The following is an 86,765-nucleotide window of genomic DNA, read 5'->3' on the forward strand; positions in this document are numbered from 1 at the left end:
ACTTGAAGTCGCGCAGCTTGTCGAGATCGATTTGCGGCTTGCCGAACGTGATGCCATGCGAGCCGAGCGCTTCGGTTTCGTCGATCACGAGCGCCGTGTGCAGCAGCGCCTTCGACGGAATACAGCCGACATTCAGACAGACGCCGCCGAGCGTTGAATAACGTTCGACGAGCACGGTCTTCATGCCGAGGTCGGCCGAGCGGAACGCGGCCGAGTAACCGCCGGGTCCCGAACCGAGCACGAGCATGTCGCACTCGATATCCGCGCTGCCGGAGAAGCTACCGGCTTGCGGCGCGGGCGCGGGCGCGGGCGCGGCAGCCTTCGGCGCAGCGGCAGGCGCCGGTGCAGGCGCTGCTGCCGGAGCGGGCGCTTTCTGCGGCGCCTTAGCCGCGCCCGCATCTGCCGACGTTTCGACGAGCGCGATGATCGTGCCTTGCGAGACTTTGTCGCCGGCTTTGACGCGTACTTCCTTGACTGTACCGGCGGTATCGCTCGGCACTTCGATGGAGGCCTTATCGGACTCGAGCGTCATCAGCGCCTGTTCGTTCTCGATGACATCGCCCGGTTTGATATTGACTTCGATGACATCGACGTCCTTGAAGTCACCGATATCCGGCACTTTTACTTCGACGAGACTCATAGTGTCCCCTTCTCGTATTGATCGTAATGAAGCGAAGAACCAGCAACATGCAGCCCAAAAGCTGGCGGCGCGGCGAACAGAAACATCCTTTGCTGTCCGCCCAAGGACGCGCCTTTCTTTTGCTTACTTTTCTTTGGAAGACAAAGAAAAGTAAGTGCCGCCCCGCACAGGGGCGACGCTAATAGACCACTAAGAAAGCAGGTTCTACAGAGAGACGCGGATAACCAACAAAAACCAACCCAGCGCCCCGCGCACCATCAGATCAAAGAATCACACGCCGAAAATCGGCAAGAATCGCACCCAGATACGCATTGAACCGCGCCGCCGCAGCACCATCGATCACGCGATGGTCATACGACAACGACAGCGGCAGAATCAGACGCGGCACAAACTGCTTGCCATCCCAAACCGGCTTCATCGCGCCACGCGACAAACCGAGAATGGCGACTTCAGGCGCATTGATAATCGGCGTGAAGTTAGTCCCGCCAATCCCACCCAGCGAAGAAATCGAGAAGCAGCCACCTTGCATCTGATCCGGCTTCAGCTTGCCATCACGCGCGGCCTTCGAAAGCTCGGTCATTTCCTTCGCGATATCGATCAAACCCTTCTTGTCCGCATCGCGAATCACCGGAACGACCAGACCGTTCGGCGTATCGGCGGCAAAGCCGATATGGAAGTACTGCTTGAACACCAGGTTGTCGCCGTCGAGGCTGGCATTGAACGTCGGGAACTGCTTCAGGGCGGCAACCACTGCCTTGATCACGAACGCCAGCATCGTGACTTTCACGCCGGCCTTTTCGTTTTCCTTGTTCAACTGCACGCGCAGCGCTTCGAGATCGGTGATGTCCGCTTCATCGTTGTTCGTGACGTGCGGAATCATCACCCAGTTGCGATGCAGATTCGCGCCCGAGATCTTCTTGATGCGCGACAGCGGCTTTGCATCGACCGGGCCGAACTTGGTGAAGTCGACCTTCGGCCACGGCAGCAGATTCAGTTCGCCACCGCCCGCGGCAGCCGGCGCAGCGCCAGCAGGTGCGGCACGCTGACCGGTCATCACGCCCTTAATGAAGGCGGTCACGTCGGCTTGCGTAATGCGGCCCTTCGGACCGGTGCCCTGCACTTGCACCACGTCGACGCCGAGTTCGCGCGCGAACTTGCGCACGGACGGTGAAGCGTGGCTCGCCTTGCGCGCACCGCCCTCGCCCGCCTGGATCACCGGCGCTTGCGCCAGTGCGGACGGTTGAGCGGGTGCCGGCGACGGAGCAGCCGGCGCGTCCGACGGCTTTTCGGCCGTCTGCTTCGGCGCGGGCGCCGGAGCCGGCGCGGCAGCGCCACCTTCGGCTTCCACCACGACGATGACCGAGCCTTCCGACACGGTATCGCCGATCTTGACCTTCACTTCCTTGACGACGCCGGCGGCCGAGCTCGGCACGTCCATGGTCGCCTTGTCGGATTCCAGCGTCACCAGTGACTGCTCTTTCTCGACACGATCGCCGACCTTCACCGCGACTTCGATCACGGGGATGTCTTTGTAGTCGCCGATATCCGGCACTTTGACTTCCTGCAGACCGCCGCCGCTGGCAGCGGGTGCCGGCGCAGGCGCGGATGCCTGAGCAGCAGCGGGGGCCGCTGCGGGAGCCGGTGCCGGCGCAGCAGCGCCCGCTCCATCCAGCACGACGATCAGCGAACCTTCCGACACGTTGTCGCCAACCTTGACCTTCACTTCCTTGACGATGCCGGCAGCCGAGCTCGGCACGTCCATGGTCGCCTTGTCGGATTCCAGCGTAACGAGCGATTGCTCTTTCTCGACGGTATCACCCGCCTTCACCAGCACCTCGATCACAGGAATGTCCTTGTAATCGCCGATGTCCGGCACCTTGATTTCGATCGCTTGACTCATTGTTAGTGTCTCCTGGGCCGCGCACGCCACCCGCCCCTGGCGATCAAGGGCAGGCGCGCACGCCACGGCACACGGGGAATGATGCCTTAGACGGTCATCGGGTTGGGTTTGGCGGGATCAAGGTTGTACTTCTTGAGCGCCTCGGCGACCACCTTGCGTTCGATCGTGCCTTCGTCTGCCAGTGCATTCAACGCGGCAACCGTGACCCAGTAGCGATCGACTTCGAAGAAGTGGCGCAGCTTCTCACGCGTGTCCGAACGGCCGTAGCCATCCGTGCCCAGCACGACGAATTTCTGCGGCACGAACGCGCGGATCTGCTCGGTCAGCGCGCGCACATAGTCGGTCGAAGCGATGACCGGACCCTGTGCGTCCTTCAGCAGCTTCTCGACGTGCGAGACCTTCTTCTCTTCCGTCGGGTGCAGCAGGTTCCAGCGCTGCACTTCGTGGCCTTCGCGCGCGAGTTCGGTGAAACTCGGCACGCTCCACAGGTCGGCCGCGACGCCCCAGTCGTTCTTCAGAAGATCCGCAGCGGCGATCACTTCGTTGAAGATCGTGCCCGCGCCCATCAGTTGAACGCGCGGCGCCTTCTGATTCGCGTCAGCCTTTCTGAACGAATACATACCCTTGATGATGTCGGCCGCTACAGCGTCGCCCTGCGGAATCGCCGGGTGCTCGTAGTTCTCGTTCATCACCGTGATGTAGTAGTACACGTCTTCCTGGTCGGCAACCATGCGACGCAGACCGTCCTGCATGATGACGGCGAGTTCGTAACCGAACGTCGGGTCGTAGCTGATGCAGTTCGGCACCGATGCCGCCCACAGGAGCGAGTGCCCGTCTTCGTGCTGCAGACCTTCGCCGTTCAGCGTGGTGCGGCCAGCGGTACCGCCCAGCAGGAAGCCGCGCGAACGCATATCGCCCGCCGCCCATGCCAGATCGCCGATACGCTGGAAGCCGAACATCGAATAGAAGATGTAGAACGGGATCATGATCTCGCCGTGCGTCGAGTACGACGTCGCGGCTGCGATCCAGTCACACATGCCACCGGCTTCGTTGATGCCTTCCTGCAGGATCTGACCGGATTCCGATTCGCGATAGAACATCAGCTGATCGGAGTCTTCCGGAATGTACTTCTGGCCGTCCTGATTCCAGATACCGATCTGACGGAACAGGCCTTCCATACCGAAGGTACGCGACTCGTCCGGCACGATCGGCACGATGCGCTTGCCGAGTGCCTTGTCTTTCAGCAGGATGTTCAGGATCCGCACGAACGCCATGGTCGTGGAGATTTCACGGCCTTCGCCCGTGCCCTTCAGCAGCGGCTCGAATGCGTCCAGCGCCGGCACCGGCAGCGACTCGGCCTTCTGGCGACGCGCCGGCAGATAGCCGCCGAGCTCCTGGCGGCGAGCGCGCATGTACTCGAGTTCCTTCGAACCTTCTTCGAACTTGAGGTACGGCACGTTGACGATATCTTCGTCGGAAATCGGCAGGCGGAACTGGTCGCGGAATTTCTTCAGCTGATCCACGTGCAGCTTCTTCTGCTGGTGGGTGATGTTCATCGCCTGACCGGCTTCACCCATGCCGTAGCCCTTGATCGTCTTCGCGAGAATGACGGTCGGCTGGCCCTTGGTGTTGCTCGCCTCGCTGAACGCGGCATAGATCTTGTGCGGATCGTGGCCGCCGCGGTTCAGGTTCCACACGTCTTCGTCGGACCAGTCGGCGACCAGCGCCTTCAGTTCCGGCGTATTGAAGAAGTGTTCGCGAACAAACGCGCCCGATTCCGACTTGTACGTCTGATATTCGCCGTCGACGACTTCCATCATCCGGCGCATCAGCGCGCCCGACTTGTCGCGTTGGAACAGCGCATCCCAGCGGCTGCCCCAGACGACCTTGATGACGTTCCAGCCGGCGCCGCGGAATTCGCTTTCGAGTTCCTGGATGATCTTGCCGTTACCGCGCACCGGGCCATCGAGGCGCTGCAGGTTACAGTTGATCACGAACACCAGGTTGTCGAGACGTTCGCGGCCGGCCATGCCGATTGCGCCGAGCGATTCCGGTTCATCCGTTTCGCCGTCGCCGAGGAACGCCCAGACCTTGCGGCCTTCGGTCTTCGCAATGCCGCGCGCCTGCATGTACTTCATGAAACGCGCCTGGTAGATCGCCATGATCGGGCCGAGGCCCATCGAGACGGTCGGGAATTGCCAGAAATCCGGCATCAGCCACGGATGCGGATACGACGAGATGCCCTCGCCGCCCACTTCCTGACGGAAGTTGTCGAGCTGGTTTTCGCTCAGACGGCCGAGCAGGAACGCGCGCGAGTACACACCCGGCGACGAATGGCCCTGCACGAACACGAGATCGCCGCCATGTTCAGCCGACGGCGCGTGCCAGAAATGGTTATAGCCGACGTCGTACAGCGTGGCGGCCGACGCGAACGAAGCGATGTGGCCGCCGACGTTCGTGTCCTTGCCCGCGCGCAGCACCATGGCAATGGCGTTCCAGCGCGTGTACGAGCGGATGCGGTGTTCAAGGTCCTGGTCGCCGGGAATCGGCGCCTGACGCGACACAGGAATCGTATTGATGTACGGGGTGTTTGCGGAGAACGGCAGATGTTCGCCGTGTACGCGGGCGAATTCGATCTGTTTCTCGATGAGGTAGTGCGCGCGATCGGGGCCCACAGCAGAAATCACGCCATCCAGCGCTTCCAGCCATTCGCCGGTTTCCTGGGGATCGTCGTCTTTTTCAGCGGCGACATATTTCATGACTTCGTCGGGTACAGCGGACATGCTCGTCTCCTGGATATAGAGGAACGCTCTTTGAACAGACGACGCGGACGAAGCACGGCCGCGGCAGCTTCGGCCGATTGTAAAAGGGGTCCCGACGTCCGCGCAACAAAATTTTCGAATTACGAGATCAGATCTCATAATGCGGAAAATTGTTGCGGCGCAACCTGATTTGACTGCCGATCGACGGATACGTCGGCTAGTTTGCGCCGAATAACGGTTCTTTCAGCGCTTTTTTGCGCCATTTGCTAGTGACTTGCTGCGCTACAATGCCACGCATGTTGACCGAACGGCTTTTCGCTCGCTCGGCGCGCACCGCTGGTTCGCCGGCGGATTCGACGCCGTCCTCCCGCTGGCACCACGGACCGTGGTGGTCGAACTCCTATTTGCTCACGCCGCTGCTGTCGATCCTGGTTTTTCTGGTCGTCATGAGCCTGATTCTGTGGAGCCTCAACCGGCGCGAACAGCAGCAGCAGGAAGACACGCTCTACCGCAATGTCGCGTGGGCGCAGCAGCAGATCCGCCTGTCCATGACCGGCGCGCAGGAACAGATTCAGGCCCTCGCCCGCGATCTCGTCGCCGGCCACGCCGATCCGCATTCATTCCAGGTGTCCACTACGGACATCATGCAGGGGCATCCCGAGATCCTCTACATGAACTGGTATACGAGCCAGCAGCAACCGCGCTGGCCCAATACCGCCCTCCCCGTGTTCGGCCAGCGCCTTGCCAAACCGAACGACGCGCAGATGGACGAGGCCGTCAAAGCCGCCTTCGCCGAGGCGCGCAACACGCGCCGCCAGGTGTATTCGCCGCTGATCTACGACGACCTCGGCAATGGCTACATCACGCTGCAGACGCCGGTCTACCGCGACCGCGACTTCCTCGGCACGATTGCCGCCGTGTTCTCGGTGGAAGGCATCCTCAAGCACGACATCCCGCCCGAGTTGTCGGCCAAATACAAAATCTCGATCATCGACGTGAACAACCGCGAGTTGACCACCACGTCGACCCGCCCGCGCCTGCCGCGCGACATGTTCTACGATCTGCCGCTCGACCCGCCGGGCCAGGGCGTCTCGGTACGCGTCTACGCGTTCCCGCAGATGACCAACTTCACCAACAACACGCTGGTATGGCTGGTGGCCGGCCTGTCGTGCTTCGTGCTGTGGAGTCTGTGGAGTTTGTGGAAGCACACGCGGCAACGTTTCGAGGCCCAGCAGGCGCTCTACGCCGAAGCCTTCTTTCGCCGCGCAATGGAAAACTCGGTGCTGATCGGTATGCGCGTGCTCGACATGCACGGCCGTATCACGCACGTGAATCCCGCTTTCTGCCGGATGACCGGCTGGGACGAAAGCGATCTGGTCGGCAAGAACGCGCCGTTCGCCTACTGGCCGCGCGACGCCTACCCCGAGATGCAACGCCAGCTCGATATGACGCTGCGCGGCAAGGCGCCGTCTTCAGGTTTCGAATTGCGGGTGCGCCGCAAGGACGGTTCGTCGTTCCACGCGCGGCTCTACGTGTCGCCGCTGATCGACAGTTCGGGCCGCCAGACCGGCTGGATGTCGTCGATGACCGACATCACCGAGCCCAAGCGCGCGCGCGAGGAACTCGCCGCCGCGCATGAACGCTTCACGACCGTGCTCGAAAGCCTGGACGCCGCCGTCTCCGTGCTGGCCGCCGACGAAGCCGAATTGCTGTTCGCCAACCGCTACTACCGTCATCTGTTCGGCATTCGCCCGGACGGCCATCTCGAACTGGCGGGCGGTGGGTTCGACAGCGCGCAGGCGTCGTCCGATTCGATCGACATGGTGGACACCTACGCGGGCCTGCCTGCCGCGGCCCTGACCGAAAGTACCGCCGATGCGCAGGAAGTCTATGTGCAAAGCATCCAGAAATGGTTCGAAGTGCGCCGTCAGTACATTCAGTGGGTGGACGGCCACCTCGCGCAGATGCAGATCGCGACCGACATCACCACCCGCAAGCAGGCTCAGGAACTCTCGCGTCAGCAGGACGAGAAGCTGCAGTTCACCAGCCGCCTGATGACGATGGGCGAAATGGCCTCGTCGCTCGCGCACGAACTGAACCAGCCGCTCGCCGCGATCAATAACTATTGCTCGGGAACCGTCGCACTGGTTAAATCCGGTCGAACGACGCCCGACAATCTCCTGCCCGTGCTCGAAAAAACCGCTCAGCAGGCGGTGCGCGCCGGCATGATCATCAAGCGCATTCGCGAGTTCGTGAAACGCAGCGAGCCGAAACGCCAGGCCACGCGCGTGGCCGATATCGTCGCCGACGCGGTGGGTCTCGCGGAACTCGAAGCGCGCAAGCGCAAGATTCGCATCGTGACCGATCTGCGCTCGCGCTTGCCGGTGATCTACGTCGACCCGGTGCTGATCGAGCAGGTACTGGTGAACCTGCTGAAGAACGGCGTGGAAGCCATGCACGATGCACGCCCGAATGCGGTCGACCCCGTGATTCGCGTGGTCGTGCGGCTCGACAGCGGATTTGTCTGCATCAGCGTTGTGGATCAGGGCCCGGGGGTCGACGAGGCAACCGCCGAGCGTCTGTTTGAACCGTTTTACAGCACCAAGTCCGACGGTATGGGCATGGGGCTGAACATTTGCCGTTCGATTATCGAATCGCACCGCGGTCGTCTGTGGGTGGTGAACAACGTCGAGTCTGACGGCCACATCACGGGCGCCACGTTCCATTGCAGTCTGCCTATTGGAGAGCCTGACGGCCCGAGCAACGGCGGGTCAGAGGCGCCGACACCACAAACCGTTACGGGAGAGCTATGAACAGCCCAGTCACCACACAGGAAACAGTCTTTGTCGTCGACGACGACGAGGCCGTGCGAGATTCGCTGCGCTGGCTGCTGGAGGCGAACGGCTACCGCGTGCAATGCTTCTCCAGCGCCGAGCAGTTCATCGACGCGTGGCAGCCGCATACGCATCCGGGCCAGATCGCGTGTCTGATTCTCGACGTGCGGATGTCCGGCATGAGCGGGCTCGAGTTGCAGGAACGCCTGATCGCCGACAACTCCGTGCTGCCGATCATCTTCGTGACGGGTCACGGCGACGTGCCGATGGCCGTGTCGACGATGAAAAAAGGCGCGATGGACTTCATCGAAAAACCGTTCGACGAAGCGGAACTGCGCAAGCTGGTCGAGCGCATGCTCGACAAGGCACGCAGCGAAAGCACCAGCGTGCAGCAACAGCGCGCCGCCGCCGAACGTCTCGGCAAGCTGACCGCGCGTGAACACCAGGTGCTCGAGCGCATCATCGCCGGCCGTCTGAACAAGCAGATCGCCGACGACCTCGGCATCAGCATCAAGACGGTTGAAGCGCATCGCGCGAACATCATGGAAAAGCTCAACGTCAACACGGTCGCCGATCTGCTGCGTCTCGCGCTGTCGAACAAGCCGCAACCGGCGCAATAAATATAACAAGCGCGATAACGACTGCGGCCCACTCCGCGGATCGCGATTGAGTTTCAACGGCCGGACTGGCGACACGTCCGGCCCGTCCACTTCCTCGCACGCCCCCGCTTTCTTCCCCGGCTCTCTCTTCGCTTTTTGATCGAGCGCAATGACGATAAGCCGCATAGCTCGGCGCGTCAGTATCTATTCAGCATTACTGCGTATTAGTCAGCGTCCGCTTACGTCAAACGTCATCAACTTCTTTCCTCCGACACGATTGACAAGCACGGCTGTGTCCCCTAATTTACACAGAACTCCTTAGCAGGAATCGCTGATGCCCGATGAGCACAGGACAGATGCACTGCAGTTGTCATACCCGGCGTCAGGCAATGCAAAACAGGTGAAGTGGCCTGACTGCTTCGCCGGTGCCTGTGTCATATCGATCGGTTCGGCCACATCTGGGCCATCCGCCCCTCTCTTCATCACGCTCCACATCTCATTGCGCCCGGGCAACGCAGCATGCGCTGCGCATCAGTCTCGCGCGTCTAACCCAGCCGGGAGGATTTCATCGTGAAACGATCCGGAACACACTGTTCGCGTGTGTTGCTTATCTGCGCCGCATTCGCGGGTGCGCCGTTCGTCATGGGTCTCGCCGCGCCGACTGCCGCTTACGCACAAAGCGCCGCAAAGATATCGAACCAGCAGCTCGATTCGCTGACCGCGCCCATCGCGCTCTATCCCGACGCGCTGCTTGCGCAGGTTCTGATGGCAGCCACCTTCCCGCAAGACGTGCAGGCCGCGGCCGCATGGTCGAAAGCGAACGCGAAGCTACAAGGCGATGACGCCGTAAAAGCAGTCGCGTCCGAGCCATGGGATCCGAGCGTGCAATCGCTGGTGGCGTTCCCGCAGGTCCTCGCGACGATGGCGTCGAAACCGGACTGGGTCTCGCAACTGGGCGATGCCTTTCTTGCCCAGTCCAACGACGTGATGGATTCCGTGCAACGTTTGCGCAAACAGGCGCAGGCCGCCGGCAATCTGAAGACCAGTTCGCAGCAGAAGGTCGTGGTCGAGCAAAGCACGATTCAGATCGTGCCGGCCAATCCGCAAGTGGTGTACGTGCCGACGTATAACCCGACTGTCGTCTACGGTACGTGGCCCTATCCCGCCTATCCGCCCGTGTATGTTCCACCGCCGCCCGGTTACGCAATCGCAACCGGTTTCGCTACCGGCCTCGCGTTCGGCGCCGGCGTAGCCGTAGCCAACTCGTTGTGGGGCGGCTTCAACTGGAACACGCATGACGTCAACATCAACGTGAACCGGTACAACAACATCAATGTGAACAACCGGCTCAACGTGAACAGCAGCACGACGAACTGGAACCGCAACACCAACGTCAACCGCAACGTCAACAACGCGAACCTGAACCGCAACGTCAACAACAACCTCGGCGGTGCACAACGCGATGCCTACCGCGGCCGTGACGACGCCGCCCGTGCCCAGGCGCAGCAAACCCTGCAGAACCGCACAGGCCAGAACCTGAGCGGCAATGCGAGCCAGCGCGTGCAGGGGATTCATCAGGGAGGCACCGCCAACGCCGATCTGCATAACCGCGCACAGAACGTCAATCGCGATAACGCGCTGCGCGGCGCCGGTGACGGCAATGCCGCCCGGCAGGACGTACAGCGTGGCCAGGCGAGCCGCAATGCTGCCGGTAGCCGTTCCGGCGGCTTCGGCGCCAACGGTGGCGGCCAGCAACGCAGCGGCGGCGGTCTCGGCGCAAACGGCGGTGGGGTCCAGCGCGGCGGCGGAGGTGGCAGCTTCGGTGGCGGCGGCAGACTGGGCGGTGGCGGCGGTGAACGCCACCTCGGCCGCAACCGTTGAACGATCACGAGGAGTCTCTAATGATTCGCTTATTTCCACGCGGCGCTTTGCGCGCCCACGTTCGGACACTCGCCGCCGCCCTCGGCACGACCGGCAGCCTGCTGATGGCGCCGGTACTGCTGCTCGGCACAACTGCCGCACACGCCCAGGCGGTCTATCCCACGGCCGACGCAGCCGCCAGTGCGTTCGTCGACGCCCTCGCCCGCAACGACGAGGATGCGCTCAAACACGTGCTCGGCAACGATTTCCATCGCTTCATTCCTGCCGAAGGAATCGGCGAAGACGACATCTACCAGTTCCTCGGAGCATGGTCGAAGGGGCATCAGATCGTCGAGGACCCGGTGAAGAACAAGGGACGCGCAACCGCGCATCTGGCGGTCGGCGACAGTGGCTGGACGTTGCCGATTCCGCTGGTGCAGGCCGCGCACGGCTGGCGTTTCGATCCGCCCGCCGCGCAGGACGAAATGCTGACACGCCGCATCGGCCGTAACGAACGCGCCGCGATCCTGACCTCGCTCGCCTACCTCGACGCGCAATACGACTATCACAACCTGACCCAGCACTACGCCCAACGCTTCGTCAGTACGCCAGGTCAGCATGACGGCCTGTATTGGGTCACCGCGCCCGGAGAAACGGAAAGCCCGCTCGGACCGCTCGCCGCCACCATGCCCAACGGCACGCTGCCGACCGAGGCCTATCACGGCTATCACTACCGGATCCTGACGGCACAAGGTCCGCATGCGAAAGGTGGCGCGCAGAGCTACGTGGAGAACGGCGTGCTGAGCAAAGGGTTTGGTCTGATCGCCTCGCCGGCCGAGTATGGCAAGACTGGCGTGATGAGCTTTATCGTCAATCAGGAAGGTCAGGTTTATCAGAAGAACCTGGGCCCGCAAACCGCACGTGCCGCCGCCGCCGTCAAATCGTTCGATCCGGACGATAGTTGGCAACCCGTGCAGCCATGAGAATCGTGGTGTTCGACGGCCGCGGCGGCGCATCAGGCCGTTCGCGGCCGGTCTGTTTCCGGATCCGCGCCGCCGCCCGGCGCCGGCATCCATGCTGAGGTTCGCGCCGGCGCCGGCACCTGCCGAACCGCCTTCGCCCCCGTTGCCAGCACGCCTCTGCGCAGCCCGAAGCTTCGCGAAGGCACCCTGTTCCCGCGCGGCAGCAATCCCTGCATGGGCCGCCGTGCAGGGTCGGTATAATGTCGGACTTCGCAGCGCCGCTTATCCCTGATTCGCGCCGCGCGCTTTTCACGTGCCGCCCCGTTTCCGATGAAAAGCGCCATCGCATGTGCCGCGCATGTCGCGCGCGCCGGTGCTCTGTCCCGCTTTCCAAACTGCCCATCTCGACCGACCATGACTGCCAAACTGATCGACGGCCTAGCCCTTTCCCAGACCCTGCGCGCCGAAGTCGCCGCGCGCGCCGCCGCCCTCACCGCTCGCGGCCATCAGCCGGGCCTCGCCGTGGTGCTGGTCGGCGACAATCCGGCCAGCGAAGTCTATGTGCGCAACAAGGTCAAGGCGTGCCATGACAACGGCCTCGGTTCGTCGCTCGACCGCTATCCGGCCGATCTGCCGGAAGCCGAGCTGCTGGCGCGCATCGACGAACTGAATCGCGACCCGCTGATCCACGGCATTCTGGTGCAACTGCCGTTGCCGCCGCATATCGACAGCCATAAGGTGATCGAGGCAATCGCCCCGGAAAAGGACGTGGACGGTTTTCACGTCGCCAATGCCGGCGCGCTGATGACCGGCCGGCCATTGTTCCGCCCTTGCACACCGTACGGCGTGATGAAGATGCTGGCGGCGTACGAAATTCCGCTGCAAGGCGCGAACGCGGTGGTGATCGGCCGCTCGAACATCGTCGGCAAGCCGATGGCGCTGCTGCTGCTCGAAGCCGGTGCGACCGTCACGATCTGCCACAGCAAGACGCGCGATCTGGCCGCCCACACCCGTAACGCCGACGTGGTGGTCGCCGCCACCGGTCTGCGCAACATTCTCACCGCGGATATGGTGAAGCCGGGCGCAGCCGTGATCGACGTGGGCATGAATCGCGACGAAGCCGGCAAGCTGTGCGGCGACGTCGATTTCGCCGGCGTCAAGGAAGTGGCCGGCTACATCACACCGGTGCCGGGCGGCGTCGGTCCAATGACCATTACGATGCTGCTTGTCAATACGATCGAAGCCGCCGAGCGCGAAGCGGCGGCCAAGGCTTAAACACGCCCGCGCGTGCCGCCGGGGCGTCGAGGCGTCCTCCCCGGCACGCAAAAGGCCTTTCATGCCGTGCGGCCCGATCTGCCAATGCCGCACGGCAGCAATTCCTCTTGCCCACTTTCCCACCGCGCGCAGCGACGCATCGGCGTCGATTCGACCGCGTGCGGCATTCGCGCTCCCGCGCACAGTCGCGCGACATCTGATAATTTGTCTGCCGACGGATTGGAATCGGCGCGCCCTGCCCCAATAATGTCTCTATAGAGCGTCATCGGGGCGTTGCAGCGCGCGCCCGTCGATGCACCGATTACCCGTTCACCCGCGTCAGACAGGAAGCCTTATGTCCACTACCCCCTCGAAGCACGACAATCCGCTCCTCGATTTCTCCGACCTGCCGCGCTTTGGCGAAATTCGCCCCGAACACGTCACGCCCGCCCTCGACGTGCTGCTCGCCGATGCGGCCGCCGCGGTCGAGCGCGCCGCCCAGCCGAGTACGCCCGCCTCGTGGGCCGACGTGGTCGAACCGGTGGAGCGCGCCACTGAACCGTTATCGCGCGCCTGGAGCGTGGTCGGCCATCTGAACGCCGTGGCGGATACGCCGGAACTGCGCGCCGTCTACGGTGAAAATCTGCCGCGCGTGACCGAATTCTGGTCGAGCGTCGGTCAGAATCTCGCGTTGTATGAGAAATACAAGGCACTGAACGCCAGCAGCGATTTCGCATCGCTAACCGGCGAGCGCAAGAAGATCCTCGGCAATGCACTGCGCGATTTCCGCCTTTCGGGCGCGGAATTACCGGAAGACCAGAAGCCGCATTTCGCCGAATTGCAGGAACGCCAGGCAGGGTTGTCGAAAGCGTTTTCGGATCACGTGCTCGATGCGACGAACGCGTACGCTTACATCGTCGAGGCCGGCGATGAGGCGCAACTGGCCGGCCTGCCCGAAGACGTGATCGAAGCCGCCAAAGAAGCGGCCGAACGCGAAGGCAAGACCGGCTACAAATTCACGCTGCATTTCCCGTCGTATTTCCCGGTCATGCAGTACTCGGAAAACCGTGCGATGCGCGAAGCGATCTACCGCGCGTATGTGACGCGCGCCTCCGAGCTCGGCCCGCAATACGGCGGCGGCAAGCCCGAATGGGACAACACCCAGGTGCTCGCCGATCAGTTGAAACTGCGCGCCGAAGAGGCACACATGCTCGGCTACAACAACTTCGCCGAAGTCTCGCTCGCGCCGAAGATGGCCGAATCGCCGGCACAGGTGATGGCATTCCTCGAAGATCTCGCCACGCGCGCGCGTCCGCATGCCGAACAGGACTGGAAGGAACTGCGCGAATTCGCTGCGAGCGAACTCGGCATGAGCGACCTGCAGCCATGGGACATGACCTTCGCCGCGGAACGTCTGCGCCAGAAGCGCTATTCGTTCTCCGAGAACGAGGTCAAACAGTACTTTCCGGAAGACGCCGTATTCAAGGGCCTGTTCAAGGTCACCGAAACGCTGTTCAGCGTGCGCATCCGTCGCGACGAAGCAGCCGTCTGGCATCCTGACGTGCGCTTTTTCCGCGTCGAGAATCAGGACGGCGGGCTCGTTGCCCAGTTCTATCTCGATCTGTATGCACGTGAAGGCAAACGCGGCGGCGCATGGATGGACGACGCACGCGGCCGTCACAAGCACACACACGGCGGGGTGCAAACGCCCGTGGCCTATCTGACCTGTAACTTCTCGGCACCGGTCGGCGGCAAGCCCGCCTGCTTCACGCATGATGAAGTAATCACGCTGTTCCACGAGTTCGGCCACGGACTGCATCACATGCTCACGAAGGTGGATGAACTGGGCGTGTCGGGTATCAACGGCGTCGAGTGGGACGCGGTTGAATTGCCGTCGCAATTCATGGAGAACTTCTGCTGGGAATGGGACGTGCTGAGCGACATGACCTCGCACGTCGACACCGCCAAACCGTTGCCGCGCGATCTGTTCGACAAGATGCTCGCCGCGAAGAATTTCCAGAGCGGTCTCGGCACCTTGCGTCAGATCGTGTTCTCGATGTTCGACATGCAGCTTCATACCGGTTTCGATGCGTCCGGTACGAAGAACGCGACCGAACTCGCGAGCGAGATCAACGAGCGTTTCCACGTGGTGCCGCAAGCTTCGTTCTCGCGTTGGCCGAATACGTTCAGCCACATTTTCGCGGGCGGTTATGCGGCGGGCTACTACAGCTACAAGTGGGCTGAAGTACTCTCCGCCGATGCGTACGCCGCGTTCGAAGAAGCCGCGCAGGCAGCCAGCGGCAGCGTGCTCGATCAGACAACCGGCATGCGCTATCGCAAGGAGATTCTGGAAGTGGGCGGCAGCCGTCCCGCGATGGAATCGTTCAAGGCGTTCCGCGGCCGCGAGCCGAATATCGATGCCTTGCTGCGGCACAACGGCATGACGCCTGGCGCGGCGCATTGAGCTTGCGTTAATAGCTCGATAGTCGGCGTCGTAAATGGCGTCGACTTCACGACAAAAGCCGGTGACCTGCACGAGCAGGCACCGGCTTTTTCTTTTCTCGCGCCGGCATGCCCCGCGCTCTGAGCGCTAGGCCCGATGCAGCTTGAAATCCACTTGCGCCGGGCGCCCCTCCAGCGATAACGCGGCGCGCGCCGCAGGCGCACGGCTCACAACCTTGCCGCGGCTCACCACCGCGAGCCGCGCGGCGCGCAGGCGGATCGCTTCGACCGGATCGCGTGCGTCGAGCAGCACGAGATTGGCCGCGCTTCCCGGCGCGATGCCATAGCCTTCCAGACCGAGGATGCGCGCGGCATTCACCGTGACAGCGTCGAAACACGCCTGCATGCCGTCGACACCCGTCATCTGCGCAACATGCAAACCCATGTGAGCAACTTCGAGCATGTCGCCCGAGCCCAGGCTGTACCACGGGTCCATCACGCAATCGTGACCGAACGCCACGTTGATGCCCGCCGCCATCATCTCCGGCACACGGGTCATGCCACGCCGTTTCGGATACGTGTCGCTGCGGCCTTGCAGGGTGATGTTGATCAACGGATTGGCGATCGCCGCGACGCCCGAGTCGCGCATCAGCGGCAGGAGCTTGCTGACGTAGTAGTTGTCCATTGAATGCATCGAGGTCAGGTGCGAACCGGCGACACGCCCATGCAAACCGAGCCGGTGCGTTTCCGCGGCGAGCGTTTCGATGTGGCGCGACATCGGATCGTCCGATTCGTCGCAATGCATGTCGACGCGCAGGCCCTGCTCCGCCGCGAACTCGCACAACATCCGCACGGACTGCGCGCCGTCGGCCATCGTGCGCTCGAAATGGGGAATTCCGCCGACCACGTCGACGCCCATTGCGATCGCACGTTTGAGGTTTTCGAATGCGCCGGCGCTCCGCAACACGCCGTCCTGCGGAAATGCGACCAGTTGCAGGTCGAGATACGGCGCGACGCGACGCTTCACTTCGACTAGCGCCTCGACCGCGAGCAGGCGTGGATCGCATACATCCACGTGGCTGCGAATCGCCAGCAGACCACGCGCGACCGCCCAATCGCAGTACTGCAGCGCGCGCTCGATCAGCGCCTCCTGCGTCAGGTGCGGCTTCAGTTCGCCCCACAGCGCGATACCTTCCAGCAAGGTACCCGACGCGTTCACGCGCGGCAGACCGTACGAGAGCGTCGCGTCCATGTGGAAATGCGGATCGACGAATGGCGGCGTAACGAGCGAACCGGCGGCGTCGATTTCTTCACGTGCACTCGCGGCCAGATTCGGTTCGACGGCGACGATGCGACCCGCTTCGATACCGATGTCGACCGGCTGCTTCTGCTGCGGCGCGGCGCTCGGTGGCAGCATTGCGTGGCGGATGATCAGATCCATGGTTCGCTCCCTGTTGCTGGTTGACCGCTATTCGAGTGACTACGATTCTATCGGCGTCAGAAAGTGCGTGCCGGCGTTTTAACGCGACGCCGTACCGGTGAGCAGAAGGGAATCCGTACCGGCTGCCGGCACGGGTGGCCGCCTATACTCGATTTTTCGAACGCTCGATGCCTCACATCCACCCATCCACGGAGCAAGACCATGAAAACCATCGGCGTGATCGGCGGCATGAGCTGGGAATCGTCCACCGAGTACTACAAGCTTCTGAACCGTCATGCGAAGACGCGTCTTGGCGGCCATCACAACGCTCGCAGCCTGATGCTGACGCTCGACTTCGCGCCGATCGAGGCCAGCCAGCGCGCCGGCGACTGGAGCGCGCTCGGCGCCCAACTGGCCGATGCCGCGCGTCAACTCGAACGAGGCGGCGCCGATCTGGTGATACTCGCAACCAACACGATGCATCGCGTGTATGAATCGATCGAGCAGGCGATCGAGGTACCGTTCCTGCACATCGCCGATCCGACCGGCGACGCGCTGCGCGCCGCGGGAATCGAGCGGGTTGGGCTGCTCGGTACGCGCTATACGATGGAGCAGACGTTCTACACCGGCCGCCTGAACGAGCGTTACGGCCTCGATACACTGGTGCCCGATGAAGCGGGACGCGCGGATGTGCATCGCATCATCTACGACGAGCTGTGCCACGGGAACGTGAACGACGCTTCGCGTACGGTGTATCAGCGCGTGATCGAAGGGCTCGCTGCGCGCGGTGCGCAGGCGGTGATTCTCGGCTGCACGGAAATCACCCTGCTGATCAAGCCGGAAGATTCCGCGTTACCCGTGTTCGACACGACTGCGTTGCATGCGCAAGCTGCGGTGGAATGGGCGATCGGGGCAGAGTGAGCGCATGCGCGTGCGCATGCACGAGAGGCGCTGAGGGACGTTGGAAGTTAAAAAACCCGCGTAACTTGCGTTAGCGGGCTTTCAACAATACTTGGTTGCGGGGGTAGGATTTGAACCTACGACCTTCGGGTTATGAGCCCGACGAGCTGCCAGACTGCTCCACCCCGCGTCAGAGAAAAAGAGTATATCGGGTCGCGTGCGAGACGTCAAACAATCCGGTGAAATAAGACTGAAATAATTGCCGACGAAGCTCAGCGCGTCCTGCTTCTCATGCAGCATAGGGATGCTGCACGTAAGCGGAACACTCACAGATCCTGGACCGTCGCGCCTTCCACCTTGCCGTCGATGATGTCCGCGCCATACTGACTCGCGCTACGTTTCGCCACGCCGAAATCGGAGAACGTGGACGCGAGGACGAGACGGAATACGCGGCTCGCCTTCGAGCCGCTGATCGCGCCCGGCCGGCAGACGCGTACCGCAACGTCGTAACCTTCGGCATGACGCTTGTGACCGTCGAACTTGTCGAACTCCCGCGAAAACACCAACGGATGCACTTCGAAGTCCTTATAAAGGGCTGGATAAGTTTGAGCCATGATGGATCCTCGGTGCGCGTAGATGTGAGCCCACTATACGCCGGGGCGTGACGTGGGCGCGCTTTTATTTTTTGCGGCCGCCGAGGCAATTTTCACGGTCGCCCGTCTCGCGCGATAAGATGCGGAACTATTGGAATCGACCCGCTCCCGCCAACCCGAATCCGGGCCGCCGGATGGAGACGGGGTAGCCGTTAAAGCGGAAAAACGCAAAAATGCCGGGGCAGCATGCCACAAGCCTCGCTCAGCAAGAATGTGAGAACCTCATGAAAATCGCCACGTGGAACGTCAACTCCCTGAAAGTGCGTCTGCAACACGTCGTCGACTGGCTCGAAACCAGCCAGACGGATGTGTTGTGCCTGCAGGAACTGAAACTGACCGACGACAAATTCCCTCGCGCCGAGCTCGAAGAAAAAGGCTATCGCAGCTGGTTCGCGGGCCAGAAGACCTATAACGGCGTCGGCATCCTGGTGCGCGACGGCCTGAGCGTCGACGAAACCGGCATCGTGCGTAATATCCCCGGGTTCGACGATCCGCAGCAACGCGTGATCGCCGCGACTGTCGAAGGCGTGCGCGTCATCTCCGCGTATTTCCCGAACGGCCAGGCGCCGGGAACCGACAAATTCGCCTACAAGCTGAACTGGCTCGCCGCACTGCACGACTGGGTCGCGAGTGAAATGGCGCTGCATCCGAAACTCGCGCTGCTCGGCGACTACAACATCGCGCCGGAAGATCGCGACGTGCACGATCCGAAAGCGTGGGAAGGTCAGAATCTGGTGTCGCCCGAAGAGCGCGCCGAGTTCGCGCGGCTGATCGACCTCGGTCTTGTCGATGCCTTCCGCCAGTTCGAGCAGCCGGAAAAGATCTACTCGTGGTGGGATTACCGGATGATGGCGTTCCGCCGCAATGCGGGGCTGCGTATCGACCACATTCTGCTGTCGAAAGAACTCGCCCCGCTATGCTCGTCGTGCGATGTCGACAAGGTGCCGCGCAAATGGGATCAGCCGTCGGATCACGCACCGGTCGTCGCGCAGCTTGGTTGAACATCGGCTGAGGATCGGCTGAACCCACGACCGGCGAGACCTACGCCGGTCCGTTCAGACAGCGCCACAGGAACTCGAACACCATCGCGTCATGTTCGGCCTGCTCCAGTTCATCGGAGCCGCCGTGGCCCCCTTCCGTGTTCTCGCGATACCAGACCCTTTGCGCACCCAGCGCCTGCATGCGCGCGGCCATCTTGCGCGCGTGTCCCGGATGCACACGGTCGTCCGCCGTCGACGTAGTGAACAGCACCGGCGGATACGCTACGTCCGCACTCACACGGTGATAGGGCGAGTAAGCCGCCAGCACGCGCGCCTCGCCGGGCTCGTCCGGATCGCCGTATTCATCGATCCACGACGCGCCTGCGTGCAGCAGGTGATAGCGGCTCATGTCGAGCAGCGGCACCTCGCAGACTACCGCGCCGAACAACTCGGGCCGCTGCACCATGCACGCCGCGACCAGCAGGCCACCGTTGCTGCCGCCCTGAATGCCGAGTTGCGCCGCGCTGGTCACGCCTGTGCTGATGAGCGTCTCGGCCACCGCGATGAAATCGTCGAACGCGCGCTGCCGATGCTCGCCTTGCGCCGCCGTATGCCAGCGCGTGCCGAACTCGCCGCCGCCGCGGATATGCGCGACCACATAGACACCGCCGCGCGCGAGCCAGCCAATGCCCTGCCCGGTCAGATAGCCCGGCAGCAGCGGAATCGCAAAACCGCCGTAACCGTTGAGCAGGCATGGGCGCGGCGGCTGTGCGGCGTCTTGTGCAACCCGCGGCCCGATCACGGTATACGGCACTCGTGTACCGTCCGCCGAGACCGCATGCCCACGCGTCACCGCGAACGGTGCCGCGTCGAACTGAGTCGGCCAGCGGTCCAGCAAGGTCCAATCGGTCAGGTCGTCCTGCGCGAGATCGGCGAGCCAGTACGCAGGCGGCTGCAAATAATCGTCGGTGTCGACGAATACTTCATCGTTCAGCGTCGGCTCGACGGGCGAGATATCGGCTTGCACGTCGTCACGCGACGGAAAGAGGCGTTGCTGCCAACGCCAGGTCTGATCCGCCGCTTGCGACGGAATCCACAGCGAGGTCTTGCTCTGTACATCTTCCAGGTACGACACGATCAGGTAATTGCGCGTGTGCGTCCACTCGCAGGCGGAGGTTTGCGCGGTCGGCGTGAAAAGGGGCACCACGTCGCGCTCGCCACGCAGGAACGCGGCTTCGCGAATCGCCAGCAGCGCGCCGCCCGGATAGCGCACACCGTTGCAGTCCCAATCGAGGCGCGGCTCGAGCAGCAGCCAGCCTTCCCAGCCGCCTGCAGCGACGTGCGACGGCAAGTCGTACTGTCGCCAGACATCGGCACCGTTCGCCGCGCCCTCAGCCCTCTCGAGGTAATACGTGTGCGAGTCGAAGAAATCGACGCTGCGCACCACCGTGTGGCGCTGCTCGAGCGGATCGTAGTGCGCCTCCACGCCGATGTCGCCGAACGCCCCCTTGAAGACCACCGGCGCATCCGCCAGCGCACTGCCCCGCGCCCACCGCCGCACTTCGCGCGGATAGCCGGAGCGCGTCAGCGTCTTGCGGCCATTGTCCCAGCCGACATACAGCGTATCCCGATCGATCCACGACGCCGTGTGCTTGCCGGCCTTCGCAATCACAAAACCGTCGTCGACAAAACGTTGCGCGTCGATATCGAACTCGCGTACCACCAACGCATCCGAGCCGCCCGGCGACAGTGTGATCAGCGCCCGATCGCCATCCGGATAAAGAATGTCGAGTTCGGCACAGACCCACGGCGTGCCTTCGGCCGAACCGAGTGCGTCGAAGTCGAGCAGGTTCTGCCAGACCGGCGCGCCACTACGCCAGGCCGCCCACGTCGTGCGTCGCCAGATGCCCTTGGGATTGCGTTCGTCCTGCCACAGATCGTAGGCCCAGTCCTTCCAGCGATCGGGAATGACCGGACGCTCATGCGGCAGATAAGCATCGGCAAGCCGCTGTTTGAGCGACTCGAATTCCGCGCTGCTGCACCATGCGGCACGCGTGCGCGCATTCTGTGCCTCGACCCACGCGAGCGCGCCGGGGTCGTCGAGCGCCTCGAGCGACAGAAAGGGATCGGGGGAAAGCGGCCAGGGGAAATGACCGGGAGGAACGCGAGAATCAGGCATCGTCAGCTGTCGAATGAAAACAGCGTCGATTATGCCTTGCGTGCGCCTGAACGCCTTTGATGCGACGAGCGGGAGCGGCTGGCGCCGCCCCGCTCACTCGCAAGCCTCAGGGCTCGAGATTGAGTTCCTGAATCTTGCGCGTAATCGTATTGCGACCGATGCCGAGGCGCTCCGCCGCCTCCACCTTGCGTCCGCGCGTGAAGTCCAGCGCCTCGCGAATCACCGCCGCTTCGAAACGGCGCGCAAGTTCGTCCATGACGTCGGCCGCATTCTCGCGCAGCATCCGCGCGACTTCCGTGCGCAAGCCGCCTTCCCAAGCGGCGACGGCGCTCGCGACAGGCATGCCGGCAGCGCCGGCCGGATGGGCGAGCGCGTTGCCGCCGTTGATCGGCGCGCCGCCGGCAACGCCCGCTTCACCCGTGCCGGCCACGCCACTGCCGCTGCCCGCGAACTCGCTTGCACCGGACTGCGCGGGCCCCAGATCGGGCGGCAGGTCCTTGATCTCGACGGTCTGCGCCGGCGCCATTACCGTGAGCCAGTTGGCGAGATTCTCCAGTTGACGCACGTTGCCCGGAAACGGCAGCGAGGCCAGATAAGCGAGCGCATCTTCAGACACGCGCTTGGGCTCCACGCCCAGATCGCGCGCGCTCTTTTGCAGGAAATGCCGCGTGAGCAACGGAATGTCTTCGCTGCGTTCGCGCAATGCGGGCAGACGCAAGCGGATCACATTGAGGCGGTGATACAAATCCTCGCGAAACAGGCCCTGCCGCACGCGCGATTCGAGATTCTGGTGCGTCGCCGCGATCACGCGCACGTTGGCGCGCAACGGATTGTGGCCACCGACGCGGTAGAACTGCCCGTCCGAGAGCACGCGCAACAGGCGCGTCTGCAAATCGAACGGCATGTCGCCGATTTCATCGAGAAACAGCGTACCGTTTTCGGCCTGCTCGAAGCGCCCCTGGCGCATCGCCTGTGCGCCGGTAAACGCACCGCGCTCGTGACCGAACAGTTCGGACTCCAGCAGATCCTTCGGGATCGCCGCGGTATTCAACGCGATGAACGGACCGTTCGCGCGTGGGCTATGTCGGTGCAACGCGCGCGCGACAAGTTCCTTCCCGGTGCCTGATTCGCCGGTAATGAGCACGGTAGCCGCGGAATGCGACAGCCGGCCGATCGCACGAAACATGTCCTGCATCGCCGGCGCCTGGCCGAGCATTTCTGGTGCATCGGCGACCCGGTCGTCCCAGGTCTGCTCGCCGCGCATACTTTCGTCCACCGCGCGGCGGATCAGCTCGACCGCCTTGTCGACGTCGAACGGTTTGGCGAGGTATTCAAACGCACCGCCCTGGAATGCGGCGACCGCGCTGTCCAGGTCCGAGAACGCGGTCATGATGATGACGGGCAAACCCGGCACCTTGTCACGCACGGTCTGCAGCAGTTCAAGGCCGGAGCCGCCAGGCATCCTGATGTCGGACACCAGCACCTGGGGGCTTTCGTGATCGAGCGCCGCGGAAGCCTCACGCACGTTCGCGAAGCTGCGGGTCGCGAAGTTTTCGCGGGCGAGCGCTTTTTCGAGCACCCAGCGAATCGATTGATCGTCGTCTACTATCCAGATCGGCTTCATATAGGTCGTTCAGAAGTCTTGAAGGAGCCCCCAAACCTGTCGTTTTGCGCCAGGCCCCGAGGGGGTGAGAAAACTTGGGGCGGCCCGGCGTTTTCTCACTGGGTCTGTGGTGTTAGCAGTCGAGCGGCAGCAGAATCTGAAACTCGGTATGGCCCGGCCGGCTCTCCACTTCGATCAGTCCGTCGTGTTGTTGTACAAAGGTCTGCGCGAGCGTCAAGCCGAGACCGCTGCCATCCTCGCGCCCCGAAACGAGCGGGTAGAAAATGCGGTCACGGATTTCCTCGGGAATGCCTGGGCCGTTGTCAGTGATATGCAAGTCCAGTGCCAGCTTACATAAGCGTTTCGACACCGTGATCTTGCGTGCAATGCGCGTGCGCAATTCGATGCGCGCGTCGCCTTGCGAGATGCGTTCACGCAATGCTTCCGCCGCGTTGCGCACGATATTCAGCAGCGCCTGGATCAGTTGCTCCTTGTCGCCGCGCAGGTCCGGCACGCTCACGTCGTAATCGCGTTCGATCGTGAGACCGCGCGGAAACTCCGCGAGAATCACCTGGCGCACGCGCTCACATACCTCGTGAATATTCACGTCGCCGACGATATGCGGATGACGGTGCGGCTCCAGCAGGCGATCGACCAGCGTTTGCAGCCGGTCCGATTCCTTGATGATGACCTGCGTGTACTCGCGCAACTCGTCGCGCTCACGCTCGCCGAGTTCGAACTCGAGCAGTTGCGCCGCGCCGCGAATCCCGCCGAGCGGATTCTTGATCTCGTGCGCGAGATTCCGGATCAGTTGTTTGTTGACCGCCGTGAGGTCATTGATGCGCTCCTCGCGATCAGAACGTAAATGCCGCTCGTTTTCGAACAGCTCGAGCAGCACGTAATCTTGCGCGCTTTCCAGAAAACCGACGATCGCATGCACATGCAGCGGCTCGTGGCCCGGGCGCTCGAGTATGGCGTCCAGATGGGTCGCGTGAAAACGGTTGGCAGCGATCGCGGAGATGGTCTCGACCAGTTCGCTGGCATTCGAGAAGATGTCCTGCCACGCCATCTGCGTTAGTTGCCTGCGCGACAGCTCGAGCATTGACTCCGCCGATGGGTTCGCAAACACCACCCGCAGCGTGCGCTTTTCGAGCACCAGCACAACCGTGGGCAATGCCTCGAAGCCCGGCAGCAAGCCGGAACTCACTAGCTGAGCATCCTCAGAGAGCGTCTGCTCATGCCCTTTCCTTGCCTTCATCAGATTCTTCAGAACCATCTTGCAGTCTGGCCGATAGGAGATGGTGATAAATCAGGTGTACCGCTTATTGCCTGCTTCCATTGCTTCTACGCCGCGCACGTCGAAAGTAGACGGATTCGGGTCCAACAAAAAAGGGACGGCGCCGCCGTCCCTTCGTGACCGATCGCGAGCGTCGGGCAAAACGCTTCGCCGTTTGAAAGGCGAAGCGCCATTGCCGCTTACAGCGAGTAGTACATTTCGAATTCGATCGGGTGCACCGACTGACGATAGCGTTGCAGCTCGCCCGTCTTCAGTTCGATGTACGCGTCGAGCATCGAATCCGTGAACACGCCACCGCGCGTCAGGAACTCACGATCTGCGTCGAGTGCGTCGAGCGCCTGATCGAGGCCGGCACACACGGTCGGGATCTTTGCATCCTCTTCCGGCGGCAGGTCGTACAGGTTCTTGTCGGCCGCTTCGCCCGGGTGAATCTTGTTCTGCACGCCGTCCAGACCCGCCATCATCAGCGCGGAGAAGCACAGGTACGGATTCGCCATCGGATCCGGGAAGCGCGTTTCGATACGGCGGCCCTTCGGGTTCGACACGTGCGGAATGCGGATCGAAGCCGAGCGGTTGCGTGCCGAGTAAGCCAGCTTGACCGGTGCTTCGAAGTGCGGCACGAGACGCTTGTACGAGTTCGTCGACGGGTTCGTGATCGCGTTCAGCGCGCGAGCATGCTTGATGATGCCGCCGATGTAGAACAGCGCGAATTCCGACAGACCTGCATAGCCGTTGCCCGCGAACAGGTTCTGGCCGTCTTTCCAGATCGACTGGTGAACGTGCATGCCCGAACCGTTATCGCCAACCACCGGCTTCGGCATGAACGTAGCGGTCTTGCCGTACGTGTGCGCGACGTTGTGGATGATGTACTTCATTTGCTGCAGCCAGTCAGCGCGCTGCACCAGCGTCGAGAACTTCGTGCCGATTTCGTTCTGGCCTTGACCCGCGACTTCGTGGTGGTGCACTTCGACCGGGATGCCGATCTGTTCGAGCAGCAGGCACATTTCCGAACGGATGTCCTGGAACGTGTCAACCGGAGCGACCGGGAAGTAGCCGCCCTTCGTGCCCGGACGGTGGCCAGTGTTGCCGCCTTCGAATTCCTTGGCCGACGACCAGGGTGCTTCTTCCGAACCGATCTTGATGAAGCAGCCCGACTGATCCGTATTCCACTGGACCGAGTCGAAAATGAAGAATTCCGGCTCCGGACCGAAGAAGGCCGTGTCGCCGAGGCCGGTGCTCTTCAGATACGCCTCAGCGCGCTTTGCCAGCGAACGCGGGTCGCGCTCGTAGCCCTTGCCGTCAGCCGGTTCGACGACGTCGCAGGTCAACACGAGGGTCGACTCTTCATAGAACGGGTCGATGAAGGCGGTGTTCGCGTCCGGGACCAGCAACATGTCCGAGGCTTCGATACCCTTCCAGCCGGCAATCGACGAACCGTCAAACGCATGGCCGCTTTCGAACTTGTCTTCATCGAATGCCGACACCGGCACCGAAACGTGTTGCTCTTTGCCGCGCGTGTCGGTGAAACGGAAGTCGACAAACTTGACGTCTTCGTCTTTGACGAGTTGAACGACGTCGGCCACGGATTTACTCATAACCTATCTCCTGATTAACGAATTCGGCGGATTCAGCCGCCGCCCAATCTAGCTGACCCATCCCGGCGCGTCCACCCCTGGATCGTTGAGGATGAACATAAAAGCCTGCTGGCATAAATCGATCGGCACCAATAAAGCAGCTTCTGTGCCATGTATGCGCCAACCCGGCGCAAAACCGCACGGCGCGCGCGTTTGCAGGGAATGAACGCACCGAACAACATGCAATCGTGAAATCTTTACGCCATGCAACGCACCGAACCAGTGCATCAGACAAATAAGCGACGAGCGGCATCTCCATTTTGGTGCATTTCCTGAAGTATGCACCACAACGGGGTGTTTGCTCATTTGCCTCGGCCGGGCCGGATGCGGGATCCGAACCGCATGCGCGCCACACGCCGCGCGCTAGAATGATCATTTGGTACGAAGGAGGTTTGCGCTCATGAGCACGCTCGAACAGTTGTACGCCCAGGCGGAAAAACGCCGCGCCGAGAACCAGTTGCCCTATGCGGGCGCGGTGTCGCCGGCCGAGGCGTTCGAACTGCTGCAACTCGATCCGCGCACGCGTCTCGTCGACGTGCGCACCCGTGCCGAACTCGATTGGGTCGGCCGGCCGGTTATCGGCGACGGGCAATACGCGCATGTTGAATGGACACGCTATCCGGGCGCCGTGCCGAACCAGGAATTCCTTCAGCAACTCAGCCAGGTGGCGTCGCCCGACACGCCCGTGCTGTTTTTGTGCCGCAGCGCCGCGCGCTCCAAGCTCGCCGCCATTGCCGCCACCCAGGCGGGCTATGCCAAGGCGTACGACCTGCTGGAAGGCTTCGAAGGCGACAAGGACGGCCAGGGGCATCGGAAGACGGTATCGGGCTGGTGTTTTCGCGGCTTGCCCTGGATCGGCGCCTGATCGTACGGGCGACCGGCGGGACAATTAGACGCATCGTCGGCGCTGCATATGACAGGCCGATGATGCATGGAGTCTTATCAGCTTAGCCCGATGAGGAATGGGCGCGAGCGCGCCCGGACTACGTTCGCTGTATACGGCGGCGAATCGGCTGCCGATTAGCCCTGCGCCTTACCCGCAGCCGCCTCGGGCTCGACAATATCGCCGCCCAGCAGGTGCACGCCCTCGCGCAACTTGACGAACGCGGCCGCCACTGCTTCGGGCTCGCCCTTCACGCCCAGATCGATGTGATGCCGCGCATACACGCCGCCGCGCTCCGCATCCCCGACGCTCGGCAGGCTGAACACCCGCACGCCCGGAAAGTCTCGCTCGATCTTTTCCATCAACGGCGTGAGGCGCGACTCCGGCAGTTCGAACACCAGCAGCGACTTTTCCGCGTGCGGCATGGTGTGATGCAGATGTGCATACTGGGTATCCAGCACCCACTCGATCATCGGCCACGCCATCACCGGGAAACCCGGCACGAAGTAATGCTCCTTGATCGAGAAGCCCGGAATCTTGTTGTAGCCGTTCGGAATGATCGACGCGCCCTGAGGAAACGTGCCCATATTCAGACGATGCCGGTTCTCCGGCGTGTCCAGATCCAGCGGTGTAGCCGAGTTCGCCGGATGCATGTCGCGGATGCGCTCCTGAATCAGCTTCGCGGCTTCCGGATGCAGGGTGAGCGGCACGCCTAACGCCGCTGCCGCGCATTGACGCGTGTGGTCGTCCGGGGTGGCGCCGATGCCGCCCGTCGAGAACACGATATCGCCCGATGCAAACGTGCGCCGCAGCGTCGCGGTGATGCGCGCCGGATCGTCGCCGATGTACTCCGCCCAGCCGAGCGACAGCCCGCGCGCGCCCAGCAATTCGATGACCTTCGGCAAATGCTTGTCGATACGCCTGCCCGACAGGATTTCATCGCCGATGATGATGACGCCAAATGCCATTGCCGCCTCTTTCATTTAATCAGTAAGGAACCGGCGCGTGCCGTGCGCCGTGCTCTTCCGCGCGCATGCGTTGAAGCGCGCGCAGACAGTAATGACTGAACCACAATGCCGAAAACACGAGGATGAACGCGTAGATCCAGATCGTCACCGCAGTGATCACCGGGAACAGCACGATCAACCACACCGACGAAGCCCATAGCAGCGTCGGCAGCGAACCCAGCAGTCCACTGGCGATGCCGATCAGCAGCAGCGGCAGCCGAAAGCGCCGTACCAGTGCACGCCGTTCGTCGCGCGTCGCATGCAGCGCGAGCGCGTCGTAGCTCATCACGCGATACGTCAGCCAGCCCCACAGCAGCGGCGGAATCAGCGCGAAAAACGGTGGCACCAGCCAGAGCGGCAGCGTGACGATCAACAGCACCAGACACACCAGCGTGGTCCACACCGCCTGACCGAGGCTACCGTACCACGTTCCGCCGCGACGCATTTCAAGGCTCGCGAATTGCCGCGCCGACAGAAAGCGGACCACCGCGGGCATCGACAGCGTAGCAATCAGCAGCAACACGCTGACGACGATCAACGGAATCGCCACCGCGATCACAATGAAAGGCGCAACGGCCGCGTGCAACGCCGAAAAGCCGAGCCAGTCGAACAGCCGATACAGCGTGGCCGTGAACGACCAGGTGTCGAGCCACGAACGGGTCGCGCCGATCAGCGACTGCCAGGAAAACCACAGAATCACGCCCCACCCGACCGTTGCCGCGAGAAACGGCATGAAGGTCAGCCAGAGCATGCGCGGGTGGAGCGCGTTGGTGAGCGCGCGTCCGAACGAGCGCAACAAATCATTCATGCGAGCCAGTGCCGGTGAACGAAACCATGGAACAAAGAAAATAGCGAAACGAACCGGGATACGGACCAGGACGCGGACCGAAGTACGGACCGGAAACAGGTCCGGCAACTGGCCCAGCAAGAAGCCCGAAAGCGAACCACGGAACGCACGCGCGAACGTGCACAGGATAAACCACGCGGCGCGCTGCCGGGGAAACCGGCCGCGAGAAGAAGCGAGAAGAAGCGGGAGGAAGCTGGAGGAAGCCGGAGAACCCGCCGCCGAGCGGGCGAAAGAATGTTCAGACTGCGGCCGCGTCGTTGCCTTTGGCACGCCGTTTCGCTGAAAGCCGCCCGGCGATGCGCACAAAAGCAAGCCAGTGTTGCGCCCAGAAGCCGTTGCCATAACGGCGCCCTTCGAGTTGATCGCGAATGCCGGTCGGCTCCATTTCACGGCTCCACGACACGCTGCGGAACATCATGTCCCACCACGGGAACAGCACGCCAAAGTTGCAGCCATACCTGAGCCCTTCATGACCATAGCCGATCGCGTGATGCCGGCGATGGAAGGTCGGACTGACCAGCAGACGCTCGCCAAGCCAGCCGAAGTACAGACGGACGTTCGCGTGCTGCACGCTCTGCGCGAGGTTGGTGATCGCCACCAGCACGACAAATTGCGACGGCGGCACGCCGATCACCAGCGCGATCGTCGCGAAAAACGACGCCTGCAACAGGTCGTCGAGCAAATGGTTACGGTCGTCGGACCACAGCGACATCTGCTGCTGGCTGTGATGCACCGCGTGCAGTTCCCACCACACACCGATCCGATGTTGCCAGCGGTGATACCAGTAACCGGCGAAATCGAGCACCAGCAGGTACATCACGAAGGTGACGAGCGGCTGCGTGGTGACGCCTGGCCACAGATTGTCGAAATTGACGTTTGCGATGTCGTGCAGCCGCAGCCAGGCCTGTACGTTGTCGAAGAGCGGTTGCAGCGCAAAGAAGAAGAACAGGTTGAGAATGCCGAGCTTGGCGATCCACGTGTAGATCACGTCGACCCGCACCGCCTTGCGGTTTTCCCACTGCTCGACCGGGCGCAGCGCCTCGAGCGGGCGCAGCACCGCGTACATCGCCAGTACTTCGAGTACGCCGACGATCACCCAATACAGGCTGTCGAAAGTGTCCTCGTCGTAATCCATCAGATCGAAACGGAACAGCAGCGGCTGCACCACGTCGACGTACAGCAGCGTCTGCAAGGCCGAGACGAAACTGTCGAGAGGCGAAAAAATCGATTGGAACATGGTGCTGGCCTGGTTACTTCGTTCGTGGCGGCTTTCCGCGTTACGCGCCGTTCGGCGCCGTAACCGGCGCGCGATTGAAGAAATAGATACCGTGCGGCGAACGGCCGACGGCAATCGTCTGGATCAGCTTACGCGTAGTCAGGTCGATGATGCCGATGTGCTTCGCGAAACGGAACGTCACCCATAGGTAGCGTTTGTCGGCGGAAAGCTCCATGTCGTCCGGGCCCGGCATCAGACCGGTGATGTCGCCGACGTTGGTGAGCGTGTCTTCGTCGATGATGCTGATCGTGCTCGCGACGCGGTTCGACACCGCTACGTGCCTGCCGTCGGCGAGCGAGCGGAAGTTATGCGCGCCCTTGCCGGTCTGAATCGTCTTGACGACCTTCTGGTTGCGCCAGTCGACCACCGCGACGTAATCGGCGCCGGTCATGCCGACCAGCAGGTACTTCTCGCCCGGCGTCATCCACAGGCCGGCCGGCACCTTGCCGACCTTCATTTTCCACTTGACGGTTTGCGTGGCCAGATCGATCGCGGCCAGTTCGCCCGATACCTGCAGCGTGACGAATACCGTTTTACTGTCATTCGTGAACGCCATGTGGCTCGGCATGACCGCGAGCGGCAGCCGCGACGCCAGCGTCATCTGGTTTGTCGCGTTGTCGTAGTGGTAAATGTCGAGGCGATCGAGACGCAGCCCGGTGGTCACGAGCCACTTGCGGTCGGGCGAAAAACCGATCTGATACGGATCCTCGATGTTCTCGACCCAGCGCTGCACCTTGCCCGATTTCGGATCGACGAACATCAGATTGTTCGACACCGAATTCGCGACGATCAGCGACGAATTGTCCGGCGTGGCCATCAGGTGATGCGGTTCCTTGCCCGTCGGCACGGTGCCGACGACCTGACGGGTTGTCTCGTCGATCAGGCTCAGCGTGGCTTCGCCGGAATTGAGCACGATCACGTTGTTGGCGTGGGCCGCCGGAGAAAAAAAGCCTGCGGCGGCAACCACCGCCGCACCCGCGGCGAACGTGGCAGTCAAGCCGGGAAGAAAAAATTTACGCATGAAAACTCACTTCGGAGAACAGCCGACATTGTAGAACGATTGCCGTGACCAGCGGTTGATGTGGATGCGGGTGGATGCGGCTAACGGATGAGAAAGAAACACCAGACTTGAACACGGGTTCGTCCATCGACTAACGACCCATGCCTTGACGCACTTCCGGCATTTTCAGATTTAACAGACGCGGATTATTTTTTCTTAATTAACCACCGCCCGCATCAAGACAAAAAAAGACCATTCCTTAATTAACTCAATTGACGATAAATTCATCAGAATTAAATCCACAATAATTACGGACTTTTGATTCAATTAGGAATTGGCTTATTCCGCCGTTTCCCGCCCGCACCGGACAATTCCGCCGTTCATCGCCTAACACTCAATCTCCACGAACATCAAGGCATGAGGCCGGCGACTCGACGCGCAGCCACTTTTTAAAGCACGAAAATGAATAACAGAAATATGTTATTCGCAGTGCTTTATTGCGCGTAATAAACAAGGGCGATGATGCCTTTCGAATCGCCCTCATTTCACGCGATGTTCACGTTCGTCATTCCGAGGAGCGATTTAAGAATATGAATAAGGCTTACCAATCAGGCAGGTGGTGTGAAACGTCAGGAACGAGAGTCGCCGTCGCCGCGGCCGTGCTATGGGCAAGTGTGCCCACCGCCCACGCCGCGGGCACCGCCGCCACACTATATTTCGACGCCAGCGGCTCCGGCCCCTCGCAATTCGAAGCCTATGCGGCGCCGAACATGTCGGCGCTCGCAGCCGGCATGAAGGCCTACGCCAGCGGCCCGAACTCGGTCGCGTTGGGGGTGCTGGCAAGCGCCACGGGCCTGAGCGCGGTCGCGCTCGGCCACGAGGCGCTTGCGCAGCTGTCTGGCGCCTTCGCCGGCGGCATGCGCGCGTCAGCCATTGCGGTCAACAGCACGGCCCTCGGCGCGCTGGCTTCGGCAACTGACACCGGTGCGACCTCGCTGGGCGCGCAAGCCAACGCCTCGGCCCAGGCAGCTACCGCAATCGGCTTCGGCGCCGTAGCCAATGTGCGCGGCGCGACGGCGTTCGGCAGCAGCGCCAGCGCCGCCGGCAGGTCCGCGCTCGCGCTCGGGGACAGCGCCCGGGCCAGCGCGGCCACCAGCGCCGCGCTCGGCGCAAACGCATGGGCCCTGCACGACAACAGTGTCGCGCTCGGCGCCGGCTCCGTCACCCTGTTCGGCGCGCAAACCGGTTACCACGCGTTCGGCCTCGCGGCTACGCAAGATTCGAACGGCGAAGTGAACATCGGCAATCGCACCCTGAGCGGCCTCGCAGCCGGCTCGGCCGATCAGGACGCCGTCAACGTCGGACAGCTGAAGGCGCTCGCCGATGCCGGCAAGCCGCACTACTTCAAGGCCGACGGCGCGGACAACGGCACCGACGACGCATCCGCTCTCGCCGGCACGAATGCGCTTGCAGCCGGCAGACTCGCGTCCGCCACGGCGACGGAAGCGGTCGCGATAGGCGCGGGCGCGACCGCGAGCATGGGCGGCGCAATTGCGCTCGGCAGCAACGCCGGTGCCACGGGCGTCGCCGCCATCGCAATCGGTAACGCCGCCCGCGCCACCGGAACAGACAGCCTCGCGCTGGGCGACAACGCGTGGGCCATCCACGGCAACAGTGTGGCGCTCGGCGCCAGTTCGGTGACCCGATTCGGCGCGCAGACGGGCTATACCGCATATGGCCTGGCGGTTCCACAGAATTCGATGGGGGAAGTCAACGTCGGCAACCGCACGATCAGCAGTCTCGCCCCGGGCCGCGACGATCGCGACGCGGTCAATGTCGCGCAGCTCAAAGCGGTCGCAGCCCAGGCGGATGCGGCTGCCGTCAAGGTCGACGGCGCCCTCATGTACGACACCAACGCCGACGGCACGGTGAACCGGAACAGCGTCACGCTGGGTGGCGATGCCGCAAGCGGCGCCACCGTGCTCCATAACGTCGCGAACGGCGTGGACGCTACCGACGCCGTCAATCTCGGCCAATTGAATGCGGCCATCAGCGGCGCGGTCAGCAACATTGCCGTCAATACGGCCGATCCGTTCTTCGGCGCGCAAGGCGATAGCAATACGGAAGGCGCGGTGGCCAGCGGCACGCACAGCGTCGCCGCGGGCGCGAATGCGCAAGCCACGGGTGCCAATGCGGTAGCGGCGGGTGCGAGCGCGCAAGCGACGGGCACCAACGCGGTAGCGGCGGGCGCGAGCGCGCAAGCGACGGGCACCAACGCGGTGGCAATGGGCGCGAACTCCGTTGCGAGCGGCAATAACGCCACCGCGCTCGGCGCCTCGGCGAACGCCGGCGCCGACAACTCGGTCGCGTTGGGTCAAGGCTCGGTCGCGGAGCGGGCGAATACGGTATCGGTCGGCGCGGCGGGACAGGAGCGGCAGATCACCAACGTCGCGGCCGGCGTGCAAGGCACGGATGCGGTCAACGTCAATCAGCTGCAACAAAGTGTGAGCGGCGCCGTCGGTCAGGCCAACCGCTATACCGACGACCAGATCCGCTCGGCCCGCCGCGATGCGTATGGCGGCACGGCCTCGGCGCTGGCCGTCGCGGGCCTGCCGCAAGCGGTGCTGCCGGGGCGCGGCATGATTGCAATGGCCGGTGGCACCTATGGGGGCCAATCGGCAGTGGCAATCGGTGTGTCGCAACTGTCTGAAACGGGCAAGTGGGTCTACAAGGTGCAAGGCACGTCCGACTCGCGCGGCCAATTCGGCGCGTCGCTCGGCGCCGGCATGCATTGGTAAGGCGCACACGCAGGAAGCAGGACCGGCTCGATCCGAACCGGTCACGGTGATGACTTTAGCGTTGTCGTCATGTAGCGAGCTGGCTCGGGTCCCGAAGGGCCCGCGCCTTTACGCGCGATGTCATTCTCACAAGGAGTGGTATTGCGCGCTTTTTTGCGCGCAATACCGCGCGCGCCCCGCCGCCAGCGATGGCGCACATGCATGCCGCCAAGCGCCCTCAGCGCTGCATCGATTCCCACACCTTATAGAGACGCTTCACCGATACCGGCATTGGCGTGCGCAACTCCTGCGCGAATAGCGAAATCCGCAATTCCTCGAGCAACCAGCGGAATTCCGACAAGCGCGTATCCAGCACCCCACCGCGTTGCGCAAGCGCACGCTGGTAGTTCTGCAAGAGCGGCTGGAATTCGGCGAACTGCCTTGCATCGCGCGCGGAGTCCGCCTTCAGCTTGTCGATGCGCAGCGCAATGCCCTTCAGATAGCGCGGGAAATGCGCCAGTTGCGGATACGGCGTATCGACGACAAAGCGCTTGCCGATCAGCCCGTCGAGCTGATTCTGCATGTCCGAATGCGCGGCGGTGAAGGACCTGGCCTGCACCAGCTTCTTTGTCACGGTCGCATATTCGCTCAGGATCTGCCCCACCAGCCGCGCAATCTCCTGCGCCAGCAAAGTCAACCGGCTGCGGCCCTCGTCGCGGCGCGTGTGGAAGCTGACGTCGTCGTCGGGCAGCGGGTCCTGCAGACACGCGCGATCGAGCGCGGTGTCGATCAGTTGATCGCGCAGTTCTTCCTGGGTGCCGCGCGGCATGAACTGCATCGCCATTTCGCGCAGCCCCGGGAGGTTCTTTTCCAGGTATTTGATCGGCTCTTTCAACTGCAGCGCGAACAATCGACGCAGCCCGGCGCGATGGATACGCGCGGCTTCATCGGGTGAATCGAACACTTCGACATCGCAGTGCGTGCCACGATCGACGAGTGCCGGATAGCCGAACAACGTCTGGCCGCCGCGGCGAATTTCCAGCAACTCGGGGAGTTTGCCGAAATTCCACGTCGTCAGCTTTTCGTACAGCGCGGTGCCTTGCGTGCCGTCTTGCGACGCGGTTTGCGGACCAGGTACGGCAGCGCTCTTACCGCGCGATCCCGCGCGATCCGCACCACCCGAACCGCCGGCTTGCACAGCAGCGGCCACCCCACCACCGCCGCCCGCATCCGCCAACGCTATCCCGGCCGCCCCCGACGCGATCTTCTGGAAATGCTGCTGCGCCTGGCCGCCGAGTTCGGCGCGCAGTTGCGACAGGTTGCGGCCCATCGCGAGCTGGCGGCCATGCTCGTCGATCACCTTGAAGTTCATGAACAGATGCGGTGTCAACGTCTCGAGCTTGAAGTCCGATTGCTTCATCGCGACCTGAGTCTGCTCGCGAATGTCCGCAATCAGCGACTCGAGCAAACCGCCCGCGCCGAAGCGCGGACCGCTGTGCCGCTCGACGAAACCCGCCGCGAACTCGGGCAGAGGCACGCAATGACGCCGCAGCTTCTGCGGCAGCGATTTCAGCAGCAGTTGCGTCTTCTCTTTCAGCATGCCGGGCACAAGCCATTCGCAGCGTCGCGCGTCGACCTGATTCAACGCATAGAGCGGCACCGCGAGCGTCACGCCGTCGCGCGGCGAACCGGGTTCGAAGTGATAGCTGAGCGTCATCTCGACGCCCGCCATCGTCATCCGCTTCGGGAACAGATCGGTCGTCACCCCGGCGGCTTCGTGCCGCATCAGATCGTCGCGCGACAGATACAACAGCCGCAGCTTGTCTTCCTGCTGGCCGCTCTTTTTCAGCTCGTCGCGATACCAGCGCTCGAACGATGCCCCGGTGTATATGCCTTGCGGAATCGCCTGATCGTAGAAGCCGAAGATCAGCTCGTCGTCGACCAGCACGTCCTGACGGCGCGACTTGTGTTCCAGTTGCTCGATATCGGCGAGCAGCTTGCGGTTATGCGCGAAAAACGCCAGCTTCGTATCGAATTCGCCTTCCACCAGTGCGCCGCGAATGAACAGCTCGCGCGCCCGCGACGGGTCCTGCTTGCCGAAGCTCACGCGCCGCCGGTGATAGATCGGCAGGCCGTACAGCATCGCGCGCTCAAACGCCGACACCTGCGCCGCGCGCTTCTCCCAATGTGGCTCCGAGAGCGATTTTTTCAGCAGATGCGAGCCGATCTTCTCGATCCACTCCGGCTCGATCTTCGCGATACAGCGTGCGTACAGCCGGCTCGTTTCGACCAGTTCCGCGGCCATCACCCACTTGCCCGCCTTCTTCACCAGCGCGGACCCAGGCCACAGATAGAACTTGATGCCGCGCGCACCGAGGTAATACGGTTCGTCGTCGGCTTTCAGGCCGATGTTGCCGAGCAGGCCGGTCAACAGCGCCAGATGAATCTGCTCGAAGGTCGCTTCGGCTTCGTTCAGACGCCAGCCGTGTTCGCGCACCACCGTCAGCAGCTGCGAATGCACATCGCGCCATTCGCGCAGCCGCAGTTGCGACAGGAAGTTCTTGCGGCACTCGTCGTGCAACTGCTTGTTCGACTTCTTGTGCGCGATCGCCTCTTCGAACCAGTTCCAGATTTTCAGCCACTGGAGGAATTCGGAGCGCTCATCGGCGAAACGGCGATGTGCCTGATCAGCCTGCTCCTGCGCTTCGATCGGCCGGTCGCGCGGGTCCTGCACCGACAACGCGCTGGCAATGATGAGCACTTCCTTGAGCGCCTGCTGGTCGCGCGCGGCGAGAATCATCCGGCCGATACGCGGATCGAGCGGCAGGCGCGCGAGCTCTCGCCCAAGCGGCGTGAGCTGGTTGTCGTCGTCAACCGCGCCGAGTTCGTTGAGCAGCTGGTAACCATCGGCGATCGCGCGGCCCGGCGGCGGCTCGATGAACGGAAACGTTTCGATCGCCGTCAGGTGCAGCGACTTCATCCGCAAAATCACCGACGCCAGCGACGAGCGCAAGATTTCCGGATCGGTGAAGCGCACTCGGCCCTGAAAGTCACTTTCCTCATACAGACGAATGCAGACGCCGTCGGCCACCCGGCCGCAACGCCCTGCCCGCTGATTCGCGGCCGCTTGCGAAATCGACTCGACCTGCAATTGTTCGACCTTGTTGCGGTACGAGTAGCGCTTCACGCGCGCCAGACCCGTGTCGACCACGTAGCGAATCCCGGGCACCGTCAGCGAGGTTTCGGCGACGTTGGTGGCCAGCACGATACGGCGCGCGTTCGACGTGCGGAACACGCGTTCCTGTTCCGCGGCCGAGAGGCGCGCGAACAGCGGCAGAATTTCCGTGTGCGGCGGATGATGCTTGCGCAGCGCTTCAGCGGCATCGCGAATTTCGCGCTCGCCCGGCAGGAACACCAGCACGTCGCCGGGACCTTCGCGGCACAGTTCGTCGACGGCGTCGACGATCGCTTCCATCAGATCGCGGTCTGTCTCGCGCTGGGTTTTCGGCCGCTCGCGCGCCTCGCGCGACGCTGTCGAGGACGAGGTCCCTTGTGCCGCCTTCACCGCCGGACTGTCTTCCACGACTGGACGGTAACGCACTTCGACCGGATAGAGCCGGCCGCTGACTTCGATGACCGGCGCGGGTTTCTCGTCGCTGCCGAAATGGCGCGCGAAACGGTCGGCGTCGATCGTCGCCGAGGTCACGATCAGCTTCAGATCGGGACGCTTGACGAGAATTTCCTTCAGATAGCCGAGCAGAAAATCGATGTTCAGGCTGCGCTCGTGCGCCTCGTCGATGATCAGCGTGTCGTACGCCTTGAGCAGCGGATCGGTCTGCGTTTCGGCGAGCAGAATGCCGTCGGTCATCAGTTTGACCGACGCGCCGGGCGACAGGTTATCGGTGAAACGCACCTTGTAGCCGACCACTTCGCCGAACGGCGTGCCGAGTTCTTCCGCGATCCGCCGGCCCGTTGCCGATGCCGCGATCCGGCGCGGCTGCGTATGGCCGATCAGACCGGTGCCGCCCGCGCCGAGACCGCGCCCAAGTTCGAGGCAGATTTTCGGCAACTGGGTCGTCTTGCCCGAACCGGTCTCGCCGCAGACGATCACGACCTGATTCTGTGCGATCGCGCGTGCAATCTCTTCGCGGCGGCCGGAAACCGGCAGCGCTTCGGGGAACGTGATCGGTGGAATCGGATTCGGCTCGACGACGCGCTGCGGGCGTGGCGGGCGTGGCGGGCGCGCTTCACGGCGTGCATTGCGCCCGGCATCGTCCGTTTGCGGCGCTTTTTGCGCGGCCACGGCGGCCTCGCGACGGCCGCCCTGAGAGGGATTTTTGCTGGGCGCGGGCGCTTGCGCGTCGTCCGCGCCACGACGCGGCTCGCGCGCCGTTTTCGGTGCGTTGCGGTCTGCGTCCTGCGCGTGGCGGCGCTGCGTGTTGCCGGCGTTCTTCGGATCGGCGGCCGGCGCTGAATTCTCGTTCGCCGTAGCGGGACTTTTGGGTACATTCGACATGGGGGCGCATTATAATCCCCGGCATGAATTCCCAAACCGACCTCGTCCCCGCGCCCGCGAGCGTTCCGGCCCCCGCCGGAGCAACGGAAGATCTCGCCCAGCATGCGCAATTTGTCGACTGGATGCGCTCAGTCGCCCCTTACATCCATGCGTTCCGTAACAAGACGTTTGTCGTCGGTTTCGGCGGCGAAGTGGTGCATCAGGGGCTCCTGAACGCGCTGGTGTCCGATATCGCGCTGCTGCAGGCGATGGGCATCCAGATCGTGCTGGTGCACGGCTCGCGGCCGCAGGTCGAAGAGCAGATGAGCCTGCACGGCGTGGAGTCCGAGTTCTCGCACGGCATGCGCATTACCGATGCGCGCGCGCTCGAATCGGCGAAAGAAGCGGCCGGCGAAGTGCGTCTGGATATCGAGGCGGCGATCAGTCAGGGCCTGCCGAACACGCCGATGGCCCACGCGCACATCAGCGTGGTGTCCGGCAACTTCGTGACGGCGCGACCGGTCGGCATTCTCGACGGCGTCGATTTCCAGCACACCGGCGTGGTGCGCAAGATCGACGCGGATTCGATCCGTCATTCGCTCGCGAGCCGCAAACTGGTGCTGCTCTCGCCGCTCGGCTTCTCGCCCACCGGCGAGGCCTTCAATCTGTCGATGGAAGACGTCGCCTCGGCCGCCGCGATCGCGCTGCGCGCCGACAAGATCGTGTTCCTGACCGAAACGCCAGGCCTGATGGAGGCCGGCGAAGACGGCCCCGAACTGGTGCGCGAGCTGTCGCTCGACGACGCCTACAAGCTGCATGAAAGCGGCGAAGTCACCGGCGACGCGGGCTTCTACCTGAAACATTCGATCCGCGCCTGCCGAGGCGGCGTGGCGCGGGCGCATATCATCCCCTACGCGCTCGACGGCAGCCTGCTGCTCGAACTGTTCCTGCACGACGGCGTGGGCACGATGATTTCGTACGAGAACCTCGAAAGCCTGCGCGAAGCCACACCGGACGACGTCGGCGGCATTCTCTCGCTGATCGAACCGCTCGAATCCGACGGCACGCTGGTGCGCCGCGGCCGCCACCAGATCGAACGCGACATCGACCATTTCTCGGTGATCGAGCACGATGGCGTGCTGTTCGGCTGCGCGGCGCTGTACCCGTACCCGCAGGAGCGCATCGGCGAAATGGCCTGTCTCACGGTCGCGCCTGAAGCGCAAGGCACCGGCGACGGCGAACGTCTGCTCAAACGCATCGAACAACGCGCACGGGCGCGTGGCTTGACGCGGATTTTCGTGCTCACCACACGTACCGAACACTGGTTCCTCAAGCGCGGCTTCGTCAAGGTCACGGTCGACGACCTGCCGGAAGACCGTCGCCGGCTCTATAACTGGCAGCGCAAGTCGCTCGTACTGATGAAACAGCTCTGAACGTCCCTATATAAAGCGGCTGGGCGCCGTAACTATTTTTTATGAGACCGGAGAGCAAGCGCTGAAGCACTCACTCCGGTCGACAAAGGAGAAACACAGCATGACTCGTATGGTTCAATGCGCGAAACTCGGCAAGGAAGCCGAAGGCCTCGATTTCCCGCCGCTGCCGGGAGAACTCGGCAAGCGGATCTACGAAAGCATCTCGAAGGAAGCGTGGCAAGCCTGGTTGAAGCAGCAAACCATGCTGATCAACGAAAACCGCCTGAACATGGCCGATCCGCGCGCACGCCAATATCTGATGAAGCAGACGGAAAAATTCTTCTTCGGCGAAGGCGCGGATACGGCGCAGGGTTATGTGCCGCCGCCGGCTGAATAATTGCCTGCCCCCGGCATCGGCCTCGCTCGCCGAACTGAAGCGGGTCAGACAAAAAATCCGCGCCAGGTGCGCGGATTTTTTTCGTCTGTTTTCCGTTCACCGGTCCTTCTTAGGGGCGCCTCCGGCTTCACCAGTCAGTACATTTTCAGGCCGCTTTAAGCCGCTTTTCCATACCTTCGCGATCCGCTGAATCCCCCACCCGGCAAGGGATTGAGCGCCTTTCCGGGGACGGCCCGCGCGCACCGGGTTTGCACGATCCTCCGTCATCGTGCTATCATGTGCCTCGTTCCAACAGCATTTCACCTTCATTCGCGTTCTTTTCAGAGTGATTTACGCGTGCCATTTTGCGGTGCGCCGCCCCCTGAATCGGACAGTTTTTATACAAGAAGGCTTGTCGGTCGTTTCCCCGCTTGAACTCTGCATAAGCGGCAAATAAAGCACCGGCCTTTTTCGTTTCAAGCCTTCCAGCGGCGCGTGGGCCAGCTTTCAGCCACCCCAGCGTCCTCATGCATCTGCCCCCCTTCCACGGCCACGCAGATGCAACAGTCAGCACAATCTAGACGAGTGTTTTTTCGCGATTCGTTCGCGAGGCACGGGCGTTTTATTTTCTTTTCCACGCCCCCTTCTATCGCCTGCCGGCGAGGAAGACGCCATCGCGCTACTCGCGAAACTGCACTTCCCCCAGCACCCGTGGCGGAACGTTCATGTGCGTTTGCATGAGTTTCGTCGCAGTCATTGGAGTTTTCACCTTGACCGCTTCCAGCAACGGCTTCTGGCGAAACCACAAAGAAGAACAACGCCTCTCCCTCGACGACATCACCGTCGTCGACAAATCCCTCCTCAAGCGGGCCGTCGGCGCCATGGCGCTCGGTAACGCGATGGAATGGTTCGATTTCGGCGTGTACAGCTACATCGCTGTCACGCTCGGCAAAGTATTCTTCCCGTCGTCGAATCCATCCGCCCAGTTGCTCGCTACCTTCGGCACGTTTGCCGCGGCGTTCCTGGTGCGGCCGCTCGGCGGCATGGTGTTCGGGCCGCTGGGCGACCGCATCGGCCGTCAGCGCGTGCTGGCGATGACCATGATCATGATGGCGGCCGGCACCCTCGCGATCGGCCTGATTCCGAGCTATGCGAGCATCGGTATTTTCGCGCCGGTGTTGCTGCTGGTCGCGCGTCTCGTGCAGGGCTTCTCGACGGGTGGTGAGTACGGCGGCGCCGCGACTTTCATCGCCGAGTTCTCGACGGACAAGCGCCGCGGCTTCATGGGCAGCTTCCTCGAATTCGGCACGCTGATCGGCTACGTGCTCGGCGCGGGTACCGTCACACTCCTGACGGCGACGCTGTCGAGCGAGGCCCTGCTTTCCTGGGGCTGGCGTGTGCCGTTCCTGATCGCGGGTCCGCTGGGTCTGATCGGCCTGTACATTCGGATGAAGCTCGAAGAAACGCCCGCGTTCAAGAAGCAGGCCGAGCAGCGCGAAGCCGAAGACAAGGCGCTCCCGAAGCAGTCTTTCCGCGAATTGCTGATGCAGCAATGGAAGCCGCTTCTGCTGTGCGTCGGCCTCGTGCTGATCTTCAACGTCACCGATTACATGGCGCTCTCGTATCTGCCGAGCTATCTGTCGGCCACGCTGCACTTCAACGAAACGCACGGCCTGTTCCTCGTGCTGCTCGTGATGGTGCTAATGATGCCGATGACGCTCGCAGCCGGCCGCCTGTCCGACACGATCGGCCGCAAGCCGGTGATGCTGTTCGGTTGCGTGGGTCTGTTCGCGCTGTCGATTCCCGCGCTGCTGCTGATTCGCATGGGCACGATGCTGCCGGTGTTCAGCGGCCTGATGATTCTCGGCGTGCTGCTGTCGTGCTTTACCGGCGTGATGCCGTCGGCGCTGCCGGCGCTGTTCCCGACGAAAATCCGCTATGGCGCGCTCGCCATCGGCTTCAACATTTCGGTGTCGCTGTTCGGCGGAACAACGCCGCTCGTGACGGCCTGGCTGGTCGACAGCACCGGCAATCTGATGATGCCCGCCTACTACCTGATGGGTGCTTCGGTGATCGGTATCGTCTCGGTGCTGGCGCTGCGTGAAACGGCTCGCAAGCCGCTGCTAGGCTCGGGTCCGTGCGTGGCCACGCGTGCGGAAGCGCATGCGGTGCTGCGCGGCGAGCGTGAGGCGCAGGAGATGGACGAACGCTACGCAGCCACGGCTACGGCACGCGCCTGATCCTGGGTTGTGCGGTTGCCGATTGCCGGTTGCCGAACCAGTCACGCATGTCCCCAAACGGGTCGGCAGATTTGCCGGCCCGTTTTGTTATGTCACCAGCAAATCGAATGTCGCGCTTGCGTGCGCGCCTTCGATAACGAGCATGCCGGCGGAAATCGGCAACTTGAAACGCCTCGGCCCGGCACTCCCCGGGTTGATGAACAGCACGCCGTCGCGCTCGCTGATCGCGGGCTTATGCGAGTGTCCCGTCACGACCACGCCGATGCCTTCACCGCGCGGATCGTCGCCTACGTCGGCGATATCGTGCACGACGAGGATCGTCACCTGTTGCACAGTCAGCTTGACGTGTGTCGGCAACGAGGCGACCGGCCCGGCGATGTCGTTATTGCCGCGCACGGCGGTAAGCGGCGCGATCCTCGCGAGTGCATCGAGCACCGCCTGATTGCAGATATCGCCCGCGTGGATGATCGCATCGCACCCGGCGAGATATTGCAGAGCTTCGGGACGCACGAGGTTGTGCGTGTCGGAGATCAGGCCGATTCGGGTGGCGGTGGCGCTGTGGGTACGCGAAGTCATGATGCGAGTTCGAGCGCCGGCCACATGATCAAGCTTCCATCATGTGTTCGATACGCCGGTCAGGCACCAGCCACCACGCCGCAGCCAGTGCGTAGAGCGCGGCCGAGAGCCACGGCTGCACGAATGCCAGCACCATGCCCGCCAGATAAATGACGACCGAAACCTTGCCCTTGAAGTCGCTGCCGACCGCCTTGGCGATCGTCGACTCCGTGCCGTGCTCGCGGATCAGCGCACGCGTCAGAATGAAATACGCAATCGCCGACATGAACAACACTCCGCCGTACATTGCGGCCGGCCACGCGGCGAGATGGCTTTCGCCGATCCAGTGCGTGACGGCCGGCAGCAGCGACAACCAGAACAGCAGATGGAGATTGGCCCAGAGCACCGCGCCATTGACCTTCTGCACGGCATGGAACATGTGGTGGTGATTGTTCCAGTAGATGCCGACATAAATGAAGCTCAGCACGTACGCGCAAAACACGGGAATCACGGGGCGCAGCGCGGCGAGGTCGTGGCCCTCTGGCACCTTCAACTCGAGCACCATGATCGTGATGATGATGGCGATCACGCCATCGCTGAAGGCTTCGACGCGTCCCTTGCCCATCGGTCGGTTTCCTGATTGTGTAGTCGAGATTGGAAGCCCGGTCAGGCTTCGTACGCCGCCGATTATCGGCGATGACAACCGGACTTGTCGAATACCGGCCACAGCGGCACGCGTCAGCGGATCAGCGCGCCGCGCTCGCTTAACAATTGACGAAGAATGCTGCGATGGCACCGATTTTCGTCCTCGCAGTAGCAGCCGACAGAAAAGTGCGTCGTTTGTGACAGTGCGGCAAGCAGGTCCAACACCTTACTGGCGTCGCCATCGTTCATCTGCGCGCGGAATTTTTTCGCAAATGCGCGCCACTCGGCGTCGCTCGCGGCCGTTTTCGCGTCTTTGATCAATTCCGCAGCGGGCGACAGATTAGGCAGCCACACGTCGTAATAGTCACGAGTCGCGAATTCCGTCCTGGGCACGCCGCGCGGCGGTCGCCGAACGGTGCCGATCCGCAGGCCTTCGTCGGCGGCTCTCGGCGACCCGAGCTGGACGATGCTAATGCTCATGTTTTTTTCCTGATTCGTGGTGGAATCACAAGCGCCACGCCACGCTGCCTCGACCTCGGCCGGCGCAGGACCGATCCAGGACCAAACCCAAGCCAAAACCCAAGATCAATAAGCGCCGCTCGCCAGTGGTTCAGGTCACGCGAGCCTAGCGCTTCGTGCCTTTCATCGCCTCGACTTCCATGGCGGCTTGCCGCTCTTCGCTCGCCTCGATCGGATCCATCGACTCGTCGATCGAGGCCGCCGCACGTTCCGCGACATCTTTCGTTTCGTCGAAAACGGGATCGAATTCGTCGTCATCATCGCCCGGCGGCTCCAGCATATCGTGCAGCATAGCCGCCAGTTCCGGCGTATCCCACTGCGCGCCCTGCTGCTTCTGCTTTTTTATGTAATGTCTCACCTCCGCGTCCTGCTCCGGGGTCAGCGGAAGTCCGCGAAACGTGCTTTGGGGGTCGGCATCATGCATGATCTCGCTCCAGGATACGTGCCAGTTCGAGTGTAATCCCGTTATGGTGACGTAATCTTCGTTATCGGTCACTGCCCATCAACCTGTCCGGCGACGCCTGACGCCGCCGGGCTGCGTCTGAACACCCGTCAGCGGGGAACTTCCGGGGTGTAGACCGCCAGCCATACACTCGGCTCGGTGTCGCTGGTCCACGCCACCCGGTGTCGGCAATGCGCTTCGATCAGCACGTAGTCACCTGGTTTCATCGGATGCGGCTCGCGTTCGCCTTCGAATTCGAGGGTAGCCGCGCCGCTCAGCAGCGCGACCCACTCGGCGCGCGGACTGTCATACCAGAAGTCCGGCGGACTTGCGTGCCCTCTGGAGACGATCCGCTCGATGCTCACGCCGGCGTCTTCCACGAGCGCGTCGACTTGCTCGTCAGAGCTTGCCGGCGCGCCGAACTCGAAGAGATTGCCGCTGCCTGGACCGCTGCTTATGCGTTTCATCGCGTGTGCTCCGGCTTGGTCTGCCACCTGCCACCTGCCGCCTGGGTCCGCGGTTGCGGCCGGGCGCACAGCTCATTTCAGCGGCTTGAGCCCGTCGAGCAAAGTCGGCACCAATTCGCTGATGGTAGGGTGAATGTGCATCGCGTATTGCAAGGTCGGATATGGTGCGCCGGCGGTCATGATGTCAATAAACGTGTGCAGCGCTTCGTCGCCTTCGATGCCATGGATCGCGGCGCCAAGAATCTGCTTGCTCTCGGCGTCGGCCAGCACCTTCATGAAACCGTCGGTCTCGCCGCGCTCACGCGCGCGGCCTACCCGCGTCATCGGCATGGTGGCGATCAGCGCATCGCGGCCGGCCTTGCGCACATCGGCCTCGGAGAGCCCGACACGCGCAAGCGGCGGATCGACAAATACCGCATACGCCATGATGCGTGTGTCGACGCTGCGTGAGCCTCCGTCGAGCAGATTGGCCGCAACGATATGGAAATCGTCGTAAGACGTGTGGGTAAACGCGCCGCGTCCGTTGACGTCGCCGATTGCCCAGATGCCCGGCACGTTGGTGCGCAACTGGCCGTCGACGGGAATCGTGCCGTGCTTGTCCCGCGCGATACCGGCGGCGTCGAGGCCGAGATCGTCGGTATTCGGTTCACGCCCGGTGGCGAACAGCACGTGCGACGCTTCGAGCGCGGGAATGTTCTGCTCGAAGCCGATGCATATCTCGTTCTCATGATGCGGATGCGGCTCGACCCGCGAAGGTTGAGCGCCGAACATAAACTCGACGCCTTCGCGCGCCAGCACCTTCTGCACGGAATCGGCGAAGTCGGCATCCTCGCGCGTAAGTATGCGTTCACCGCGCACTAGCACCGTCACCCGGCTGCCGAAACGGCGAAAAATCTGCGCGAATTCAAGCGCGATATAGCTGCCGCCGACAATCGCCAGATGGTCCGGCAATTCCGTCAGTTCGAGCAGATTGGAGTTGGTGTAGTAGCGAATTCGCTCGATCCCGTCGAGCGGCGGCACAACTGCGCGCGTGCCGGTATTGATGAAGATTTCGTCGGCGCTGAGTTCGTGGAGCACGGCGCCATCCGGGCCGCTGACGGTAAGCGTATGTGCGCCGGTGAAGCGTGCGTGGCCGTTGAAGACGGTGACATTGTCGGCGCCGCGCAGCCATTTCTCGACGCCGTCGCGCGACTCGCCGATGATCCTGTCCTTGCGTGCCTTGACCGCCGCCAGATCGACGCTCAGCGCGCCGCCCACCTGTACGCCCAACTCCGCGGCATGACGCGCCACGTGGGCCGCGCGAGCGCTCGCCACATACGATTTGGTCGGCGTGCAACCGACATTCACACAGGTCCCGCCGAAAGCCGCCCGTTCGATGACCGCGGTTTTACGCCCGCTTTGCCCGAGGCGCACGGCGAGCGGCGCACCGCCTTGTCCGGTGCCGATCACGACTGCGTCGAAATGCTGTGGCATGGCAAATCTCCCGAGGCTGGGATGCTGGTCGTAGCATCTTACGCTCAGCGCCTCGACTTGCCTTTATCGTCGTTTCGATCGTTTTCGTTGCGCGGTGCGGGACTGATGGCGCGCGCGTGCCGATTGACAGAGATTGCGTCTGACGGAGAGTATTCAGGCGTGGCAGTGCACCGCGCAGATCAATTCGCGCGAACGTTGCAGCGCGGCTTGCGCACCGCGCGTCGCGACAACCCAACCGACCTGCCCGAGGTTGAAATCCTGCGACACCATCACCTGCATGAGGGCGACCATCGGCAGCACCACCGATGGCCGGTAAAGCTGGTTCTTGATCAAGGCGGGTAGAACGGGTCCCATTGCGGCTCCCATCGCGCGAGGCCGCTTCGGCACGGCGCGGAAATAACATTCGATGGGAGGATTGTAGGGAGACCGGAGGCGCGGATAAATACCGGGAACGCGAAGGCACTTGTTCGTCAATCTGAACAATCGGATCGGGGCGCGCGTGGCAGCAAGGTTGTTGTATAGCCCGCTGTATTAGCCCGCCCGCCGGCGTGGTTTTCAGCGTTTGCAGCCATGGCCGCAAACGCCAGAACAGTCATGACGCGCCGGCCATCCCCACTTGCGCGTCACATAAACTACGCGCATAAGCACTCGCGCCGACCGGCCGGCTGTAAAAATACCCCTGCTGCTTGTCGCAAGCGATCCCGCGCAAAAACGCCGCCTGCTCCGCGGTCTCCACACCCTCAGCAGTGACATTCATGCCAAGCGAATGAGCCATCGCCACCACCGCCTGGGTGATCGCGATCGAATCGCGATGATCCGGCAACCCGGCGACGAAGGATCGGTCGATCTTCAGGTTATGCAGCGGAAACCGCTTCAGATACGACAGCGACGAATAACCGGTGCCGAAATCGTCGACGGAAATCCGCACGCCCATCGCGCTCAACGCACTGAGCATCGGCAGGACAGCATCGCTGTCGCTCATCAGAAGCCGCTCGGTGATCTCCAGCTCCAGCGCGCCCGGCTCGAGTCCGGACTGCTCGAGACAGCGCTCGATCCGCTCCACCAGCCCGCCTTTGAACTGCCTGGGCGAGAGATTCACTGCAACGATCAAATCCGGCGCGAGCGTGCGCCGCCACTGCGCGGCCTGCTCGCAGGCGCGGGCCAGCACCCAGGCGCCGATCTCGACGATCAGGCCGGCGTCTTCGGCCACGGGGATGAATTCCACCGGCGAGACATTGCCCAGGTCGCTGTTGTACCAGCGCAGCAGCGCTTCGGCGCCGATCGTGCGGCCGCACTGACTATCGACGATCGGCTGATACACGAGGCTCAGTTCGTCGGTAGCGAGCGCGCGCCGCAAGGCCTGCTCGATCATGAAGCGGCGTTGCAGGCGCTGATTCAATTCGGCCGTGAAGAACTGAAAATTGTTACGGCCGCATTGTTTCGCGTGATACATCGCGGAGTCGGCGTTACGCATCAGCGTGGGCACGTCCTGGCCGTCTTCGGGAAACAGACTGATGCCGATCGACGCGCCCATGTAGTACTCGTTGTCCGCCACCGCGAACGGCACCGCGATCGTGTCGAGAATGCGCTGGGCGAGCGCGATCAGCTGAGCGGTGTTTTCGTATGCGCTGACCACGATCACGAACTCGTCGCCGCCCACGCGGGCGAGCGTGTCACCGAAAGCGACACACGCCGACAACCGCTGCGCCACGCTGCACAGCAACGCATCCCCCGCCTCGTGACCCGCGGTGTCGTTGACCTTCTTGAAGCCATCCAGATCGACGAACAGCACGGCCACCCGCGCCAGTTCGCCCATCCCGGCCATGCCCGCCGGCGCGAACAGATCGCGCATCCGCTCGGCGAGATAGGCGCGGTTGTAGAGCCCGGTCAGCGGGTCGCGGGTGGCCAGAAACTTGAGCTGACGTTGTGCTTCGCGCACCGGGCCGATGTCCGTAAACGAAATCAACACCGAACTGGGTTCGCTATCGCCCGGTTTGATGATCGGCACGACATTCTCAGTAATCCAGATGACATCGCCGCCGATCAGTTCAAGGCCGATCGTGACGCCGAGCAGAGGCTTACCGCTTGCCAGCACCCGGCTAGTGGGACGAGCGGCCTCGGTGACGATGGAGCCATCCTCGTGATACGCCCGCACCATCACCGTCAGAATGTCGCGGCCGATCAGTTCGGTGCTCGCCCGCAGAATACGTCGCGCACTCGGATTGCAGGCCAGCACCACGCCGTCGCGCGCCTGCACGATGATCCCCTCGTTCAGATGGTCCACGACCAGCCGGTGATGCTCCTCGCTGCGTGCAAGGCGTTGCGCCATGGCGTCCTGGTGAACGGCGAGACCGACGCTGTGGCTGATGTCATAGAGTATTGCCGCCTCTTCGGCGCTCGGCCGGCGCGGCGTGCGGTGATAGACCGCGAACGCGCCCAGCACGGTGCCGGAATCGTTTTCAAATGGCACCGACCAGCACGCGCGCAAGCCGAGCGGCAACGCGAGATGCCGGAAATCGTTCCACAGCGGATCGGTTTCGATATTCTCGACGGTCACCATGCGCCGCTCGAACATCGCAGTGCCGCACGAGCCTGCTCCCGGACCAATCGCGACGCCGTCGATCGCGGCACTGAAATGTGCCGGCAGCGAAGGCGCGCCGCCCACGCGTGCGCGCACGCCGTCCGCATCCAGTAGCAGGATCGAACAGACTGCGCCTTCGCCAAGCAGCGCTTCCGCGCGGCGGCATACTTCATCGAGCAATTCCGGCAGCGGAGTATTGCGGGTAATCAGCCGCAACACCGTCCGCTCCGAAGCCAGCACACCCTCGGCCCGATCCGGCCCGTAGCGGGTGCTCTCAGGCGTTGCTCCCATCGCGTAATCTGATGTCGCTTCGCGTGTCATTTGTGCGCCCCCTAACCCGACATCGGCAAGTTAGTGTACGCGGCGCACCGGGGTTTACGCGAGGGCGGCGCACTTTAATCGCGGTGCATAGCGCGAAATACTTCGGCCGAGCGGCTACCTCGCCAGCCAATGCAGCAACGGCGCCATCAACACGGTGAATCCAGTGATCGAGCCCGCCGTCAACGCCAGCCCTGCCAGATGGGCGGACAGCACTGCACGGGCATCGAGCGGAGCGGCTCGCGCGTGTGAATCGCGCACAACAGGCGCGGCTGTCGAACCGCTTTCAGCCGCCCCACTGTTGGCGCCGCCACGGTTGAACGTGCCGTGGCCTGATGTGCCACACGCACTCACTTCAGACTCGCGACGCCCGGCCGCGCGAGATGCAGCACCTCGTAGACCGTGCGGCCCGCGGTGGAGACCGGCGCCGCCGACGACAACGTGAGACGGATCAGCTTCCAGTTGGCGACATCGAGCGCGGAGACCACGGCGACCGTATCGTCCTGCTCCGCGATGCGGCGATTCTCCTCAGTCAGCGCGGCACGCAACTCGGCGCGGTTGTCCTGCTCGCCGATCGGCTGTTCGTCGCGATACAAGGCGAGCGCCCGCTGCGCCGGCCCCTTGCGGGCGTCGAGCGGCAACCAGGTTTCGACCTCGGGCCGGCCGAAATCGTCGATCACGTTCTGAAAGCGCGAGCCCATGAAAAAGTCGGCGGTTTGCTCGGCGTCGAGCCACAGGTACACCGCGGAATACACGTTCGCCGTGGCGCCATAGCGGCCCCGCTCACGGACGACGAAGGCCTTGAAACCCAGACCTTCGGTGTCGTCCCACAGCGGGCCGCGCCGCGTCGCGCGTTCGCGGATGATTCCCATGTCATAGGTGGACGGCAGACGGTGCAAATATTGTTTGGCAAGCATGGCGAACTCCTCTTCGTTTCGACTGGTAATGAGCTTGCGCCGCCGCGATCATTACAGCAAGATATGGTGATTTATATCTGCAATAAAGTTTCAATATGTCAACCCTCTCCCGTCCTCTCGATCTGGATGCGATCCAGGCCTTCGTGCTGGTGGCGGATCTCGGCAGTTTCACGCGCGCGGCCGAAGTCATGGACACCTCACAAGCCGCGATGAGCCTCAAGCTCAAAAGGCTCGAAGAGCGTCTGGGCTACCGCTTGCTGGAGCGCACGCCGCGGGTGGTCAGGCTCTCGCCGCGCGGCGATGTGTTCATCGGCGCCGCCCGGCAATTGCTGCTTGCTCATGAACGCGTCCTGGCGGGAAGCGCCGCCGACACGCCGGAACGCCGGCTCAAGCTGGGCATCAGCGATCACGTGGCCGGGCCGAATCTGCCAGCCTTGCTGGGACGGCTCGCGGCTTACGATCCGCTGCTCGTCATCGAGGTACGCATTGCCGCGTCGCGCGACGTGCTGGCGTGGTTCGAGCGGGGTGAAGTGGACGCGGCAATCGGCCGCCGCGAGGGCCATCGCAGCGATGGACAACTGCTGGCCGAGGAGCGGCTTGGCTGGTTCGCTGCGCCGGGCTGGCAACATCGCGAGGGGCAGCCGCTGAGGCTAGCGACGCTCGCTGCGCCGTGCGGGATTCGCGCGATTGCGACGGATGCGCTCGATACGGCCGGGATCGCGTGGACCGAGGTATTCGTCGGCGGTGGCGTGATGGCGGTGGGCGCCGCCGTCAGCGCGGGACTTGCCGTCGCCGCACTGGCGCAGCGCGTGGCGCCAGCAGGTGCGATCGAGGTCGGCGAGCAACTCGGCCTGCCGCCGCTGCCGACCTCGAAGGTGGTATTGCATACGCGGCTGAGCGATCCGCGCTCGCAGGAAACCTTGCGAGCCGTCAGCTCGGCGTTTCTGAACGCGGCGTACTGAGGAGCACGTGTGGGCCGGATAGACCGGCCCCGGATGCCTCAGCCGTTTCCACCTCCAGGGGGTCTGCCTCCGCCGCCCTGTGACGGCCCACTTGGGCGATTATTCCCGCCGCCTTGCTGGCCACCCGGTGGACGCCCGCCTGGCGGACGGCCACCTGCGTTGCCCGGCGGCTGACCACCCGGTGGACGGCCTCCCGCATTGCCCGGTGGCTGACCACCCGGTGGACGGCCACCTGCATTACCCGGTGGCTGACCACCCGGCGGGCGGCCACCTGCATTACCCGGTGGCTGACCACCCGGCGGACGGCCACCTGCATTGCCCGGTGGACGGCCACCCGCGTTGCCCGGCGGCCGATTACCTGGCGGGCGACCGCCAACATTCCCGGGTGGCGGACGGCCCCCCACATTCCCCGGCGGCGGTCCGCCTGGCGGACGGCCTCCCCGCGGCCGTCCCGCACCGGGTCTTGGCGGCGGAGGCGGCGGATGATTCGCCCAACGCGAGCGCTGGTTGTACCACGGCCGCCCGCGATAATAATTGCCCCAATAAGTCCCGATCGAGAAGGTCACGATCGGCAGGCCGATCACGGTGCCGTAGCTCATCACCGGCACATTGCTGCCCCGATAGGGATAGCTGAGCCGCCCTGCATAGACCCAGCCACGCAGATTCGGCGCGGCGACGTCACACCATTGGTAACCGCTGATACAACCCATCACGGTCACGGGCACCCCGCCCGGCAACTGCGTCACGACGGGGTAGTCTCTGGCAGGCCCGGCGCGCACATTGACGCTGCTGTTCGTGTAGGCCTGCGACTGCGCTAAAGCCACTGCGGGCAACGCCAGCAGGCCGGCCGCCGCGTATAGCCATGGCATGAGGTGTTGTTTCATTGCTCCTCCCATTTTTCGCGTCCCGCATTGGCGCGCATGACCTGGGGTGGCCCATGCAAGGCAAGATTTGGTAATCACCCACCCGAATTCACGCTGTTCTCGGGCATCTGTACTCCGGCGACCCGGTCGATCATCCATTGCATGAAAAACCCATGCACTGCCGAGACCACGATGAAAATCTTCCGCCCCCTCCTTGTCGCTGCACTGATGCTCACGTATCTGCCCGCTCACGCTACCAGCTTCGACTGCAAGCGGGGACGCTCGCTCACCGAACGGATGATCTGCAACGACCCCGCGCTCTCGAAGCTCGATGACACGCTTGGACAACTGTACTGGAAAGCACGGCGACGGGTCACCGACCGTCGCGCGTTTCTCACCGACAGTGACAGCAAGTGGGCGTGGCGGGAAGCGAATTGCCGCGACGCCGGGTGTCTGGGGACGTGGTATGCGACGCGAATCGAGGAGTTGCAGCGGCTGATCGAAAGCATGCGAACCGGCGCACCGGATACCCCCGCGGAACCGGAGCTCCGGCGCAAAGCTGTCATGCCCGCGCTACAGCAAAGCGAAACCGCGATGCTGCGATGCACCGCGGCAAATCCGGGGATCGTCGTGAACGACCAGTGCTCCACCGTGATCAGGCAGAGCAGCGGGCGATGGAAATATCAGCCGCACGGTGGCGACTGGTTCTGCGGACTGGCGATGCTCTCGTCGACGAACGAGCAATAGCGCTACCTTGCGCTCCAGAATCTCCGCTGCACCGCCATCACCTCCGCCTCCACCTCGGCCACCGGGCCGATCACCTCGACGGGCTTCTGGCAGTGGTCGAACACGTAGCGGCAATCCACGCTCATGGTCGGATTTTCGGCGTGATCGCCGGTCGCCTCCAGCAGGCGTTTCTCGGTCATGCCGAACACGACGCGGCCGATGTTGGCCCAATACATCGTGCCGGCGCACATGCAGCAAGGTTCGACCGATGTGTACAGCGTGCAGCTCCACAAGTACTCCGGCGTGAAGTTCAGCGCCGCCACGCGAGCCAGCACCGACTCGGCGTGATTCACCGTGTCGACATTGCCCTGCTCCATCAGCACGGTCTCCTGATCCGGGCCGATCAGCACCGCGCCGAACGGATGATGCCCCAGCAGCGTCGCCCGTTCGGCTACCCGGCTCGAATGCCGCAAATGCCGCACGATCTGCTCGTGTGTCGGCGTTAAACCCTGCGGCGGATAAGTCGGCGCCGCACCTGCGGCGCCGGCATCGGTCAGAACGGTAAGGCTCACGGGCGATCTCCCTTAATAATAATAGTTAGGCAACCGTATCAATCAATTACTTCGGCAACGAGCCGTCCACCCCTTGCACGAACCAGTTCAGGCGCAACAGTTCCGCATCGCTCAGCGACTTGCCCGCGGCGACCTTCACCGCGCCCGATTGATCCGTAATCGGACCCGCAAACGGATTGAACTTGCCCGAGATGATGTCGTCGCGCTTCTGGTTCAGCGCCTTTTGCGCCGCCGGCGATACCGCGTCCGTGTTGATGTCGGCCAGATCGATCGCCTTCTCTTTCAGCCCCCACCATACCGGCGAGTTGTTCCACGTACCCGACATCACCTGCTGCACCAGATGCGAGTAGTAAACGCCCCAGTTGCTCACGCATGCACCCAGTTGCGCGTTCGGCCCGAACTTCTTCATGTCGGAGTCCCAACCGAATGCATGCACTTTCTTCTGCTCGGCCGTCTGCATCGTCGCCGTCGAATCGGTGTTCTGGATCAGCACGTCGGCACCCTGGCCGATCAGCGTCTCGGCGGCCTGCTTTTCGCGGCCCGGATCGAACCAGCTATTGATCCACACGACCTTCACGCGCGCATTCGGGTTGACCGAGCGTGCGCCCATGGTGAACGCGTTGATGTTGCGCACCACCTCCGGCACCGGTACCGAGCCGACAAACCCAAGTGTGTTCGACTTCGTCGTATAACCGGCGACCAGCCCGGCCAGGTAAGCGCTCTGATAGGTCCGCACGTCATAGGTGGCGAAGTTGGCGGCCTTCTTGTAGCCGGTCGCATGCTCGAATACCGCGTCCGGAAAATCCTTGGCGACCTTCAGCTCGAAATCCTGAAAGCCGAAGCTCGAGCCGACCACGATCTTGTTGCCCTTGGACGCCAGGTCGCGAAACACCCGCTCCGAATCCGCCGACTCCGGTACGTTCTCGACGCGCGTCACCTTGATCTTGTCGCCGAATTTCGCCTCGATCTCTTTCACGCCCTGCTCGTGCGCATAGGTCCAGCCGGCGTCGCCCGGATTGCCGAGGTAGACGAAGGCGATGCCAAGCGGCTGTGTGCTCGCGGCTGTCGCCGTCGCGGCGCTGAACGCGAGGGACGCGCCGAGCGCGGCGGCGAGAACGGTCCGGACGGTTTTGATGCGCAGTGAGTGATTCAGCACTCTCGCCAGCGTTGCTTTCATGAATTCTCCGAAAAGGGTTTCCAGGTGCCTGCCACAGCGCGGGTGTGTCCCGGGCAAGGCACCAGCATAAGGGGCCATATTCGAAGGTCAATTTCAGCACAAAAAATATTTCCCGTTATCTCGCCCATAACGGAATTCGTATCTTGATAAGCGCAAAACCCGTTTGGGATCGGCGTCCGAGCCTGCCGCGACGTCCTCGCACCGAATTGCACTGCGATTCAATGAAGCTGCGGCGGCGGGTCAATGGGGTCAGCGGGGTCAGCCTGATCACCGTCAGCGAACAGATCCGCGCATAAGCCCTGGCCAATCTCGCTCAGCCGCGCGGTTCCGGTGCCCTCCTCGTTGAACGTGGTGTCCACCAGACCGCCGTCGGTCAGCGCCGTCAACTGCCGCCGCAAGGCGCTCATGGGCACGTCGGCCTGCTTGGAAAGCTTGGCCAGCGACCACACGCCGCCCGGCGTTTCCTGATACGCGCGCCACAACTGCGCCAGGATGGCGAGCAGCACCGGATCGAGTTCGTTGTCTTCCATCGTGAATGTCTCCTCGTTTTTTCTGAAGCCCGTCTCAAACCTGCCTCAAACCTGCCTCAGCGCTGATCTGCCTCAGCGCTGATTCAAACCTCTTTCAAACCCTGGCGGCTCACGCCCACCATGACACGACGCTATCGCGCCATCTGCGCCACCAGCTCACCCAGCGTCTTCAATGCCGCTTCGGTTTGCGCCGTCCACGGATAGCTGTAGTTGAGCCGCATGAAATGGCGAAAATCGTCGCGCATCGAAAACATCATGCCCGGGCCGATCGTAATGCTGCGCGCGAGCGCCGCCTGATAAAGCCGCATCGAATCGACCCGTTCGGGCAACTCCACCCACAGCACGTAGCCGCCTTGCGGCGTCGACATGCGTGTGCCCGCCGGAAAAAACCGCTGCACCATCGCCATCATGATGCTCGCCTGTTGCCGGTAGAGCTTGCGCACGTGCCGCAGATGCCGGTCGTAACCGTCCTGCCGAAGATAATCGGCGACCGCGACTTGCGGCACCGAAGGCGTAGTCAGCGTGTTCAGAAACTTCAGCTTCTCGACCTGCGCACGATAGCGCCCGGGCATCGCCCAACCGATCCGGTACGACGCGGTCAGGCTCTTCGAAAACGACGCGCAATGCAGCACCAGCCCTTTCGTATCGAAGTTCTTCAGGGTCGACGGCCGCGCCTCGCCGAAGTACAGCTCCTGATAGACGTCGTTCTCGATGGCGGGGATCTCATGCGCGGCGAGCAGTTCGACCAGTTGCCGCTTGCGCGCGTCCGGCATCTGGAAGCCGAGTGGATTCTGAAAGTTCGGCATCACCATGCACGCAGCGATCTTCTGCCGGCTGATGATCTCGGCCAACGCCTCGATATCGATACCGTGAACCGGATGCGTCGCCACTTCGATGGCGCGCATGCCCAGACGCTCGATGGCGTGCAGCATCGCGTAATAAGTCGGTGACTCGACGGCAACCGTATCGCCTGGCCTCGCGACCGCCTGCAAGCTGAGATTGATGGCCTCTGTCGCGCCGAGCGTAATGACGATTTCGTCCGGGTCGACCGGCACACCGTTCTCGGCATAGCGCCGCGCGATCTGGCGAATCAGCTCGGGATTGCCGGGCGGCAGGTCGTCGATCAGATTCCAGCTCGCGTGGCGCCGGGCGATCGCATTCGCGTACTGGTTGATGCGCCGCCACGGGAATAGCGACGGATCGGGGTACGGCGAGCCGAGCGGCACGGCGTCGTGCGCACGGATGCTGCGCAGGGTCGACAGCACGAGACGACTCACGTCGACCGTGGCGGCGACCGGTGGCGTATGGGCTGCCGGCTGGCGGTTCAGGCGCGGCTCGTCGAGCGCGGCCGCCGTCGCTACCGCGTCACGCACGAAATAGCCCGACTGCGGCCGGGTCTCGACAATCCCCCGGCTTTCCAGCAACGCGTAAGCGTGCAGCACGGTCTTGATGCTGACGCCGTGCTGCAGGCTCGCCTGCCGCACCGACGGAATCCGCTCGCCCGCCGCGAAGACACCGCGGCGCACGGCTTCGGTCATTTCATCAGCGAGTTTTTCGTACAGTTTCAAGGACCTGGCTCAAACAAACGCGTGCGCGGGAACGCCAGTCTATGACAAATATCAAACAACTGTATCCCTCTCCTTTCCGATTTTCTGTATGCTGCGGCGCTTTTGGAACACAGTAGGCTTCCATGCATCGGCATAAAAGCCTCGTCCAGGCCACATTAGGCCGCAAGATCATGAAGAAACCCGAAGCTCGCATCGAACCGTATACCCACCCCGCCGCCGGCTGGGGCGCCCTCAAATACGTCGCCCTCAACCTGCTCAAGGAAAAAGTGACGGGCGGCGACTACCGCATGCTGTTCAAGCAGAACCAGCCGGACGGCTTCGACTGCCCGGGTTGCGCGTGGCCGGACCGCGAGCATGCGTCGACCTTCGAGTTCTGCGAAAACGGCGTCAAGGCCGTGGCGGCTGAGGCCACCAGCAAGCGCGTGACGCCGGCTTTTTTCGAGGCGCACACGGTTGAAGAACTGATGGCGCAGTCGGATTACGAGCTCGAACAGCACGGCCGCCTGACCGACCCGCTCGTCTACGACGCCGCGCGCGACCGCTATGTGCCGATCGGCTGGGACGAAGCGTTCGATCTGATCGCCGATCATCTCAAGCGCCTCGACAATCCCGACAGCGCCGCCTTCTACACGTCCGGCCGCGCCAGCAATGAAGCCGCCTTCCTGTACCAGTTGTTCGTGCGCATGTACGGCACCAACAACTTCCCCGATTGCTCGAACATGTGCCACGAAGCGACCAGCCGCGGTTTGCCGCACACGGTCGGCATCGGCAAGGGTACGGTCACGCTCGACGATTTCGAGCACGCCGATACGCTGCTGATTTTCGGCCAGAATCCGGCCACCAACCATCCGCGCATGCTCGGCGAGCTGCGCGAGTGCGCGAAGCGCGGCGCGACCATCGTGTCGATCAATCCGCTGAAGGAACGTGGGCTCGAGCGCTTTGCCAGCCCGCAGCATCCGGTCGAGATGATCACGATGGGCAGCACGAAGATCAGCTCCGTGTTCATCCGGCCGAAAGTCGGCGGCGATTTCGCGCTCATCAAGGGCGTTGCCAAACGCGTGATCGAACTCGACGACGAAGCACTGGCCTCGGGCTTCGAACGCGTGCTCGACGTCGCGTTCATTGCCGAACACACGGTGGGCTTCGATGCCTTCGCCGACGACTTGCGCGCCGAAAGCTGGGACACCATCGTCGCGGAATCGGGCGTGCCGTTTGAAGACGTGCTGAAGCTCGCCGATATCTACGTAAAGGGCCGCGCGGTGATTTCGACGTGGGGCATGGGCCTAACGCAGCACAAGAATTCCGTGCCGACAGTGCAGATCCTGTCGAACCTGATGATGATGCGCGGCAATATCGGCCGCCGCGGCGCAGGCCTGTGCCCGGTGCGCGGTCACTCGAACGTGCAGGGCGACCGCACGGTCGGCATCGAGGAAAGGCCGACTCAGGCGTTTCTCGACCGGCTCGGCGAAGTCTACGATTTCGAGCCGCCGCGCGAGCACGGCCTCGATGTCGTCAACACGATTCAGGCGATGCTCGACGGCAAGGTGAAGGTGTTCATCGGACTCGGCGGCAATTTCTCGATCGCGACGCCGGACACGCCGCGCACATGGGAAGCCATGCGCTCATGCGAGCTGACCGTGCACATCACGACCAAGCTGAACCGCAGCCACCTCATACACGGACGCGATGCGCTGATTCTGCCGACGCTCGGACGCACCGAAATCGATCTGCAAAATGGCGTGGCGCAAGGCGTGAGCGTCGAGGATTCGATGAGCATGGTGCACATCTCGTACGGCATGAACAAGCCGGCTTCGGAGAATCTGCTCTCGGAAATTGCGATCGTCGCGCGCATGGCGCACGCCACGCTCGGCAGCGGCAAGGTCGACTGGCTCGCTCAGGCAGCCGACTATGCGTTGATTCGCGACGGCATCGCGCAGGTGATCGACGGCTTTCACGACTACAACGAACGCCTGAAGCGCCCGGGCGGCTTTCACCTGGGCGTGGCGTCGCGCGAGCGGATCTGGAAAACGCCGAGCGGCAAGGCGCAATTCCTGGTGCACGCGATCGACGTCGACACGCCGATTCATCAGGCGCGCGCGGAACACGGCGAGCGTCTGATGACCTTGATGACGACGCGTTCACACGATCAGTACAACACGACGATCTACGGCCTCGACGACCGTTACCGCGGCGTATATGGACAGCGGCGCGTGCTGTTCGCCAACAAGGACGATCTGGCGATGCTGGGTTTCGCTGCGGGCCAGCGCGTGGATATCACGAGCGTGTGGGCCGACGGAATCGAGCGCCACGCGGCCGGTTTCCTGCTGGTGGAATACGACATTCCGCGTGGGTGTCTTGGCGCTTACTATCCGGAAACGAATCCGTTGGTGCCGCTCTCTTCAGTTGCCGATGGCGCGGGGACGCCGACTTCGAAGTCGATTCCGGTGTTGTTGACGGCGTCGGCGGTCGTTGAAGCGGTTGCTGCCTGATGCTCCTGATGCGGAGCTTCGGACGACCGTTCGTACGCGCCGCCCGACATTGCGCATCTTAAGCCTGGCGCTCAAGTCTGGTTTTTCGTCAGATCGCGATACGTGAGATACAGACGCAGATCGAATTCGATCTGGTGGTAGCCCGGTTGCATGAATTCGCAGAGGCGATAGAACGCCTTGTTGTGGTCGCTTTCCTTCAAGTGAGCAAGTTCGTGCACGACAATCATTTTCAGGAATTCCGGCGCAGCCTCCCTGAATAGCGAAGCGATGCGGATTTCTTTTTTCGCCTTCAGCTTGCCGCCCTGCACGCGCGAGATGCTCGTGTGCAGGCCGAGTGCGTGGCGCACAACGTCGAGCTTGCTATCGTAAGTGACTTTGTCGATTTGCGCGCCGTTGCGAAGGTGATCGCGCTTGAGCTCCGAGCAGTATTCGTACAGGGCCCGGTCTGTCTGCACCTGATGCGTGTCGGGGTACCGCTTCGCGAGGTAAGCGCCGAGTTGTTCGTCGGCGATCAGCTTTTTGACTTTTTCCTGCAGCCCGGCTGGGTAGCCTGTCAGGTATTTCAGGTGTTGCATGGTAATGGTGTCTGGGTGTTCGCTTGTGACGACGGCCTCGCGGCGACGGACCTTTGTTGAGCCGAATTCAACCGCGATTAGCTTCGCAATCCGTCCACAGGCGCAGCGGATCCCGGTGAAGCGGATATTGCGTGTCGAGCCACGCCGACAGTCGTGCCCAGTCAGGGTGGTTGGTCCCGGTCTTCGCGGACCACGTCGACGACCTCTCGAGAATCTGTCCGCTCTCGCGATCACGGACAAGCAGACTGCCAAGGCCGCTCGAACTGTTCTCCTGCGTTTCGACACGATATCGTGGCAGAAGTCTCACTTCAGCATCTCCTGCCCAGCCGTATACAGCCCGGACCACGCCAGTTGCGTCCTTTAACTCCACTGCACCGCTGGGTGGCCGAGCAGCCGCCCAGCCTTCGGGAAATTCCGCCACAACCTCATTGCCGCTTTCCCGGACCCATTTCATACGCCAGGCGCGCTCCATTGCATCGCGCACGTGCGACGCCGATTCGTAGCCCGGCGGCAACTCGATCGCGGCAGGCAAGGTAACGAGGTTATCTTTCCAAAGCTTCGCCTCGCCGCGATCGCGTCGATCGGTTGGTCTCGATACGTCTTCTCCGAACGGGTTATCAGGCCGGCTAGCGAGACGGGCGCCGCCTTGCTGCAGGTCGGGGAAAAGACCGTCGGCATCACGACGCGTTAGTTTTGGTTTTCCGTTTTTCATGGTGTTCCGCTAAAAGGCGCTCTCGAGAACGACCAATTTACCTTAAACATGGGGACGCTCCGCGTAACGGCAACACCGATACGTCGAGGTCCGCCTGAGCGAGGACGGAGGAAAAAGGAATCCTTGTCCAGCCAGTTCCGGCTCGACGCGATCGAAGTCGAATGACATATTGCAGTTTCGACAGGTCCCCATAGGGCGGCCTCCATCTGTATCTGCGAGGAATTCTCGTATGAAGGATACTAGCCCCTGGCCGACAGTCCGGCGCGAGAGGATCAGTGCTGCCCCGCGTTCAGGAGCAGCCGGATCTGTCGCGTGGGCGCGCCTGCGAGAATGCGTGCAATCCTGTCCCACATGGCTGACTCCATTGTGACCGTTCGTGATCGTCGATGAATCGTAGCATGCAGCAGCCGATCGATGCGGATCTCGCTCCCGACACGACTACGCAGCCGCTCCGCAGCGGTCACGGGTATTCAGCACACTCGCTCAATTACGACGCGCTTGAGGCGGCGCGTCCCCGCGCCACCCGTTGAGCGAGACCTTTTTCTGCGACCAACGGCGAGACTCTTGATAAGCACTCGACGTAAACCGCCTCCGTACGGGCCGCGAAAATCTGCAATGAAAACTCCGCCTCGCTTTTGGCACGTGCAGCGGTGCCAGCGCGCTCGACCTCGGACGGATTGCACAGCAGAAGCATGAGAAGCTGTGCGATGTAGCCGTGCCCGCCTGGCGGGACCAGCCACCCATCCTCGCCAGGGGTCACGTTCTCGGGCAAGCCACCGGTGTCGGAGACTATCACCGGCTTGCCCATCGCCATCATTTCCCGGCACGCGAACGACAGCGTTTCCCGCTGCGAGAGCACGAAGCCCACGTCCATAAGCGCTACCGCCGGCCGAACGTCCCGAAGCATTCCGGTGTAGGTCACCTGCCTCGTCATCCCCAGTGCGGCCACCCTCGAGCGCTGGGTTGCATCGGGTAATTGCCCCGCGAGAACAATATGGACGCGCTTGCGTAGTGAATCGGGCAACATGGCCACCGCGGTCACCATGTCCAGCCAGCCTTTGTTGTCATCCATGCCTGCAACGCTGCCGACCACCAGCGCATCCTCTGGAATCCCAGGCAAAAAGCGGCTTCGAATCCTGCTAACGGCGGCAGCACTCACAGGGGCGAAGCGCCCGAGATCGATACCGTGCCTTACAACCCGATTGACCTTGCGTCCATAGACTGTTTGCGCCAACCGGCGACGTGTGTACGCTGAAACGCAAATGACCGAATCGGTCCCCAACTTACCCTTGAACCAGGTGGTCACGCCCCGCGCAGGAAGATCATTGTGTTTTGTAAAGACGATACACGGGCTGTCTCTACCCAATCCCATCGTAGCGAGCATCGCGATGCGATGATCTGCCGAGCCATTGACGTGGACGATATCGAAACCGTGCTTTTCGATCAGACGACGCAGCGCCAGCCCGGTTCCGATCATCGACGTCAACGTATTGCGAAATCCCATCGCGACGACTTCGACGCCGGGAATCTGCCTCGCGTACAGATAGAGCCGGCTTGAGCGGGGCGCCGCAATTGTCACACGGTGGCGCGGCCCTAGTGCTGCTGCCAGATTCAGGATATAGGTGGTATGACCGCCGCCGTCGCCCGTATGAAAATTGGTGTAGAGAATCTTCATAACCGCATGTCGCCTCAAAAATTTCCGAATGGTTCGAGCCAGTCGTACCCTGGCCCACACTGCGTGCTGATAACGCAGTGTCTACGCACCGGCTCCGCTCGCAACGTCAGGCCGCAGCCAGGCGCCCGACATGACAATCATCGACAGCAGCTTGAGCGTATTGCCGTAGTAGTCGTTGTTTTCCAGGCTCTGGTCGCGCAGGTTTTGCCAGATCGCGTTCAGCCATTGCTGGTTGTCCGCATGGATCATCGCCGACACACCTAACGCGGAAACAAACGCCAGGCTGTTCTTACCCTCAGCCGTGACAGGCACGCCATTCAGATGGTAGGTACTGGCGAACGACGCGGGGTCGTCACCCGTGGTGGATCGCGCCCAACGGTTGAACGTGCCGAGCGCATCGAACGCACGCGGTTCGCCGTATAGCAGATAATCCATCCCGACCCGCCACGGATAGCGAGCCGCGTTCCACGAATACTCGCCGTCCCTCCGGTCTCCAACCAGACCTGGCTTCGCCGGCTTGGGCTGTCCGTCGAGGTGGGCGACAAAGTCCGGCATCAACGCGGTATTCGGGCTGTAGCGCTGCTGGATATCGCCGACGATCACATAGGTTCGATCCCGGACCGCGAGCCATCTTGCATCGCCGCTGTCGGAGAAGAATGCCTTCAGGTGCGACTGCATGAAATCGGATGACCGTGTCGTGTACTCGATCGCCCGATCGCCATCCGTTCCGGCCCAATCACCGATCATCAGATGTTTGCCTGTGGGGTGCACTTCATACTGAAGAATGGCTTGCATCACTGCCCGCGCTTCCTCGCGATAGTTGATGGCGCCATCGCTACCCCATTGCCGGTCGGCCAGCAACAATGCATACGCAATGTCCAGATCACCGTCGGTCGCGCTGATTTTCCCGCGGAACCTTCCTCCCGCGTCGACGCAACCCTCCACCTGATTCCAGGCCATCAGATGCGGGCTCGACTGGGCCGGGTGGTCGTGGAAATACCGGACCATACCGTCGAAGACGTTGCGAGCGTCGTCGTCATGTGCCGCCATCATGACGGTGATCAACATGCCGTAACCGTGAGCTTCCGATACGGTTATTGTCTTAGGCGCCGTATCGCCGCCAACGGGTCGGTGATCCGCATTGACCTTGACGAAATAGCGCCCGTCTCCGCATTCCTGCACCACGTACCTGGCTTTCCAGGCTTTGTAGAATGCCTGCACCTGGCTATCGCGCTCAGCCGCTGAAATGTGGTCGGGCAGAATCGAGCCCGTGACATAGGGTTGTGCCATCAAGCCTTTCTGCACGCTGCGCTTTCCCGCTTCGGATCTGGCAGTGGCATCTTCCCCGCCGCCGCAGGCACCGAGGCACACTGTTGCACAAAGAATCATAAGCTTTGATTTGATGTCCCGCATGAGCTTCCTGGTCGGTTCGTTGCAGATAAGTTGTGCGAGCGCGGCGTCAACATCTCAGCCAGCGCACAACGTCTGAAACGAGCATAAATGACAGTCACACGCGGTGTTGTCACCGCGAGTAACAGCGCACGCACCGCGGGGTCATGCGGGCGACGGCAGGGCCACGCGGAAGCACGCACCGCCCAACGCACTGGTTGAAATGCCAATGCTGCCGCCTTGCAAAAAGACTGCCCGCCGCACGAGGGCAAGTCCAAGCCCGAATCCCCCTCTCTCCTCGCCACCATGAGCGAGCCTGACGAAAGGTTCGAACACGCGTTCGCGATCTTCCGCGGCAATGCCGGGGCCATCGTCCTCGACCTCCAGGATCATCTGCCGGGTCGCGTCGAGGCAAGCGCTCACCAGGACGTGAGAACGACCGTGCGCAACCGCGTTCTCGAGCAGATTGCGGGCGATCAGATGCAGCAGATCCCTGTCGCCCGTGAACTGGAGATTTTCAGGTTGTGCGGTGACTTCGATCACGAACCCTTTGTCCTCGACATTCATGCGCTCTTCGCGCAGCCATGTCAGAACCGCGATCGGTTCACGGGCGATGCGCGCCGGTGCATCGTTCAGTCTGGCGAAACGCAGGCTCGCACGTACGAGCGATTCGAGTCGGTCGACATCCAGTTGCAGTCGTTCTTGCAAACGGCTCCGGGTCGCCACGTCCTCGCTCCTGCCAAGCAGCATCATGGCAAAGCGCATCCTTGCGAGAGGGGTACGCAGCTCGTGCGAGACCGCTTGCGACACCTCCTTGTGACGCTCGTTCATCGCAGACAGGTCTTCGACGTGCCTGCGCATGGCGAGCATCAGCGGCATCCATTCCCTGTCGACGGCGGGCAGCATCACGGCCGGCGACCGCACCAGGTCGGCAAGACAGGCAGTGATCGCCTGCAAGTCGCGGCACCATCGTCGCTTGCGCCGCCAGGCAGCGAGCGAAAAACCCACGATGGGAGCACTCGCGGCTACCGCGGTCAAAAGAAAAACCGGAGAACGTAAAACATCCGCCAGCGCAGCGCTGCCCCACATCGGTCCGAACTGGATCAGCGTGTCGTTGTCGAGTGCGAAGTACGCGATCTCCTCGTCGCTGGTCTGCGCGGCCTGCTGATGCAGGAGCATGGTGCGCGCTTGCGGCGAAAGTTCAACGCTGTCGGTCGCGACCAGCTCGACCGGATACTGGAAGTGTTGACGTAGCTGTATCAACCGCTGCTTGCGCTGCACCGCCGACAGCGGTCGAAGTTGCTCCGCAAGCAGGTAGCCGGGACCGGCCATCAACTGGCGGAAACTGTATTCGCTGATGCCGACCGCAGTGGAGGCCGACAGCCACAACAAACCAAGGATCGCGCCAGTCCATCCGATGCCGATCACAATGATCGACCAGCGCCTCAGTGACAACCTCATGGACTACTCCTCGCCCGATATCTCGGCAAACAGATAGCCCTGCGTAGTGATGGTGCGGATCGACACCGGGCAATGCAGGTTCGCCAACTTTTTCCGCAGCCGGGACACGCGCATATCGATTGATCGATTGAGACCGTCGTACTCCACGCCGCGGAGGTTCTGCAGCAATTGGTCCCGGTTGAGCGGCGTGCCGGCATGGCGAGCGAAAATCGCCAGGAGGTCGAACTCCGCCGCCGAAAACGCGACGGCTTTATCGTCCAGCCAGGCCCTGCGAGCACGGAGATCAAGCCGGAAACGCCCAAACGTGTGATCGAACACCCGGCCGGGCCTGGGACGGCGAACGTCCCTTCGCAACAGGGCGCGAATGCGGGCCACGAGCAATAGAGGGTCGATCGGTTTGACGACAAAGTCGTCGGCGCCGACATGGAAGCCCATCAACTGTTCAACGTCCTCGTCCAGTGCCGTCATCATGAGAATCCGCCCCGAATAGGAGGACCGAATCTCGCGGCACAGGGAGAATCCATCCATGCCCGGCAGCATGACGTCCATCACGAGCAGATCCGGGCGTACGGCATCGATCATCTTCACCGCCACATCACCGCGGTGAGCAATCGCAACCTCGAAATTTTCGGAGCGCAAAAACTCAGCCGTCAGTGCTGCGAGCGGAAGGTCGTCTTCGATCAACAGGAGCGTGTCTGGCATAGCGGCGCAGCGTCCATGGTGCAGAGAATCCTCATAGACGCACGCTCTTTCCGAATTCCCTTAGTTGCTTGAACCAGTAGTAAGCGGCGCCCCACTGCGGATGTTGATAGCGGCGTACTTTCCGCGCCAGCCACTCCCCGTTCTTGCCGTTGTCCGCCATGCGATGTATCTCGTATGGATTGCTACCCGGACTATTGCGACGAGTATTCCTCGTTGTGTACAGGTATTCGAAACCGGCGGCTCGTGCAGCCTCGATATAGTCGTCGTCGTAATAGCCTTCAGGCCAGCACAGATGCGTCGATACCGTACCCGTGCGCTCGGTCAGAATACATCTGGATATCTCGATGTCCTCTGCGATGCGATGCCGCTTGCTGACCGGATCACCGCACTGTATGTCCCAGCGCACATGAGTGTGCGTGTGGCTGTGGAACTCGAACGTTCCGGCCTTTCGCATGAGTTCGATCTCGCTCCAGCGCACCGTGACATCGTCCGCGCGACCGTCCAGGACGCGTTGCTCACACTCTGCGTGCGACATGCTCTTTGCCACGCCTGTGGTCATGGCGGATCGAACAGGACCGTCGTGTATGCGACCAGTCACGAGAAACATGACGGCATTGAAGCCGTAGCGCTCGAGACAAGGATGCGCATGAATATAGTTGTCCAGGTATCCGTCGTCGAATGTCAAAAGAATCGACTTATCAGGCATGGGCGCGCCGCGCAGGAAGCGCGCGAATTCGTCCGCGGTGAGCGTGACATATCCATTGCGTGCCAGCCAGTTCATCTGTGATTCGAAACACTCGGGTGAGATGTTCAGCGCGCCATTCGACTCTGAAACATGGTGATACATCAGTACCGGCAGCGAGCGCGCGAACGATTCGATCGACGATTTCATCTACTATGAAATTCCAGATTTTTCAGAGCGATTACCAGGCGGAAATCCAGACCTCTTTGTTGATGAGATCAGGCAAATCGACTATGAATGTCTTCGGTGTATTACCGATTTTTACAAGAACGGGCGAATGTTAAGCGGAAGTATTTCTTCCGTCCACGGCCGGTTTGTCTGGATTTGTGTACTTTTGTCGAGCGCTATTCGCTTGATGTGGCATGGACGCAAAGTCGTCCAGATTTGAAGCGGTGTGTGTTACGGCGATTGACACCAGCTCTCCCAAGCGGCCCGACGATTTATCGCTCATGAGTGCGTTTCCTCAGCTTTAGCGACGCGGCTGAGGTTTACTCGGACGGGCTCCTCGCTCTGCTTCAGAAGGGATCACATACGGCTCGAGTTCCAGCAGAATCTCGTCGAGCCTGATACGCAGCTCCTTTGGCACCTGCGCCATCATCTCAGCGTAGGCCTCAGTTGTTACCTGGCGCATGGCCTCGATTTTTTTCAGGCCAGCAGGTGTCAATTCAACACACTTCTGCCTGCGATCCTCGGCCGCCTCCCGACGATCCACCACGCCTTCCCGATACAACCCGTCGACCATACGGCTCGCCGCGGCATGACTTAAGCCAGTTGCCTCGGCCAATTCAGCAATGGTCTGTGAATCGTGATGATGGAGGTGAAACAGGGAGATGACGCGCGCGAAGGTTACGTCGCCGCTCAACATCGTCGACGCGTGGTGAAATACCCGCGAGGCAACCAATCCATACAGGAGTTCGAGTTTGCGCCCGATGCCGGTTGCACTACCTTTCATGCGCCTGCCCATTTCCGACGAATATTTGCATTGCGATACCCTGTATTTACAGATTCCTCACCACGGCCGGCCGCGCGAAGGCAGCGGGAAGGCAGCGGGAAGGCCTGCATGCCGGCAGACCTTTCATGCTGGGGACTGTTCAGGTTGGATTCTCGCAGATATTCGCAGAAAGGACGTTAGTTGTATGAACGCACACATCTAGTGCAGTCGGCCTGTTCCCGCAGACCGGCATTTCGCGCGACATGAGTTGAACTGGCACCGCGGGCTCGTTCTCAAGCGCCGCCCGCAACGCTTCGCGGAACTCGGGCGGGCGTGCCTGGCGGGGCCTTTTTCAAGGCCTCGGGATTATGGGCAGATATTCACGCGTATCTAGCTTGTGGCACAGGTGTAGCTGGCCGCGGCGCTCACGCTGCCGGAGCCCGAATAGTGCGGCACAGTTGGGTACGGGCAGTCCGGCAGGGACGACGTCGCATTGCCATTGGAATCGAATTTCGTCAGCACCAGTTGGCCGGGGGCGGTACCCTGTTCGACCCACGCGATCATCGCGCCGAGATAGTCAGTCTGATCTGGACCGTTGCCACCGAGTACATGGCCTACTCCTGGTTCGAGATAGAAGCGTGCGTTGCTGCCAGCGGACCCGGCGAGCTGTACGACGGTTTGCCAGTTACGCAGATGGTCGCGCGGTGAAATCAGCGGGTCGGCTGCGCCGTTGAACGAGATCAGCTTCTTGCCTGCCATCAGATATTGCGCAATGGCCTGCAAATTGTGGTCCGCTCCCACGTTTTGCAGCCCTGCGGCAATGACGGGATACGAAGTGTCCACATTGAAGTTCGCTTGCAGACTGCCCGGCACCGTGGCGGGCAGCAGCCAATTCGCATTGCCCGTGCCGAGCGCCGCGAAGCCGCCGCCCAACCCGCCGTATGAACCAACCCCGAACATGGAGCCGAAGTCCGCCCAGTTATATCCGGAAAACAGTAACTGGCCGCCGCTCGTCGACAATGGCGCGACTATCCGCTGCACGGTTTGCAACTGCGCGGGCGAAAGACAGGTTGCCGCGGGCGCACCGGACGCGCCACACTGCAGGGTCGCTGGATCAAAAGTACAGGCAGCGGGATTCAGAATCACGCCGTTGGCATTCCCGCACTGCGCGACTGCTGCGGAATACGCGACTGTCCACTGAGCATTTGAGGGCATCGCAGCGGAACCGGCAAGCGTTGCAATATTGAGCATCGCCGCTACCTGGGTTCCCATGTTCATGCTCTCGTCGCCGGCAATGATGCCGTCGTAGTCCCCCGGCTGATTCTGGGCGGCAAGATAGGCCTCACGGCCGCCGTTCGACGCGCCGCTGAAGTACGTGTATTTCGGCGCGGAACCGTAAAAGGCAGCAACCACCGCCTTGGCGAAATGAACCGTGATACCCGTCGATGCATACGCGTAGTCCTTCTGTGCCGTTGCATTCGTCAGCAGATCCGCCGGATTACCGGTGCGATTCCCGCCATTCGAAGCGGTATAGGCAATTCCCCGCGCCAAGGGCTTGATGAGCGGGAACTGTGCGGAAGTGGCTTCGACGGTTGGGATGCTTCCGTCGAAGCCGCCGCCACCCTGCTGGAGTAGCCGCTTCGACCAGTTGTCGGGAAGATCGACCTCGATGTCGAGTGTGGTACTGGCTGCTCCGGTTGCACTGACCTTGCAATAACCCGGGTTGCCACCCGCGGCCGCGATGCGTGAGGTTGCCGTCACGGTAATGCCATTGAACTGTTGACCGTTTATCTTCGTGCACAGCGCTGCGTAGTCGACCGGCGCCGGCGACGCGACATTGTCCGAACTGCCGCACCCCGAAAGTGCGAGGACGCACCCTCCCACCGCCAGTGCGACAACGAGTCGCCTGGCATTGCATTCAATCCAGCTCTTCACGTTGATATCTCCAGATATAGGTGTCGTATTTATTGCCGCTGTGGCCGGAGAGTCGGGTTCTTCACTTTCGTCGGGACGAGCAGGATCGCTGCCCGGCAACGGGAAGTAGATGGGTAATCTGAGGGAACACATCCGCCTGATTGACCCGGCCGGATATTAATAAACCGTCCGGTCGTTCAATCAATGTGTGTAACGTTAGGATCGTTTGGACTCGACGCCAAGCGGGGTTAACCCGCTTGGCGCCGAAATACGCGACTGGCGCAGGAATAGCACGTGGTAAAGAAGCCTGGCTTTGCTGAATAATGCTCATGCACATGTACCTACAGAATGCATAATATGCGTGTACGCATCTAATTGACGCAACATATACGGCGTAGGTAGGGATCTTCCCAGCGCGGGTGCCGCGCCAGGATTTGTGCCCGATCTTTTTTGCTTGACTGCAGCGACGACCCGCTCGCGCATATGCGACCCGACAACACTCACACGGCGTGGTCTTTATCGATATCGACAGCAGCGCCCCAGTCGGCCTCCTCCTTCCATATCACCGCTCGAACTGATGTCCGAACTGATCGCCGCCGCGATGTTTTACGCAGCGAGGTACGCAGCCAGCAAACTATATGATCTGGCTATGCGCGATTTTTGACAGGGTTGCCGAATCGCGCGTTGTTTTACGACCGGCCGCGGCAGGCGATTCAATCGGAATCAGTCGGAGGAATCTTTTGTGCCGGGGACCGGACTCGAACCGGCAAGCCGTGAAGCGGCGGATTTTAAGTCCGCTACGCTTACTAATCATTCTCGCGATCGCGAACCACCAGACTGCCGCGACAGGTCGGGAAAAAGACCGTCCGCAACCCGGCGCGTCAGCTTGAGTTTTCCGTTCTGCATGGGTCAATCCGTTTAAAAACAGGCTCAAAGACGACCAATTTGCATGAATCGTGAGCCTCGCGTAGCGCTTTTGGCGTGCCGCTCGCCAGGACGGCGGTTTCGTCCTACTGTCTGCCTGGGGCTAGGGCTTTTTTTGTTCTACGCTATATAGGCGCTCCGCCGCATCGTGGCCGTTGCCACGGCTGCGGCACGAGTGCCATGACACACCTATTCATGGAGACTGATGATGTCAATTCGACTAGGACAGGACGCTCCGGATTTCACTGCTGAAACCACTGAAGGGACGATCCGCTTTCACGAATGGATCGGCGACCAGTGGGCGGTCCTGTTTTCGCATCCCAAGGATTTCACGCCCGTTTGCACCACGGAACTCGGCTACCTGGCGGGCCTGCAACCCGAATTCGAGAAGCGCAACACAAAAATTATCGGGCTCAGTGTCGATCCCGTTAGCGACCACAACGAATGGGTCAAGGACATCGCGGAGACGCAGGGCCACGCGGTTGGCTATCCACTAATCGGCGACCCTGACCTGACGGTCGCAAAGCTCTACGATATGATTCATCCCGAGGCGAGCGGTAGCGGCGCACGTACCGCGGCGGACAATGCGACGGTACGCTCGGTGTTTATCATCGGGCCGGACAAGAAAGTCAAAGCCATGCTCGTCTACCCCATGAGCGCAGGCCGCAATTTTGACGAAGTGCTGCGCCTGCTCGACGCGCTGCAGCTCAACGCGAAGCATTCGGTGGCAACGCCGGTGAACTGGAAACCGGGTGAAGACGTGATCATCCCAACCTCCGTTTCCGACGACGCCGCAATGCAAAAATATCCGCAGGGTTTCAAAACCGTAAAGCCTTATCTGCGGTACGTGACGCAACCCAAGTAAGGCGCTCGCAGCAGCGAGCCTCGGAGCAAAACAGTGTTGATCTTCAGGCAGCTATTCGACCAGCAATCTTCAACCTACACGTATCTTCTTGCCGATAGCACAACGCGAGAAGCGGTGCTGGTCGATCCAGTCTTTGAACAGGTGCGCCGCGATGCCGCCCTGATCGAAGAGCTGGGATTGCATCTGCTTTGCACAATCGATACCCACGTCCACGCCGATCATGTGACCGGCGCCTGGATGCTGAATCGCCGTACGGGTAGCAGGATTGCGATATCGGCGGCGAGCGGCGCCGAAGGTGCGGACCGTTATCTGAAGCATGGCGACAAGGTCGAGTTCGGCGCGCGGTACCTGACGATCCGTGCGACACCGGGTCATACCGACGGATGCATCACACTCGTGCTCGACAACGAAACCATGGCGTTTACTGGCGATTGCCTGTTGATCCGCGGCACGGGCCGCACGGATTTTCAGCGCGGCGACGCGCACGCGATGTTTCGTGCAATCCACAACCACATTTTCACTCTGCCCGCCGCGTGCCTGCTTTACCCCGCTCACGACTATCGCGGTTTGACGGTCACGAGCGTGGACGAGGAACGGCGCTTCAATCCGCGCCTTGGCGGTGAACTGTGTGAAGACGATTTCGCCGGTTACATGACAAATCTGCGTTTGCCCCATCCGAAGCAGATCGACATAGCGGTGCCCGCGAACCTGAAATGCGGCCTCGCGACGCTCTCCCCTGCGCAAACGACCGAACCCGATTGGGCGCCGCTGACATGCAGTTTCGCGGGCATCTGGGAAATCAATGCCCAGTGGCTCGAGGAAAATCTGCACGCGGTCGAAATCGTCGACGTACGTGAGCCCGGCGAATTCGACGGACCATTGGGACGCATTCCGTCAGCCAGGCTCATTCCATTGGGCGAGCTGGCCGGGCGCGCCGCCGAACTGGCGAAGGAACGCCCAACCGTGACCGTCTGCCGGGCCGGCGGACGGTCGGCCCAGGCCACCGTCATTCTGCGGCAGGCCGGATTCGAGCGGGTGGCCAACCTTGCCGGCGGCATGCTCCGCTGGCGCGCGGAAGGCCGCGTCGTCGAAAACGGCAGCATGTAGCGGTGTCGGCTCCGATATGCGAAAAACAGATACATACCCGGCGCCGCCGCTGTGACAGCGCGTTGAATTCGAAACTAGCCTGACGCCCCCCCACCCTGCCGTCAACTTCCACACGCATGAATCAGGAACTGTTGAAACGCAACAGCCGGTGTATTCAACGTCGCGCCCTTGCGCCACAACATGCCCGCATCCATCTGCGGAATCGCGTTGAGAATGGGCCGCGCTTCGATCCGCTTGCCCTCCAGCGACCACGGGCGAAATACCATATCGGACAGAATCGTCACACCGAAACCATACGCGACGAGACCGCGCAGCGCTTCCATCGAACTGGTGCGAAACGCGATATTCGGCTCGATTTCGTTACGCCTCCAGTAGCGCAGTGTGGACTCCTCGCCTTCGTCTACGGTAATCAGGATATACGGGTACTTCGCGATATCCGCGAGCGAAGGCGCGTTGAGTTGCGTGAGCGGATGCGTGGGCGAGGTCCACAACTGCCGGCGCGAGCGAATCAGCGTGTGGTGCTGAAAACGCCGGATATTCTCCACATTCGACAACAGAGCAATGCCAAGATCGACATCGCCGTCGAGCACCGCCTGCTCGATCGACGCACGGTCCGTGTCATGCAGATCGATCTCGATGTCGGGGTAAGTCGCACGAAAGCGCGCCATCAGCTCCGGCAGAAAGTAGCCGAGCAACGTATAGGACGCCGCGATGCGCACCGTCCCCCTCAGATCGTGCGAGCGAAAAGGCGCCTTGTAGACCGCGTCGCGCACTGAATCGAGTATGTGCCGCGCGTGATTCAGGAAGTCCTGCCCATCCGGCGTCAGCGCGACGCCCTGCGGCAGGCGTTCGAACAGGCGCGTACCCAGGGTTTCCTCTAATGCGAGTACCGCGTTGGTAATCGCGGATTGCGACACATGTTCGACCGTCGCGGCCATGGAAAACTGCCCGCTTTGCGCGGCAGCCACGAAGTAGCGCATCTGCCGCAGGGTGATGTCTTTTGACATGTGTTTTTCGAATAGCAGGATTCGGTATTCGTGATTTTACGATGGAAATTCCGCTTCCTATACTCGGGCTCAAATAAAGCCATCGGAGACATGGACCATGAATGCCCCGCTATCGCCCGAGCTACGCGACGCACTCGCCACCGTCTCGCTCGACGACAAATACACCCTCGAAAAGGGCCGTGTCTACATGAGCGGCACGCAGGCGCTGGTCCGTCTGCCGATGTTGCAGAAGGCGCGCGATCGGCGCGCCGGTCTCAATACCGCCGGCTATGTATCCGGCTATCGCGGCTCTCCACTCGGCGCGCTGGACCAGGGACTGTGGAAAGCGAAGAAGCATCTCAAGGAACATGACGTGGTGTTCCAGCCAGGGGTTAACGAGGATCTGGCGGCCACCGCCGTATGGGGCACGCAGCAGCTCAACCTGTGGCCCGGCGCCAAGGTCGATGGCGTATTCGGCATGTGGTACGGCAAAGGGCCGGGCGTCGACCGTACAGGGGATGTTTTCAAGCACGCGAATTCAGCCGGCACGGATCCGAACGGTGGCGTGCTGGTTCTCGCGGGCGACGATCATGCGGCGAAGTCCTCGTCGGTCGCGCACCAGTCGGAGCATATGTTCGTCGCGAGCGGCATTCCGGTGCTCTATCCGGCGAGCGTGCAGGAGTATCTCGACTACGGACTGCACGGCTGGGCGATGAGCCGCTACTCCGGCCTGTGGGTCGCGATGAAATGCGTGACCGACGTGGTCGAATCGAGCGCGTCGATCGATATCGATCCGGACCGTTTGCAGATCGTCTTGCCCGACGACTTCGACATGCCCGAGGGCGGACTCAATATCCGCTGGCCCGATCCGCCGCTCGCCCAGGAAGCCCGCCTGCTCAATCACAAGTGGTATGCGGCCCTCGCCTACGTTCGCGCCAACAAACTCAACCGCGTGGTGATCGACAGCCCCACGCCGCGCCTGGGCATCATGACCGCGGGCAAAGCGTATCTCGACGTGCGCCAGGCGCTCGCCGATCTGTCGCTCGACGACGCGACCTGCGCGCGCATCGGCATTCGCGTATTGAAAGTGGGCTGCGTATGGCCGCTCGATGCGCAGAACGCGCGTGACTTCGCCACCGGCCTCGACGAAATCCTCGTTGTCGAAGAGAAGCGCCAGATTCTCGAATATGCGCTGAAGGAAGAGCTGTACAACTGGCGCGACGATGTGCGCCCCAAGGTATTCGGCAAGTTCGATCAGCGCGACAACGCCGGCGGGGAGTGGTCCGTGCCGCGCGGACAGACGCTGCTGCCGGCGCATTACGAGCTCTCGCCTGCCCTGATCGCGAAGGCGATCGCGCGGCGCCTCGCGCAGGCCGACCTGCCGGCCGACGTGCGGGCGCGGATCGAAGCGCGGGTTGCGATCATCGAGGCAAAAGAGCGTGAAGCCGCCACGCCGCGTTCCGTCGCTGAACGGCAGCCGTGGTTTTGCTCCGGCTGCCCGCACAACACGTCGACCCGCGTGCCCGAAGGCTCGCGCGCGCTGGCGGGCATCGGCTGCCACTACATGTCGATGTGGATGGACCGAAATACGGAGACGTTCAGCCAGATGGGCGGCGAAGGCGTCGCGTGGACCGGGCAGATGCATTTCACAAACGAGCGGCACGTATTCGTCAATCTCGGTGACGGCACCTACTTTCACTCAGGCCTCCTCGCGATTCGCGCATCGATCGCAGCGGGTGCGAATGTCACCTACAAGGTGCTCTACAACGACGCGGTTGCGATGACGGGAGGCCAGCCGGTCGACGGCGTGCTCACGGTTCCGCAGATCGCGTTTCAGGTAGTCGCCGAGGGCGCGAAGCGCGTGCTGATCGTCACCGACGAGCCGGAGAAATACGACGCGAAGGTGCGTCTTCCCGACGATGTGAAGGTCTACCACCGTGATGAACTCGATCGATTGCAGCGCGAGTTGCGCGACACGGCGGGCACCTCGATCCTGATCTACGACCAGACCTGCGCCACCGAGAAACGCCGGCGCCGTAAACGCGGCACGTATCCCGATCCCGCCAAACGCGCCTTCATTAACGATGCGGTATGCGAAGGTTGCGGCGATTGCTCGGTGCAATCGAACTGCCTCTCGGTCGAACCCTTGCAAACCGCGCTCGGCACCAAGCGCAAGATCAACCAGTCCTCGTGCAATAAGGATTTCTCGTGCGTAAACGGCTTTTGCCCGAGCTTCGTGACGGCGGAAGGCGCGCAGGTGAAGAAGCCGGGCAACGCTGGTTCGGACACCGCGCTGCCGGATTTCGCGGCCCTGCCCCGGCCGGCGATTGCCTCCCTGACGAAGCCCTACGGCGTGCTGGTGACCGGTGTTGGCGGCACAGGTGTCGTGACGATCGGCGGCTTGCTCGGCATGGCCGCTCACCTTGAGAACAAGGGCGTCACAGTACTCGACATGGCCGGCCTCGCACAAAAAGGCGGCGCGGTGCTCAGCCACGTGCAGATCGCGGCGACACCCCAGCAATTGCACGCAACCCGCATTGCGACCGGCGAAGCACGTCTGATTATCGGCTGCGATGCGATCGTCTCCGCTTCCGCCGAAGTGCTTTCCCGCACGCAACGCGGCGTGACCCGAGCTGCGATAAACAATAGCGCGACGCCGACCGCGCAATTCGTACGCGACCCGCAGTGGAGCTTCCCCGCCGATGAGACGCGGCACGACTTGCAGCAGAGTATCGGCGACGATTGCGATTTCATCGATGCGAATCGTCTTGCGCTCGATCTGCTCGGCGACACGCTGTACGCCAACCCGTTGCTGCTCGGTTTTGCGTGGCAACGCGGCTGGCTGCCCGTCGGCTACGAAAGCCTCGACCGGGCCATCGAGCTTAACGGTGTGGCGGTTGAAAAGAATCGACTCGCCTTCGAGTGGGGTCGCTATGTCGCGCAGCACGGCGAAGCCGCAGCAGGTGCGTTTGCACCGCATGCAAAAAAGCAGCAGGCGATTGTCGTGCAGATGCCGGAATCGCTCGAACGTCTGATCGAACGCAACGTCGAGCGGCTTGGCCTCTATCAGAACGCACGCTATGCGGCGCGTTACGTGGACGTGGTCGAACGGATGCGCGCCGCCGAAACGAGGCTGGCGGCGGGTGCGAAGCTACGGCTCACGCCGGTGGTCGCGCGCAATCTCGCCAAGCTGATGACCTATAAAGACGAGTACGAAGTCGCCCGTCTCTACGCGGACCCGGCATACCTGGACAAACTTCGCGCGCAATTCGAAGGCGAACCGGGCCGCGACTACAAACTCGCTTTCCATCTCGCCCCGCCGCTACTGGCTAAACGCGATGAACACGGCCACCTGAAAAAACAGCGCTTTGGCCAATGGACGCTCAGCCTGTTCCGTGTGCTCGCCAGACTCAAAGTTCTGCGCGGCACCGCGCTCGATGTGTTCGGCAAGACGGCCGAGCGCCGCAATGAACGCGAGTTGATCGAACAGTACGTCACGCTGATCGACGAGTTCTGCACGACGCTCGACAGCACGCGATTCGATGTTGCGATGAAGCTCGCCAACCTGCCCGATGAAATCCGCGGTTTCGGTCACGTCAAGGAACGCAATGTTATTGCCGCAGCGCTAAAACGCGAGCAGTGGCTACGCGACTATCGCGACTCAGCGCGTCTCGAACGCTTTGACCAGGTAGTCGACAAACGAAGCAATTCTTGAGGAAATGGCCGTGTTCCGATAATAGACGGCGTGAATCGGCTGCCGGATGTCCTGGGTCTGGCGGCTGAGAACCTGCACGAGCCGTCCTGATTCGCGATCCTGTCCGGTCATGAAGTCCGACAGGCAGGCAATACCGACGCCATCCAGCGCCAGTTGCCTGAGCGTCTCGCCGCTGGACGAATAGACGGTCGGCTCGATGCGATGCAGTTCGCCGTCGGCGCCGGGTACCGGCCAGACGTTCAGCGACTCCGGCTGATTGAATCCCAGCAGCGCATGCTTGCCAAGGTCGTCGACCTTGCGCGGCTGGCCGTGCGCTTCCAGATAACCGGGGCTCGCCAGAATCCGCAGCCGGCTGTTGCCGATGAGCCGGCTATGCAGCGTCGAATCTTTCAGGCTGCCGATCCGGATCGCCACATCGGTGCGCCGTTCCAGCAGATCGATGATCCCCTCGTTGCTGTTCAGTTCCAGCTCGACATGGGGATAGCGCTCCCGATAGCCCCGCACGAGCGGCACGATCACGTGCAGCATGAACGGCGACGCGGCGTCGACGCGCAGGCGCCCGGACGGCTTGTCCCGCCGCGCCACCATCTGTTCCTCCGCGCTCTCCACCGATTCGAGAATCGCCCGCGCATTCTGCAGGAACGTCCGCCCCTCCTCGGTCAGTTCCAGCCGGCGCGTGGTTCGGCGCAGCAAGGTCGTTTTCAGCTTCTCCTCGAGCCTGCCCAAGGTCCGGCTCGCCGCCGAGACCGTCTGCTCGAGCTGCTGCGCGGCCGCCGTGATCGATCCCGTATCGACCACCGTCGCGAAGGTTTGCAGCTCATCCAGCGTGATTTTCATTCTTGACTTTAGATCAAAATAATTCCCTTTATAGACTGGTTTTTCTGCAAAAGTAAAGCGTGCGCACTTTGCCCCGTCTTCTGGTCCTGACCCACGCCGCCTTTCGGCAGGTCTTCCAGTGAGGCGCGACCCGTGATCGCCGCGAACTCTTCGAGCGAAGCCATGTGCATTGGCGCGATGCTGGTGATTCCCGCCGTCAACAATGAGCGGCACCACTACCCGCAGGAGCAGAAGATGCTTGAAATCGCGCGCACAGGCATTGCGAGGTTGTCGGAACCATCCGGGTAGCGTTCTTTTCGGGGATGCGCATCATACCGATTCACCCGCGCGTCGCCGCCTTGGCTCGGCGCGTACGCTTTACCCCGACGGACAAGCTGTTCGAAGAAGCATGGAAGCAATCGAGAATTGCAGCTGGCCGCCCAGCCATCCGATTTCACGACTTGAGGCACGGCGCCGGGTGGGAAATGATGAATGCCGGCATAGACCCGTTCACGGATGGCGGCGTCCTCGGGCTCAAGTCGTGTCGTATCGACGAAGCGATATTCTCACCTGGTCATGGACCGGCTTGCGGCAGCCGTCGGCAAGACTGGGTACAAAAGGAGGAATCCGGTTTAAGGCAGAACAACCGATACCGCGAAGATTCGCCGGAGATAGCAAAAAACGCTAATCCTTTGCTGGGCAGATGGTGCCGGGGACCGGACTCGAACCGGCAAGCCGTGAAGCGGCGGATTTTAAGTCCGCTATGTTTACCAATTTCATCACCCCGGCAGGGGTAGAACCGCATGTGGACGCGAATTCTACCATTGCCCGGCGAGCGCACCAAACCTGCGCAATCCAGCCGCAGTCCGCCCCCACCCACACCCACCCGTACCCCAGCACTCCACATCCAGGGACAAAACCCGGAGTCATCCGCAAGTCACAAACGTTGCCGATAATCCGCTCACGAAAACGTTTACATGACGAGCGCAACCCATGATCCCAACGATCAAAGATGTCGCCGCCCACGCGGGCTTCTCCATCGCCACGGTCTCGCGCGCAATCAACGCGCCGCACACCGTGAACCCGGTCACGCTCGACAAAGTGCGTCAATCCATCGACGCCCTCAACTTCCGCCCCAGCCCGCTAGGACGGCAACTACGCGGCGAGCGCACGCGCCTCATCGGCGTGGTCCTGCCGACGCTCGCCAACCCCGTGTTCGCCGAATGCCTGCAAGGCATCGACGAACTCGCCGCGGCGCAAGGCTACCGGCTCATGCTGATGACCACCCAGTACGACGCCGACCGCGAACGCCACGCCATTGAAACCCTGCGCGAGCATCGCGTGGAAGGCCTGATCCTGACGGTCGCCGATGCCGACACGCATCCGCTGCTCGACCAACTCGATCGCGACGGCCTGCTCTACGTGCTGATGCACAACGACACGGTACGGCGCCCGGCGGTCTCGGTCGACAACCGGCTCGCCGCGTTCGACGGCGTACGCATGCTGATCGCGCACGGCCATCGCCGCATCCTGATGCTCGCCGGCACACTCGCCGCCTCGGACCGCGCCCGCCAGCGGCATCTCGGCTACGCGCAGGCGATGCAGCAAGCCGGCCTCACCCCCGCGCCGGCACTCGAAGTCGATTTCAACGCCGACGAACTGTCGCCGTCCGTGCTCGCACATCTGACGAGCGGTCCGAACCGCCCGACCGCCCTCTTCTGCAGTAACGACCTGCTCGCGATGGTCGTGATGCGCGGCCTGCGCCGGGCCCGGCTGCAGATTCCGCACGACATGTCGATTCTCGGCTTTGACGGACTCGCGATGGGCGAATTGCTGTCGCCGCCGCTGGCAAGCATCTGCGCGCCGAATCGCGAGATCGGCTGCGCTGCCTGGCAGCGTTTGCTGAGCCGTGTAACGGGCACCTATGAAGCGTCAGGCGAACTGTCGCTCACGTTGACGTTGCCGCATAGTTTGCGCGAAGGCGCCACCATCGCGGCAATTTCGAACCGCGCCGACAATCCGCCGGCGCATGCGTCGGCGTAAGCCGCAGAGCCGTTTGCATAAGCCCTAACCGCTACGTTGAACCTCAAACCACCCGCTCTCTTCTCTTCAGGAGACCCGCAGTGATCCGCTCGTCAACACGTTTTGCTTCATCGATCAAACCGCTCTGGCGCCGACTCGCCCGCACCACGGCCGGCGCGCTGTCGGCCGGCATGATGGTCACCGCCGCGCTCGCCGCTCTCGCACCGCAAGCGGCCCACGCCGACGAAACCGCGATCTGCTACAACTGCCCGCCCGAATGGGCCGACTGGGCGAGCCAGATCAAGGCGATCCAGCAGAAGACCGGCATCCGCGTGCCGTTCGACAACAAGAACTCCGGTCAATCGATCGCGCAACTGATGGCCGAGCAGAAGAGCCCGGTTGCGGACGTGGTGTATCTCGGCGTGTCGTCGGCGTTCCAGGCAAAAGACAAAGGCGTCATCCAGCCGTACAAACCCGCACATTGGGACGACATTCCGGCGAACCTGAAGGACCCGCAAGGCTACTGGTTCTCGATCCACTCCGGCACGCTGGGCTTTTTCGTCAACAAGGACGCGCTCGAAGGCAAGCCGGTGCCGCGTTCGTGGGCCGATCTGCTGAAGCCTGAATACAAGGGCATGGTTGGCTACCTCGATCCGTCGAGCGCGTTTGTCGGCTATGCGGGCGCCGTCGCGGTGAATCAGGCGCTTGGCGGCACGCTCGACAACTTCGAGCCGGGCCTCGACTGGTTTCGCAAGCTGAAGGCCAACGCGCCGATCGTTCCGAAGCAAACCGCCTATGCGCGCGTGATGTCCGGCGAGATTCCGATTCTGCTCGACTACGATTTCGACGCTTACCGCGCAAAATACAAGGACCACGCCAATGTCGAATTCGTGATCCCCACGGAAGGCACGATCTCGGTTCCATACGTGATGAGCCTCGTGAAGGGCGCGCCGCATGAAGCGAACGGCAAGAAGGTGCTCGACTTCGTGCTGTCGGACGAAGGTCAGAAACTGTGGGCCGAAGCCTATCTGCGCCCGGTGCGCGCCAATGCAATGACGCCGGACATCGCCGCCAGATTCCTGCCCGCGAGCGATTACGCGCGTGCCAAGCCGGTCGACTTCGGCAAGATGGCAGAGAAGCAGTCCAGTTTCGGTGAACGTTATCTACAGGTGATGCATTGAACGATGTCACGTTCCCGCTGCGCTGGCGCATCGCCCTGATCGCGCCGGCGCTGGTGGTTTTCATCGCATTCTGGCTGTTGCCGATGGGTGCGCTCGCGCAAATCAGCGGCGACGGCCACGCGTTCGCGACCTATCGCGCGATGCTGGCGAATCCGCGTTACATGTCGAGCCTCGGCGCGACTGTCGTGCTGTCCGCGGCAGTCACCGCGGCAACCCTGGTGCTCTCGGTAATCGCCGGTTTGCTGCTGGCGCGCCGTGAGTTTCCGCTCAAGCGCACGTTGCTCGCGCTGTTGACGTTTCCATTGGCATTCCCAGGTGTCGTGGTCGGCTTCATGGTCATCATGCTGGCGGGACGCCAGGGCTTGATCGGCGCGCTGTCGTTGAAACTCACCGGCGACCGCTGGGTGTTCGCTTACTCGATGAGCGGCCTGTTTCTCGGCTACCTGTACTTCTCGATTCCCCGCGTGATCGTCACCGTGATGGCCTCGGCCACCAAGCTCGATGCGTCGCTCGAAGAGGCCGCGCGTTCGCTCGGCGCATCGCCGTGGCGTATCACACGCGACATCGTGTTGCCCGCGTTGTCGCCGGGTCTGATCGCGGCGGGCGCGGTATGTTTCGCGACCGCGATGGGCGCCTTCGGCACCGCCTTCACACTGGCCACCGACATCGACGTATTGCCGATGACCATTTACACCGAGTTCACGCTCAACGCGAACATGGTGACGGCGGCGGGTCTGTCGATCGTGCTCGGCATCGTCACCTGGGCCGTGCTGGCATTCGCTCGCAGCGTGAGCGGCTCGGCAGTCGCGGCAAGCGCATGAGCGGCATGTCCAAACCCGATCACAAGACTTCGATGAATTCCATCAGCACTCCCCTTCAGCCGGCTGCGAAGCCGCGCGCGCGACGGCTCGGACTACCCACCTCGCGCACCTGGCTGGCAGCCGGCCAGTGGTTCGTTACGCTGCTGCTGTGCGCGTTTCTGATCGTGCCGGTCGTAATGTCGATCATGGCCGGACTCACGGTCAACTACTTCAAGGGTATATCGAGCGGACTCACGCTGCGCTGGCTCGGCGAAGTGTGGACGCAGTATCACGACTCGGTATTTCTCTCGCTCGAAGTGGCGGCAGCGACCTTGCTGATCACGCTGCTGACCGGCGTGCCCGCCGGCTATGTGCTGGCGCGCAGCAAGACGCGGCTCTCGCGCATCATCGAAGAGTTTCTGGTATTGCCGATCGCGTTGCCCGGCCTCGCTTCCGCGCTTGCGCTGCTGGTGGTCTACGGCGGCTTCACGATGTTTCGCATGAGCGTTGCGTTTATCGTCGTCGGCCACGTGGTGTTCACGCTGCCGTTCATGGTCCGCGCGGTTGCCGCCGTCTGCGTGAGCAGCGATCTGCGCACGCTCGAAGAAGGTGCGGCGAGCCTCGGCGCAAGCTTCCTGCAACGCTTCGTCACGATCGTGCTGCCGAATGCACGGCCGGGAATCGTTGCGGGCGCGCTGGCGGTGCTTACGCTCTCGATCGGCGAATTCAACCTGACATGGATGCTGCACACGCCCGACACCAAGACGCTGCCGGTCGGCCTTGCCGACACCTACGCGTCATTGCGCATCGAAATCGGCAGCGCCTACACGATTCTGTTTTTCATCATGACGATGCCGCTGCTCGTCGCGATGCAATGGCTCGGCGTCGATGCGACCGGCCAGCGCAGCGCGGGGAAAAAACGCGCCGCCTCCCGTTCGAAGCCTTCACCGACGTCCACGCCATGAAACTCGACTCCGTTCCCATCACGCTCACGCAATGCGCAAAAACGTTTCGCGGCACACGTGTGCTCGAACCGCTCGATCTGCACATCGGCGCGGGCGAGACACTGGTCTTGCTCGGCCCGTCCGGTTGCGGCAAAACCACTACGCTGCGCATGATCGCGGGCCTCGAAACACCTGACACCGGCGGCAGCATCGCATTCGGCGACGAAGACGTCACCGCGTTGCCGATCGAAAAACGCCAGGTCGGCATGGTGTTTCAGAGCTATGCGCTGTTTCCGAATCTGACCGTGCGCGGCAACATCGGCTACGGACTGAAGATCAAACGCGTGCCGGTTGAAACCGAACGGCAACGTGTCGACGAATTGCTCGCGATGATGCGTCTCACCGCTCACGCCGACAAGCCGATCGATCAGCTTTCGGGCGGGCAGCGCCAGCGCGTTGCACTGGCGCGCGCGCTGGCCGTGCAACCGCGCGTGCTGCTGCTCGACGAACCGCTGACCGCGCTCGATGCGCGCTTGCGCGACACCTTGCGCAGCGAGATGAATACGCTGCTGCGCGAGTTAGGCATTACCACCGTCTACGTGACCCACGACCAGGCCGAAGCGATGGAACTCGGCGACCGTATCGTCGTGATGAGCGCCGGGCGCATCGAGCAGATCGGTTCGCCGCGCGATATTTACTACCGTCCGGCAAATCGCACGGTCGCGCAATTTGTCGGCACGATCAACCGGCTGGCGGGCGAGCGGCGCGAAGGCCTCCTGACCACGACCGGCGGAACCGTCCCGTTGCCGTCGGGCCCCGGGCATGCAAGCGCGGCACACGAATTCTTCTTCCGGCCCGAAGATGCATATCTGGCCGACCCAGCCACGGCGCAATTGCGCGGCAACATCGAAAGCACCGCGTTTCTCGGCGAGCGCACCCGCTTGACGATCGGCGGCGCCGCACCGGACGCCTTGCTGATCGACGTCGCGGGCCGGGTAGAACTCGCACGCGGCACACCGGTCGGGATTTCGATCGCGCAAGACGCGCTGATTGCGCTATCGTAAAGACACAGCGCTGCGATTCTGGCGCGCCATAAAAGAAGGACATCCCCATGCTGCTGGCTCAAATTAGCGACCTGCATATCAAACGACCCGGCGCGCTGGCGTATCGCCGCGTCGACACCGGCGCCTATCTCGCGCGCACGGTCGCCGCGCTCAATGCGTTGGAGCCGCGTCCCGACGCGGTGATCATGACCGGCGACCTCGTCGATCAGGGTGACCCGGAACAGTACGCGCACCTCAAAACGCTGCTGGCGCCGCTCCAAATCCCCTACTTCCTGCTAGTGGGCAATCACGACGAACGGACTGCGTTGCGCGCGGCGTTTGCCGATCGCGCCGAATTACACAGTGGCGGCGAGTTCGTGCACTACACGGTCGATATCGGAGCGCTGCGGATAATCGCGCTCGATTCGATGGTACCGGGCGCAAGCGCCGGCAATCTGTGCGACGCACGGCTCGCCTGGCTCGCGACGCAACTCGATGCGGCCCAGGGAAAGCCGACGGTGGTCGCGCTGCACCATCCGCCGTTCGTCTGCGGTATCGGACACATGGATGAATTGCGGCTCGACCCCATTGCCGCCAGCAAGCTCGCCGCCTTGATCGCTCGTTATCCGAACGTCGAGCGGGTGATCTGCGGCCATGTGCATCGGCCGATGTTCGTGCGGTTTGGCGGCACGATCGCGTCGGCGGTGCCGGCGCCCGCGCACCAGGTCGGGCTCGATCTGCGCGAGGACGCGCCCTCGGCATTCGTGATGGAGCCGCCCGCGTATGCGCTGCATCGCTACGATCCGGCAACGGGCATCGTCACGCATCATGCGTATGTCGACAAGGCCGATGGCCCGTATCCGTTTTACGAGCCGGAAGGCGCGTTGATCGATTGACGGCGGCGCCGCGCCGGATCAGACAGCGACAAAGGTTTGCCGCACACGCCGGGACAGCCTGAAATACGGTATCCCGAGCGCGGCGGCAGCGACGGCTTGCACGAAGCCGTCGAATGGAATGGCGATCGCGATACTGATGGCGTGGGTCATGTGATCGCCCAGCAGGTAGGCGACGGTGCGCATGACGACGATCGCCAGCAGCCACGCCTGCACCTGCCCCGGAAACCGCGCCGATCTGCGCCGCACGAGCAGCGCCAGCCAGCCGGCACCGGCGACGATAAACAACCCGATGATCACGTCGCAGCCCACCATTGCGATCACGGTGCGATACCAGCCGTGCGTTTCGGGACGCACGAATACGGCCAGCAACTCCCACTCGAGCATGAGCTTGAGCGGATCGCGCAAGGCGAACGCGGTTGAACACGCCCATGCCGCGAGGCAGATCAGCGCGATGAGCAGGCAGCCGCCGATTCGTCGGGGTTCGGGTTTCGAGCTTATGGTCATGGAATCGGTTATTTGATAGATCTGATCGCGCGTGCTGCGCGCGCCGATTCTACGAACGAAAACCGAACGACCATCTCATTTTTGCTGCCCGGTGTTTAGAGCAGCTTGCGCGCCGCGCTTTATAGCCTCCGCTTTACAGCAACTGCTTCCCACCCGCGCAGCCTTTCCTTCAATCGTGCACACGGTGCGTCGCGGGGGCGGTCAGCACGATTGCGACCGCTCCGGTATGATCGGCACGCTTGAGGACTGTGCATGGGCCGGTCCGTCGATGGTTTGCTCACATGTCCACATCCGAAGCTTCCACTCCTGCTTCCACCGACCGGTCTTTGCGCGGTCTTCTGCTGCTCCTCGCGACGATTGCCGGCGTGGCGGTCGCGAACATCTATTACAACCAGCCGTTGCTCGACAATTTTCGGCAATCGTTTCCGAGCAGTGCGTCGTGGGTTGGCGTGGTGCCGGCTGTGACGCAGCTTGGCTACGCAGCCGGGATGCTCTTGCTGGCGCCGCTCGGCGACCGCTTCGATCGTCGCCGCCTGATTCTGCTGCAGATCGTGGGCATGTGCATAGCGCTGGTGGTGGCGGCCGCGGCGCCGACACTGTCGGTGCTGATTATCGCGAGCCTCGCGATCGGCGTGCTTGCCACTATTGCGCAGCAGGCCGTGCCGTTCGCGGCCGAACTCGCGCCCGCATCCGCGCGTGGCCATGCCGTTGGCACGGTGATGAGCGGATTGTTGCTGGGGATTCTGCTGGCCCGGACTGCGGCGGGCCTCGTCGCCGAGTATTTTGGCTGGCGAGCCGTGTTTGGTGTTTCGGTGGTTGCGTTGCTGGCGCTGGCGGTGGTGATCATTCTGCGCCTGCCGAAGAGCAAGCCGACGTCGACGTTGCCGTACGGCAAGCTGATGGTTTCGATGTGGCACCTGATCGTCGAGCATCGCGCGCTGCGTGAGGCCTCGCTGACCGGCGCGGCGATGTTCGCGGCGTTCAGCATTTTCTGGTCCGTGCTGGCGTTGTTGCTGGCGGGCGCGCCGTTTCATCTTGGGCCGCAGGCTGCGGGTCTGTTCGGGATCGTCGGTGCGGCGGGGGCGATGGCTGCGCCGCTGGCCGGCAAGTTTTCCGACCGACGCGGGCCGCGGACGATTATCACCGTGTCGATTGTGCTGGTGGCGATTTCGTTTGTTGTTTTCGCGTTGTCGGCGAAGAGCATTGTCGGGTTGGTGATCGGCGTGATCGTCCTTGATATTGGTGTGCAGGCGGCGCAGATTTCCAATCAATCGCGGATTTACGCGCTGAAGCCGGAAGCGCGCAGCCGCGTGAATACTGTTTATATGGTGGCGTATTTTATTGGCGGCGCTGTCGGGTCGGGGGTCGGCGCGGTGGTTTGGCCGGCTTTTGGGTGGATTGGGGTTAGTGTTGCTGGGGTGGCTTTTGCCGGGCTGGCGGCGTGGAATCATTTGAGGCTTCCAGCCGAAGGGTGAAGGGTGAAGGGCCTGCCCGGCAGGTGGGGGCCTTCGCGGCGCTTTTTGTTGGCTGGCTCTTTTTGGCGGTGCCTTGCTGTGTGTTTGTGATCTGTTCTGGGGTTGGTCTTTTGGCCTTTCCTTGCTTTGTTATCGGTCTATTAGCGTTGCCCCTGTGCGGGGCGGCACCTACTTTTCTTTGCCTGCCGCAAAGAAAAGTAGGCAAAAGAAAGCGGCTCAAACCGCTAATTTGTATTGAACTAGACTAAATCTGACAGTGGTTGGTTTCTCGTGCTGTTTGCGCTGGCGCGAAGGGCGTAGCCCGGAGCGCCAGCGCAAACAGCGAACCGCAAGGAGTCCGCCATGACTCA

General features: G+C 62.4%; 70 protein-coding genes and 2 tRNA genes (1 of these 72 running past the window's edge). 26 read left to right on the forward strand and 46 right to left on the reverse strand.

Annotated elements, in window-relative coordinates; genetic code table 11:
- From lpdA to aceE, 3 genes are all read right to left on the reverse strand, one after another.
- Positions 1 to 640, reverse strand: partial view of a dihydrolipoyl dehydrogenase gene (gene lpdA / locus AC57B6_RS13725; RefSeq protein ID WP_496421525.1) — the start only. The gene continues 1,148 nt to the left of window position 1, outside the view; only the first 640 of its 1,788 coding nucleotides appear in the window; the start codon lies at positions 638 to 640; the stop codon falls past the left edge of the window.
- Positions 641 to 902: 262 nt separating this feature from the next.
- Complete coding sequence (gene aceF, locus AC57B6_RS13730; protein ID WP_496421526.1) at positions 903 to 2,540, reverse strand: dihydrolipoyllysine-residue acetyltransferase; 1,638 nt, start codon at positions 2,538 to 2,540, stop codon at positions 903 to 905.
- An 86-nt stretch (positions 2,541 to 2,626) separates the two neighbouring features.
- A complete protein-coding gene (aceE, locus tag AC57B6_RS13735) occupies positions 2,627 to 5,323 on the reverse strand; it encodes a pyruvate dehydrogenase (acetyl-transferring), homodimeric type (RefSeq protein ID WP_028199481.1) in 2,697 nt (898 codons plus the stop codon).
- 275 nt (positions 5,324 to 5,598) lie between these two features.
- On the opposite strand from aceE, the gene fixL reads away from it, so the two are divergent.
- From fixL to AC57B6_RS13765, 6 genes are all read left to right on the forward strand, one after another.
- Entirely contained in the window at positions 5,599 to 8,115 is a 2,517-nt protein-coding gene (gene fixL / locus AC57B6_RS13740) for an oxygen sensor histidine kinase FixL (RefSeq protein ID WP_035520180.1), read from the forward strand.
- A complete protein-coding gene (fixJ, locus tag AC57B6_RS13745) occupies positions 8,112 to 8,756 on the forward strand; it encodes an oxygen response regulator transcription factor FixJ (RefSeq protein WP_028199479.1) in 645 nt (214 codons plus the stop codon). Before fixL ends, fixJ begins: the two co-directional genes overlap by 4 nt.
- 549 nt (positions 8,757 to 9,305) lie before the next feature.
- Positions 9,306 to 10,616, forward strand: coding sequence for a DUF3300 domain-containing protein (locus AC57B6_RS13750; RefSeq protein ID WP_496421527.1), 1,311 nt, complete (start codon positions 9,306 to 9,308; stop codon positions 10,614 to 10,616).
- A 20-nt stretch (positions 10,617 to 10,636) separates the two neighbouring features.
- On the forward strand, positions 10,637 to 11,578 hold the full coding sequence (locus AC57B6_RS13755; protein ID WP_496421528.1) for a DUF2950 domain-containing protein: 942 nt from the start codon (positions 10,637 to 10,639) through the stop codon (positions 11,576 to 11,578).
- Positions 11,579 to 11,971: 393 nt separating this feature from the next.
- A complete protein-coding gene (folD, locus tag AC57B6_RS13760) occupies positions 11,972 to 12,832 on the forward strand; it encodes a bifunctional methylenetetrahydrofolate dehydrogenase/methenyltetrahydrofolate cyclohydrolase FolD (protein WP_178369531.1) in 861 nt (286 codons plus the stop codon).
- 334 nt (positions 12,833 to 13,166) lie between these two features.
- Positions 13,167 to 15,275 carry a M3 family metallopeptidase gene (locus tag AC57B6_RS13765; protein ID WP_106351466.1) on the forward strand — a complete coding sequence of 703 codons (2,109 nt, stop codon included), beginning with the start codon at positions 13,167 to 13,169 and terminating at the stop codon, positions 15,273 to 15,275.
- A gap of 126 nt (positions 15,276 to 15,401) precedes the next feature.
- On the opposite strand, the gene AC57B6_RS13770 is transcribed toward AC57B6_RS13765, so the two are convergent.
- The gene (locus tag AC57B6_RS13770; RefSeq protein ID WP_252888190.1) at positions 15,402 to 16,694 is read right to left on the reverse strand and encodes an amidohydrolase family protein; all 1,293 of its coding nucleotides are present in this window, start codon (positions 16,692 to 16,694) and stop codon (positions 15,402 to 15,404) included.
- A gap of 201 nt (positions 16,695 to 16,895) precedes the next feature.
- Between AC57B6_RS13770 and AC57B6_RS13775 the strand changes: the two genes are divergently transcribed.
- Entirely contained in the window at positions 16,896 to 17,594 is a 699-nt protein-coding gene (locus AC57B6_RS13775; RefSeq protein WP_496421529.1) for an aspartate/glutamate racemase family protein, read from the forward strand.
- Positions 17,595 to 17,686: 92 nt separating this feature from the next.
- On the opposite strand, the gene AC57B6_RS13780 is transcribed toward AC57B6_RS13775, so the two are convergent.
- Both AC57B6_RS13780 and AC57B6_RS13785 read right to left on the reverse strand, forming a co-directional pair.
- Positions 17,687 to 17,763, reverse strand: a tRNA-Met gene (locus AC57B6_RS13780).
- A 136-nt stretch (positions 17,764 to 17,899) separates the two neighbouring features.
- Positions 17,900 to 18,187 carry a hypothetical protein gene (locus AC57B6_RS13785; protein WP_028199471.1) on the reverse strand — a complete coding sequence of 96 codons (288 nt, stop codon included), beginning with the start codon at positions 18,185 to 18,187 and terminating at the stop codon, positions 17,900 to 17,902.
- A 263-nt stretch (positions 18,188 to 18,450) separates the two neighbouring features.
- Between AC57B6_RS13785 and xth the strand changes: the two genes are divergently transcribed.
- A complete protein-coding gene (xth, locus tag AC57B6_RS13790; RefSeq protein ID WP_144192264.1) occupies positions 18,451 to 19,227 on the forward strand; it encodes an exodeoxyribonuclease III in 777 nt (258 codons plus the stop codon).
- 40 nt (positions 19,228 to 19,267) lie between these two features.
- On the opposite strand, the gene AC57B6_RS13795 is transcribed toward xth, so the two are convergent.
- The 5 genes from AC57B6_RS13795 to AC57B6_RS13815 all read right to left on the reverse strand — a co-directional run bounded on the left by AC57B6_RS13795 (position 19,268) and on the right by AC57B6_RS13815 (position 26,225).
- A complete protein-coding gene (locus AC57B6_RS13795) occupies positions 19,268 to 21,385 on the reverse strand; it encodes a prolyl oligopeptidase family serine peptidase (protein WP_496421530.1) in 2,118 nt (705 codons plus the stop codon).
- 106 nt (positions 21,386 to 21,491) lie between these two features.
- Positions 21,492 to 23,009, reverse strand: a complete 1,518-nt coding sequence (gene ntrC / locus AC57B6_RS13800; protein ID WP_030101675.1) for a nitrogen regulation protein NR(I) — start codon at positions 23,007 to 23,009, stop codon at positions 21,492 to 21,494.
- Positions 23,010 to 23,121: 112 nt separating this feature from the next.
- Positions 23,122 to 24,264: a nitrogen regulation protein NR(II) gene (gene glnL / locus AC57B6_RS13805; protein WP_028199467.1), complete on the reverse strand. Its 1,143-nt coding sequence runs from the start codon at positions 24,262 to 24,264 to the stop codon at positions 23,122 to 23,124.
- A 200-nt stretch (positions 24,265 to 24,464) separates the two neighbouring features.
- On the reverse strand, positions 24,465 to 25,880 hold the full coding sequence (glnA, locus tag AC57B6_RS13810; RefSeq protein ID WP_028199466.1) for a type I glutamate--ammonia ligase: 1,416 nt from the start codon (positions 25,878 to 25,880) through the stop codon (positions 24,465 to 24,467).
- A gap of 48 nt (positions 25,881 to 25,928) precedes the next feature.
- Positions 25,929 to 26,225, reverse strand: a complete 297-nt coding sequence (locus AC57B6_RS13815; protein ID WP_149029674.1) for a hypothetical protein — start codon at positions 26,223 to 26,225, stop codon at positions 25,929 to 25,931.
- 94 nt (positions 26,226 to 26,319) lie between these two features.
- On the opposite strand from AC57B6_RS13815, the gene AC57B6_RS13820 reads away from it, so the two are divergent.
- Positions 26,320 to 26,784: a rhodanese-like domain-containing protein gene (locus tag AC57B6_RS13820; RefSeq protein ID WP_028199465.1), complete on the forward strand. Its 465-nt coding sequence runs from the start codon at positions 26,320 to 26,322 to the stop codon at positions 26,782 to 26,784.
- A 155-nt stretch (positions 26,785 to 26,939) separates the two neighbouring features.
- On the opposite strand, the gene AC57B6_RS13825 is transcribed toward AC57B6_RS13820, so the two are convergent.
- The 4 genes from AC57B6_RS13825 to AC57B6_RS13840 form a co-directional block, all read right to left on the reverse strand.
- Positions 26,940 to 27,770, reverse strand: a complete 831-nt coding sequence (locus AC57B6_RS13825; protein ID WP_496421531.1) for a competence/damage-inducible protein A — start codon at positions 27,768 to 27,770, stop codon at positions 26,940 to 26,942.
- A 19-nt stretch (positions 27,771 to 27,789) separates the two neighbouring features.
- The gene (locus tag AC57B6_RS13830; protein ID WP_028199463.1) at positions 27,790 to 28,617 is read right to left on the reverse strand and encodes an EI24 domain-containing protein; all 828 of its coding nucleotides are present in this window, start codon (positions 28,615 to 28,617) and stop codon (positions 27,790 to 27,792) included.
- 277 nt (positions 28,618 to 28,894) lie between these two features.
- On the reverse strand, positions 28,895 to 29,893 hold the full coding sequence (locus AC57B6_RS13835) for a sterol desaturase family protein (RefSeq protein WP_178369528.1): 999 nt from the start codon (positions 29,891 to 29,893) through the stop codon (positions 28,895 to 28,897).
- A gap of 40 nt (positions 29,894 to 29,933) precedes the next feature.
- Positions 29,934 to 30,953 (reverse strand): YVTN family beta-propeller repeat protein, encoded by a 1,020-nt coding sequence (locus AC57B6_RS13840; RefSeq protein ID WP_028199461.1) that lies wholly within the window; start codon positions 30,951 to 30,953, stop codon positions 29,934 to 29,936.
- Positions 30,954 to 31,522: 569 nt separating this feature from the next.
- On the opposite strand from AC57B6_RS13840, the gene AC57B6_RS13845 reads away from it, so the two are divergent.
- Positions 31,523 to 33,730 carry a YadA family autotransporter adhesin gene (locus AC57B6_RS13845; protein WP_496421532.1) on the forward strand — a complete coding sequence of 736 codons (2,208 nt, stop codon included), beginning with the start codon at positions 31,523 to 31,525 and terminating at the stop codon, positions 33,728 to 33,730.
- Positions 33,731 to 33,947: 217 nt separating this feature from the next.
- Here AC57B6_RS13845 and hrpA read toward each other — a convergent pair whose 3' ends face one another.
- Positions 33,948 to 38,225, reverse strand: coding sequence for an ATP-dependent RNA helicase HrpA (hrpA, locus tag AC57B6_RS13850; RefSeq protein ID WP_496421533.1), 4,278 nt, complete (start codon positions 38,223 to 38,225; stop codon positions 33,948 to 33,950).
- A gap of 23 nt (positions 38,226 to 38,248) precedes the next feature.
- Between hrpA and argA the strand changes: the two genes are divergently transcribed.
- Together argA and AC57B6_RS13860 are read left to right on the forward strand one after the other, a co-directional pair.
- Positions 38,249 to 39,637, forward strand: coding sequence for an amino-acid N-acetyltransferase (argA, locus tag AC57B6_RS13855; RefSeq protein WP_028199458.1), 1,389 nt, complete (start codon positions 38,249 to 38,251; stop codon positions 39,635 to 39,637).
- A 100-nt stretch (positions 39,638 to 39,737) separates the two neighbouring features.
- Positions 39,738 to 40,013, forward strand: coding sequence for an oxidative damage protection protein (locus AC57B6_RS13860; RefSeq protein ID WP_027775455.1), 276 nt, complete (start codon positions 39,738 to 39,740; stop codon positions 40,011 to 40,013).
- Positions 40,014 to 40,287: 274 nt separating this feature from the next.
- Here AC57B6_RS13860 and AC57B6_RS13865 read toward each other — a convergent pair whose 3' ends face one another.
- On the reverse strand, positions 40,288 to 40,521 hold the full coding sequence (locus AC57B6_RS13865; protein ID WP_127837937.1) for a hypothetical protein: 234 nt from the start codon (positions 40,519 to 40,521) through the stop codon (positions 40,288 to 40,290).
- Positions 40,522 to 40,729: 208 nt separating this feature from the next.
- Here AC57B6_RS13865 and proP point away from each other — a divergent pair, with 208 nt between their 5' ends.
- Positions 40,730 to 42,232, forward strand: a complete 1,503-nt coding sequence (proP, locus tag AC57B6_RS13870) for a glycine betaine/L-proline transporter ProP (protein WP_496421534.1) — start codon at positions 40,730 to 40,732, stop codon at positions 42,230 to 42,232.
- 87 nt (positions 42,233 to 42,319) lie between these two features.
- On the opposite strand, the gene AC57B6_RS13875 is transcribed toward proP, so the two are convergent.
- From AC57B6_RS13875 to AC57B6_RS13920, 10 genes are all read right to left on the reverse strand, one after another.
- Entirely contained in the window at positions 42,320 to 42,808 is a 489-nt protein-coding gene (locus tag AC57B6_RS13875; RefSeq protein ID WP_183798566.1) for a metallophosphoesterase family protein, read from the reverse strand.
- 28 nt (positions 42,809 to 42,836) lie between these two features.
- Entirely contained in the window at positions 42,837 to 43,412 is a 576-nt protein-coding gene (locus AC57B6_RS13880) for a TMEM175 family protein (protein ID WP_030101666.1), read from the reverse strand.
- Between the two features lie 113 nt (positions 43,413 to 43,525).
- Positions 43,526 to 43,912, reverse strand: coding sequence for a DUF488 domain-containing protein (locus tag AC57B6_RS13885; protein ID WP_046568507.1), 387 nt, complete (start codon positions 43,910 to 43,912; stop codon positions 43,526 to 43,528).
- A gap of 145 nt (positions 43,913 to 44,057) precedes the next feature.
- Positions 44,058 to 44,375: a hypothetical protein gene (locus AC57B6_RS13890; RefSeq protein WP_106351481.1), complete on the reverse strand. Its 318-nt coding sequence runs from the start codon at positions 44,373 to 44,375 to the stop codon at positions 44,058 to 44,060.
- Positions 44,376 to 44,503: 128 nt separating this feature from the next.
- The gene (locus tag AC57B6_RS13895; protein WP_454806156.1) at positions 44,504 to 44,860 is read right to left on the reverse strand and encodes a cupin domain-containing protein; all 357 of its coding nucleotides are present in this window, start codon (positions 44,858 to 44,860) and stop codon (positions 44,504 to 44,506) included.
- 72 nt (positions 44,861 to 44,932) lie between these two features.
- Entirely contained in the window at positions 44,933 to 46,333 is a 1,401-nt protein-coding gene (locus AC57B6_RS13900; protein ID WP_496421535.1) for an FAD-containing oxidoreductase, read from the reverse strand.
- A gap of 153 nt (positions 46,334 to 46,486) precedes the next feature.
- Entirely contained in the window at positions 46,487 to 46,687 is a 201-nt protein-coding gene (locus AC57B6_RS13905) for a hypothetical protein (protein WP_028199450.1), read from the reverse strand.
- 238 nt (positions 46,688 to 46,925) lie between these two features.
- Positions 46,926 to 49,235 carry a putative bifunctional diguanylate cyclase/phosphodiesterase gene (locus AC57B6_RS13910; protein WP_252888200.1) on the reverse strand — a complete coding sequence of 770 codons (2,310 nt, stop codon included), beginning with the start codon at positions 49,233 to 49,235 and terminating at the stop codon, positions 46,926 to 46,928.
- A gap of 114 nt (positions 49,236 to 49,349) precedes the next feature.
- The gene (locus AC57B6_RS13915; protein WP_281664795.1) at positions 49,350 to 49,586 is read right to left on the reverse strand and encodes a hypothetical protein; all 237 of its coding nucleotides are present in this window, start codon (positions 49,584 to 49,586) and stop codon (positions 49,350 to 49,352) included.
- On the reverse strand, positions 49,583 to 50,149 hold the full coding sequence (locus AC57B6_RS13920; protein WP_496421536.1) for a DUF4865 family protein: 567 nt from the start codon (positions 50,147 to 50,149) through the stop codon (positions 49,583 to 49,585). Before AC57B6_RS13920 ends, AC57B6_RS13915 begins: the two co-directional genes overlap by 4 nt.
- A gap of 95 nt (positions 50,150 to 50,244) precedes the next feature.
- On the opposite strand from AC57B6_RS13920, the gene AC57B6_RS13925 reads away from it, so the two are divergent.
- Entirely contained in the window at positions 50,245 to 51,111 is an 867-nt protein-coding gene (locus AC57B6_RS13925; protein WP_496421537.1) for a LysR family transcriptional regulator, read from the forward strand.
- 38 nt (positions 51,112 to 51,149) lie between these two features.
- Here AC57B6_RS13925 and AC57B6_RS13930 read toward each other — a convergent pair whose 3' ends face one another.
- The gene (locus AC57B6_RS13930) at positions 51,150 to 51,995 is read right to left on the reverse strand and encodes an SH3 domain-containing protein (RefSeq protein WP_496421538.1); all 846 of its coding nucleotides are present in this window, start codon (positions 51,993 to 51,995) and stop codon (positions 51,150 to 51,152) included.
- Positions 51,996 to 52,166: 171 nt separating this feature from the next.
- Here AC57B6_RS13930 and AC57B6_RS13935 point away from each other — a divergent pair, with 171 nt between their 5' ends.
- Positions 52,167 to 52,721, forward strand: a complete 555-nt coding sequence (locus tag AC57B6_RS13935; RefSeq protein ID WP_046570223.1) for a lysozyme inhibitor LprI family protein — start codon at positions 52,167 to 52,169, stop codon at positions 52,719 to 52,721.
- 2 nt (positions 52,722 to 52,723) lie between these two features.
- On the opposite strand, the gene AC57B6_RS13940 is transcribed toward AC57B6_RS13935, so the two are convergent.
- From AC57B6_RS13940 to AC57B6_RS13955, 4 genes are all read right to left on the reverse strand, one after another.
- Positions 52,724 to 53,272 carry a nucleoside deaminase gene (locus tag AC57B6_RS13940; protein ID WP_028199443.1) on the reverse strand — a complete coding sequence of 183 codons (549 nt, stop codon included), beginning with the start codon at positions 53,270 to 53,272 and terminating at the stop codon, positions 52,724 to 52,726.
- Between the two features lie 46 nt (positions 53,273 to 53,318).
- Positions 53,319 to 54,449: a BMP family ABC transporter substrate-binding protein gene (locus AC57B6_RS13945; RefSeq protein ID WP_028199442.1), complete on the reverse strand. Its 1,131-nt coding sequence runs from the start codon at positions 54,447 to 54,449 to the stop codon at positions 53,319 to 53,321.
- Positions 54,450 to 54,667: 218 nt separating this feature from the next.
- Positions 54,668 to 54,979, reverse strand: a complete 312-nt coding sequence (locus AC57B6_RS13950) for a helix-turn-helix domain-containing protein (RefSeq protein ID WP_106351488.1) — start codon at positions 54,977 to 54,979, stop codon at positions 54,668 to 54,670.
- 131 nt (positions 54,980 to 55,110) lie between these two features.
- Positions 55,111 to 56,547 (reverse strand): aminotransferase-like domain-containing protein, encoded by a 1,437-nt coding sequence (locus tag AC57B6_RS13955; RefSeq protein ID WP_216749616.1) that lies wholly within the window; start codon positions 56,545 to 56,547, stop codon positions 55,111 to 55,113.
- 170 nt (positions 56,548 to 56,717) lie between these two features.
- Here AC57B6_RS13955 and AC57B6_RS13960 point away from each other — a divergent pair, with 170 nt between their 5' ends.
- Positions 56,718 to 59,036, forward strand: a complete 2,319-nt coding sequence (locus tag AC57B6_RS13960) for an FdhF/YdeP family oxidoreductase (protein ID WP_046570222.1) — start codon at positions 56,718 to 56,720, stop codon at positions 59,034 to 59,036.
- A gap of 71 nt (positions 59,037 to 59,107) precedes the next feature.
- On the opposite strand, the gene AC57B6_RS13965 is transcribed toward AC57B6_RS13960, so the two are convergent.
- The 9 genes from AC57B6_RS13965 to AC57B6_RS14005 form a co-directional block, all read right to left on the reverse strand.
- Positions 59,108 to 59,611, reverse strand: coding sequence for a M48 metallopeptidase family protein (locus tag AC57B6_RS13965; protein WP_106351490.1), 504 nt, complete (start codon positions 59,609 to 59,611; stop codon positions 59,108 to 59,110).
- A 67-nt stretch (positions 59,612 to 59,678) separates the two neighbouring features.
- Positions 59,679 to 60,323, reverse strand: coding sequence for a hypothetical protein (locus tag AC57B6_RS13970; RefSeq protein WP_028199437.1), 645 nt, complete (start codon positions 60,321 to 60,323; stop codon positions 59,679 to 59,681).
- A 487-nt stretch (positions 60,324 to 60,810) separates the two neighbouring features.
- The gene (locus AC57B6_RS13975; RefSeq protein WP_496421539.1) at positions 60,811 to 61,998 is read right to left on the reverse strand and encodes a glycosyltransferase; all 1,188 of its coding nucleotides are present in this window, start codon (positions 61,996 to 61,998) and stop codon (positions 60,811 to 60,813) included.
- An 81-nt stretch (positions 61,999 to 62,079) separates the two neighbouring features.
- A complete protein-coding gene (locus AC57B6_RS13980; RefSeq protein WP_144192253.1) occupies positions 62,080 to 63,288 on the reverse strand; it encodes a glycosyl hydrolase family 8 in 1,209 nt (402 codons plus the stop codon).
- Positions 63,289 to 63,552: 264 nt separating this feature from the next.
- The gene (locus AC57B6_RS13985; RefSeq protein WP_496421540.1) at positions 63,553 to 64,848 is read right to left on the reverse strand and encodes a sensor histidine kinase; all 1,296 of its coding nucleotides are present in this window, start codon (positions 64,846 to 64,848) and stop codon (positions 63,553 to 63,555) included.
- Between the two features lie 3 nt (positions 64,849 to 64,851).
- Positions 64,852 to 65,550: a response regulator gene (locus tag AC57B6_RS13990; protein ID WP_474631084.1), complete on the reverse strand. Its 699-nt coding sequence runs from the start codon at positions 65,548 to 65,550 to the stop codon at positions 64,852 to 64,854.
- 31 nt (positions 65,551 to 65,581) lie between these two features.
- Positions 65,582 to 66,442: a polysaccharide deacetylase family protein gene (locus tag AC57B6_RS13995; protein WP_030101648.1), complete on the reverse strand. Its 861-nt coding sequence runs from the start codon at positions 66,440 to 66,442 to the stop codon at positions 65,582 to 65,584.
- 319 nt (positions 66,443 to 66,761) lie between these two features.
- Positions 66,762 to 67,244: a MarR family winged helix-turn-helix transcriptional regulator gene (locus AC57B6_RS14000; protein WP_167440527.1), complete on the reverse strand. Its 483-nt coding sequence runs from the start codon at positions 67,242 to 67,244 to the stop codon at positions 66,762 to 66,764.
- 369 nt (positions 67,245 to 67,613) lie between these two features.
- The gene (locus tag AC57B6_RS14005) at positions 67,614 to 69,158 is read right to left on the reverse strand and encodes a tannase/feruloyl esterase family alpha/beta hydrolase (protein WP_496421541.1); all 1,545 of its coding nucleotides are present in this window, start codon (positions 69,156 to 69,158) and stop codon (positions 67,614 to 67,616) included.
- A gap of 1,111 nt (positions 69,159 to 70,269) precedes the next feature.
- Here AC57B6_RS14005 and AC57B6_RS14010 point away from each other — a divergent pair.
- Positions 70,270 to 70,926, forward strand: a complete 657-nt coding sequence (locus tag AC57B6_RS14010) for a peroxiredoxin (protein WP_216749817.1) — start codon at positions 70,270 to 70,272, stop codon at positions 70,924 to 70,926.
- Positions 70,927 to 70,962: 36 nt separating this feature from the next.
- Entirely contained in the window at positions 70,963 to 72,033 is a 1,071-nt protein-coding gene (locus AC57B6_RS14015; protein ID WP_183798693.1) for a rhodanese-like domain-containing protein, read from the forward strand.
- Between the two features lie 101 nt (positions 72,034 to 72,134).
- Here the strand turns inward: AC57B6_RS14015 and AC57B6_RS14020 are convergent, their stop codons facing one another.
- A complete protein-coding gene (locus tag AC57B6_RS14020) occupies positions 72,135 to 73,040 on the reverse strand; it encodes a LysR family transcriptional regulator (RefSeq protein ID WP_496421542.1) in 906 nt (301 codons plus the stop codon).
- 97 nt (positions 73,041 to 73,137) lie between these two features.
- Here AC57B6_RS14020 and AC57B6_RS14025 point away from each other — a divergent pair, with 97 nt between their 5' ends.
- Positions 73,138 to 76,734 carry an indolepyruvate ferredoxin oxidoreductase family protein gene (locus AC57B6_RS14025; RefSeq protein WP_496421543.1) on the forward strand — a complete coding sequence of 1,199 codons (3,597 nt, stop codon included), beginning with the start codon at positions 73,138 to 73,140 and terminating at the stop codon, positions 76,732 to 76,734.
- Here AC57B6_RS14025 and AC57B6_RS14030 read toward each other — a convergent pair.
- The 3 genes from AC57B6_RS14030 to AC57B6_RS14040 form a co-directional block, all read right to left on the reverse strand.
- Positions 76,681 to 77,571 (reverse strand): LysR family transcriptional regulator, encoded by an 891-nt coding sequence (locus AC57B6_RS14030; protein WP_042276584.1) that lies wholly within the window; start codon positions 77,569 to 77,571, stop codon positions 76,681 to 76,683. The genes AC57B6_RS14025 and AC57B6_RS14030 overlap by 54 nt on opposite strands.
- Before the next feature lie 8 nt (positions 77,572 to 77,579).
- Positions 77,580 to 77,735, reverse strand: a complete 156-nt coding sequence (locus tag AC57B6_RS14035; protein WP_156034548.1) for a hypothetical protein — start codon at positions 77,733 to 77,735, stop codon at positions 77,580 to 77,582.
- A gap of 519 nt (positions 77,736 to 78,254) precedes the next feature.
- Positions 78,255 to 78,339 (reverse strand) — tRNA-Leu (locus tag AC57B6_RS14040).
- A 204-nt stretch (positions 78,340 to 78,543) separates the two neighbouring features.
- Here AC57B6_RS14040 and AC57B6_RS14045 point away from each other — a divergent pair.
- The 6 genes from AC57B6_RS14045 (at position 78,544) to AC57B6_RS14070 (ending at position 84,436) form a co-directional block, all read left to right on the forward strand.
- The gene (locus AC57B6_RS14045) at positions 78,544 to 79,593 is read left to right on the forward strand and encodes a LacI family DNA-binding transcriptional regulator (protein ID WP_183798495.1); all 1,050 of its coding nucleotides are present in this window, start codon (positions 78,544 to 78,546) and stop codon (positions 79,591 to 79,593) included.
- A gap of 80 nt (positions 79,594 to 79,673) precedes the next feature.
- Positions 79,674 to 80,753, forward strand: coding sequence for an ABC transporter substrate-binding protein (locus AC57B6_RS14050; protein ID WP_030101639.1), 1,080 nt, complete (start codon positions 79,674 to 79,676; stop codon positions 80,751 to 80,753).
- Entirely contained in the window at positions 80,750 to 81,574 is an 825-nt protein-coding gene (locus AC57B6_RS14055) for an ABC transporter permease (RefSeq protein ID WP_046568458.1), read from the forward strand. Before AC57B6_RS14050 ends, AC57B6_RS14055 begins: the two co-directional genes overlap by 4 nt.
- A gap of 32 nt (positions 81,575 to 81,606) precedes the next feature.
- Entirely contained in the window at positions 81,607 to 82,518 is a 912-nt protein-coding gene (locus AC57B6_RS14060) for an ABC transporter permease (RefSeq protein WP_496421552.1), read from the forward strand.
- Positions 82,515 to 83,561: an ABC transporter ATP-binding protein gene (locus AC57B6_RS14065; protein ID WP_496421544.1), complete on the forward strand. Its 1,047-nt coding sequence runs from the start codon at positions 82,515 to 82,517 to the stop codon at positions 83,559 to 83,561. The genes AC57B6_RS14060 and AC57B6_RS14065 overlap by 4 nt, the downstream gene beginning before the upstream one ends.
- Positions 83,562 to 83,608: 47 nt before the next feature.
- Complete coding sequence (locus tag AC57B6_RS14070; protein WP_496421545.1) at positions 83,609 to 84,436, forward strand: phosphodiesterase; 828 nt, start codon at positions 83,609 to 83,611, stop codon at positions 84,434 to 84,436.
- Positions 84,437 to 84,454: 18 nt separating this feature from the next.
- On the opposite strand, the gene AC57B6_RS14075 is transcribed toward AC57B6_RS14070, so the two are convergent.
- Positions 84,455 to 84,940: a DUF2569 domain-containing protein gene (locus AC57B6_RS14075; RefSeq protein ID WP_106351504.1), complete on the reverse strand. Its 486-nt coding sequence runs from the start codon at positions 84,938 to 84,940 to the stop codon at positions 84,455 to 84,457.
- A gap of 281 nt (positions 84,941 to 85,221) precedes the next feature.
- Here AC57B6_RS14075 and AC57B6_RS14080 point away from each other — a divergent pair, with 281 nt between their 5' ends.
- Positions 85,222 to 86,415, forward strand: coding sequence for an MFS transporter (locus AC57B6_RS14080; protein ID WP_496421546.1), 1,194 nt, complete (start codon positions 85,222 to 85,224; stop codon positions 86,413 to 86,415).
- Positions 86,416 to 86,765 lie beyond the last annotated feature (350 nt).

The sequence above is a fragment of the Paraburkholderia sp. BGA-UO-ETr-F12 genome, assembly GCF_059567945.1.

Excerpts from the sequence above, each read along its gene's own strand:
- aceF (WP_496421526.1), bottom strand. The coding sequence starts at position 2,540 with ATGAGTCAAGCGATCGAAATCAAGGTGCCGGACATCGGCGATTACAAG.
- aceE (WP_028199481.1), bottom strand. The coding sequence starts at position 5,323 with ATGTCCGCTGTACCCGACGAAGTCATGAAATATGTCGCCGCTGAAAAA.
- fixL (WP_035520180.1), top strand. The coding sequence starts at position 5,599 with ATGTTGACCGAACGGCTTTTCGCTCGCTCGGCGCGCACCGCTGGTTCG.
- fixJ (WP_028199479.1), top strand. The coding sequence starts at position 8,112 with ATGAACAGCCCAGTCACCACACAGGAAACAGTCTTTGTCGTCGACGAC.
- AC57B6_RS13755 (WP_496421528.1), top strand. The coding sequence starts at position 10,637 with ATGATTCGCTTATTTCCACGCGGCGCTTTGCGCGCCCACGTTCGGACA.
- folD (WP_178369531.1), top strand. The coding sequence starts at position 11,972 with ATGACTGCCAAACTGATCGACGGCCTAGCCCTTTCCCAGACCCTGCGC.
- AC57B6_RS13765 (WP_106351466.1), top strand. The coding sequence starts at position 13,167 with ATGTCCACTACCCCCTCGAAGCACGACAATCCGCTCCTCGATTTCTCC.
- AC57B6_RS13770 (WP_252888190.1), bottom strand. The coding sequence starts at position 16,694 with ATGGATCTGATCATCCGCCACGCAATGCTGCCACCGAGCGCCGCGCCG.
- AC57B6_RS13775 (WP_496421529.1), top strand. The coding sequence starts at position 16,896 with ATGAAAACCATCGGCGTGATCGGCGGCATGAGCTGGGAATCGTCCACC.
- AC57B6_RS13785 (WP_028199471.1), bottom strand. The coding sequence starts at position 18,187 with ATGGCTCAAACTTATCCAGCCCTTTATAAGGACTTCGAAGTGCATCCG.
- xth (WP_144192264.1), top strand. The coding sequence starts at position 18,451 with ATGAAAATCGCCACGTGGAACGTCAACTCCCTGAAAGTGCGTCTGCAA.
- AC57B6_RS13795 (WP_496421530.1), bottom strand. The coding sequence starts at position 21,385 with ATGCCTGATTCTCGCGTTCCTCCCGGTCATTTCCCCTGGCCGCTTTCC.
- ntrC (WP_030101675.1), bottom strand. The coding sequence starts at position 23,009 with ATGAAGCCGATCTGGATAGTAGACGACGATCAATCGATTCGCTGGGTG.
- glnL (WP_028199467.1), bottom strand. The coding sequence starts at position 24,264 with ATGGTTCTGAAGAATCTGATGAAGGCAAGGAAAGGGCATGAGCAGACG.
- glnA (WP_028199466.1), bottom strand. The coding sequence starts at position 25,880 with ATGAGTAAATCCGTGGCCGACGTCGTTCAACTCGTCAAAGACGAAGAC.
- AC57B6_RS13815 (WP_149029674.1), bottom strand. The coding sequence starts at position 26,225 with ATGAGCAAACACCCCGTTGTGGTGCATACTTCAGGAAATGCACCAAAA.
- AC57B6_RS13820 (WP_028199465.1), top strand. The coding sequence starts at position 26,320 with ATGAGCACGCTCGAACAGTTGTACGCCCAGGCGGAAAAACGCCGCGCC.
- AC57B6_RS13825 (WP_496421531.1), bottom strand. The coding sequence starts at position 27,770 with ATGGCATTTGGCGTCATCATCATCGGCGATGAAATCCTGTCGGGCAGG.
- AC57B6_RS13830 (WP_028199463.1), bottom strand. The coding sequence starts at position 28,617 with ATGAATGATTTGTTGCGCTCGTTCGGACGCGCGCTCACCAACGCGCTC.
- AC57B6_RS13835 (WP_178369528.1), bottom strand. The coding sequence starts at position 29,893 with ATGTTCCAATCGATTTTTTCGCCTCTCGACAGTTTCGTCTCGGCCTTG.
- AC57B6_RS13840 (WP_028199461.1), bottom strand. The coding sequence starts at position 30,953 with ATGCGTAAATTTTTTCTTCCCGGCTTGACTGCCACGTTCGCCGCGGGT.
- AC57B6_RS13845 (WP_496421532.1), top strand. The coding sequence starts at position 31,523 with ATGAATAAGGCTTACCAATCAGGCAGGTGGTGTGAAACGTCAGGAACG.
- hrpA (WP_496421533.1), bottom strand. The coding sequence starts at position 38,225 with ATGTCGAATGTACCCAAAAGTCCCGCTACGGCGAACGAGAATTCAGCG.
- argA (WP_028199458.1), top strand. The coding sequence starts at position 38,249 with ATGAATTCCCAAACCGACCTCGTCCCCGCGCCCGCGAGCGTTCCGGCC.
- AC57B6_RS13860 (WP_027775455.1), top strand. The coding sequence starts at position 39,738 with ATGACTCGTATGGTTCAATGCGCGAAACTCGGCAAGGAAGCCGAAGGC.
- AC57B6_RS13865 (WP_127837937.1), bottom strand. The coding sequence starts at position 40,521 with ATGAGGACGCTGGGGTGGCTGAAAGCTGGCCCACGCGCCGCTGGAAGG.
- proP (WP_496421534.1), top strand. The coding sequence starts at position 40,730 with ATGAGTTTCGTCGCAGTCATTGGAGTTTTCACCTTGACCGCTTCCAGC.
- AC57B6_RS13875 (WP_183798566.1), bottom strand. The coding sequence starts at position 42,808 with ATGACTTCGCGTACCCACAGCGCCACCGCCACCCGAATCGGCCTGATC.
- AC57B6_RS13880 (WP_030101666.1), bottom strand. The coding sequence starts at position 43,412 with ATGGGCAAGGGACGCGTCGAAGCCTTCAGCGATGGCGTGATCGCCATC.
- AC57B6_RS13885 (WP_046568507.1), bottom strand. The coding sequence starts at position 43,912 with ATGAGCATTAGCATCGTCCAGCTCGGGTCGCCGAGAGCCGCCGACGAA.
- AC57B6_RS13890 (WP_106351481.1), bottom strand. The coding sequence starts at position 44,375 with ATGCATGATGCCGACCCCCAAAGCACGTTTCGCGGACTTCCGCTGACC.
- AC57B6_RS13895 (WP_454806156.1), bottom strand. The coding sequence starts at position 44,860 with ATGAAACGCATAAGCAGCGGTCCAGGCAGCGGCAATCTCTTCGAGTTC.
- AC57B6_RS13900 (WP_496421535.1), bottom strand. The coding sequence starts at position 46,333 with ATGCCACAGCATTTCGACGCAGTCGTGATCGGCACCGGACAAGGCGGT.
- AC57B6_RS13905 (WP_028199450.1), bottom strand. The coding sequence starts at position 46,687 with ATGGGACCCGTTCTACCCGCCTTGATCAAGAACCAGCTTTACCGGCCA.
- AC57B6_RS13910 (WP_252888200.1), bottom strand. The coding sequence starts at position 49,235 with ATGACACGCGAAGCGACATCAGATTACGCGATGGGAGCAACGCCTGAG.
- AC57B6_RS13920 (WP_496421536.1), bottom strand. The coding sequence starts at position 50,149 with ATGCTTGCCAAACAATATTTGCACCGTCTGCCGTCCACCTATGACATG.
- AC57B6_RS13925 (WP_496421537.1), top strand. The coding sequence starts at position 50,245 with ATGTCAACCCTCTCCCGTCCTCTCGATCTGGATGCGATCCAGGCCTTC.
- AC57B6_RS13930 (WP_496421538.1), bottom strand. The coding sequence starts at position 51,995 with ATGAAACAACACCTCATGCCATGGCTATACGCGGCGGCCGGCCTGCTG.
- AC57B6_RS13935 (WP_046570223.1), top strand. The coding sequence starts at position 52,167 with ATGAAAATCTTCCGCCCCCTCCTTGTCGCTGCACTGATGCTCACGTAT.
- AC57B6_RS13945 (WP_028199442.1), bottom strand. The coding sequence starts at position 54,449 with ATGAAAGCAACGCTGGCGAGAGTGCTGAATCACTCACTGCGCATCAAA.
- AC57B6_RS13950 (WP_106351488.1), bottom strand. The coding sequence starts at position 54,979 with ATGGAAGACAACGAACTCGATCCGGTGCTGCTCGCCATCCTGGCGCAG.
- AC57B6_RS13960 (WP_046570222.1), top strand. The coding sequence starts at position 56,718 with ATGAAGAAACCCGAAGCTCGCATCGAACCGTATACCCACCCCGCCGCC.
- AC57B6_RS13965 (WP_106351490.1), bottom strand. The coding sequence starts at position 59,611 with ATGCAACACCTGAAATACCTGACAGGCTACCCAGCCGGGCTGCAGGAA.
- AC57B6_RS13970 (WP_028199437.1), bottom strand. The coding sequence starts at position 60,323 with ATGAAAAACGGAAAACCAAAACTAACGCGTCGTGATGCCGACGGTCTT.
- AC57B6_RS13975 (WP_496421539.1), bottom strand. The coding sequence starts at position 61,998 with ATGAAGATTCTCTACACCAATTTTCATACGGGCGACGGCGGCGGTCAT.
- AC57B6_RS13980 (WP_144192253.1), bottom strand. The coding sequence starts at position 63,288 with ATGGCACAACCCTATGTCACGGGCTCGATTCTGCCCGACCACATTTCA.
- AC57B6_RS13985 (WP_496421540.1), bottom strand. The coding sequence starts at position 64,848 with ATGAGGTTGTCACTGAGGCGCTGGTCGATCATTGTGATCGGCATCGGA.
- AC57B6_RS13990 (WP_474631084.1), bottom strand. The coding sequence starts at position 65,550 with ATGCCAGACACGCTCCTGTTGATCGAAGACGACCTTCCGCTCGCAGCA.
- AC57B6_RS13995 (WP_030101648.1), bottom strand. The coding sequence starts at position 66,442 with ATGAAATCGTCGATCGAATCGTTCGCGCGCTCGCTGCCGGTACTGATG.
- AC57B6_RS14000 (WP_167440527.1), bottom strand. The coding sequence starts at position 67,244 with ATGAAAGGTAGTGCAACCGGCATCGGGCGCAAACTCGAACTCCTGTAT.
- AC57B6_RS14010 (WP_216749817.1), top strand. The coding sequence starts at position 70,270 with ATGTCAATTCGACTAGGACAGGACGCTCCGGATTTCACTGCTGAAACC.
- AC57B6_RS14020 (WP_496421542.1), bottom strand. The coding sequence starts at position 73,040 with ATGTCAAAAGACATCACCCTGCGGCAGATGCGCTACTTCGTGGCTGCC.
- AC57B6_RS14025 (WP_496421543.1), top strand. The coding sequence starts at position 73,138 with ATGAATGCCCCGCTATCGCCCGAGCTACGCGACGCACTCGCCACCGTC.
- AC57B6_RS14030 (WP_042276584.1), bottom strand. The coding sequence starts at position 77,571 with ATGAAAATCACGCTGGATGAGCTGCAAACCTTCGCGACGGTGGTCGAT.
- AC57B6_RS14035 (WP_156034548.1), bottom strand. The coding sequence starts at position 77,735 with ATGGCTTCGCTCGAAGAGTTCGCGGCGATCACGGGTCGCGCCTCACTG.
- AC57B6_RS14045 (WP_183798495.1), top strand. The coding sequence starts at position 78,544 with ATGATCCCAACGATCAAAGATGTCGCCGCCCACGCGGGCTTCTCCATC.
- AC57B6_RS14060 (WP_496421552.1), top strand. The coding sequence starts at position 81,607 with ATGAATTCCATCAGCACTCCCCTTCAGCCGGCTGCGAAGCCGCGCGCG.
- AC57B6_RS14065 (WP_496421544.1), top strand. The coding sequence starts at position 82,515 with ATGAAACTCGACTCCGTTCCCATCACGCTCACGCAATGCGCAAAAACG.
- AC57B6_RS14070 (WP_496421545.1), top strand. The coding sequence starts at position 83,609 with ATGCTGCTGGCTCAAATTAGCGACCTGCATATCAAACGACCCGGCGCG.
- AC57B6_RS14075 (WP_106351504.1), bottom strand. The coding sequence starts at position 84,940 with ATGACCATAAGCTCGAAACCCGAACCCCGACGAATCGGCGGCTGCCTG.
- AC57B6_RS14080 (WP_496421546.1), top strand. The coding sequence starts at position 85,222 with ATGTCCACATCCGAAGCTTCCACTCCTGCTTCCACCGACCGGTCTTTG.